The organism is Aeromonas sp. MdU4 (assembly GCF_041929505.1).
GTDB lineage: Bacteria > Pseudomonadota > Gammaproteobacteria > Enterobacterales > Aeromonadaceae > Aeromonas.
This window is the reverse complement of record NZ_JBHFMW010000016.1, coordinates 55,202-160,758: the sequence shown is the minus strand read 5'-3', so window position 1 is coordinate 160,758 and position 105,557 is coordinate 55,202. Positions and strand designations below refer to the sequence as shown.

At 58.3% G+C, this 105,557-nt stretch carries 91 protein-coding genes and 10 tRNA genes (1 of these 101 cut by a window edge); 42 read left to right on the top strand and 59 right to left on the bottom strand.

The window, feature by feature from the left end:
* The first annotated feature begins 333 nt into the window (after positions 1 to 333).
* Together rapA and rluA are read left to right on the top strand one after the other, a co-directional pair.
* On the top strand, positions 334 to 3,201 hold the full coding sequence (gene rapA / locus ACE1BR_RS09260; protein WP_374869560.1) for an RNA polymerase-associated protein RapA: 2,868 nt from the start codon (positions 334 to 336) through the stop codon (positions 3,199 to 3,201).
* A 132-nt stretch (positions 3,202 to 3,333) separates the two neighbouring features.
* Positions 3,334 to 3,990 carry a bifunctional tRNA pseudouridine(32) synthase/23S rRNA pseudouridine(746) synthase RluA gene (gene rluA, locus ACE1BR_RS09255; RefSeq protein WP_043165752.1) on the top strand — a complete coding sequence of 219 codons (657 nt, stop codon included), beginning with the start codon at positions 3,334 to 3,336 and terminating at the stop codon, positions 3,988 to 3,990.
* Positions 3,991 to 4,054: 64 nt separating this feature from the next.
* On the opposite strand, the gene ACE1BR_RS09250 is transcribed toward rluA, so the two are convergent.
* From ACE1BR_RS09250 to treR, 5 genes are all read right to left on the bottom strand, one after another.
* On the bottom strand, positions 4,055 to 4,243 hold the full coding sequence (locus ACE1BR_RS09250; RefSeq protein ID WP_374869558.1) for a hypothetical protein: 189 nt from the start codon (positions 4,241 to 4,243) through the stop codon (positions 4,055 to 4,057).
* Between the two features lie 247 nt (positions 4,244 to 4,490).
* Positions 4,491 to 5,084, bottom strand: coding sequence for a sugar O-acetyltransferase (locus tag ACE1BR_RS09245; protein WP_374869556.1), 594 nt, complete (start codon positions 5,082 to 5,084; stop codon positions 4,491 to 4,493).
* A gap of 3 nt (positions 5,085 to 5,087) precedes the next feature.
* Positions 5,088 to 6,749, bottom strand: coding sequence for an alpha,alpha-phosphotrehalase (treC, locus tag ACE1BR_RS09240; protein ID WP_374869554.1), 1,662 nt, complete (start codon positions 6,747 to 6,749; stop codon positions 5,088 to 5,090).
* Positions 6,750 to 6,816: 67 nt separating this feature from the next.
* Positions 6,817 to 8,247, bottom strand: coding sequence for a PTS trehalose transporter subunit IIBC (gene treB, locus ACE1BR_RS09235; protein ID WP_374869552.1), 1,431 nt, complete (start codon positions 8,245 to 8,247; stop codon positions 6,817 to 6,819).
* A gap of 172 nt (positions 8,248 to 8,419) precedes the next feature.
* The gene (treR, locus tag ACE1BR_RS09230) at positions 8,420 to 9,397 is read right to left on the bottom strand and encodes a trehalose operon repressor TreR (protein ID WP_374869550.1); all 978 of its coding nucleotides are present in this window, start codon (positions 9,395 to 9,397) and stop codon (positions 8,420 to 8,422) included.
* Positions 9,398 to 9,536: 139 nt separating this feature from the next.
* On the opposite strand from treR, the gene ACE1BR_RS09225 reads away from it, so the two are divergent.
* The 6 genes from ACE1BR_RS09225 to pbpG all read left to right on the top strand — a co-directional run bounded on the left by ACE1BR_RS09225 (position 9,537) and on the right by pbpG (position 15,195).
* Positions 9,537 to 10,487: an AEC family transporter gene (locus tag ACE1BR_RS09225; RefSeq protein ID WP_374869548.1), complete on the top strand. Its 951-nt coding sequence runs from the start codon at positions 9,537 to 9,539 to the stop codon at positions 10,485 to 10,487.
* A gap of 170 nt (positions 10,488 to 10,657) precedes the next feature.
* On the top strand, positions 10,658 to 10,852 hold the full coding sequence (locus ACE1BR_RS09220) for a heavy-metal-associated domain-containing protein (protein WP_374869546.1): 195 nt from the start codon (positions 10,658 to 10,660) through the stop codon (positions 10,850 to 10,852).
* Positions 10,853 to 10,982: 130 nt separating this feature from the next.
* Positions 10,983 to 12,041, top strand: coding sequence for an L-asparaginase 2 (gene ansB, locus ACE1BR_RS09215; protein WP_374869544.1), 1,059 nt, complete (start codon positions 10,983 to 10,985; stop codon positions 12,039 to 12,041).
* A 192-nt stretch (positions 12,042 to 12,233) separates the two neighbouring features.
* Positions 12,234 to 13,526 (top strand): hemolysin family protein, encoded by a 1,293-nt coding sequence (locus tag ACE1BR_RS09210; RefSeq protein ID WP_374869542.1) that lies wholly within the window; start codon positions 12,234 to 12,236, stop codon positions 13,524 to 13,526.
* Positions 13,527 to 13,544: 18 nt separating this feature from the next.
* Positions 13,545 to 14,210 carry a DedA family protein gene (locus ACE1BR_RS09205; protein WP_374869540.1) on the top strand — a complete coding sequence of 222 codons (666 nt, stop codon included), beginning with the start codon at positions 13,545 to 13,547 and terminating at the stop codon, positions 14,208 to 14,210.
* Positions 14,211 to 14,367: 157 nt separating this feature from the next.
* The gene (pbpG, locus tag ACE1BR_RS09200) at positions 14,368 to 15,195 is read left to right on the top strand and encodes a D-alanyl-D-alanine endopeptidase (RefSeq protein WP_374869538.1); all 828 of its coding nucleotides are present in this window, start codon (positions 14,368 to 14,370) and stop codon (positions 15,193 to 15,195) included.
* 312 nt (positions 15,196 to 15,507) lie between these two features.
* Here the strand turns inward: pbpG and ACE1BR_RS09195 are convergent.
* From ACE1BR_RS09195 to pncC, 12 genes are all read right to left on the bottom strand, one after another.
* A tRNA-Arg gene (locus ACE1BR_RS09195) sits at positions 15,508 to 15,584 on the bottom strand.
* Positions 15,585 to 15,611: 27 nt separating this feature from the next.
* Positions 15,612 to 15,688: transfer RNA gene (locus ACE1BR_RS09190), tRNA-Arg, on the bottom strand.
* A 27-nt stretch (positions 15,689 to 15,715) separates the two neighbouring features.
* Positions 15,716 to 15,792, bottom strand: a tRNA-Arg gene (locus tag ACE1BR_RS09185).
* Between the two features lie 26 nt (positions 15,793 to 15,818).
* Positions 15,819 to 15,895, bottom strand: a tRNA-Arg gene (locus tag ACE1BR_RS09180).
* 100 nt (positions 15,896 to 15,995) lie between these two features.
* A tRNA-Arg gene (locus ACE1BR_RS09175) sits at positions 15,996 to 16,072 on the bottom strand.
* 3 nt (positions 16,073 to 16,075) lie between these two features.
* Positions 16,076 to 16,168: transfer RNA gene (locus tag ACE1BR_RS09170), tRNA-Ser, on the bottom strand.
* A 214-nt stretch (positions 16,169 to 16,382) separates the two neighbouring features.
* Positions 16,383 to 16,571: a carbon storage regulator CsrA gene (gene csrA, locus ACE1BR_RS09165; protein WP_287871701.1), complete on the bottom strand. Its 189-nt coding sequence runs from the start codon at positions 16,569 to 16,571 to the stop codon at positions 16,383 to 16,385.
* A gap of 103 nt (positions 16,572 to 16,674) precedes the next feature.
* Positions 16,675 to 17,913 carry an aspartate kinase gene (locus ACE1BR_RS09160; RefSeq protein ID WP_374869536.1) on the bottom strand — a complete coding sequence of 413 codons (1,239 nt, stop codon included), beginning with the start codon at positions 17,911 to 17,913 and terminating at the stop codon, positions 16,675 to 16,677.
* A gap of 16 nt (positions 17,914 to 17,929) precedes the next feature.
* Positions 17,930 to 20,554 (bottom strand): alanine--tRNA ligase, encoded by a 2,625-nt coding sequence (gene alaS / locus ACE1BR_RS09155; RefSeq protein WP_374869534.1) that lies wholly within the window; start codon positions 20,552 to 20,554, stop codon positions 17,930 to 17,932.
* Positions 20,555 to 21,026: 472 nt separating this feature from the next.
* Positions 21,027 to 21,530 (bottom strand): regulatory protein RecX, encoded by a 504-nt coding sequence (locus ACE1BR_RS09150; protein ID WP_374869532.1) that lies wholly within the window; start codon positions 21,528 to 21,530, stop codon positions 21,027 to 21,029.
* A gap of 38 nt (positions 21,531 to 21,568) precedes the next feature.
* Positions 21,569 to 22,627 (bottom strand): recombinase RecA, encoded by a 1,059-nt coding sequence (gene recA / locus ACE1BR_RS09145; protein ID WP_374869530.1) that lies wholly within the window; start codon positions 22,625 to 22,627, stop codon positions 21,569 to 21,571.
* A gap of 80 nt (positions 22,628 to 22,707) precedes the next feature.
* On the bottom strand, positions 22,708 to 23,199 hold the full coding sequence (gene pncC / locus ACE1BR_RS09140; RefSeq protein WP_042657693.1) for a nicotinamide-nucleotide amidase: 492 nt from the start codon (positions 23,197 to 23,199) through the stop codon (positions 22,708 to 22,710).
* Between the two features lie 180 nt (positions 23,200 to 23,379).
* On the opposite strand from pncC, the gene mutS reads away from it, so the two are divergent.
* The gene (gene mutS / locus ACE1BR_RS09135; protein ID WP_374869525.1) at positions 23,380 to 25,962 is read left to right on the top strand and encodes a DNA mismatch repair protein MutS; all 2,583 of its coding nucleotides are present in this window, start codon (positions 23,380 to 23,382) and stop codon (positions 25,960 to 25,962) included.
* A gap of 75 nt (positions 25,963 to 26,037) precedes the next feature.
* Here mutS and cfa read toward each other — a convergent pair whose 3' ends face one another.
* Positions 26,038 to 27,186 (bottom strand): cyclopropane fatty acyl phospholipid synthase, encoded by a 1,149-nt coding sequence (gene cfa / locus ACE1BR_RS09130; protein ID WP_374869523.1) that lies wholly within the window; start codon positions 27,184 to 27,186, stop codon positions 26,038 to 26,040.
* Positions 27,187 to 27,438: 252 nt separating this feature from the next.
* Positions 27,439 to 28,302: a patatin family protein gene (locus ACE1BR_RS09125; RefSeq protein ID WP_374869521.1), complete on the bottom strand. Its 864-nt coding sequence runs from the start codon at positions 28,300 to 28,302 to the stop codon at positions 27,439 to 27,441.
* A 569-nt stretch (positions 28,303 to 28,871) separates the two neighbouring features.
* Between ACE1BR_RS09125 and ACE1BR_RS09120 the strand changes: the two genes are divergently transcribed.
* Positions 28,872 to 29,792, top strand: a complete 921-nt coding sequence (locus tag ACE1BR_RS09120) for a LysR substrate-binding domain-containing protein (protein ID WP_374869519.1) — start codon at positions 28,872 to 28,874, stop codon at positions 29,790 to 29,792.
* Here ACE1BR_RS09120 and ACE1BR_RS09115 read toward each other — a convergent pair.
* The 3 genes from ACE1BR_RS09115 to ACE1BR_RS09105 all read right to left on the bottom strand — a co-directional run bounded on the left by ACE1BR_RS09115 (position 29,756) and on the right by ACE1BR_RS09105 (position 31,804).
* Positions 29,756 to 30,646 (bottom strand): hypothetical protein, encoded by an 891-nt coding sequence (locus tag ACE1BR_RS09115; RefSeq protein WP_374869517.1) that lies wholly within the window; start codon positions 30,644 to 30,646, stop codon positions 29,756 to 29,758. The two genes, ACE1BR_RS09120 and ACE1BR_RS09115, sit on opposite strands and share 37 nt — an antisense overlap.
* A gap of 74 nt (positions 30,647 to 30,720) precedes the next feature.
* Positions 30,721 to 31,410: an LrgB family protein gene (locus ACE1BR_RS09110; RefSeq protein WP_374869515.1), complete on the bottom strand. Its 690-nt coding sequence runs from the start codon at positions 31,408 to 31,410 to the stop codon at positions 30,721 to 30,723.
* Positions 31,403 to 31,804, bottom strand: a complete 402-nt coding sequence (locus ACE1BR_RS09105) for a CidA/LrgA family protein (RefSeq protein WP_374869513.1) — start codon at positions 31,802 to 31,804, stop codon at positions 31,403 to 31,405. The genes ACE1BR_RS09110 and ACE1BR_RS09105 overlap by 8 nt, the downstream gene beginning before the upstream one ends.
* A 136-nt stretch (positions 31,805 to 31,940) precedes the next feature.
* On the opposite strand from ACE1BR_RS09105, the gene ACE1BR_RS09100 reads away from it, so the two are divergent.
* Complete coding sequence (locus ACE1BR_RS09100; protein ID WP_374869511.1) at positions 31,941 to 32,825, top strand: LysR substrate-binding domain-containing protein; 885 nt, start codon at positions 31,941 to 31,943, stop codon at positions 32,823 to 32,825.
* Here ACE1BR_RS09100 and ACE1BR_RS09095 read toward each other — a convergent pair.
* From ACE1BR_RS09095 to ACE1BR_RS09070, 6 genes are all read right to left on the bottom strand, one after another.
* Positions 32,819 to 33,703 (bottom strand): hypothetical protein, encoded by an 885-nt coding sequence (locus ACE1BR_RS09095; protein WP_374869509.1) that lies wholly within the window; start codon positions 33,701 to 33,703, stop codon positions 32,819 to 32,821. The two genes, ACE1BR_RS09100 and ACE1BR_RS09095, sit on opposite strands and share 7 nt — an antisense overlap.
* 118 nt (positions 33,704 to 33,821) lie before the next feature.
* The gene (locus ACE1BR_RS09090) at positions 33,822 to 34,613 is read right to left on the bottom strand and encodes a substrate-binding periplasmic protein (protein ID WP_374869507.1); all 792 of its coding nucleotides are present in this window, start codon (positions 34,611 to 34,613) and stop codon (positions 33,822 to 33,824) included.
* Positions 34,614 to 34,681: 68 nt separating this feature from the next.
* Complete coding sequence (locus ACE1BR_RS09085; protein ID WP_374869505.1) at positions 34,682 to 35,575, bottom strand: hypothetical protein; 894 nt, start codon at positions 35,573 to 35,575, stop codon at positions 34,682 to 34,684.
* A gap of 153 nt (positions 35,576 to 35,728) precedes the next feature.
* On the bottom strand, positions 35,729 to 36,193 hold the full coding sequence (gene ybaK, locus ACE1BR_RS09080; protein WP_005336092.1) for a Cys-tRNA(Pro) deacylase: 465 nt from the start codon (positions 36,191 to 36,193) through the stop codon (positions 35,729 to 35,731).
* Positions 36,194 to 36,531: 338 nt separating this feature from the next.
* Complete coding sequence (locus tag ACE1BR_RS09075; RefSeq protein ID WP_374869503.1) at positions 36,532 to 36,882, bottom strand: antibiotic biosynthesis monooxygenase family protein; 351 nt, start codon at positions 36,880 to 36,882, stop codon at positions 36,532 to 36,534.
* On the bottom strand, positions 36,882 to 37,217 hold the full coding sequence (locus ACE1BR_RS09070; RefSeq protein ID WP_374869501.1) for an NIPSNAP family protein: 336 nt from the start codon (positions 37,215 to 37,217) through the stop codon (positions 36,882 to 36,884). Before ACE1BR_RS09070 ends, ACE1BR_RS09075 begins: the two co-directional genes overlap by 1 nt.
* Positions 37,218 to 37,310: 93 nt before the next feature.
* Here ACE1BR_RS09070 and ACE1BR_RS09065 point away from each other — a divergent pair, with 93 nt between their 5' ends.
* Positions 37,311 to 38,051 carry an ArsR/SmtB family transcription factor gene (locus tag ACE1BR_RS09065; RefSeq protein WP_374869499.1) on the top strand — a complete coding sequence of 247 codons (741 nt, stop codon included), beginning with the start codon at positions 37,311 to 37,313 and terminating at the stop codon, positions 38,049 to 38,051.
* A 61-nt stretch (positions 38,052 to 38,112) separates the two neighbouring features.
* Here the strand turns inward: ACE1BR_RS09065 and ppc are convergent, their stop codons facing one another.
* Positions 38,113 to 40,746 carry a phosphoenolpyruvate carboxylase gene (ppc, locus tag ACE1BR_RS09060; protein WP_374869497.1) on the bottom strand — a complete coding sequence of 878 codons (2,634 nt, stop codon included), beginning with the start codon at positions 40,744 to 40,746 and terminating at the stop codon, positions 38,113 to 38,115.
* Between the two features lie 231 nt (positions 40,747 to 40,977).
* Entirely contained in the window at positions 40,978 to 42,123 is a 1,146-nt protein-coding gene (argE, locus tag ACE1BR_RS09055; protein WP_374869495.1) for an acetylornithine deacetylase, read from the bottom strand.
* Between the two features lie 272 nt (positions 42,124 to 42,395).
* On the opposite strand from argE, the gene argC reads away from it, so the two are divergent.
* From argC to ACE1BR_RS09020, 7 genes are all read left to right on the top strand, one after another.
* Entirely contained in the window at positions 42,396 to 43,403 is a 1,008-nt protein-coding gene (gene argC, locus ACE1BR_RS09050; RefSeq protein ID WP_374869493.1) for an N-acetyl-gamma-glutamyl-phosphate reductase, read from the top strand.
* Positions 43,404 to 43,425: 22 nt separating this feature from the next.
* Positions 43,426 to 44,205, top strand: coding sequence for an acetylglutamate kinase (gene argB / locus ACE1BR_RS09045; RefSeq protein ID WP_201905178.1), 780 nt, complete (start codon positions 43,426 to 43,428; stop codon positions 44,203 to 44,205).
* Positions 44,206 to 44,230: 25 nt separating this feature from the next.
* Positions 44,231 to 45,142 (top strand): ornithine carbamoyltransferase, encoded by a 912-nt coding sequence (locus tag ACE1BR_RS09040; RefSeq protein ID WP_374869491.1) that lies wholly within the window; start codon positions 44,231 to 44,233, stop codon positions 45,140 to 45,142.
* A 56-nt stretch (positions 45,143 to 45,198) separates the two neighbouring features.
* Positions 45,199 to 46,434 (top strand): argininosuccinate synthase, encoded by a 1,236-nt coding sequence (locus ACE1BR_RS09035; protein ID WP_374869489.1) that lies wholly within the window; start codon positions 45,199 to 45,201, stop codon positions 46,432 to 46,434.
* Between the two features lie 136 nt (positions 46,435 to 46,570).
* The gene (locus ACE1BR_RS09030) at positions 46,571 to 47,878 is read left to right on the top strand and encodes an anaerobic C4-dicarboxylate transporter family protein (protein ID WP_374869487.1); all 1,308 of its coding nucleotides are present in this window, start codon (positions 46,571 to 46,573) and stop codon (positions 47,876 to 47,878) included.
* Positions 47,879 to 47,969: 91 nt separating this feature from the next.
* Positions 47,970 to 49,352: an argininosuccinate lyase gene (gene argH / locus ACE1BR_RS09025; protein WP_374869485.1), complete on the top strand. Its 1,383-nt coding sequence runs from the start codon at positions 47,970 to 47,972 to the stop codon at positions 49,350 to 49,352.
* 119 nt (positions 49,353 to 49,471) lie between these two features.
* Entirely contained in the window at positions 49,472 to 50,107 is a 636-nt protein-coding gene (locus tag ACE1BR_RS09020) for an FMN-binding negative transcriptional regulator (RefSeq protein ID WP_374869483.1), read from the top strand.
* Positions 50,108 to 50,169: 62 nt separating this feature from the next.
* Here ACE1BR_RS09020 and ACE1BR_RS09015 read toward each other — a convergent pair whose 3' ends face one another.
* Positions 50,170 to 50,625 carry a hypothetical protein gene (locus ACE1BR_RS09015; protein WP_374869481.1) on the bottom strand — a complete coding sequence of 152 codons (456 nt, stop codon included), beginning with the start codon at positions 50,623 to 50,625 and terminating at the stop codon, positions 50,170 to 50,172.
* 255 nt (positions 50,626 to 50,880) lie between these two features.
* Positions 50,881 to 51,396, bottom strand: a complete 516-nt coding sequence (locus tag ACE1BR_RS09010) for a ClbS/DfsB family four-helix bundle protein (RefSeq protein WP_374869479.1) — start codon at positions 51,394 to 51,396, stop codon at positions 50,881 to 50,883.
* 132 nt (positions 51,397 to 51,528) lie between these two features.
* Between ACE1BR_RS09010 and ACE1BR_RS09005 the strand changes: the two genes are divergently transcribed.
* The gene (locus tag ACE1BR_RS09005) at positions 51,529 to 51,861 is read left to right on the top strand and encodes a hypothetical protein (protein WP_374869477.1); all 333 of its coding nucleotides are present in this window, start codon (positions 51,529 to 51,531) and stop codon (positions 51,859 to 51,861) included.
* 85 nt (positions 51,862 to 51,946) lie between these two features.
* Here the strand turns inward: ACE1BR_RS09005 and ACE1BR_RS09000 are convergent, their stop codons facing one another.
* The 7 genes from ACE1BR_RS09000 to ACE1BR_RS08970 form a co-directional block, all read right to left on the bottom strand.
* Positions 51,947 to 53,119 carry a nucleoside recognition domain-containing protein gene (locus ACE1BR_RS09000; RefSeq protein ID WP_374869475.1) on the bottom strand — a complete coding sequence of 391 codons (1,173 nt, stop codon included), beginning with the start codon at positions 53,117 to 53,119 and terminating at the stop codon, positions 51,947 to 51,949.
* 105 nt (positions 53,120 to 53,224) lie between these two features.
* Positions 53,225 to 53,300 (bottom strand) — tRNA-Asn (locus ACE1BR_RS08995).
* A gap of 44 nt (positions 53,301 to 53,344) precedes the next feature.
* Positions 53,345 to 53,420, bottom strand: a tRNA-Phe gene (locus ACE1BR_RS08990).
* 3 nt (positions 53,421 to 53,423) lie between these two features.
* Positions 53,424 to 53,499 (bottom strand) — tRNA-Thr (locus ACE1BR_RS08985).
* 52 nt (positions 53,500 to 53,551) lie between these two features.
* Positions 53,552 to 53,627 (bottom strand) — tRNA-Phe (locus ACE1BR_RS08980).
* Positions 53,628 to 54,020: 393 nt separating this feature from the next.
* Positions 54,021 to 54,734 (bottom strand): response regulator, encoded by a 714-nt coding sequence (locus tag ACE1BR_RS08975; RefSeq protein ID WP_374869473.1) that lies wholly within the window; start codon positions 54,732 to 54,734, stop codon positions 54,021 to 54,023.
* The gene (locus ACE1BR_RS08970) at positions 54,724 to 56,349 is read right to left on the bottom strand and encodes an ATP-binding protein (protein WP_374869471.1); all 1,626 of its coding nucleotides are present in this window, start codon (positions 56,347 to 56,349) and stop codon (positions 54,724 to 54,726) included. Before ACE1BR_RS08970 ends, ACE1BR_RS08975 begins: the two co-directional genes overlap by 11 nt.
* A gap of 357 nt (positions 56,350 to 56,706) precedes the next feature.
* On the opposite strand from ACE1BR_RS08970, the gene ACE1BR_RS08965 reads away from it, so the two are divergent.
* Genes ACE1BR_RS08965 through citG form a run of 8 tightly spaced genes read left to right on the top strand, consistent with a single transcriptional unit; the run spans position 56,707 to position 64,064 of the window.
* Positions 56,707 to 58,068 (top strand): 2-hydroxycarboxylate transporter family protein, encoded by a 1,362-nt coding sequence (locus tag ACE1BR_RS08965; RefSeq protein WP_374869469.1) that lies wholly within the window; start codon positions 56,707 to 56,709, stop codon positions 58,066 to 58,068.
* Between the two features lie 27 nt (positions 58,069 to 58,095).
* The gene (locus ACE1BR_RS08960) at positions 58,096 to 58,956 is read left to right on the top strand and encodes a fumarylacetoacetate hydrolase family protein (protein ID WP_374869467.1); all 861 of its coding nucleotides are present in this window, start codon (positions 58,096 to 58,098) and stop codon (positions 58,954 to 58,956) included.
* Between the two features lie 18 nt (positions 58,957 to 58,974).
* Positions 58,975 to 59,994 carry a [citrate (pro-3S)-lyase] ligase gene (gene citC, locus ACE1BR_RS08955; RefSeq protein WP_374869465.1) on the top strand — a complete coding sequence of 340 codons (1,020 nt, stop codon included), beginning with the start codon at positions 58,975 to 58,977 and terminating at the stop codon, positions 59,992 to 59,994.
* A gap of 17 nt (positions 59,995 to 60,011) precedes the next feature.
* Positions 60,012 to 60,305: a citrate lyase acyl carrier protein gene (gene citD / locus ACE1BR_RS08950; protein WP_374869463.1), complete on the top strand. Its 294-nt coding sequence runs from the start codon at positions 60,012 to 60,014 to the stop codon at positions 60,303 to 60,305.
* Positions 60,302 to 61,177, top strand: a complete 876-nt coding sequence (gene citE / locus ACE1BR_RS08945; RefSeq protein ID WP_317102881.1) for a citrate (pro-3S)-lyase subunit beta — start codon at positions 60,302 to 60,304, stop codon at positions 61,175 to 61,177. Before citD ends, citE begins: the two co-directional genes overlap by 4 nt.
* Positions 61,178 to 61,187: 10 nt before the next feature.
* Positions 61,188 to 62,708: a citrate lyase subunit alpha gene (gene citF, locus ACE1BR_RS08940; protein WP_374869461.1), complete on the top strand. Its 1,521-nt coding sequence runs from the start codon at positions 61,188 to 61,190 to the stop codon at positions 62,706 to 62,708.
* Positions 62,705 to 63,250, top strand: coding sequence for a citrate lyase holo-[acyl-carrier protein] synthase (gene citX, locus ACE1BR_RS08935; RefSeq protein ID WP_374869459.1), 546 nt, complete (start codon positions 62,705 to 62,707; stop codon positions 63,248 to 63,250). Before citF ends, citX begins: the two co-directional genes overlap by 4 nt.
* A complete protein-coding gene (gene citG, locus ACE1BR_RS08930; RefSeq protein ID WP_374869457.1) occupies positions 63,228 to 64,064 on the top strand; it encodes a triphosphoribosyl-dephospho-CoA synthase CitG in 837 nt (278 codons plus the stop codon). The genes citX and citG overlap by 23 nt, the downstream gene beginning before the upstream one ends.
* Before the next feature lie 55 nt (positions 64,065 to 64,119).
* On the opposite strand, the gene plsY is transcribed toward citG, so the two are convergent.
* Positions 64,120 to 64,734, bottom strand: a complete 615-nt coding sequence (plsY, locus tag ACE1BR_RS08925) for a glycerol-3-phosphate 1-O-acyltransferase PlsY (protein WP_374869572.1) — start codon at positions 64,732 to 64,734, stop codon at positions 64,120 to 64,122.
* A 157-nt stretch (positions 64,735 to 64,891) separates the two neighbouring features.
* Between plsY and folB the strand changes: the two genes are divergently transcribed.
* From folB to ACE1BR_RS08910, 3 genes are all read left to right on the top strand, one after another.
* Positions 64,892 to 65,263 carry a dihydroneopterin aldolase gene (gene folB / locus ACE1BR_RS08920; protein WP_374869455.1) on the top strand — a complete coding sequence of 124 codons (372 nt, stop codon included), beginning with the start codon at positions 64,892 to 64,894 and terminating at the stop codon, positions 65,261 to 65,263.
* Entirely contained in the window at positions 65,263 to 65,772 is a 510-nt protein-coding gene (folK, locus tag ACE1BR_RS08915; RefSeq protein WP_374869453.1) for a 2-amino-4-hydroxy-6-hydroxymethyldihydropteridine diphosphokinase, read from the top strand. Before folB ends, folK begins: the two co-directional genes overlap by 1 nt.
* 126 nt (positions 65,773 to 65,898) lie before the next feature.
* Positions 65,899 to 66,387 (top strand): YbaK/EbsC family protein, encoded by a 489-nt coding sequence (locus ACE1BR_RS08910; RefSeq protein WP_374869451.1) that lies wholly within the window; start codon positions 65,899 to 65,901, stop codon positions 66,385 to 66,387.
* On the opposite strand, the gene mdtD is transcribed toward ACE1BR_RS08910, so the two are convergent.
* The 4 genes from mdtD to ACE1BR_RS08890 form a co-directional block, all read right to left on the bottom strand.
* Positions 66,359 to 67,771: a multidrug transporter subunit MdtD gene (gene mdtD, locus ACE1BR_RS08905; RefSeq protein WP_374869449.1), complete on the bottom strand. Its 1,413-nt coding sequence runs from the start codon at positions 67,769 to 67,771 to the stop codon at positions 66,359 to 66,361. The two genes, ACE1BR_RS08910 and mdtD, sit on opposite strands and share 29 nt — an antisense overlap.
* A 69-nt stretch (positions 67,772 to 67,840) precedes the next feature.
* Positions 67,841 to 68,968 carry a CobW family GTP-binding protein gene (locus ACE1BR_RS08900; RefSeq protein WP_374869447.1) on the bottom strand — a complete coding sequence of 376 codons (1,128 nt, stop codon included), beginning with the start codon at positions 68,966 to 68,968 and terminating at the stop codon, positions 67,841 to 67,843.
* A gap of 9 nt (positions 68,969 to 68,977) precedes the next feature.
* A complete protein-coding gene (locus ACE1BR_RS08895) occupies positions 68,978 to 70,372 on the bottom strand; it encodes a D-arabinono-1,4-lactone oxidase (RefSeq protein ID WP_374869445.1) in 1,395 nt (464 codons plus the stop codon).
* A 163-nt stretch (positions 70,373 to 70,535) separates the two neighbouring features.
* Positions 70,536 to 72,122, bottom strand: coding sequence for an EAL domain-containing protein (locus tag ACE1BR_RS08890; RefSeq protein ID WP_374869443.1), 1,587 nt, complete (start codon positions 72,120 to 72,122; stop codon positions 70,536 to 70,538).
* 569 nt (positions 72,123 to 72,691) lie between these two features.
* Between ACE1BR_RS08890 and ACE1BR_RS08885 the strand changes: the two genes are divergently transcribed.
* Positions 72,692 to 75,109: a GH92 family glycosyl hydrolase gene (locus ACE1BR_RS08885; protein WP_374869441.1), complete on the top strand. Its 2,418-nt coding sequence runs from the start codon at positions 72,692 to 72,694 to the stop codon at positions 75,107 to 75,109.
* A 107-nt stretch (positions 75,110 to 75,216) separates the two neighbouring features.
* On the opposite strand, the gene acnB is transcribed toward ACE1BR_RS08885, so the two are convergent.
* Together acnB and ACE1BR_RS08875 are read right to left on the bottom strand one after the other, a co-directional pair.
* Positions 75,217 to 77,814, bottom strand: coding sequence for a bifunctional aconitate hydratase 2/2-methylisocitrate dehydratase (gene acnB / locus ACE1BR_RS08880; protein WP_374869439.1), 2,598 nt, complete (start codon positions 77,812 to 77,814; stop codon positions 75,217 to 75,219).
* A 229-nt stretch (positions 77,815 to 78,043) separates the two neighbouring features.
* The gene (locus ACE1BR_RS08875; protein ID WP_374869437.1) at positions 78,044 to 80,305 is read right to left on the bottom strand and encodes a patatin-like phospholipase family protein; all 2,262 of its coding nucleotides are present in this window, start codon (positions 80,303 to 80,305) and stop codon (positions 78,044 to 78,046) included.
* A gap of 304 nt (positions 80,306 to 80,609) precedes the next feature.
* On the opposite strand from ACE1BR_RS08875, the gene ACE1BR_RS08870 reads away from it, so the two are divergent.
* Positions 80,610 to 80,792 (top strand): hypothetical protein, encoded by a 183-nt coding sequence (locus tag ACE1BR_RS08870; protein WP_182928023.1) that lies wholly within the window; start codon positions 80,610 to 80,612, stop codon positions 80,790 to 80,792.
* A gap of 73 nt (positions 80,793 to 80,865) precedes the next feature.
* On the opposite strand, the gene lpdA is transcribed toward ACE1BR_RS08870, so the two are convergent.
* From lpdA to ampD, 5 genes are all read right to left on the bottom strand, one after another.
* Positions 80,866 to 82,293 carry a dihydrolipoyl dehydrogenase gene (lpdA, locus tag ACE1BR_RS08865; protein WP_374869435.1) on the bottom strand — a complete coding sequence of 476 codons (1,428 nt, stop codon included), beginning with the start codon at positions 82,291 to 82,293 and terminating at the stop codon, positions 80,866 to 80,868.
* Positions 82,294 to 82,456: 163 nt separating this feature from the next.
* Positions 82,457 to 84,343 (bottom strand): pyruvate dehydrogenase complex dihydrolipoyllysine-residue acetyltransferase, encoded by a 1,887-nt coding sequence (gene aceF / locus ACE1BR_RS08860; protein WP_374869433.1) that lies wholly within the window; start codon positions 84,341 to 84,343, stop codon positions 82,457 to 82,459.
* A gap of 117 nt (positions 84,344 to 84,460) precedes the next feature.
* Positions 84,461 to 87,121: a pyruvate dehydrogenase (acetyl-transferring), homodimeric type gene (gene aceE / locus ACE1BR_RS08855; RefSeq protein ID WP_374869431.1), complete on the bottom strand. Its 2,661-nt coding sequence runs from the start codon at positions 87,119 to 87,121 to the stop codon at positions 84,461 to 84,463.
* Between the two features lie 79 nt (positions 87,122 to 87,200).
* On the bottom strand, positions 87,201 to 87,965 hold the full coding sequence (pdhR, locus tag ACE1BR_RS08850) for a pyruvate dehydrogenase complex transcriptional repressor PdhR (RefSeq protein WP_275057321.1): 765 nt from the start codon (positions 87,963 to 87,965) through the stop codon (positions 87,201 to 87,203).
* Positions 87,966 to 88,243: 278 nt separating this feature from the next.
* On the bottom strand, positions 88,244 to 88,813 hold the full coding sequence (gene ampD, locus ACE1BR_RS08845; protein ID WP_374869429.1) for a 1,6-anhydro-N-acetylmuramyl-L-alanine amidase AmpD: 570 nt from the start codon (positions 88,811 to 88,813) through the stop codon (positions 88,244 to 88,246).
* Positions 88,814 to 88,936: 123 nt separating this feature from the next.
* On the opposite strand from ampD, the gene ACE1BR_RS08840 reads away from it, so the two are divergent.
* The 9 genes from ACE1BR_RS08840 (at position 88,937) to yacG (ending at position 96,749) form a co-directional block, all read left to right on the top strand.
* Positions 88,937 to 89,407 carry a TIGR02281 family clan AA aspartic protease gene (locus ACE1BR_RS08840; RefSeq protein ID WP_033115375.1) on the top strand — a complete coding sequence of 157 codons (471 nt, stop codon included), beginning with the start codon at positions 88,937 to 88,939 and terminating at the stop codon, positions 89,405 to 89,407.
* Positions 89,408 to 89,410: 3 nt separating this feature from the next.
* Positions 89,411 to 90,268, top strand: coding sequence for a carboxylating nicotinate-nucleotide diphosphorylase (nadC, locus tag ACE1BR_RS08835; protein ID WP_374869427.1), 858 nt, complete (start codon positions 89,411 to 89,413; stop codon positions 90,266 to 90,268).
* A 324-nt stretch (positions 90,269 to 90,592) separates the two neighbouring features.
* Positions 90,593 to 91,000, top strand: coding sequence for a prepilin-type N-terminal cleavage/methylation domain-containing protein (locus ACE1BR_RS08830; RefSeq protein ID WP_374509214.1), 408 nt, complete (start codon positions 90,593 to 90,595; stop codon positions 90,998 to 91,000).
* Between the two features lie 4 nt (positions 91,001 to 91,004).
* Positions 91,005 to 92,711 carry a PilB family type IVa pilus assembly ATPase TapB gene (gene tapB / locus ACE1BR_RS08825; protein WP_374869424.1) on the top strand — a complete coding sequence of 569 codons (1,707 nt, stop codon included), beginning with the start codon at positions 91,005 to 91,007 and terminating at the stop codon, positions 92,709 to 92,711.
* A gap of 239 nt (positions 92,712 to 92,950) precedes the next feature.
* Positions 92,951 to 94,192 (top strand): type II secretion system F family protein, encoded by a 1,242-nt coding sequence (locus tag ACE1BR_RS08820; RefSeq protein WP_374869422.1) that lies wholly within the window; start codon positions 92,951 to 92,953, stop codon positions 94,190 to 94,192.
* A gap of 87 nt (positions 94,193 to 94,279) precedes the next feature.
* Positions 94,280 to 95,152: a prepilin peptidase gene (locus ACE1BR_RS08815; protein WP_374869420.1), complete on the top strand. Its 873-nt coding sequence runs from the start codon at positions 94,280 to 94,282 to the stop codon at positions 95,150 to 95,152.
* 17 nt (positions 95,153 to 95,169) lie between these two features.
* A complete protein-coding gene (gene coaE / locus ACE1BR_RS08810; protein ID WP_374869418.1) occupies positions 95,170 to 95,778 on the top strand; it encodes a dephospho-CoA kinase in 609 nt (202 codons plus the stop codon).
* 44 nt (positions 95,779 to 95,822) lie between these two features.
* Complete coding sequence (gene zapD, locus ACE1BR_RS08805) at positions 95,823 to 96,545, top strand: cell division protein ZapD (protein WP_374869415.1); 723 nt, start codon at positions 95,823 to 95,825, stop codon at positions 96,543 to 96,545.
* A gap of 9 nt (positions 96,546 to 96,554) precedes the next feature.
* Positions 96,555 to 96,749: a DNA gyrase inhibitor YacG gene (yacG, locus tag ACE1BR_RS08800; RefSeq protein WP_374869413.1), complete on the top strand. Its 195-nt coding sequence runs from the start codon at positions 96,555 to 96,557 to the stop codon at positions 96,747 to 96,749.
* A 77-nt stretch (positions 96,750 to 96,826) separates the two neighbouring features.
* Here yacG and mutT read toward each other — a convergent pair whose 3' ends face one another.
* The 8 genes from mutT to murC form a co-directional block, all read right to left on the bottom strand.
* On the bottom strand, positions 96,827 to 97,231 hold the full coding sequence (gene mutT / locus ACE1BR_RS08795) for an 8-oxo-dGTP diphosphatase MutT (protein WP_374869411.1): 405 nt from the start codon (positions 97,229 to 97,231) through the stop codon (positions 96,827 to 96,829).
* A gap of 159 nt (positions 97,232 to 97,390) precedes the next feature.
* A complete protein-coding gene (secA, locus tag ACE1BR_RS08790) occupies positions 97,391 to 100,108 on the bottom strand; it encodes a preprotein translocase subunit SecA (protein WP_374869410.1) in 2,718 nt (905 codons plus the stop codon).
* Positions 100,109 to 100,167: 59 nt separating this feature from the next.
* The gene (locus ACE1BR_RS08785) at positions 100,168 to 101,073 is read right to left on the bottom strand and encodes a peptidoglycan DD-metalloendopeptidase family protein (RefSeq protein ID WP_374869408.1); all 906 of its coding nucleotides are present in this window, start codon (positions 101,071 to 101,073) and stop codon (positions 100,168 to 100,170) included.
* Between the two features lie 140 nt (positions 101,074 to 101,213).
* The gene (lpxC, locus tag ACE1BR_RS08780) at positions 101,214 to 102,137 is read right to left on the bottom strand and encodes a UDP-3-O-acyl-N-acetylglucosamine deacetylase (protein WP_040096346.1); all 924 of its coding nucleotides are present in this window, start codon (positions 102,135 to 102,137) and stop codon (positions 101,214 to 101,216) included.
* A gap of 99 nt (positions 102,138 to 102,236) precedes the next feature.
* Positions 102,237 to 103,388 (bottom strand): cell division protein FtsZ, encoded by a 1,152-nt coding sequence (gene ftsZ, locus ACE1BR_RS08775; RefSeq protein WP_005336147.1) that lies wholly within the window; start codon positions 103,386 to 103,388, stop codon positions 102,237 to 102,239.
* Positions 103,389 to 103,427: 39 nt separating this feature from the next.
* A complete protein-coding gene (ftsA, locus tag ACE1BR_RS08770; RefSeq protein WP_005336148.1) occupies positions 103,428 to 104,687 on the bottom strand; it encodes a cell division protein FtsA in 1,260 nt (419 codons plus the stop codon).
* Entirely contained in the window at positions 104,668 to 105,420 is a 753-nt protein-coding gene (locus tag ACE1BR_RS08765; protein WP_374869406.1) for a cell division protein FtsQ/DivIB, read from the bottom strand. Before ACE1BR_RS08765 ends, ftsA begins: the two co-directional genes overlap by 20 nt.
* 98 nt (positions 105,421 to 105,518) lie before the next feature.
* Positions 105,519 to 105,557, bottom strand: partial view of a UDP-N-acetylmuramate--L-alanine ligase gene (gene murC / locus ACE1BR_RS08760; RefSeq protein ID WP_374869403.1) — the end only. It continues 1,416 nt past the right edge of the window; only the last 39 of its 1,455 coding nucleotides appear in the window; its start codon lies beyond the right edge, outside the window — the gene reads right to left on this strand; it ends in the stop codon at positions 105,519 to 105,521.

Sequence of the window (105,557 nt, the reverse complement as noted above, 5' to 3'; positions counted from 1 at the left end):
TTTTCGAGGTTACCGACGAGGTTGTTTGCGTTGCCGCTTGCCCTGTCGATGTGGCGCATTATAGGGATCTGGATCACGCTTGCAAGAGCGTTTTAGAATTAAATTCGTATTTTTGGTTCAACCGTTCACTAATCACCCAAAAAGCGCATTTATCCTGCAATAACACACCCATATAGCCATATCGCTATCCTCTATATGGTGTGGTGGCGGTAGCAGATCAAGGTTGTGGCGATTTGGTCTCTCTACATCTATATGCATGGTGATCGAGGTCACGCCTTCGGGTAACATAGCGCCCCTTTGCGATTCACACACTCTTGGGCTTTGGAGAGTTTAATGCCTTTTGCACTTGGCCAGCGTTGGATTAGTGATACAGAGACGGATCTGGGGTTGGGGACTGTCGTTGCTGTTGAAGGACGCATGGTTACCCTGTTGTTTCCGGCTACCGGTGAAAACCGCATGTATGCCAAAGAAGAGGCGCCGGTGACCCGGGTCAGCTTCAATGTGGGCGATCAGATCACCAGTCACGAAGATTGGACCATGACGGTCGAAGAAGTGCAGGAGAAAAACGGCCTGCTTATATATGTAGGTGTTCGCACCGACAATGATGAGCCCGTTGCCCTCAAGGAAGTGTTTCTCAACAACTTTATCAAGTTCAACAAGCCGCAGGATCGCCTGTTCGCCGGTCAGATCGATCGGATGTCCCGCTTTACCCTGCGCTACGAGGCGCTGATCAACCAGCACCAGCGTCGTCGCAACCCGACTCGCGGTCTGGCCGGTGGCCGGGTCAGCCTGATCCCGCACCAGCTCTATATTGCCCACGAAGTGGGTCACCGCTACGCCCCGCGCGTACTGCTGGCTGATGAGGTGGGTCTGGGCAAGACCATCGAAGCGGGCATGATCATTCATCAGCAACTGCTCTCCGGTCGCGCCCATCGCGTGCTCATTCTGCTGCCCGAGACTTTGCAGCACCAGTGGCTGGTCGAGATGCTGCGCCGCTTCAACCTGCACTTCTCCCTGTTTGACGAGGAGCGCTGTATCGAGGCATTCGCCGATGCAGAGAACCCCTTCGAAACCGAACAGCTGGTGATCTGCAGCCTCGACTTCCTGCGCAAGAAGCGTCGTCGCTTCGAGCAGGTACTGGAAGCCGAGTGGGATCTGCTGGTCGTCGACGAAGCACACCATCTGGAGTGGAGCGAAGAGGCCCCGAGCCGCGCCTACGAAATGGTGGAAGCGCTGGCCGAACAGGTGCCGGGCGTACTGCTGCTGACCGCCACCCCGGATCAGTTGGGCCACCAGAGCCACTTTGCCCGCCTGCGCCTGCTCGATCCCGAGCGTTTCTACGACTATGAGGCCTTCCTCGCCGAGGAGCAGGCTTATGGCCAGGTCGCCAGCGCCGCGCAAGAGCTGCTGGAAGGCGAAACCCTGAGCGATGCCGCCAAACAGATCCTCGCCAGCCAGCTGGAAGGGCTGGACTTAAGCGATGCAACTGCCCGTCAGCAGGCGGTCGCCAAGCTGCTGGATCAGCACGGCACCGGCCGGGTGCTGTTCCGCAACAGTCGCGCCAATATTCAGGGCTTCCCCGAGCGCCATCTCAACGTCTACCCGATGCCACTGCCGGATCAGTACAAGACCGCCATCAAGGTGATGGGCATGATGGGTGGCAACGGTGGCGATTTGCAGACTCGCGCCCTGCGTTACCTCTATCCCGAGAAGATCTTCCAGCAGTTCGAAGGCGACAACGCCACCTGGACCCAGTTCGACCCGCGCGTCGAGTGGTTGCTGGGGCTGCTGCTCTCTGCCCGCCAACAGAAGGTGCTGGTGATCTGCTCCGAAGCGGCCACCGCTCTCGCACTGGAAGAGGCGCTGCGCACCCGTGAAGGGATCCGCGGCACCGTATTCCATGAAGGGATGTCCATCCTCGAGCGGGACAAGGCCTCTGCCTATTTTGCACAAGAGGATGGTGGCGCCCAGGTGCTGCTCTGCTCCGAGATCGGCTCAGAAGGTCGCAACTTCCAGTTTGCCAGTCATCTGGTGCTGTTCGATCTGCCGCTCAATCCGGATCTGCTGGAACAGCGGATCGGTCGACTGGATCGTATCGGTCAGCAGAATACCGTCGAGATCCACGTTCCCTATCTGGAGGGCACCTCCCAGCGCGCCCTGCAGCTCTGGTATCACGATGGTCTGGACGCGTTCGAGCAGACCTGCCCGACCGCCCGCCCGGTATTCGAAGCGGTGCGTGACGAGCTGTTCGAGCTGCTGGCCGCCAACACCGGCGATCAGGCGACCCTCGATGCCCTGCTGATCAAGACCCGCGAACTGCACGAGCCGCTCAAGGCACGACTGGAACAGGGTCGCGATCGCCTGCTGGAGATCCACTCCAGCGGTGGCGCTTCCGCCCAGCAGCTGGTCGACAAGCTGGCCGCCGAAGATGACGACACCGGCATGATCTCCTTCGCCCTCAAGATGTTCGACGAGATCGGCGTCAACCAGGATGATCGTGGCGAGAACGCGCTGGTGCTGACCCCGGGGGATCACATGCTGGTCTCCAGCTTCCCGGGCCTGCCGCAAGATGGCATGACCATTACCTTCGATCGCAACACCGCTCTGTCGCGGGATGACATGGCGCTGCTCTCCTGGGATCACCCCATGATGCGCGGCGGTATCGACCTGATCCTCGGCTCCGAGATCGGTGCGACCTCGGTTGCCCTGCTCAAGAACAAGGCGCTGCCCATCGGCTCCATCCTGCTTGAGCTGATCTTCGTTGCCGAGTCTGCGGCCCATCCCCAGCTCTACCGTTTCATGCCGCCGACGCCGATCCGTCTGCTGATGGATAAGAACGGCCAGAATCTGGGTGAGAAGGTGGCGTTCGATGCCTTCAACCGCCAGCTGACGCCGGTCAACCGCCACCTCGGCAGCAAGCTGGTCACGGCGTCCCAGCCGGTGATCCACGGTCTGATTGGCCAGGCTCAACCGATTGCCGAAGAGCTGAAAGCCGTGATTGTCGACAAGGCCCGTGCCCAGATGGCGCAAACCCTGCAGCAGGATCTCGATCGTCTGGAAGCGCTCAAGGCGGTCAACCCGAACGTGCGCGACAGCGAACTGGATTATCTGCGCAATCTGCAGGCAGAATTGCACCACCTGATCGATCAGACCCAACTCAAGCTGGATGCAATCCGCTTTATCGTGGTGACCCATAACTGATAGAACAGTGAAGGCATCATCTGGTTGATAACAACCAGACCCAACGCGAGTTGGCTGCCATGCACTTTATGATTGTGGTTACCCATAACTGATGGGGGCTTGCCCCCGCTTTGACCAAAGATGCGAGACGCTATGTTTGTATACTCACCGCCCCTGGAACCCTGGCTCGATATCCTGTTCAAGGACAAGGACATCATGGTGGTCAACAAGCCCACTGGCCTGCTGAGCGTCCCCGGGCGCGGCCCCGAGAATGAAGACAGCGTCCTGCATCGGGTGAAGCAGCAGCACCCCAAGGCGGCGGCGGCTCATCGCCTCGACATGTCCACCACTGGCGTTATCGTCATTCCCCTCAACCCCAATTCACATCGGGAGCTGAGTCGGCAATTCCGCGAGCGGGAGACCGAGAAGCACTACCTCGCCTGGGTATGGGGCGAGCCGGAGGCAGAGTCGGGTCAGGTTGACCTGCCGCTCTGCGTCGACTGGCCCAACCGGCCGAAACAGAAGGTGGACCACGAGGAGGGACGTCACGCCCTGACTCTGTGGCAGAAACTGAAGGTGGAGAACGGCAACAGCCTGATCAAGCTGACCCCGATTACCGGTCGCTCCCATCAGCTGCGTGTCCATATGCTGGAGCTGGGGCACCCGATCCTGGGTGACAACCTCTACGCCAACCCGGATGCACTGGCGGCTGCACCGCACCTTTATCTGCATGCGGCCAGCCTGACCATCACTCACCCCCGCAGCGGCGAGCGGATGACCTTCGAGGCGCCAGCCCCTTTCCCGGTCTGAGCCTGACAGGTAACAGCCAAATAAAAAGAAAGCCCCCATCAATAGATGGGGGCTTTTTTATCGCTCAGACGCGGATATCGATCTTGCTTCCGAGGGTCGCGCTGGCCGATGTCGGCGCAGTCGGAGCGGATTGCGCTGCTGTTTCCAGCAGTTTCAGGGCGGATTGGCCTTCCTGGATCTGCTGTTTTTTGGCCAGACTGGCCACCATCAGCGCAGAACCGAACGACGCATTTGCAGAGCTGGATATATCCATAGGTTACCTCCTGTACTTATCAGTATCGGCCACCCCCTGCCAAACATGAGCAGTGAATGGACCACAATCTGCCCCGAAGATCAGTTTCATGCCGATCGGGGGGGGTGATGCGGAGGGGGGAAATCTTGCCAAAACCCCGTCAGCAGGGCTCTTGCGCGGATTATTAACCATTTACAAAACAAATACTGATGGCGATTTCATTTAAAAAATAAATGACAAAAACATCATCAGCCAGCCAAAATCGCCTCTATTTGAGCTCGGCAAGCTCATCCGCCGTCATCGGCCGCAATACCCGACAGGGGTTGCCAGCGGCCACCACATTGGCGGGCACATCTTTGGTCACCACCGAACCGGCGCCGATGACGCTGTTATCGCCGATAGTGACACCGGGGCAGATAACCGTGCTACCGCCAATCCAGACGTTATGGCCGATCCGCACCGGCTTGCCGAACTCCACCCCCTTGATGCGCGGCGCCACCGCCACCGGGTGAGCCGCAGTGTAGATCTGCACCCCGGGCGCCAGCAGCACGTTGTCGCCGATATGCACCTCGCACACATCGAGGATGGTGCAATTGACGTTGGCGTAGAAGTTCTCGCCGACGAAGATGTTGGCGCCATAGTCGCAGAAGAACGGCGGATTGATGGCGCACTCCTGGCCGTGGCTACCGAGCAGCTCGTGCAGCAAAGCATCCCGCGCCGGTTTCTCCTGCCAGCTGGTGTTGAAGGTGTGATAGAGCCTGCGGCAGCGCTCGCGCGCCGCTTTCAGCTCGGGATCGCCCGCATCATAAGGCTCCCCCGCCACCATCTTCTGCCACTCGGCACCACGCACCACCTTCTCCATTACCTACTCCATCAGCCAGATCAGGGATTCATAAGGGCGCAGCATACCCGATTGCGGTTGGGCCGGGCTATCCGGGTAGTTGCCGAGCAGCAGCCGACCCTTCCCGCTTTGCAGCTCGGCAGGCAAGGCAAACTCCACCGGCTCGCCGTAGAAGTTGCTCACCACCAGCAGGGTCTGACCGTTGGCGCGGCGGGCATAGGCCCAGATCTGCGGGTGCCCGGTCAGCAGCTCCTGATAATCCCCCTGCGTGAAGATGGGGTGCGCCTTGCGAAGGGCGATGAGATCCCGATAGTGCCAGAACACCGAGTGCTGGTCGGCCAGCGCCGCCTCGGCGTTGATCCCGGAATAGTTGGCAGCTGGCTTGAGCCAGGGCGTCCCGCTGGTGAAACCGGCGTTGGCCGCAGCGCTCCACTGCATCGGGGTGCGCGAATTGTCGCGGGACTTGGCACCGAGAATGGCCAGGATCTCGCCCTCGCTCATCCCTTCCGCCTGCTTGATGGCGAAGATGTTGCGGCTCTCTACATCCTGATAGTCATCGATGCGCTGATAGCCGGGGTTGGTCATGCCGATCTCCTCCCCCTGATAGATGTAGGGGGTGCCTTGCAGGCCGTGCAGCGTGCTGGCCAGCATCTTGGCGGCCACTACCCGCTGTTCGCCCTCGTCACCGAAGCGAGAGACGATGCGCGGCTGGTCATGATTGCACCAGAACAGCGCCGACCACCCCTTGCCGTGCATGCCGCTCTGCCAGTGGTTGAAGATACGCTTGAGTTCGAGGAAATCGAACGGCGCCTTGGTCCACTTGTCGCCGTTGGGATAATCCACCTTGAGGTGGTGGAAGTTGAACACCATGGAGAGCTCGGAGCCATCGAGGGCACCATAGCGCTGGCAGTGCTCCAGCGAAGTAGAGGACATCTCCCCCACCGTCATGGCCCCCACCGGGGCAAAGACATCGCGGCTCACATCCTGCAAAAATTCGTGGATACGCGGCCCGTCAGTGTAGAAGCGGCGGCCATCGCCAATCTCGTCGTTCGGGAACGCCTGATCCTTGGAGATGAGGTTGATGACGTCGAGGCGGAAACCGTCCACTCCCTTCTTCGCCCAGAAGTGGATGATGTTTTTAACCTCGGCGCGCACCGCCGAGTTTTCCCAGTTGAGATCCGCCTGCTCGCGGGCAAACAGGTGCAGGTAGTACTGACCGGTAATCTCATCAAGCTCCCAGGCGCTGCCACCAAACTTGGATTGCCAGTTGTTGGGCACGCCACCATCCACCGGATCGCGCCAGATGTAGTAGTCGCGGTAGGGGCTGTTCTTGTCCCCCAGCGCCGACTTGAACCAGGTGTGCTCGGTGGAGGTGTGGTTGACCACGATATCCATCACGATGCGGATGTCGCGCGCGTGGGCGGCGGCCAGCAGCGCCTCGAAATCAGCCATGGTGCCGTAGGCGGGGTCGATGGCAAGGTAGTCGGCGATGTCGTAGCCGTTATCCACCTGCGGCGAGACGTAGACCGGGGTCAGCCAGAGGGCATCGACCCCCAGCGTTTTGAGGTAATCGAGGCGGGCCATGATCCCCTTGAGATCGCCGGTGCCACGGGCGCCGGAATCCTGAAAGCTCTTGGGATAGATCTGGTAAATCACGGCGCTCTGCCACCAGGGTGTTTGGCTCATGGCTCTTTCTCTTGTCACAAATTGAAAAGGGAGAGGGCGACCCGCAAGGTCGCCCTGACAATCAGATTCAGGCGCTCGCTTCGGCCAGCTTGCCAGCCGCTTGCTGGCGCTTGTAGACCAGCAGGGTCAGCACCACCGGCACCACGATGGCGACCAGCATGGCGAGGGAGTAAACGGCCCAGTATTGCGGCTGGATGGAGAGGATACCCGGCAAGCCACCTACCCCGATGCCGTTGGCCATCACCCCGGCGAAACCGCAGATGAGGGCAGCAAGGCTGGAGCCCACCATGGCGCACAGCATGGGGAACTTGTACTTGAGGTTGATACCGTACATCGCCGGCTCGGTCACCCCGAGGTAAGCGGAGATGGCGGCAGGCACCGAGATCTCCCGCTCGTTCTCCTTGCGGCTGATGAGGATGATCCCTACCACGGCAGACGCCTGAGCGATGTTGGAGAGCGCAATGATCGGCCAAATCGGGGTACCACCCATGCTCTGCATCAGCTGCAGATCCACCGCATTGGTGGTGTGATGGATGCCGGTGATGACCAGCGGCGCATAGAAGAAGCCGAACAGGGCGGCACCGATGGGAGCGAAGGAGCCGGTCATGGCCGCCTTGGCAGCGAAACCGACGCCATCACCCAGCCAGCGACCGAACGGACCGATAAAGGCGTGGGCCACGATCACCGCCAGCAGCAGCGAGACAAACGGCACAATCACCAGATAGAGATAGGCCGGAATGACCCGCTTGAGGTTGGTCTCCACCCAGGCGAGGAACACACCCGCCAGCAGCGCCGGAATGACCTGCGCCTGATAACCCACCTTCTGGATCACGAACAGGCCGAAGTCCCACACTTCGGGAGTCTGCTGGCCGATGCCGTAGGCGTTCATCAACTGTGGCGACACCAGCGTCACCCCCAGCACGATGCCCAGGATCTCGGAACCACCCATCTTCTTGACCGCAGACCAGCAGACGCCCACTGGCAGGAAGTGGAAGATCGCCTCACCCAGTAGCCAGAGGAAGGCGTGCACCTGAGCCCAGAACTGGCTGATCTCGGTGAGGGTGTGAGTGCCATCGTCGAACATCTTGATGTCGCCGATGACGTTGCGAAAGCCCAGGATCAGACCGCCGGTGATGATGGCGGGCAGCAGCGGCACGAAGATCTCCGCCAGATGGGAGATGCCCCGCTCCAGCGGATTCATGTTCTGGCGGGCAGCCTGTTTGGCGGCCTCCTTGCTGCCACCGCTGACGCCGAGCTCTTCGGTCAGCGCCTTGTACCACTGCTCTACCTCGTTGCCGATCACCACCTGGAACTGACCGCCCTGGGTGAAGCTTCCCTTCACGGCCGGGATGGTTTCGATAGCCTTGCTGTCGGCCTTGGCCGGATCGTTCAGGACGAAGCGCAACCGGGTCAGGCAGTGGCTGACGGTGGCGATGTTCTCCTTGCCACCGATCTTGTCGATCAGGATGGCCAGGTGCTGTGCGTTGATCTTGGACATGGGTCTTCCCTCTGTGACGCCATTGAATAGTGGTCTGCATCGCCCTTGCGAGCCACTCTTTGGGCTCTAGCGTTTTTGGTATCGTTCCCATTTAGCATGCCGACAATCTCGCCAGATCAAAATGGGAACGTTCCCAATTCGTGGCCAGCGTCACAAAAAGCGCGTTTTTTGTTCAGTCGGAAGTGATGGGGCTCACAGGGTGCGGCAGGGTGCGGCAGGGTGCTATGGTCGCCAGCGGCGGCTGCTCCTGCTCGATCTGGCCAAGCAGCTGGCGTGCCGCCTGCTCCCCTGCCCCCTTGTAACCGAGATCCAGGGTGAGGGCGTTGGGGAAGAGGAAGGTGAGCATGGAGTTGTTGCCAAGGCCGGTCACCAGCACCTCGCTACGCCCTTGTTCTTGCAGGTATTTTGCCGCGCCGATGGCGAGGGTATCGCTGGCGCAGACCAGTGCGCCGGTAGTCGGGGTGAGCAGCTCGGCAGCCAGCCGGTAGCCGCTCTGCAAGCTGAGATCGCCGAGGGCGCTGCGCGCCGCCAGCCCCTGCTCGGCGCAATAGCCGAGGTAGGCGTCGAGTCGACGCTGGCCGGTGGTGAGGTCGGCGGTATCCACCCCCAGATAGGCGATGTCGCGGATACCGCGAGCTGCGAGCTGGCCCAGCATGGTGCGCACCGCTCCGGCATCGTCAAAACAGACCGAGGAGAAACCGGGGTATTCGCGGGCAACCAGCACCAGCTTATCCCTGAGCGGCGCCATGGCGGCATAGTCGAGATCGTTGAAGGCGAACAGGATGATGCCATCCACCCCGCGCCGCTCCAGCACCGCCAGATGCTCCAGCACCTTGGCAGGGGAGAACTTGCTCTCCATCAGCACCGCATCGTAGCCGCGCTGGTAGAGGGTCTCCAGCATGCCGCGCACCGCCTGATTCTCCGAGCTGGAGTCGAGGCGCGAGACGATGATCCCCACCACCTGCTGGCTCTGGCTGCGCATGGCCCGCGCCGACTTGCTCGGCACAAAGCCGTGCTCGGCGATGATCAGCTCCACCCGCTCGCGGGTCTCCTGCTTCACCTTGGGATCCTGATTGAGCACCCGGGAAACAGTCGACTTGCCGACCCCCGAGAGGCGGGCGATATCGAGAATGGTCAGTTTCTTGTCCATGGATTGACTCACTGGGATTGGGTGCAGGCGGTGGAAATTGCCCACATTGTTGTGATTAACCCCTGTGAATACAAGCCCATGGCGTTAGAATGCGATCTTTGCTCCGGCGAACGCCTCGCCCTCGTTCAGGATCTCCATCATGGATCTGTTGGCCAGTCTGCTCTTCTCTCTCTCCATCACAGGCCCCATCTGTACGGTACTGCTGCTCGGCATCCTGCTCCGGCGGCTGGGGCTGCTGCCCGACCCCTTTACCGAGTCTGCCTCCCGGCTGGTGTTTCAGGTGACCCTGCCTGCCCTGCTCTTTCTCAGCATTCTGGGTACCGACTTCGCCACCATGCCGAGCCTCTGGTTTATCGGCTATGGTCTGCTCGCCACCGTGGTCAGCTATCTGGTGCTGGAGTGGCTGGCTGGCCGCTTCATCACCAAGCAACAGCTGCGCGGCATCTTCGTGCAGGGGAGTTTTCGCGGCAACAGTGCCATCATCGGGCTCGCCTACGTGCAAAATGCTTATGGTCATGCCGGACTGGGGGCCGCCGCCTTCTACGCCGGGGCGGTCACTGTGCTTTACAACATCCTCGCGGTGATCACCCTCACCCGCAGCCTCGGTGGCGCAGCGGGCATCCGCCCCATCCTGCTCAGCATCGTCAAGAATCCGCTGATCATCGCCATCGTGGCAGCCCTACCGTTCAGTCTGCTCGGCATCAAGATGCCGCAGTTGCTGCTCACCACCGGCAGCTACTTCGCCAACATGACCCTGCCACTGGCGCTGCTCTGTACCGGGGCATCTCTGAGCCTGAATGCGCTACGCGGCGGGGCCGCCCTGGCTGGCTGGGCCAGCGTAATGCGACTCTGCCTGATCCCGGCCGCCTTTACCCTGGGGGCCGCACTGATCGGCTTCAACCATCTGGAGCTGGGCATTCTGTTTCTCATCAGCGCCACCCCGACCGCAGCCGCCAGCTATGTGATGACCCGCGCCATGGGGGGCGACAGCGTACTGGCAGCAAACATCATTGCCACCACCACCCTCGGCTCGCTGGTTACTACCAGCCTTGGGGCAACCCTGATGAACTATCTTGGCCTGATGTACTGAACCTTTGCCTTGCCGGAAACGGCAGCGTGCTGACCGCGAACATCATCGCCACCACGGCCTTCGGTTCGAGGGTCACCATCAATCCGGCAGCGAGCCTGATGTACTGACGGCTTGACCTTGCCGGAGGCGGCAGCTTTACCCTTGTCACATACCCACCAAGGAGCGCTGTTATGACTATCGAACTCACCATCTCCGGCATGTCCTGCGGCGGCTGTGCCGCCAGTCTGCAAAAGGCGCTGCTGGCCCAGCCTGCCGTCACCACCGCGACCGTCGATTTCGGCAGCAGCAAGGCGGTCATCGAGAGCGAACTGAGCAAGGCCGAGCTGATCGCCCTGATCGAAGCCAAAGGATTCTCTGCGAGTTAAATTATCTATATAGAGGTATAAAACAGGTAAAAATCCTGTATCAGTCTGTTTATTGGTGAGTTTTATCACAATAAAACCCAATAGAAAGCGCAAACTTGCTGCGATTTTTCCAACCATAAGGATTTGCAGCATGACCCTCCCGATCCGCAAGACCCTGCTCGCCGCCGTCGTTGGCCTGACCCTCTCCCCCATGGCCATGGCCCTGCCCAGCGTCCATATTCTGGCGACCGGCGGCACCATCGCCGGAGCGGGACAGTCAGCTACCCAATCCAACTATGAGGCCGGCAAGGTAGCCATCGAGACCCTGATTGCTGCCGTTCCGGAGATGAAGAACGTCGCCGACGTGCAGGGTGAGCAGGTCGTCAAGATCGGCTCCCAGGACATGAACGACGAGGTGTGGCTCAAGCTGGCCAAGCGGGTCAACGAACTGCTGGCCAAAGATGATGTGGATGGCATCGTCATCACCCATGGCACCGACACCATGGAAGAGACCGCCTACTTCCTCAATCTGACCGTCAAGAGCGACAAGCCGGTGGTACTGGTCGGCGCCATGCGCCCCTCCACCGCCATGAGCGCCGACGGCCCGATGAACCTCTATAACGCCGTGGTGACCGCCTCTGACCCCGCCTCCAAAGGTCGTGGCGTGATGGTGGCGATGAACGACACCGTGCTGGATGCCCGTGACGTCACCAAGACCAACACCACCGGCGTGCAGACCTTCGCTTCCCCCAACTTCGGCCCGCTGGGTTATATCCACAACGGCAAGATCGACTATCAGCGCAGCCCGGCTCGCCTGCACACCAGCAAGACCCCGTTTGACGTGAGCAAGCTCGACAAGCTGCCGCAGGTCGGCATCGTCTACAACTATGCCAACGCCACCGATCTGCCTGCCAAGGCGATGGTGAATGCCAAGTTTGACGGTATCGTCAGTGCCGGGGTGGGTAACGGCAACCTCTACCACACCCTGTTCGACACCCTGGCTCAGGCCAGCAAGGATGGCATCCGGGTGGTCCGCTCTGCCCGCGTACCGACCGGTTCCACCACCCTGGATGCCGAGATCGATGATGCCAAATATGGTTTCGTCGCCTCTGGCACCCTCAACCCGCAAAAATCCCGCATCCTGCTGATGCTCTCTCTGACCCAGAGCAAAGATCCGAAACAGATCCAGCGCTGGTTCCAGCAGTTCTGATCGGGGCAACCTGACCGACCATAAGCAAGGGCGGGATATCCCGCCCTTTTGCCTTTCCGGCTCCTGTTCATCCATCCCCACTGGCTCGCGTGATAAAATTAGCGAGCAGGATCACCCGCTTTTACAAGCACGTCGCGGCCAAATTCATTACACTGCCAGCGATCTTTTCAATTCAAGGAGTGCTGCCGCAGTATGGAAATATTGATCCTGTTGGGATTGATTTTGCTTAATGGCCTCTTCGCCATGTCGGAAATCGCCATCGTCACCGCGCGCAAGGCGCGCCTTGGCAAGCTGGTCAATGAAGGGAGCCGCTCCGCCGCCATTGCCCTCAAGTTGAGTGAAAACCCGACCCATTTTCTCTCTGCCGTCCAAATCGGCATTACCAGCATCGGTCTGCTCAACGGTATCTATGGCGAATCCCTGCTGGCCAAACCGTTTTCTCTCTGGTTACAGGAGTGGGGGCTCTCTGCCAAAAGCAGCGGCCTGATCGCCACCATCATCGTGGTGGTGGGGGTAACCTACCTCTCCATCGTGGTCGGCGAACTGGTGCCCAAGCGCCTTGGCCAGCTGAGCGCCGAGCGTATCGCCTGCCTGGTGGCACGCCCCATGCTGTGGCTCGCCACCCTGACCCGCCCCTTCGTCTGGTTGCTGTCGGCATCGACCAACGCCAGCCTGCGCCTGATGCGGGTAAACCAGAATGGCAATACCAACGTCACCGAGGAGGAGATCCACGCCATGCTGGTGGAAGGATCGGAAGCCGGTGTCATCGAAGATCATGAACACACCATGCTGCGCAACGTGTTTCGTCTCGACGAGCGCAGCCTCAACTCGATCATGGTGCCACGCAGCGATATCCGTTATCTGGATCTCTCACTGTCACTCGACGCCAACCTGCAGCGACTGGTGGAGTATCGCCACAGCTTCTTCCCGGTCTGTGACGGTAGCCTCTCCGAGCTGGTCGGGGTCATCGATGTCAGCAAGGTGCTGCACGCCTATATCAAGGGCGAGCCCATCGATCTGGCTGCGCTGACCCAGGAGTGCAGCCTGCTGCCAGAGACCCTCAACGGCGTCGAGTTGCTCAATCACTTCCGCACTCATAGCGAGCAGATGTCGCTGGTCGTGGACGAGTATGGCGAGCTGCAGGGGCTGGTCACCCAGCAGGATCTGCTGGAGGCGCTGGCCGGCGATTTCCAGCAGGAGGATGGCGAAGATAACTGGGCATTCCAGCGTGCCGATGGCAGCTGGCTGCTCGACGGCCTCATCCCGCTGCCAGAGCTGAAGGACTGCCTGGAGCTGGTTCGTCTGCCAGAAGAAGAAAAACATCACTATCACACCCTCGGAGGGCTTATCATGCTGCTCCTTGGTCGTGTTCCACATACCGGCGATCTGGTGACGCTGGAACAGTGGCAACTGGAAATTGTTGACATGGATGGTCTGCGCATAGACAAGGTGCTCGCCATGCCCTTGACCGATCTACCCAGCTAACCTGCGGAGTTTGCAAGTATGGAGCAGTTTTACCAACTGGCTCACGCCTTTATGAATCACGATCTGAACACGCTGTCTGATCCCAAGATGGCTTTCATGATCTGTGGTGTGATCCTGACTTTTCTGGTGCTGGAAAACGGATTCATTCCCACAGCCTTCCTTCCCGGCGACAGCCTGCTGCTGCTGACCGGCGTCCTCATCTATCAGGATGTATTGTCTCTCGGGGTGATCCCGCTGCTGATCATGGCCACCTTTGTCGGCACCTGGCTCGGCTACATGCAGGGGCGCTTTCTCGGTCATACCCAGATGTATCATCGCCTTATGTCTCATGTGGAAGAGCGGCACCAGCAGAAGGTCTACCACCTGCTGGACAAGTACGGGATCATCACTCTGATCACTGCCCGTTACATCGCCTTCGTACGGACCGCCTACCCCTATATCGTCGGCGCCACCGAGCTGCCGCAAGGGCGCTTTCTCATCGTCAATCTGATCAGCTCCATCATGTGGATCTGCCCGCTAGTCGGCATCGGTTACTACCTGAGCCACACCAAGCTGGCGAACGAATACCAGACCCAGTTTTTCAACATCATCATCTACCTGCCGGTAGCGTTGCTGGTGGGAGGCGTCATCGCCCTGATCTGGCGCTGGATCAGCAAGCGCAAGGCGGCACGGAGCCAGAACTGACCCCTGCCGACCACACCTTATCCAAGAGCCCTCACCAGAGGGCTTTTTTGATCGCTTTTTTGCGCAAATAGCAGAAATAGTCCCTGGCGCCCTTGTAAAGCAGGGGTAAAAATGAGTGAATCTAGCGCCTTTTTTGGATGGGAATGGAGTCGGTAGTATGCGGTGTCGGATTCGCGCAGTTGCGCTGCTTTTCGGATTGATTGGAATGCTGGGTTTGCCTGCCGTCAGTGCTGCGCCCAACCCGGCAAAACTGGAGATCCGCTCCGGTAGCGCTCTGGTTGTGGATGTAAAAACGGGTAAAACCCTCTACCAGAAGAACGCCACTACGGTACGCCCCATCGCCTCGATCACCAAACTGATGACCGCACTGGTGGTACTGGAAGCCCGGCAGGATCTGGATCAGACCATCACAGTCGACAAGGATGACGTCGATCGGGTCAAACACACCCACTCGCGTATCCGCATGGGCACCAAAGTAAGCCGTCGCGACGCCCTGCACCTGGCGCTGATGTCGTCAGAGAACCGGATGGCCTCTGCCCTGTCACGTCACTATCCGGGTGGCCGCACCGCCTTCGTGCGCGCCATGAACAACAAGGCCAGAGCGCTCGGAATGCGCAATACCCACTTCTATGACGCCACCGGCCTCTCGACCCGCAACGTCTCGACCGCCCAGGATCTCGGCAAGCTGGCCGCCGCCACTTATCGCCAGCCACTGATCCGCCAGTTCACCCAGGATGAGAACAGGGAGATGCGCTTCAGCACCCCCGCCTACAGCCTGATGTTCAACAACACCAACCCGCTGGTGAAAAACCCCGGTTGGGATGTTCGCCTCTCCAAGACCGGCTTCACCGATGAAGCGGGCCGCTGTCTGGTGATGCGCGCCAAACCGGATAGCCAGGAGCTGGCCATCGTGCTGCTCAACTCGTTCGGCAAGCGCACCCCGGTCGGCGATGCCAACCGTATTCGCAAATGGCTGAAAAGCTGAGTGAATCACTCCTACTGAAAAAGGATGCTGCGGCATCCTTTTTTATTGCCGCCAAACCGCGCTGGCGAGCCTTTGGATGGGTTTGGTTATCGTCGTTGGGCTTGGCAGGAAAACACGCAACAACAGGCCTATGGCGAGCGCTGGTTAACGTGAACAGGTAAAGGAAGAAGGAGCAGGGAGAGCTAGAGACACAACCAGCACAACAAGAGTGAGCTGCCGGAGCTGTGCTCTATCTGACAAGGTGTCAGGAGAGCTCGGGGTTGAATGTCGCCCATAAAAAAACAGCCCCGACCGAAGTCGAGGCTGTCTGTATGGTGCGCCCGAGAGGATTCGAACCTCTGACCACCTGGTTCGTAGCCAGGTACTCTATCCAGCTGAGCTACGGGCGCTCACAACTTGTTGCATTGCTTGAAATATGGTGCGCCCGAGAGGATTCGAACCTCTGACCACCTGGTTCGTAGCCAGGTACTCTATCCAGCTGAGCTACGGGCGCTCATAAATTGTTGCACTGCTTGAAACATGGTGCGCCCGAGAGGATTCGAACCTCTGACCACCTGGTTCGTAGCCAGGTACTCTATCCAGCTGAGCTACGGGCGCTCATAAATCATTGTATTTGTTTGAAATGGTGCGCCCGAGAGGATTCGAACCTCTGACCACCTGGTTCGTAGCCAGGTACTCTATCCAGCTGAGCTACGGGCGCCCTGTTTTCAAACGATAAAAAAAGCTTACTTATCAGTAAGCCTTTTCCAAAGTGTCGACTTGCTGATGGTCAACACATGACTCTTGCTTGAGTCGTAATATGGTGCGCCCGAGAGGATTCGAACCTCTGACCACCTGGTTCGTAGCCAGGTACTCTATCCAGCTGAGCTACGGGCGCAAATGGCGGAGAAGGGGGGATTCGAACCCCCGATGCGGGTATAAGCCGCATACTCCCTTAGCAGGGGAGCGCCTTCAGCCTCTCGGCCACCTCTCCGTTTGCGGGGCTGATAATACTTCACAGGGATTTTTAGTCAAACACTTTTTTGGAGAAAAAAGCGCGTTCGCTCAGCATTTGGTCAAAACGTGGAATATTCAAGCAATATCGGTACTTATCCCGCAGTTTTGCGCCTTGCGGGGCGATTTCAGGGGGGCCGAAAAAACAAAAGGCGACACATAAGGTGTCGCCTTGTCACAGCTATAAAAGCAGCTTAGAAGCCAGCTTGGCCCGGCACTTTCTCTGCCTGGATGCGCTGGTAGATCTCTTCACGGTGAACAGAGACCTCTTTCGGGGCGTTCACACCGATACGGACCTGGTTACCTTTAACGCCCAGTACGGTGACAGTCACTTCATCACCAATCATCAGGGTTTCCCCTACACGACGAGTCAAAATCAGCATTCGCTTGCTCCTGTATCTTGTTTTGTTTTTATATCGATATGCGACATTATCTTACAAAGATACCGATATGGTAAATGGTTGAAACTAAATCAATCAGAGAATGTTAGCCCAAGGGCTGCTCTTGTGGCGCCTGATCCAACCCGAAAGCGGCGTGCAGGGCCCGCACCGCCAGCTCCAGATACTTCTCGTCAATCACCACCGAGATTTTGATTTCAGAGGTCGAGATCAACTGCATGTTGATCCCCTCCTCGCCCAATACCTTGAACATGGTGCGCGCAACACCGGGATGGTTCCACATGCCGACACCGACAATGGAAACCTTGGCTATTTCGCCATTACCCTGCACGCAGGAGGCGCCCAGCGCAGTGGCAGTCTCCTCCAACAGTGCCCGGGCTCGGCGGTAGTCATCGCGATTCACCGTGAAGGTGAAGTCAGCGGTACCATCTCCCAGGGTATTTTGCACAATCATGTCGACATCAATGTTAGCGTCGCTGATCGGATTCAGGATCTGCGCGGCAACGGTCGGTCTGTCCGGCACGCCCAGTATGGTCAGGCTGGCCTCGTTGCGGTTAAAAGCGATCCCGGATACCAGGGGAGCTTCCATCCTCTCACCTCCATATGTGATTAAGGTTCCCTCTCCATCGATAAAGCTCGACAGCACCCGCAGCGGGACGCGGTACTTGCCCGCAAACTCCACCGAGCGGATCTGCAGCACCTTGGCGCCAAGACTGGCCATCTCCAGCATCTCCTCGAAGGTGATGGTGTCGAGACGACGCGCCTTGGGCTCGATGCGCGGATCCGTGGTGTATACCCCATCCACATCGGTAAAGATCTGGCACTCATCGGCCTTGATGGCCGCCGCCACGGCAACCGCCGTGGTATCCGAACCACCGCGGCCCAGCGTCGTGATGGCGTTATGCTCGTCACGGCCCTGGAAACCGGCGATCACCACCACCTTGCCTGCAGCCAGTTCAGCCTGAACCAGCTCGGTGTCGATGTGGGTGATGCGCGCCTTGCCATAGGCGGCATCGGTATGAATGCGCACCTGATCGCCAGTCATCGAGACCGCCGGGCAACCGCGTTTGTTCAATGCGATCGCCAACAGCGCTATGGTGACCTGCTCACCGGTGGAGACCAGCACATCCATCTCGCGCCGGTTGGCATCAGGATCCAGCTGCTGGGCCATGCCCAGCAACCGGTTGGTTTCGCCCGACATGGCAGAAACAACCACCACCACGTCGTGTCCCTGGGCGCGGGTCTGCTCGACCCGCTCAGCTACCGCCTCGATCCGCTCCAGTGTGCCGACCGAGGTGCCGCCGTACTTCTGTACATAGAGTGCCACAGATCACCTCGCCCTATTACAGGCGCTCTTCCAGCCAGGAGTGAACGGATTGCAGCGCTGCCGGCACCGCCTCAGGCTGGGTACCACCCGCCTGTGCCATGTCCGGACGGCCACCGCCCTTGCCACCCACCTGCTGGGCAACCAGATTGACCAGCTCACCGGCCTTGACCTTGCCGGTCAGGTCGTTGGTGACGCCCGCGATCAGGTTGACCTTGCCGTCAGCACAGGTGGCCAGCAGCACGACACCGGACTTCATCTGATTCTTCAGCTCGTCCAGCATGCCGCGCAGGGATTTCGGATCGGCCCCTTCCAGCGCTGCAACCAGCACCTTCTGACCCTTGATCTCGATCACCTGACCCAGCAGGTCGCTACCGGCCTGAGCGGCCAACTTGGCCTTGAGCTGCTCCAGCTCGCGCTCCATCATTCTGGACTTGTCCAGCACCTGGCGAATCTTGTCGGCGATGCAGAACTGATCCCCTTTCACCAGGGCGGCAGCCTCTTCGATCTGCTCGCCTACCTGATGCATGAAGTCGATGGCGGCTTTGCCGGTCACCGCTTCGATACGACGAACCCCAGCAGCAATACCGCTCTCGGCAATGATCTTGAAGAAGCCGATATCACCGGTGCGCTTGGCGTGAGTACCGCCGCACAGCTCGGTGGAGTAGTCGCCCATGCGCACTACACGCACGTCGTCTTCATATTTTTCACCAAACAGCGCCATGGCACCGGCCGACTTGGCGGCTTCCAGATCCATCAGCTGGGTAGTGATTTCGTGGTTGGCGCGGATCTGGTTGTTAACCAGCTCCTCGACCCGGCGAATGGTCGCCATGGTCAGCCCCTCGAAGTGGGAGAAGTCAAAGCGCATGCGCTCGGCCCCGACCAGAGAACCTTTCTGGGTCACGTGATCACCCAGCGCCTGACGCAGGGCGGCGTGCAGCAGGTGAGTCACCGAGTGGTTCAGAGCGATGGCCTGACGGCGGTCGCCATCAACCACGGCCTCAACTTCGGCCCCTTTCTCCAGAGTGCCCAGCTCCATGTAGCCCTTGTGGATGATCGCCTTGCCCGCTTTCAGGGTGTCGGTCACGGCAAAGATGCCGTCGTCCACTTTCAGAGTACCGCAATCACCAACCTGGCCACCGGACTCGGCGTAGAAGGGAGTCTGTTCCAGCACGATGACCGCTTCGTCACCGGAGATCAGGCCATTCACCTCTTCGGTGCCCTTGTAGATGCCAAGCACACGGGTGCGCTCGGTCAGGCTCTTGTAACCGGTGAAGGGGGTCTCGAAGTCGAGCTTGAGCATCTCGTTGTAGTTCACGCCGAAGCTGGAAGCCTCTTTGGCGCGAGCACGCTGCTTCTCCATCTCAACGGTGAAGCCCTCTTCATCGATGCTGATGTCGCGCTCGCGCACCACGTCGGCTGTCAGGTCGGCAGGGAAACCGTAAGTATCATAGAGCTTGAATACCACCTCGCCCGGCACGACTTTGGCGTCGCCCAGGTTGGCCAGCACATCTTCCAGCAGCAACAGGCCACGATCCAGGGTGCGGACAAACTGCTCTTCCTCGATGCGCAGCACGCGCTCGACCAGCGGCAGCTGGGCGATCAGCTCGGCACCCACATCCTTCATCTGCACCGCCAGTTCGGCAGCCAGTTTGTAGAAGAAGACGTCGGTAGCACCCAGCTTGCGACCGTGGCGCACGGCGCGGCGGATGATGCGACGCAGCACATAGCCACGACCTTCGTTGGAAGGCATGACGCCGTCAGCCACCAGGAAGGCGCAGGAGCGGATGTGGTCAGCGATAACGCGCAAGGACTGGTTGCTCAGATCGGTGGTACCGACGATCTCGGCCGCTTTCTTGATCAGCGCCTGGAAGATGTCGATTTCGTAGTTGGAGTGCACACCCTGCATGATGGCGGAGATACGCTCCAGACCCATGCCGGTATCCACGGACGGACGGGGCAGCGGCTCCATGGTGCCGTCAGCCTGACGGTTGAACTGCATGAACACCACGTTCCAGATCTCGATGAAACGGTCGCCATCCTCTTCCGGTGAGCCGGGACGGCCACCCCAGATGTGATCGCCGTGGTCATAGAAGATCTCGGTGCAGGGACCGCATGGACCGGTATCGCCCATCGCCCAGAAGTTGTCAGAGGCGTAAGGGGCACCCTTGTTGTCACCGATGCGCACGATGCGATCGGCCGGTACACCCACCTCTTTTTCCCAGATATTGAAGGCTTCATCGTCAGTCGCGTAGACGGTCACCAGCAGGCGATCTTTCGGCAGCTGCAGCACTTCAGTCAGGAAACCCCAGGCAAACTTGATGGCGTCATGCTTGAAGTAGTCGCCGAAGCTGAAGTTGCCCAGCATTTCGAAGAAGGTGTGGTGACGGGCGGTATAGCCGACGTTTTCCAGGTCATTGTGTTTACCACCGGCACGGACACAACGCTGGGACGTGGTGGCGCGGTTGTAGGCACGCTTCTCTGCGCCAAGGAACACATCCTTGAACTGGTTCATACCCGCGTTGGTAAACAACAGGGTCGGGTCGTTATGCGGTACCAGCGAGCTGGAGGAGACAACCTGGTGTCCCTGGGAACGGAAATACTCGAGAAACGCAGCGCGTATCTCTGACGTGGACATATACATGGAAAATCCTGCTTGATTCGAATACGGACTTTTAACCGCATTAATGTAAGTTTTCTGCGGGGTAAAGTAAAACGTACAGGCCCGTCACGGGCGAAAAAGCGCGCATAAACGGATACGAAGAGAAAAGGGAGGCAAACTGACGCTTTTTGAGCCGATGATCGGGCCAAAAGCAGCGGAAAATAGGCATGTGGCAAGCCAGAACCTGCCTTTCGCCATACCCGGCTCCCAAGCCCCTGAATGAGCAGGGAAAATCCTGCCAAGGCGAAATTAGGGGTATCACCGAGCGGTAGCAGGAAGAGGAAGGAGCGCAGCTGGCACGCTGTAACAGCTACCAACGGCATGACCTTTGGATCGCCATCGGTACTAGCCGGGACAACAGCGTCCCGAGATCGCTGCTGCCTCATATGAGAGGCCTCGGAGGAGTTGGCGGCGTCTCACGACCGCCCATTACGCGACAAGGCTCCAGCCCCGGCTACTCTGCGGCGGACTCCTGCAGAGCTGATATCGCATAACGCGCCTGATCCTGGGTAAAGCCGCGCCCCAGCAGGTATTTGAGCCACTTCATCCGCAGCTTGAAATCCGCCAGATCGGCCACCCGGGCGCGTCGTTCGAGCAGGGCAAGCGCCAGTTCGAACCAGTCCAGCTCCGGCTGATCGAAGGCGGCATCAATCTGCATATCGTCGAGCCCCTTGCGGCGCAGATCAAAGCGGATCTTGATGGGGCCATGCCCCTTGGCAGCACCGGCCCGAACCGCCATGCCACCGTAACGTTCGTCGTTAACCCAGTTGTAACCGCGGCAGTAGTCGACCACTGCCTCGATCACATCTTCATTGAAGCCCTGCTGGCGCAGCCGGTTGGCCAGTTCCGACTCGGCGCTCTCGCGGCGGGCCAGACTGCGCATGGCAAAAGCGCGGGCGGCGGCAAACAGCTCTGCAAAAGAGAGTTCAACGGGTTCTAGGAGAGATTCATCGACCATAAATGACAAGGCCGGGTATCGACCCGGCCTCCTTTACCTTATTCGAACTCTTGTTCGCTTTCGTCTTCAAACTCTTCGGTAGCAGCCACCGGCTTGTCGGCTGGTACGGCACCGGAGAGCAGCAGTTCGCGCAGGCGCGCTTCAATTTCGCCAGCCATCACCTTGTTCTCGGCGAACAGCTTCATGACGTTGGCCTTGCCCTGACCAATCTTCTCGCCGTTGTAGCTGTACCAGGCACCGGCCTTGTCGATCAGCTTATGCTTGACGCCCAGATCCACCAGCTCGCCCTCTTTGGAGATACCGGCACCGTAGAAGATCTGGAATTCAGCCTGCTTGAAGGGCGGAGCCACCTTGTTCTTGACCACTTTGACGCGGGTCTCGTTACCGACCACTTCGTCACCTTCCTTGATGGCGCCGATACGACGGATATCCAGACGCACGGAGGCGTAGAACTTGAGCGCGTTACCACCGGTGGTGGTTTCCGGGCTACCGAACATGACGCCGATCTTCATCCGGATCTGGTTGATGAAGATGCACAGGCAGTTGGCGTTCTTGATGTTGGCGGTCAGTTTGCGCAGCGCCTGGGACATCAGACGGGCCTGCAGGCCGACGTGGGAGTCACCCATTTCGCCTTCGATTTCCGCTTTCGGCGTCAGGGCCGCCACGGAGTCGACGATGATGACGTCAACGGCGTTGGAGCGCACCAGCATGTCGCAGATTTCCAGCGCCTGTTCACCGGTATCCGGCTGGGAGATCAGCAGGTCGTCGACGTTGACGCCCAGCTTGGCAGCATAGATGGGATCCAGCGCATGCTCCGCATCGACGAAGGCACAGGTTTTGCCTTTCTTCTGGGCTTCCGCGATCACCTGCAGGGTGAGGGTGGTTTTACCGGAAGATTCCGGGCCGTAGATCTCGACAATACGACCGCACGGCAGACCGCCAATGCCCAGCGCCACGTCCAGCGAGAGGGAACCGGTAGAGATGGCTTCGATATCCATGGTCTTGCTGTCGCCCAGACGCATGATGGAACCTTTGCCGAACTGCTTTTCAATCTGACCCAGCGCAGCCGCCAGTGCCTTCTGTTTGTTCTGATCCATGCCAATCTCCGCTGGAAATCGTGAGTAAGAAGTGAAGTTGGGCTAAGTATACTGTCTATTCATACAGTATCAAGCCCAATTTATCTGAGCAGGGCCAACAGACCCGACAAGGCCTGTCTCACCGCCTGCTGGCGTACCTGTCGGCGATCCCCGTCGAAGCGGGCGAGCAGGGAGTGGTGGCGACCGTTGCGGTCGGCCCAGGCGAACCAGACGGTGCCGACCGGCTTGTCTTCGGTGGCGCCACCGGGGCCAGCGATGCCACTGATGGCCACGCTGATGGCTGCCGACGAGTGGGCCAGCGCGCCGCGGGCCATCTCCAGCACCACGGCTTCGCTCACCGCGCCATGCTGTTCAAGGCTCTCGCTGCTCACCCCCAGCATCTGCTGCTTCGCTTCGTTGGTGTAGGTAACAAACCCGCGATCAAACCAGCCGGAGCTGCCCGCAATGTCGGTGATGGCGCTGGCCACCCCGCCGCCAGTACAGGATTCGGCGGTCGCCGCCAACCAGCCCCGCTGGCCGAGGGCCCGTCCCAACTCGATGGCCAGGTGCTCTATCTCTGCGTCCAGTTTCATCACGGCTCCTTCTGATCCACTCAAGAGACACATTATGCGATCCCGCCTTCGCCGCCCGCAACCACAGCGGCATAGATGCCAACCTCCCCCGGCGCGGCGCTTATGTGTAGAATGGCGCCATCAAGCTCAAGGCTCATCACCGCAGACACAGGCCCGCAGAGGCCCCTTCTGGAATAGAACATGACCGCACAACACCACGCTACTGGCGCTGCGCCAAGCGCCAATCTCAGCGCCCACACGCCCATGATGCAGCAGTACCTTGGCCTCAAGGCCGAGAACCCGGAGATCCTGCTGTTCTACCGGATGGGCGACTTCTACGAGCTGTTCTATGACGATGCCCGCAAGGCCTCCCAACTGCTCGATATCTCCCTGACCAAGCGCGGCCAGTCGGCGGGTAGCCCCATCCCGATGGCAGGGGTGCCCTATCACGCCATCGAAGGCTATCTGGCCAAGCTGGTGCAGCTCGGCGAATCCGCCGCCATCTGCGAGCAGGTGGGAGATCCCGCCACCAGCAAGGGACCGGTGGAGCGCAAGGTCATTCGCATCATCACCCCGGGCACCGTTTCCGACGAGGCGCTGCTCAGCGAGCGGCAGGACAACCTGATCGCCGCCGTCTACCACGATGGCCGCCGCTTCGGTTACGGCACCATGGACATCGGCTCCGGCCGCTTCTTCATCAACCAGTTCGACAAGGAAGAGACTTTACTCGCGGAGCTGCAACGCACCAATCCGGCGGAGCTGCTCTATCCCGAATCGTTCGAGTTCTTGCACCACATCGAAGGTCGCCGTGGCCTGCGCCGTCGCCCCGAGTGGGAGTTTGAGCTCGGCACCGCCCGCAAGCTCTTGTGCCAACAGTTCGGCACCCAGGATCTGGTGGGCTTTGGCGTCGACAAGAGCGAGACCGCCCTGTGCGCCGCCGGTTGCCTGATGCAGTACGTCAAGGACACCCAGCGTACCGCCCTGCCCCACATCCGCAGCGTGCGCCTCGAGCAGCCCGATCACGCCGTCATCATGGATGCCGCCACCCGCCGCAATCTGGAGCTGACCCAGAATCTGGCCGGTGGCTACGAAAATACCCTGGCCGAGGTGCTGGATCGCACCGCCACCCCCATGGGCAGCCGCCTGCTCAAGCGCTGGATCCACCAGCCGATCCGCGATCGGGTGATCCTCAAAGGTCGCCAGAGCACCATCAAGGAGCTCATCGAGCAGAACCTCTACGACGAGCTGGGTAACCTGCTGCGTCAGGTGGGTGATGTGGAGCGGGTGCTGGCCCGTCTCGCCCTGCGTTCGGCCCGCCCGCGCGACCTCACCCGCCTGCGGCAGGCCTTCGCCCAGTTGCCCGAATTGCAGCGCCTGCTGGCGGACAACGAGCACGAAGCAGTGCAGCAACTGGCCGAGCGCGCCAGCACCTTCCCCGAGCTGCTCGACCTGCTGGAGCGCGCGGTGATGGAAGTACCGCCGGTGCTGATCCGCGATGGCGGTGTCATCCGTGACGGCTTCAATCAGGAGCTGGACGAACTGCGGGATCTGGCCAACGGCGCCACCGCCAGCCTCGCCCGCATCGAGGAGCGGGAGAAGCTACTGACCGGCATCAACACCCTCAAGGTCGGTTACAACAAGGTGCACGGCTTCTATATCGAGGTGAGCCGGGCCAACAGCCATCTGGTGCCGGCCCACTACATCCGCCGCCAGACCCTCAAGAATAACGAACGCTACATCATCGATGAGCTGAAGAAATACGAGGACAAGGTGCTCACCGCTCAGGCCCAGGCGCTGGCGCTGGAGAAGCGACTCTACGAAGAGCTGCTCGATGCTCTGCTGCCCCACCTCGGCGATCTGCAGGAGTCCGCCGCCGCGCTGGCAGAGCTGGACGTGCTGGCCAACCTGGCGGAGCGGGCCGAGACCCTCGACTATCGCTGCCCCACCCTCATCGATGAGGATCAGATCATCATCGAAGCGGGCCGCCATCCGGTGGTGGAGCAGGTGATGACAGATCCCTTTATCGCCAACCCTATCCGGCTGGAGCGGGAACGGCGGATGCTGATCATCACAGGCCCCAACATGGGCGGTAAATCCACCTACATGCGCCAGACCGCGCTGATCGTGCTGCTGGCCCATATCGGTGCCTTCGTGCCCGCCGACAGCGCCCGTATCGGCCCCATCGACCGTATCTTCACCCGCATCGGGGCGTCGGATGACCTGGCATCGGGAAGATCCACCTTTATGGTGGAGATGACCGAGACCGCCAACATCCTCAACAACGCCACCGCCCGCAGTCTGGTGCTGATGGACGAGATTGGCCGCGGCACCAGCACCTACGACGGCCTCTCGCTGGCGTGGGCCTGTGCCGAACAGCTGGCGAACAAGATTGGCGCTTACACCCTGTTCGCCACCCACTACTTCGAGCTGACCCGTCTGCCGGAGCTGATGGAAGGGCTGGCCAACGTCCACCTCGATGCAGTGGAGCACGGCGACACTATCGCCTTTATGCACGCGGTACAGGAAGGGGCGGCCAGCCGCTCCTACGGCCTGCAGGTGGCGGCGCTGGCGGGAGTGCCCAAATCGGTGATCCAGCAGGCCCGTCACAAACTGCACGAGCTGGAAAGCGCCACTCCGGTCGCCGCCGGTGAAAGCCATCCGGCCCCGGTGGCCATGGCACCCCAGAGCCATCCGGTAGTCGATGAGCTGGAAGCGGTGCGCCCGGACGAGCTGACCCCACGGCAAGCGCTCGATCTGCTCTATCGCCTCAAGCAGATGCTGTAAAAACCGCGGCTATCCGCAAATAAACAAAGAGGGGAACCGCAAGGTTCCCCTCTTTGTTCGCCAACACAGATCCTGTTAGCGCGGAACCCTGATCCCGCCATTAACCCCTTTCGGACTGAATAACACCTGCCACAGCTGGATATTTCTGGCCCGAAATGCCCCGGCACAGGCTGCCAGATAATAGGTAAACATCCGGTAAAATCGCCCATCATAATTCTGTTTCAGCTTGGGCCAGCTGGCATTGAATCTGGCCAACCACGCCATCAAGGCACGATCATAATCCGCCCCGAAATTATGCCAATCTTCCATCACGAAATGCTGTTCGCTGCTATTGGCAATTTGTAATACCGAGGGGAGACAACCATTGGGAAATATATATTTATCAATCCACGGGTCAACATTGAGATCACTTTTATTGGCGCCAATGCTGTGCAATAAAAACAGTCCATCATCCACCAGATTTCTTGCCACCACCTCAAAATAGGCAGCATAATTTTTGGGACCCACATGCTCGAACATGCCAACAGAGACAATCCGATCAAATTGCTCATTGAGATCACGATAATCTTGCAGGCGAATATCTACCGGCAAACCATCACAATTTTGCTGAGCCAGCAGCTGTTGCTCGGCCGATATAGTCACCCCCACTACAGAGACCCCGTAATGTTCGGCAGCGAAACGAGCCAGACCTCCCCAGCCACAGCCAATATCCAGTAACCGCATGTTTTTTCGCAGTTGCATCTTTTCGCATATCAGGTGCAACTTGTCGCTTTGCGCCTGCTCCAGCGTGCTGGCCTTGGCCCAATAACCGCAGGAGTACTGCATGTAGGGATCCAGCATCAACTCGAACAGGTCATTGCCCAGATCGTAATGCTCCTTGCCCACCTGCCAGGCACGCTTGCGGCTCTGCTTGTTGAACAGGCGGTTTGACAAGACGTAAATGATATCGGAGAAGTGACGGGGCATGCGCTCTTCCAGGCCTGAGGCCAATATGCGCTCGAACAGCATATCGAGGCGCGGGCACTCCCACCAGCCATCCATATAACTCTCGCCAAGTCCCAATGATCCCTCATTGAGCACTCGTTGGAAGAACTCTGGATGATAGACTTTGATATCGTATGGATGCCGCCCATTAATTTTGATATCCGCATAACTGAGCAACTCTTCAATAATATTGTAATGATGGCTTTTTAATGTATCGATTTTTAATTCTTGGATTGCCATATTCGTTCCCTTATTTAATCCTGATGTGACTGGCAATAACTGACAGCAGCCAACAAGCGTGATGAAATCAAGTCAAATAGCAGCAGGCATCATCCACAAGCAGACAATGTGACAACTCATTTCATTTATATTTAATCACCAAACGTGAATTGCAGAGGTAAATATTAATCACGACGATATATCAGGTGTTACATAATTGGCAGTGGCCAATTCAACTTATATTTTCAGCAATAACCATCAGATATATCCAGATTAGGCAACAGCCTTCGTCTCGCGGGTAGCGCGCAATACACTCTGATGTCCCTGCCAGTACCCCTGCAGATAACCCGATTCCAGTTTCAGCTGATCACGGGTGAATCGGGAGACCGGAAAATCGACTGGCGGCGCAATCACCTCGATCTCGCAATCGGCTGGCGGGTTGGCGATAAAGTCGAGAGCCCGGTTGTAGGAGCGATCTCTGGTCAACATTGCCTGCGCCAGCGCTGGCTGGGTTTTCAGAAGCGCCTTCATCATCCAGCAGAAACGGGCCGGCTTCTTGCGATAACCGCGTGGCTCGGAGAGCACCACAGTAATCCGCCGCGCGCCGAGACGGTAGGCCTCGATCACCGGGATAGAGTCGCTGATGCCGCCATCCGCCATGGGGCGCCCCTCGACACAGGGGGTCTCGTGCTGCACCACCGGCAGAGCGCAGGTGGCGGTCAGCACCTCGTCCATGTTGTCGGGGCGCACCGGCAGGTAGACAGGCGCGCCAGTCGCCACCTCGGTGGTCACCGCATAAAAGGGGATGCGGCTAGCGGAGAAGGTATCGAGGTCAAGCGGAAAGCGGTAGAGGCTGGTATGCCAGAGCCAGTTGACATCGACCAGATCCCCCCCTTTGGCAAAACGCAGGGGGTCGAGAAAATCGGTACTACAGGCCAGCTCGGTGATGATGTGGTGGCTGCGGCGCGGCTGCTCGCTCAGGTAAGAGACCAGATTGGTCGCCCCGGCCGAGACGCCCATGACGAAATCGAACGGGTAGTAGTGGCTTTCGACAAAGGCATCGAGCACCCCGCTGGCAAAGATGCCACGCATCGCGCCTCCTTCGACGATCAGGGCTGCAGTGTCGGCATTGAACATAACTTAAGCTCCGTCAACTGTGATACACGCAGGGAGTATCCCCACCCAGTGCACCAAGACGCCACGGCAGGACGGTTCAGACAAGCATGCAACAAGGCAAAACCGGGCAAGCTCGAACCTGAAACCGTGAAGCGGCCCTCAGTATATGCAGCGCAACAACCTTCAAGAAATGAATTTAAATAATAAAAAACATGCCATTTTGGAATGTTAATGCGGATTTATCGCCTGACTGACACCCGATTTTTCACGACAGAGGCACAGCAAGGAGAGGGCTGACCCAGCCCCGCGGTCTGGTGCGACAAGTGAGCACAACCAGAGCTGAAAACCACCAAGGCCCACATGTGCAGGTGAAGGGGTCAGGGGATGAGATTAACCCGCTGGCCACTGGCAGACCCGTTGGCTGAGCATCGCCATCCGTTACGCCGAAAGATGAAGTGTGAGCCTCAGAATTCCGTGACCACGATCACGGAATGGTGTAACCAAACACTCAGAAAATGAATTTGGGCTTTTTTTATGCCAAAACGGAATGCTTCAGCTCCATCACTCGTCAAAACGAGCCGAGATAGTCCATGGATATTCGAGCCCTGCGCTACTTTCTCGCACTGGTACGAGAAGGTAGCTTCACAAAAGCCTCCGAAAAACTGTTCGTTACCCAGCCGACCATCAGCAAAATGATCCGCCACATCGAGGCGGAGCTTGACCGGTCCCTGCTCATTCGGGAAGGACGCAATTTCACCCTGACCGACAGCGGGCAAGTGTTGTTTCAGCGTGGCCAAACCATTCTGGCCGAGATGCAGCAGTTGGAAGCTGAATTGGCTGAATTAGCCAACCTGGATAACTTGCAACATGGTCGCCTCTCACTTGGCATCCCCCCGATGGTCGGTTACCTCTACGCCGATCTGATCAGCACTTACCGCACTCGCTATCCCAACGTTGAGCTGGATCTGGTGGAGTACGGCGGACGCCGCATCGAGCGTGCGGTATTGGAGGGGGAAGTCGAGCTGGCCATCACCATGCTCCCCACTCTGGAGAACGGGTTCAATACCCTCAAGCTGGATCAATTCCCGATCCAGGTGGTGCTGCCGGATGAGCCCCGCTGGCGTGACAACACGCCACTGCGGATGGAGGCGCTGCAGGAGGAGCCATTTCTGCTCTATACCCAGGCCGTCACCCTGAATGAACGGTTGGAACAGGCGTGCAAAGAGGCCGGTTTCGTGCCAAAGGTGGCATCGCGCAGCAGCCAGTGGGGGTTTCTCACGGCCATGGTGCGCTGCGGCATGGGCGTCGCGTTTTTGCCTGAGCCAGCCTGCAGCCTCATCAATCAGCAGGGGCTAATACTGCGGCCATTAGAGCCGGAGCTGAGCTGGCAGCTGGGGGTCATCTGGCCACACGAGCGCCCGCAGTCCAGCACTGCCGAGGCCTGGCTCGCACTCTGTCGCAAACGGCGGGAATCTCATGGCGCACCGAAGCGGCTGGTGAGGGGGTTGTAGAGATAGGGTCGATAGTCAAAATCGATCCCATTGAGCAGCGGATTGGGCAGCTCAAACAGCAATCGCTCGTGGAGCCTGGCCTGATCGAGGGAGGGCTTGAAGTAGCGCAGCCAGAGCTGCTGCAGCGAGCCATCCTGCCACGCCAGCTTGAGCCCGGCCTGAATACGCCGGATCCCCTCCTGATTCCCCTTGTAGGTGTAGAAGAGATGGAGGAAGGGGTAGTGCAGGGCGATGTGCTGCTCCACGGTAAGACCGGGCAGATCCCGGTGCAGATCCAGCTCGGTGAAGAGCTCGTTGGCGCCGCGGCAGAACAGATCAGCCCGCCCGCGGGCCACCAGCTTGAACAGGCGCTCGTAGCTGTCCACCTCCTGCACCTGCAGACCGGCCGCCCGCAGAATGGCGGCATCCTGCCAGCCGCGCCCCTGCACGTTCTGAAACGACTTGAGCTGCTCGAAGCGGGTCACCCCGGCAATCGCCTTCGCCTGCTGCGGACTGACAAAGCAGATGCGATAGCCGAGGATGCCGAGCTCCACCGGGAAGCGAACATAGTCGAGGGCCTCGCCGCTATCGGGCTGCGGCGTATCGACGGCAAACAGATTGGGATAGAGGTTGGTCTGCAGCACCTGGCGCAGCCGGATCCGGTTCATCGGCGCCGCCGCCCGCAGCTCGTAATCGCCGAAGCTGTCGCGGGTCTTCTCCAGCGCCAGCTGCAGCAAATCGCGAAAATAGATGGTGCGCTGATCCCGGTCGCTTTCAGGGCTGATATGGGTAAAAACGTCGCTCGCCCGCAGGGGGGCGGCAAGGAGGAAAAGACTGCATAGCAGCAAACAGGAAGCGAGGCGATGAAAGGTCATACTGCTCATCCCGGAAATACACGCTCACTAGAGTGTAGCGCCGGGACGAGCAGCCTTGTAAAGGGAAGCTCAGCCTACCAGAACATTTGACCCAGCAAGGGAGCGAGCAGCACGGTCACCATACCGGCGATCATCATCACCATGCTGGAGACTACACCCTCCTCATTGCCCATCTGATAGGCCTTGGCGGTGCCAGCACCGTGGGCCGAGGCACCAAACCCCGCCCCCTTGCCAAGGCGACTGCGAATGGCCAGCACGGTGAGTACGCTCTCCCCTACCGCCATACCGATGACGCCGGTCAACACCACAAACAGCGCGGTGAGGTCGGTCTGACCGCCGATGGCACGGGTCGCCTCCACCGCAAAGGGGGTGGTGATGGAGCGCATCGCCAGACTGCGTTGCAGCATATCGGAGAGATCCAGCCAACGGGCCAGCAATACGGTACTGCCCACCGCCATGATGACGGAAGCCACCACCCCGACCGACAGCGACAACCAGTGGCGGCGAATAAGCTGGCGATTCTCGTGCACCGGCACCGCAAAGGCGACAGTGGCCGGGCCCAGCAACCAGAGCAACCAGTGGGATTCGGCCATGTAGTCCTGATAGGGGATGTGGAACAGCACCACCACCGCCACCAGCAGGGTCGGTGCCAGCAGCAGCGGCATCAGCGGCAGGATCCGCTTTTTGCCGTAGAGCCATTTGCTGGCGTAATAGAAGACCAGGGTGAGGGCGAAGCAGAGCAGCCCAAGCAGGGTATCAGACATGACGGCGACTCCGGCGGGCCAGTTTCAGTTCAAAGCGGTAAACCCGGTCCACCACCAGCGCAGTGGTACCGAGCACTAGCGTGGTGCTCACCAGCAGCACCACCATGATGCGCCACCCCTCCTGCAACAGCAGCTCCTGGTAGTTGACCACCGCTACCACGGCGGGGACGAAGAAGAGCAGCATCTCCGCTAGCAGCCAGCGGGCCCCGGCACGGAACCACTCGACCTTGACCACCCCGAGCAGGATGCAAACCAGCAGCAACAGCATACCGGTCAGGTTGGCGGGCAACGGCAGGTGGAGGGTGCGAACCGCGGTATCAGCCAGCAACCAGATGGCCGCCAGCAACACAATCTGAAAAGGGGTTTGAAACCAACGCAGGCAGAGGGCTTTCATGATCATCGTCTTTCTGTGAACAGGCTCACATTATAGATATGACCAAAACCTGCCAAAAATGAATTAAAATTATCAAATTCATGCCTAGGAGGCATGGTTATCGCCTGCCACCCGCCAATACAAGCCGAGAGTGCCCATGGATATTCGCGCCCTGCGCTATTTTGTCGAACTGGTGCGGGAAAAAAGCTTCACCCGCGCCTCTGAAAAGCTGTTCGTCACCCAGCCCACCATCAGCAAGATGATCCGCAATATCGAGGAGGAGCTGGGCCAGCCTCTGCTCAATCGGGAGGGGCGCCGCTTCACCCTGACCGACAGCGGCCAGGTGCTGTTCCAGCGGGCCCAGACCATTCTGGCCGAGATGCAGCAGCTGGAGGCGGAGCTGGCCGACCTGCAGAGCCTGCAACACGGTCGCCTCACCCTCGGCATTCCCCCCATGGTGGGCCACGTCTATGCCGATCTGATCCGTGCCTACCGGGCCCACTATCCCAAGGTGGAGCTGACGCTGGTGGAGTATGGCGGTCGCCGGATCGAGCAGGCGGTACTGGAGGGGGAGCTGGATCTTGCCATCACCATGCTCCCCCCCAAGGAAGAGGGCTCGCTCAGTGCGCTGGAGCTGGATCAGTATCCGATCCGGGTGGTACTGCCGGATCAGCCCCGCTGGCGCGGTGAGGCGCCGCTGCGGCTGGAGGCCCTGCAAGATGAGCCTTTCCTGCTCTATACCCAGGCTTTCACTCTGAGCGAGCGACTGGAACAGGCATGCCAGGAGGCGGGTTTCGTGCCGCAAGTGGCGGCGCGCAGCAGCCAGTGGGATTTTCTCACCGCCATGGTGCGCAGCGGCATGGGGGTCGCGTTCTTGCCGGAACCGGTCTGCAACCGACTCACCCCGGACGGCCTGGTGGTGCGGCCACTGGAACCGGAGCTGAGCTGGCGACTCGGAGTGGTCTGGCCGGGCGAGCGCTATCTCTCCCGCACCGCCGAGGCCTGGCTGGCTCTTTGCCGCAAACGGCAGGAGCCTCAGTGATCGCCGAAGCGGTCGGTGAGCGGATTGTAGAAGTAGGGGTGGTAATCGAAGCTGATCCCCTTGAGGAAGGGGTTCTCCAGCTGGATCAACCGCCGCTGCTGCGGGTTGGCAAACGCAATGGCAGGGCCGAAGCTCTTGCGCCACAACGCCTGCAGCGAGCCATCCTGCCAGGCAAGCAGTAATCCTTGCTCGACCCGCTTGAGCGCCTCGCTATTGCGGGGATTGGTATAGAAGACCCGGGGTAGCGGGTAGTAGAGCATCAGGGCATTATCGACCGTGAGCCCTGCCAGATCCTGATGAGTGAGCTGCTCGCTGCGCAGTTCGCTCACCCCGCGACAGAAGAGATCGAAACGGCCACGGGCCACCATCTTGAACAGCTTCTCGTAGCCCTCCACCTCGACCACCTGCAGCCCTGCGTGACGCAGGATATCCGCATCCAGCCACCCCTTGCCCTGACCGAAGACGAACTGGCGCAGCCCCTTGATATCGGTCACCTTGGCCACTGCCGCTTGCTGCTGTGGGCTGACGAAACAGATGCGGTAGCTGACGATGCCAAGATGGATGGGAAAACGGACATAGGCCAGCCCCAGTCTCTCGCGGGTGCGGCTGTAACTGTCCATCACAAACAGGTTGGGGAAACTGTCGAGCAACATGCTGAGCCGCTCGCGCGCCTTGGTCATGGGCGGTGCGGGAACCAGCTCATAGTCGCCAAACTGGTCGCGGGTCTTCTCAAGGGCGAGGCGCAGCAACTCCCGATCATACGTGGTACGCGGGTCCCGCTCGCTCTCCGGGCTGATATAGGTAAAACGAGTGGCCGCCTGTCCGGTCAGTGACACCATGCAGAGCAGGAGGGCAGCCACCAGGCGCATGGGTGACATAAACCAAGCCTTGGCTGAAGGGGTACTTTCAGTGTAGCCCCTGAGCGTAGGTGCCCGACCCTGACCCCGCCACAACCCCACGGTATCTTCCCCATTTTGGCTAGCCGCCCCCATCTGCCTACTCCCCCACCGGAAGCTTGTTTCTGAGCGACGCGGCGTAACGCTGATAGGCCGCAGAATCGCGCACCTGCTCGATGGCATCCCACACCTGTCGGCTTTGTTGGGGATGGGCCTGATAGAAGCGGTGCGAGAAGACCAGATAGTAAGGCTTCTCCACCAGCACCGGCGACAACCGCTCGATACGGGCCTGCAGCTCGGGTTGAGCGGCCAGAATGCTGTCAGCCACCTCGGTCTGGATGGCTGTCGCCTGCGCCCGATCCATCACCAGCTTTTTCAACATGATCAACGGGTCGCGGCTGGAGTCATCCACCGCTGCCCCCGCGGCCTGCAGCCAGTCGACGATGGAAAATCCCGACTGGGCCGCCACCATGCCCTTGACCCTGAGGGTGGTGCCATCCCATCGACTCGTCCCGCCCTTGAGCTGATAGAGGCTGTAGCTCTCGGTCAAAAGCCGCTTGGCGGGGTCGGGTTTGCCCTCACGCATGGGGTAAACCCCCACCTTGGTCGCCCGCTCGACGCTGTAACTCATCTTGATGGCCGCATCCATCTGGCCACTGCTCACCAGAGAGACACAGCGCTTCCACGGCAGCGGCGTCAGTACGATCTCGGCATTGAGGGCGGTGGCAACCGCCTTGAGGTGATACTGCACAATCCCCTCACCGGATTGCAGCAGCCAGGGGTAGGAGTCACTGTTTTCGAGGCAGGTACGCAGCGTAAAGGCGGGGGCCGCACCGCCGGTGGCGGGCAGCAGCAACGAGATGAAGAGCAGGAAGCGGGCAGATGCGCGCATGGGCCATATCCTTGGCGGCAATGATCTCTCCCTTACTCTATCAGAGCCTGTACATCTGATAACCCGGCTCAGGGCAGTGAGCCGAAATCATCCGCCTGCGGGTTGTAAAGATAGGGACGATAGTCAAAGCCATCCTGGGGCAGCAACGGATTGCCGAGCCGGAAAATCTGGCGAGTGCCCAGATTGGCAAATACCAGCGAAGACTGGAAGTGATGACGCCAGAGCCGTTTGAGAGAGCCGTCCAGCCAGGCCAACTGCAAACCGCGTGCAATGCGCTCGCGCTCCTTGACGTAGCTGGCATGACTGTAGAGCACATGGATCAGCGGATAGAAGAGGGCCAGATGGCGATCGACCGTCAAACCGGCCATCTTGCCCTGATGGAATTGCCACTCCGGCAGGATCTCGTTGGCCCCGCGGCAGAAGAGGTCGATGCGTCCCCGCGCCACCATGCGAAACAGCGACTCGTAGTTATCCACTTCATGAACGGTCAACCCGCCATGGCGCAGGATAATGGCATCCTGCCAACCACTGCCGGTCGCCTGAGTGAAACGACGCAACTGATCGAGGGTGTTCACCCCGGCCAGCTCGGCAGCCCGGCCAGAACCGACGAAGCAGACCCGATAACCCAGGATCCCCAGATCAATGGGGAACGGGATCGACGCCACCTGATCCGCGGCCCCCTCCCCCTGATAGGGCCAGCTATCGACAATAAACAGCGCGCTCTTGCCCTGCTCCTGCACCTCAAGCCGCATCCGCGCCTTGTTCATCGGCAAGGAGTCCAGCAACTCATAGTCGCCATATTCGGGACGGGTCTTCTCCAGCGCCAGTTCCATCACCTCCCGGTAATAACGCATCCGCACATCCTGACTGTTTTCAGGACTGAGCAGGGTAAAGCGGGTGGCAGCCCACAAGGCAGAAGGGAAGGATATAAAGAGGCAGAGCAACAGGAGTCGATAGATCATGGCTGAACTCATACAACGGGGTTCACCCAGTATAGACTGGCTCTCCCCCCGTTGAGGGCGGGCCAGTTGCGGCTTGCGCGCCCGATCACCGGCGGGGAAATCCGGGCCGAATGCGGCCCGGAAAACGGGAGCAGGCTTTGCGCCTGCCCGCCACTACTCTTCGCCGATAGGGGCGGCGATCCACTTCATCAGCGTCAACATGTCCTGCGGCGCCACCCCCACCGAGAGACCACGCTTGCCGCCGCTCACCAGGATCTCGTCAAACTGCAGCGCCGACTCGTCGAGCACGGTGGGCAGCAGCTTCTTCTGGGCCAGCGGGCTAATACCGCCCACCTTGTAACCGGTCAGCTTCTCCGCTTCCGCCGGTTTCATCATCTCCACCTTCTTGAGACCGGTCGCCTTGGCCAGCTGTTTCAGGCTGCACATGCCGGATGAAGGGACGATAGCCACCACCGCCTGCTTGTCGTGGTGGGCGACCAGGGTCTTGAACACCTGCGCCTCCGGCAGCCCGAGCTGGGTCGCGGCATGCTTGCCGAAATCGTCGTGGGCTTCGCACTCGTAGGGGTAGAGCTTGTGGGGGATCTTGAGCTTTTTCAGCAGATTGATGGCCGGAGTCATGATGGTCGCCTTGGATAGAATCACATGAAACAAGTGTAAATAGTCTGCACCTCAAGCGGAAGTGATGCAAGCCGGAAGGGCTATCAGTAACCGTATAACGAAGTATGCCAGTAGGAACCTCCTGCATACTTCGTTATCAAAGGGCTGGGGGGCAGCAATCTGTATAGCCGCAGACAAACCACCGCACAACAAGCCATCAGCCTCTGAAATGCCACTACATAACCCAATATGCCGATAACGACAGCATCATGATAGATAGCCAACCAGACCGACAAACCCAAGCACCAGCAACCGCGTGGTGATAACGGCCTGGAAGGTCAGAGAGAGCGGTAACGTCATTACCGGAGCCTCCCCGTCGCAGGGACTGGCAACGGATCGCAGCTATTTGCCACAACAGCATACTCACGTATCACCTGGCAGACTCGAATGCAGTAATCATGGAATAGCTCATTTCGCCCCCTGGCCTGAGCCAACTGATGTCCATGGTGCTCACGCCATGCTTGAATAGCCGCCTCACTCTCCCAATAGGACAAGGAGAGATAGGTTTGCGGAGCATTTAAGCTCTGGAAACGCTCGACACCGATAAAGCCATCGATTTTTTCCAAATCCTTTTTCAAGGCCGCGGCGGTAGCAAGATAAGCCTCAACACCCCGCACAAAGGGGGTAACTTCGAAGATAACGGCATACATCAGAAGGCTCTCCCATGGTGACGATCGGTGGCAGGGATCAGTCGTAAAAAGGACCTGGACTCCTGCAGAATAAATCGCCCCTTCTGGGCAAACGCGAAATTGGCGCCCCCCTCCTCAGACTCCCGTAACCGTTCGCGATAGCTTTCATAGTCAGCCAACGATTTGAAGGCAATCAGGCCAAATGCCCGATAGTTGGTTCCTTCGTGGGGAGCAAAATAGCCAATGAGGTCGCCACCACATTGGGGGATAATCTCCGCCCACTGGTTGGCGTATTGTTCAAAGAGATCCGCTTTGAGGGGATCGAGCTGGTATTCAATGAAACAGGTAATTGTCATCTTGGTATCTCAACAGAGGTGAACAAGTTGCCAACTTAACCGGAGCATCAGAGCCATGCTTCGACGGTGACCGAACTATCAAAGGAGCTCGTTATGGAACCTGATATCGCCTACGTGGCGAGCCTGATTGGCGACAAAGCCCGCTCGCGTATGCTGACGGCACTGATGAGCGGCAAGGCGCTGACGGCCACCGAACTGGCACTGGAAGGGGAGATCACAGCCCAGACTGCAAGCAGCCACCTCAGCAAGCTGGTTGAAGGCGGCTTGCTGAGCATGCGTAAACAAGGCCGTCACAGGTACTTTCAACTGAGCGACCCTGCAGTAGCCGAAGTCATCGAGCGAATGCTGACGCTGTCCGCAACCAGGAACCTCGCCACAGTGCGGACAGGCCCCAACGATCCCTACCTGCGTCAAGCCCGAATCTGTTACGACCACCTTGCTGGCGAGCTGGGTGTCCGGCTATTTGATGCGTTGCAGCAGCAGAGGCTACTGGAGATACAAGGGAATGACGCCAGGCTGACCCAAGCTGGCGAGGCGTTCTTCACTGGCCTGGGAGTCGATCTCTGCTCGCTACGCCAGCGCAAGCGCCCGTTGTGCAGGAGTTGTCTCGACTGGAGCGAACGTCGCAACCATCTCGCAGGCACCCTGGGACAGTGGATACTGGATGATGCCCTTGCCCGACAGTGGTTCAAGCTCCGCCTGGATTCCAGGGTGATCGAGGTGAACAAGGTCGGGGCCAGGCAGTTTGCCAAGCGCTACGGACTGGCTGATGCCGAACCGAGCATCGATTGCACCACGAGGTATAACCCCCAAGCATTGGTGCAGAGCAAATAACAAAGGGCGCCTGGTCGGCGCCCTTTGACTTGATGAATATCGCTGAACGGAAGGCTGACGATCAACCCGTATTGCGCATCCCTGCGGCAATACCGGCGATGGTGACCATCAGCGCCTTGTCCAGCTCGGGGTGCAGAGTCTCCGGGTGGTTGCGGGAGCGGTTGAGCAGCTCGGCCTGCAGCACGTTGAGCGGGTCGGTGTAGGGGTTGCGCAGCTTGATGGACTCCTTGATCCACGGCTGATCCTCCAGCAGATCCCCGCGCGGGCTCAGTTTCAACACCACCTCGATGGATTCGGCGAGCTCCTGACGCAGCTGTTTGCCAAGGCCCCATAGCTCCTGCGGCACCAGACGGGTGTCGTAGTACTCGGCGAGCCAGACGTCCGCTTTGAGGAACACCATCTCCAGCATCTCGAGGCGAGTGCGGAAGAAGGGCCACTGGGCGCTCATCTCTTCCAGCACCGCCAGCTTGCCGCCGTCGATAGCCTGTTGCAGCGCCTTGTGGGCACCGAGCCAGGCCGGCAGCATCAGGCGGTTCTGGGTCCAGGCGAAGATCCACGGAATGGCGCGCAGGCTCTCGACGCCGCCGTTAGGCTTGCGCTTGGAGGGACGGGAGCCGAGCGGCAGCTTGCCAAGCTCCATCTCCGGGGTGGCGGCACGGAAGTAAGGGACGAAATCCGGATGACCGCGCACTATGCTGCGGTAGTGATCGCAGGAGTCGGCGGCCAGCTGTTCCATCACCTCGCGCCAGCACGCTTTCGGCTTGGGCGGCGGCAGCAGGTTCCCTTCCAGCACGGCGCTGGTGTAGAGCTCCAGACTCTTGATCGCCACTTTCGGCAGGCCGAACTTGAAGCGGATCATCTCCCCCTGTTCGGTAGTACGCAGACCGCCGCGCAGGGATCCCGGCGGCTGGGAGAGGATCGCCTGATGGGCAGGCGCACCACCACGACCGACGGTACCGCCACGGCCATGGAACAGGGTGAGGCGGATATTGTTGGCTTCGGCTAACCCCACCAAGGATTCCATGGCGGCGTACTGGGCCCAGCCAGCGGCCATCATGCCCGCATCCTTGGCGGAGTCGGAGTAACCGATCATCACGTACTGACGACCCTGGATGTAGCCGCGATACCAGTCCACCGAGAGCAGGCGCTCCATCACGGCGGTACCTGCCATCAGGTCATCCTGGGTTTCAAACAGCGGGGCGACCGGCATGCGGAACTTGCAGCCCGCCTCTTTCAGCAGCAGTTGCACCGACAGCACATCGGACGGCGCACCGGCCATGGAGATGATGTAGATGCCGAACGCATCGGGATCGTGCTCGGCGATGACCTGACATGTATCCAGCGTCTCGCGCACCTCGGCGCTCGGCTCCCAGTCATGGGGAATGAGCGGGCGGCGGGAGCTTAACTCAGTGAGCAGGAAAGCCTGCTTGTCATCTTCGCTCCACTCGGCGTAGTCACCCAGACCCAGATAGCGGGTCAGCTCGGAGAAGACCAGCCCGTGGCGCTCGCCATCCTGACGAATATCCAGCTTGACCAGATGGATGCCGAAACAGGCGACCTTGCGCAGCACGTCCAGCAGCATGCCATCGGCGATGTTGCCCATGCCGCAGGCGTGCAATGAGTGGTAGCAGAGCTCCAGCGGCTCGCGCAGCTGGGCGGTGGTGGTGATCAGGTCGCGACTCTCGCTCACCTGCCCTTGCACCTTGGCGGTGAGGTGCTCCTTGGTTTCGCGCAGCGCTTCACGCAGTTCGCGCACCAGCGCACGGTAGGGCTCGGGGTGATCGCCAACCCGGGCGCGCACGGCGTCGGTACAGTCGGACATGGAGAGCTCGGAGGTGAGCTCCTTGATGTCTTTGTAGAACAGGCTCACCGCCATCCAGCGGCCCAGCTCCAGCACTTCGGCAGTCACCTTGGCGGTGACGAAAGGGTTGCCGTCTCGGTCGCCACCCATCCAGGAGGTGAACTTGACCGGCGCGGCATCCAGCGGCAGCCGCACACCCAGATGGTGTTGCAGACGCTCGTCCAGATTACGCATAAATTCGGGAATGGCTGGCCACAGGCTGTTCTCCACCACGGCGAAGCCCCACTTGGCCTCGTCCACCGGAGTCGGACGCTGTTCGCGGATCTCGTTGGTGTGCCACGCCTGATTGATGAGCTGCTCGATGCGGTTGAGAATTTTGTCCCGCTCGCGGGGCAGCAGATCAGAGAGCTCCAGCGCCTCGAGGCAGTCGTTGAGCTGCACATGCTTGTGGATCAGGGTGCGACGGGTCACCTCGGTGGGGTGAGCGGTCAGCACCAGATCGATATCCAGCTCGCGCACGGCCTGAATGATGGCCTCTTGCGACAGGTTGGAGGCTTTGAGTTTGTCGAACATCTGCTCCAGCGGATCCGGGGTACAGACCTGCTCTTCGCAGCGACGGGAGATGGTGTGGAACTGTTCCGCCACGTTGGCCAGATTGAGGAACTGGCTGAAGGCGCGCGCCACCGGCAGCAGTTCGTCATCGCTCAGGGTGCGCAGGGTATCAAGCAGACGTTCCCGGTCTGATTCATTGCCCTTGCGGGAGGACTTGGCCAATTGGCGAATGGTTTCGATCTTGTCGAGAAAGGCCTGACCCTGATGATCCTTGATGGATTTGCCCAGCAGCTGACCCAGCATACCTACGTTGGCGCGTAGTGCGGCGTACTTTTCGTTCATTCCACATCCTTATCTTGTTGGTGCCTGACACCCATCCAGGGTGCAAGACGACCTCACTTATTGTTGTGTGATTACAACATATGCTCAGTCATCTTAGGGTGACAATCTACCCAGATTGTCTGCGCAAGGTCAAATAACAGGCCGATTCAGAACATGTATTTCCGTCACTACTCCACAACCGGCTTGTTATGTAACTTACTTACAGTTTTTACGCCCCTTTCACCGCTGCCGCTACAGGCAAAAACGTCTGATCAGGTGCTGCAACACTGAGGTGGTCGGCTTGACGAACGAGAGGTCAAGGTACTCATCCGGCTGGTGCGCCTGAGTGATATGGCCGGGGCCCATCACTATGGTCTCGCAGCCAAGCAGCTGGATAAACGGCGCCTCGGTGCAGTAGTTGACCGACTCGGCGGCGTGGCCGCTCGCCTTCTCAGCCTCCCGCACCAGCACAGAGTCGTCGGCGCAGGCATAGGCGGGAATGGGCTCGTGCAGATGTTGCAGATGCAGGCAGCCGGGTTGGTGAATTTCGATGGGAGATAGCGCCTCTTTGAGCATCCCCATCAGCTCGTCCGGCCCCACCTGCGGGGTGGGGCGCAGATCGATATGCAACTCACAGCAACCGCAGATGCGGTTCGGGCTGTCACCGCCCTGAATGTAACCCAGGTTCAGGGTCGGCTGCGGCACGGCAAAGCGGTGGTCGGCATAGCGCTCTTTCAGATCCTGCTGCAAGCGCAGCACCTGCCCCATCGCCTTGTGCATGATCTCCATGGCGTTGACGCCGTTGGCGGGATCCGAGCTGTGACCGCTCTTGCCGGTAATGCGGATCGCCTCCGACATATGCCCCTTGTGGGCCACCACCGGCACCAGTCCGGTCGGTTCGCCAATCACCGCGTAGTCGGGTTTGAGTTCGGCAGCCGCTGCGATGGCGCGGGCCCCCGCCATGGTGGTCTCTTCGTCAGCAGTCGCGAGAATGCGCAGCGGCTTGCTGAGCCTGGTGAGGTCGATCTCTTTGAGCGCCTCGACGATAAAGGCGAAGAAGCCCTTCATGTCGATGGTGCCGAGGCCATAGAGGCGGTTGCCCTCTTCGGTCACCTTGAAGGGATCCTTGCTCCAGCCCCCCTCATCGAACGGCACCGTATCGGTGTGACCCGCCAGCAGCAGACCGCCCTCCCCCTGACCGATCGTCGCCACCAGATTGAACTTGCCCGGCAGCTCAGGGAGTGCCGTTACCTCGCATTGAAAGCCGAGCTGGGTGAACCAGTCGGCCAGCAGCCGGATCACCGCCTCGTTACTCTGGTCCCACTTGGGATCCGTGCTACTGATAGAGGGAATCGCAATAATATTCTTATAAAGTGAAAAAAAATCCAGATTGGCCATCAGCTCCTCCTTGCGTCCCCGGAATGTTTCTGTTAGAAAATACAAATGCAAAGTGAGTGCATGAATATTCCGTAATTTTACCTGAATATCTGGCTCATCAACAAAGGCTTCTAGTTGTAAGGGAAAGTTAATGTTCTGTCACCTGATCTATAACCGACGACACACCCCCGCCTGAATTGCCCCTCCGCACTCGTGCTAAAGGGGTGATCGAACTCCCTTGTGCACCGCAGCACCATGCTGTGAATCTCGAACTCTGACTTGGAATATTCAACATGCTTAACACCGTTATCGTCGGTGCCAGTGGCTACGCGGGAGCCGAACTGGCCGCACTGGTACAGAACCACCCACAACTCAAGCTCTTCGGCCTCTACGTCTCCGCCGGCAGTCAGGACGCCCACAAGCGCTTCTCTTCCCTGCATCCCCAGTGGGTCGGCGCCCTCGATCAGCCGCTGCTGCCGCTGGACGAGGATGGCATGACCCGGATCCTGACCCAAGCCGATCTGGTGCTGCTGGCCACCGCCCACGAGGTGAGTGCCGAGCTGGCGCCCAAGTTTCTCGCCAAGGGGCTGCCGGTGTTCGATCTCTCCGGCGCCTTCCGGGTCAAGGATCAGGGCTTCTACGACAGCTTCTACGGCTTCACCCACCAGAGCGAACAGTGGCTGGATCAGGCCGCCTATGGTCTGGCCGAGTGGAATGCCGATGCCATCGCCAGCGCCCAGCTGATTGCGGTGCCGGGTTGCTACCCGACCGCCTCCCTCTGCGCCCTCAAGCCGCTGCAGCAGGATGGCCTGATTGCCAAGGATTGGCAGCCGATCATCAACGCCGTCTCCGGGGTCTCCGGTGCCGGTCGCAAGGCCGCCATCAACACCAGCTTCTGCGAAGTGAGCCTCAACCCTTACGGCACCTTCAATCACAGACACCAGCCGGAGATCAGCCATCACCTCGGCAAGGAGGTGCTGTTCCAGCCCCACCTTGGCAACTATGTGCGCGGCATTCTGGCCACCATCTATGTCCAGCTGGCGGACGGCGTGCCCCCCACTCAAGTGGATCAGGCCTTCCTCAAAGCTTACGAAGGCAAGCCGCTGGTGCGCCTCACCGGCCAGATGCCCTCCATTCGCGGCGTCGCAGGCACCCCTTACTGCGACATCGCCTGGCAACAGCAGGGCAACATGCTGGTAGTGGTCTCCGCCATTGACAACCTGCTCAAGGGCGCAGCCTCACAGGCTATTCAGTGCATAAATATCAAATTCGGATTTGAACCGGCCACCGGCCTGATTTAAGGACTTAGGAAGGATCTCGAACATGGACAAACAGACGTTGGTAATCAAGCTGGGCGGCGCCCTTATCGAGAACGACGAGGCGCTGACCGCCCTGTTCGCCACCCTCAAAACCTTTCTCGACGATCAGCACCGTCCGCTGGTGCTGGTGCATGGCGGTGGCTGTCTGGTAGATGACCTGCTCAAGGGGCTGGGTCTTACTTCCACCAAGAAGAACGGCCTGCGGGTGACCCCGTTCGAGCAGATCCCCTTTATTGCCGGCGCGCTGGCAGGCACTGCCAACAAGCAGATGATGGCCAAGGCGATCGCCACCGGCATTCCGGCGGTGGGGCTCTGTCTGGCGGATGGCGGCCTCTGTCAGGTGACCCAGCTCGACCCGGATCTCGGCGCGGTCGGCGAGTGCAAGCCGGGTAACCCGGCGCTGGTGGCGGGGATCCTCGGTCAGGGCTTCCTGCCAGTGGTGAGCTCCATCGGCATCACCGCCGACGGGCAGCTGATGAACGTCAACGCAGATCAGGCGGCCACCGCCATTGCCGAGGCCCTCGGTGCCGATCTGGTGATGCTCTCCGACGTGAGCGGCATCCTCGATGGCAAGGGCAAGCTGGTGCCCCAGCTCGACAAGCTGACCGCACTGGATTTGATGGAGAAGGGGGTAATCACGGACGGCATGGCGGTCAAGGTAGAAGCCGCCCTGCACGCCGCCGAGACACTCGGCAAGCCGGTCTGTGTCGCCAGCTGGCGTTACCCGGATCAACTACTCAAGCTGCTGGCTGGCGGCGCGGTCGGCACCCAAGTGGCCATTTAATCTCCACCGGAACAAGGAACATCCGATGCAACATCTTCTGAAAGACAGTGATCTGAACAAAGCCCAGATCGAGGCGCTGATTGCGCTGGGCAAAGCAGTGAAGGCCGACCCGAAGAAGTACAGCCAGGCGCTGGCCGGCAAGAGCGTGGTCACCCTGTTCGAGAAACCCTCCCTGCGTACCCGGGTCACCTTCGACATCGGCATCGCCAAACTGGGCGGCCACAGCGTCTATCTGGATCAGCAAAACGGCGCGCTGGGCAAGCGGGAGTCGGTGAAGGATTTCGCCGCCAACCTGTCGCGCTGGTGTGATGCCATCGTCGCCCGGGTGTTCGATCACCAGACCCTGGTCGAGTTGGCAGAGCACGGCACAGTGCCGGTGGTGAACAGCCTGTGCAACCTCTACCACCCCTGTCAGGGGCTGGCCGACTTTATGACCATTGCCGAGCACTACGACGACCTGTCGAAGGTAAAACTCGCCTACCTCGGTGATGGCAACAACGTCAGCCACTCTCTGCTGCTGCTGGGGGCGACCCTCGGCACCGACGTCACCCTGATCTGCCCGAAAGGCCACGGCCCGGATACCCAGATCTTCCTGCAGGCGCAGGCGCTGGCGGCCAAGTCGGGGGCGACCATCCACATCAGTGATGACGTGGCGGATATCGAAGGGTTTGACGTGGCCTACACCGATACCTGGGTCTCCATGGGCGACAACACCCCGATGGAGCAAGTCACCGAGCTCTTTATGCCTTACCAGATCAACCAGGCCCTGCTCGACCGGACCGGCATCCAGCACGTGCTGCACTGCCAGCCGGCGCACCGGGAGCTGGAGATCACCTCGCAGGTGATGGATGGCCCCGCCTCCCTCATCATGGACGAGGCCGAAAACCGGATGCATATCCAGAACTCCGTGTTGCTGACCCTTCTCGGTGGCAAGTAACGCAGCACTCAATCTGAATCACGACCCTTTATCGAATCATCATGGAGAGAAGTAAAATGAGCGGAATCAACAAGATCGTACTGGCTTACTCGGGTGGACTGGATACCTCGGCCATCATTCCCTGGCTGAAAGAGCACTATGACGCCGAAATCATCGCCTTCGTGGCCGACGTCGGTCAGGAGCGTGACGATCTGGAAGGGATCGAGCAAAAGGCCATCGCCTCCGGCGCCACCAAGTGCATCATCAAGGATCTGCGCGAAGAGTTCGTCAAAGAGTACGTCTACCCGACCCTGAAGACCGGTGCCGTCTATGAAGGCACCTATCTGCTGGGCACCTCCATGGCCCGTCCGGTGATCGCCAAGGCGATGGTCGAGGCCGCACTGGCGGAAGGGGCCGATGCCATCTCCCACGGTTGCACCGGCAAGGGTAACGATCAGGTGCGTTTCGAAGGTGCGGTTGCCGCGCTGGCGCCCCAGCTGAAAGTGATCGCCCCGTGGCGGATCTGGGACATGCGCTCCCGGGAAGATCTGCTCTCCTATCTGGAGACCCGCAATATCCCCTGCAAGGCGACCCTGAAGAAGATCTACAGCCGCGACGCCAACGCCTGGCACATCTCCACCGAGGGTGGCGAGCTGGAGAGCACCTGGAACGAGCCGTCCGAAGCGGTCTGGCAGTGGACTGTACCGGCCGAGCAGGCACCGGATCAGCCGGAGTACGTCAAGCTGACCGTGGCGCAGGGTGAAGTGGTAGCCGTTGACGACCAGCCGCTCAGCCCGCACCAGATCCTGATGACCCTGAACGAGCGTGCCGGCAAGCACGGCGTGGGCCGCATCGACATCACCGAAAACCGGATGGTGGGGATGAAGTCCCGTGGCTGCTACGAAACCCCGGGCGGTACCGTGATGGTCGCTGCGCTGCGCGCCGTGGAAGAGCTGGTACTGGATCGCCCGACCCGCGCCTGGCGGGAGAAGCTGGGTGCCGAGTTCTCCCATCTGGTCTATGACGGTCGCTGGTTCACCCCGCTGTGCAAGGCGATCATCGCCTCTGCCAACGCCATCGCCGAAGATCTAGACGGTGAAGTCATCCTGAAGATGTACAAGGGTCAGGTCACCGCGGTGCAGAAGAAATCGCCGAACAGCCTCTACTCCGAAGACTTCGCCACCTTCGGCGCCGACGAAGTGTATGACCAGAGCCATGCCGAAGGCTTTATCCGTCTCTACACCCTGGCCAGCCGGATCCGCGCCATGAAGGAGCAGCATCAGGCTATCGGTGGCGATCACACCCACGGTTGATCCGCGATCATTGATCCCGTCGCATGGGTCAGGGGCTAAACCCTGACCCGATACTCACAAGAGGTGAGCAAGGCCTCGCCCAACGGCAAGAGGCCTTGATTTTTTCACCTCAACCGATAAGGACAGTAGCGCATCTATGGAATTATTTTGGGCACAGTTAGCGGTCGTGCTGGTATGTATCGCCATTGGTGGAAAATTTGGCGGTATAGGTTTGGGGGCTGCAGGAGGGATGGGGTTATTCATCCTCTCGTTCATATTCAATCTGGCACCAGATGCCCCCTCAGTCAGCGTCATTCTCATTATCATCGCAGTTATTACCTGCACCGCAATTTTACAAGCTGCAGGCGGGTTAGATCTGCTGGTTGGCTTGGCAGAAAGAATATTACGGGCCAGACCCAATGCCATCACCTTTCTCGGGCCATTAATTTGTTATATTTTTACCGTCCTGTGTGGCACCTCTTATATCGCCTTCTCGGTTTATCCAGTCATCGCCGAAATTGCCACAGATGCCAGAGTGCGGCCAGAAAGAGCCATGTCGATGTCGGTGATCGCAGCCAATATGGCGCTGGTCGCCAGTCCTATTAGTGCCGTGGTCGTAGGAATGCTGGCAAAAGCCGCCTCGTTACACATTTCACTGCTCGATATTTTAACGATTACACTTCCGGGCACCCTGCTCGGGTGTCTGGCTGGTTGTCTGTTTGTCTATAAAAGAGGGGCCGAACTCACTGATGATGAAGAGTTTGTCCGGCGCCAGCAAAGCGGTGAGTTCAACCCGCAAAAGGTGTCGGCAAAACAGGTCGACAACCCGGCCCAAGCCAGGCTTGGCTTGGCCATTTTCGCCATCGGGATCTTGTCTACCGTCATACTGAGCTCGTTTGAGGGGCTGCGGCCGGTGTTTGATCATCAACCCATGTCGATTGCCACCACCTTGCAGATTTTGATGCTGACGACAGCCAGCCTCATCATGATTCTGTGCCGCATTTCACCCGAGGCGCTTCACGAGGGTTCAACCTTTAAATCCGGGCTAATCGGCGTGGTGGGTATTTTTGGTTTATCGTGGATGACTGGCACCTTATTTGGTCATTACAACGATATGTTCATCAGCAATTTCTCGAATATGCTAAATGAATATCCGATGCTGTTTGGATTAATCTTGTTCTCACTATCCATTTTGATATATAGCCCGGCTGCAACCATCATCGCCTTAATGCCGATGGGGGTTGCCATGGGATTACCAGCATACACTTTGATTGCATTATTACCGGCTGCATGTGCCGTCTTTATTATCCCTGGAGGAGCTCAAATTGCCTGCGTGGCATTTGACCGGACCGGCTCAACCAGATTGGGTGGCTATGTTGTAAACCACAGTTTTTTATTGCCTGGCATGGTATCGTTAATCATGTCGGTCATATTTTGCATGGTTATTGCAAACACCCTGTTTTGATGCTCTGGATAGATGACCAGTTAGCACACTACAACATTAATTTATTCTCGGTGGCCAAGGTGTCACCGACAACGGATTCAAGGAGAGCAGTATGGCACTTTGGGGTGGACGCTTCAGTCAGGGAGCCGATAGCCGGTTCAAGCAGTTCAACGATTCGCTGCGGTTCGATTACCGGTTGGCGGAGCAGGATATTCAGGGCTCCATGGCCTGGGCCAAAGCGCTGGTCAAGGTGGGCGTGTTGACCGGCGATGAGCAGGGTAAGTTGCAACAGGCGATGGAAGTGCTGCTCGCCTCGGTGCAGCAGGATCCCCAGCAGATCCTGAGCTCGGATGCCGAAGATATCCACTCCTGGGTCGAAAGTCAGCTGATCACCGCCGTCGGCGATTTGGGCAAGAAGCTGCACACCGGCCGCTCGCGCAACGATCAGGTCGCCACCGACCTGAAACTCTGGTGCAAGGCCCAGGGCGAGCTGCTGCTCGGTTCCATCACCGCCCTGCAGCAAGGGCTGGTCGATTCGGCGCGTGCCAATCAGGCTGCCGTGCTGCCGGGTTACACCCACCTGCAGCGGGCCCAGCCGGTCACCTATGCCCACTGGGCGCTGGCCTATGTGGAGATGCTGGAGCGGGATTACTCCCGGCTGCAGGATGCCCTCAAGCGCCTAGATACCAGCCCGCTCGGCTGCGGCGCGCTGGCGGGCACCGCCTATGCCATCGACCGCGAAGCCTTGGCGCTCGACATGGGCTTTGCCGGCGCCACTCGCAACAGTCTGGATTCGGTCTCCGATCGGGATCACGTGGTGGAACTGATGCACGTGGCGTCCCTCTCCATGACCCACCTGTCGCGCTTTGCCGAGGATCTCATCTTCTACAACACCGGCGAGGCGGGCTTTGTCGAGCTCTCCGACGCGGTCACTTCCGGCTCGTCGCTGATGCCGCAGAAGAAGAACCCCGATGCGCTGGAGCTGATCCGTGGCAAGACCGGCCGGGTAGTGGGCGCCCAGATGGGCATGCTGATGAGCCTCAAGGCGCTGCCGCTGGCCTACAACAAGGACATGCAGGAAGACAAAGAGGGGCTGTTCGATGCCCTCGATACCTGGCACGACTGCCTCGATATGGCGGCGCTGGTGCTAATCGATCTGAAGGTGAATGGCGAGCGCACCATGGCGGCGGCGCAGGGCGGCTACGCCAACGCCACCGAGCTGGCGGACTATCTGGTAGCCAAGGGAATTCCGTTCCGTGAAGCGCACCATATCGTCGGCGAAACCGTGGTCTTTGCCATCAGTGTGGGCCGACCGCTGGAAGAGCTTTCAATCGGTGAATTCCAGCGCTTCAGCCCGGAGATTGGGTTCGATGTCTACCCCAATCTGGAGCTGGAGGCGACCCTGGCCAAGCGGGTGGCCAAAGGTGGCGTCGCCCGCGAGCAAGTGGAAGCGGCCCTGACTGCCGCCGAACAGTGGCTGGCAAAACGCAGCTAATCACTGTGACCCCAACAAGAGGGCGCCAGCCCTCTTTTTTGTACCCGAAACGGCTTGTGCCGCTCACTGGATGGCTGTAGTTGTTGAATGGATGCCAGCTCTAGATAGAAGGAATCTGCATGTATCTGCCACCTCATTTCGCCACCGATGACACCGAGGCGCTGCATCAACTGATGCAGGCACATCCGCTAGGAGCACTGATCACCCACGGTTCACAGGGGCTGGATGCCAACCATCTGCCATTCGAGTTTGCAAAGGAGACCGGAGCGCACGGCGTCTTGCGTGCCCATGTCGCACGCAACAATCCGCTCTGGCAAGAGGCCAAGGATGGGGACGAAGTACTGGTGATCTTCAAGGCTGCAGATGCCTATATCTCCCCTAACTGGTATCCGAGCAAGAAAGCGCATCACCAGCAGGTACCGACCTGGAACTACAGCGTGGTGCATGCTCACGGTCGCATCCAGATCCGCGACGATGCCCGCTTCGTACGCCGCCTGCTGGCCAATCTGACCCGTCACCATGAGGCCGGAGAGCCAACCCCGTGGAAGATGGCGGATGCGCCTAGGGAGTATATCGAGGCCATGGTACAAGCGGTCGTCGGTATTGAAATCGAGATAGAGCGGCTGGTTGGCAAGTTCAAACTTGGCCAAAACAAGGATGAGCCGGATCGCCAAGGTGCAGCTCACGCCTTGCAAGCAAAGGGGTTGGTGGAAATTGCCCACGATATGGAGAACCCGCCATCGCCTCGCTCATAACGTGTTAAACCAAATACAGAAACGGCAACCCGAGGTTGCCGTTTGTTATTGCTCACTGCCGTTCATGCGCTGGCATTTAGCAATTTGCCAACCCCCTCCCCCTTGCCATTGGGCAGAGTCTGTTTAAAGGCACCGAGCAGCTGATCGAGGTTTAGATTGCTGGCACCGAGGGAATCCTTGAGGGTATTGAGCTCGCTTTGCAACGCGTCGAGGCGAGTGCTCTGGGTGCCGTTGGCCAGCTGGCCACGGGCGGTATCGATGGCGGCAGGGAGGGATTGGCCACCATTCTCCTGCCCCAGGGTCTGCATCAGCTCACCCATAAAATGGTTGATTGCCGAGCGATTCTGTTCGCTATCGGCATCCTTGATGCCGAGTCGCTGGAACAGACTCTGGACGGTCGGCGGCAGGCGGTCCTCCTGCACGGGTTGCTGCACTGGCTGAGGCTTGGCACTGCTGCCAAGCAGCTGACTGCCCAGCTTGAGGGCGATAGAGGCAAGGGGAAGCAGGGTACTGATCATGATATCTCTCCGCGACGGCAGCCCTTGGTGGTGATGTCAGGAGATGTGCATAAGCGGGGCCAGCACTGCGTTAAAAAACATCGTGCAGGCTAGTGGCTTGAATAGCGGAGCTATTTATTCGATTGCTGCACCAGCACACAGGAAATGACACGTTGCAAAAAAGAGTCAGGCGGCCAGTGGTTGCCGCAACGGACTGTCGTGGCAATGTGGTGGCAAAGAGGATTGCCGCTGGCCCGAGCCGCTATCGCCCTCCTCTCAAACCCGAATCGCCAGCCCTTTAAGCCACTTGCGCAGCCGCCCGTTGGCGTTGAGATAAGGGGAAGCACTATTGAACTGGATCATCCGCCCAAGCGTCCACTTCTCATACCAGAGGCGACCATATAGCTGCTCGTCACCTCTCTCCTCAATCAGTTCGATAATGCGCCCTTTGGCTGCCGCCAACCGCTGCAACAACGCCGGATAGCTGAGCCCTTCGTAATCCCGATAGAAGGTTTGAGCCAGCCTGCCCAATTCGTTCCACTTAAAACCGGTCTCGGGAAAATCCACTGGCAAGCCCGCCGCATCCCGCTCGATCCACTTGATCAGCAGTTCGTTCCAGCCGATAAGGTAGGCCAGCAGATTGGCGACGCTCATAGTGGTTCCCTTACAGTGCCCTGCCAGAGTCGGTTCCCCCATCCGGCTCTCGGGGACGGCCTGCAACGCCTTGAACAGCTTGCTGAAATTGGTCTCGATGGCGAGCAGCAGCTCGGCTTTGTTTTGCGGGATCCCCATTGCACTCCCCCTCTCAGGTTTGCTTTCTTCGCAGCCGAGGCCATTGCCGTGGCCGATGCGGCGCGCTAGGCTAGCTCTCTCCCATCCTGTGCAGCCCATCCAGCGCAGACCAACCTCACGGCAAGATCGGCAATGAATCAACTAATCAGCTATATCAGGGCCATTCATCGACAGGCGAGCCCAGTAACCCTCACCCGCCAAGAGAGTGAACACTATAGCGAGCATGATGAGAGCGGCACTGTGATCCGGCACCAGATAACGACCAGCTGGTTTGCCAATGGGGTCGTTATCCGCCAGCAAACCGAGCAGGACGAAGCGCCATCGCAGCAGCTGTGTGCCGAGTGCTGGATCAGTTATCGGGTCATCGCCAGCCCTATCCCCATCACTCCGGCCAGCAAGCTGTTTCACAACCACTGTCAGGAGCGATTCTGGTTGAAGGTGCAGGGCATCACGCCACAAGAGTAATTGGTATGCCCGTGAACAGGGCTTGCAGGGAGAAATGCAAAGAGGCTCCGCAGAGCCTCTTTTGGTATCCGTGTCTGAACCCGACTCAGCCCAGCAGCATATATAGCTGGTGCGCCGCCACTCCTGCACTCAAGCCGCCGACGGTGTGAGCGACGATGGCGCGGGAGGTGAGGTGGCGATAACCGAGGGCATCGAGCATGGCGGTGTGAGTGCTCAAAAAGCCGCTCCAGCACATCCCCATGGCGGTAAACACCGCGACCTCGTTGCCAGTGATCCACCCCTTGGCGATAAAAGGGGGCACCAGCGACATGGCGGCACCAACCGCACCGAGCGAGGTAGCAGGGAAGGCGACCAGCTCAGGCTGCTGGAAGCCAAACAGCAGGTCAAACAGCCAACTCACCTTGGCAGCCAACACTGGCAGCAGGGCAACCCCTTGAAAAGCTTCGCCGGTATAACCCTTGTCGCCTGGGCCGAAGGTCAGCAACATCACGAAGGTACTGATGATCAGCACGCCGGGGATCACCGCCATCCCCAGCTCTACGCCGGATTTGCCGCCATCGAGCAATGAGTTGAGGATCCGCAGCCAGCCGGGGGCAGCCTCTTTGGTCACCCCGACCTTGGGGCCATTGCCCGCAGGCTGATCATCGATCAGCACCTCCCCCACCAGTGGGCGGATCATCCGCTGCATTAGCCGGGTAGAGACCACCGACCCCACCAGTGCGCCCAGCAGACCGATCAGCGCCGCGCTGGCGGTGGATTCACCGCTCGGCAACTGCAGAGTGGCCATAAAGGTGACCACGATCAGCCCCATACCAAAGGCAGTACCGAAGTTGGTCAGTGATACCAGCTGCCAGGGGGTGAAGCCTTTGCGAAAGCGGCTGTCCTTGGCAAGGCTGATCACAGCCGGGTTGTCAGAGAAGAAGGTCATCAGCGCCGCCAGCGCGGTGCGGCCGGGCAGGCGAAACACCGGCTTCATCAGCGGGGCCAGCAGCACCTCCAGCAGGCGGATCACCCCGAACTCGCTCAAAAGCTGGCTGAGGGCACCAGAAAGCACGGTGATCCCCATGATAAAGAGCACGGTATTGAGCAACAGCTGGTGGGCGGTATTGAACAGGGTGTTGACCATGGCGGAGAGGCCCATCTGGCTGCCGAGGTAGCCGAACAGACTGCCCAGGATCAGCAGCACCAGCACGGGTTCCAGCCAGTCCCGAATGGCGGCAAGTCGCCCCTTTGACTCTATAACTACATGATTTTCCATATCTATCCTGCGGTTCATCTGTGCGTGTATGGTTGTTTTTATGGTTGTAAACGGGCTGGGCCCAATAGAAAAAAGCCCTTGTCTTGCGACAAGGGCTTTTTGAATTGGCTCCTCCTACTGGACTTGAACCAGTGACATACGGATTAACAGTCCGCCGTTCTACCGACTGAACTAAGGAGGAATTGTACTTCGGAGACCAGATATCGCTATCTCATCAACCTTAATTGGTGCCCAGAGACGGAATCGAACCGCCGACACGGGGATTTTCAATCCCCTGCTCTACCGACTGAGCTATCTGGGCAAATGGTGCCGGCTACCGGAATCGAACTGGTGACCTACTGATTACAAGTCAGTTGCTCTACCTACTGAGCTAAGCCGGCACACTTTAAACCATTGTGCATGAACAAATTTTTTATTTCATGGCACCAAAATTGGTGCCCAGAGACGGAATCGAACCGCCGACACGGGGATTTTCAATCCCCTGCTCTACCGACTGAGCTATCTGGGCGTGGGCGCTATTAAACGGATTTTAAGGCGGATGGTCAACGGGAAATTTCACTTTTTGTCTCGTTCGTCTCTTTTTTGCGCAACTTGCCCAACTATGAGCACTTTTCGGCATTTTTCCGAACCAGGGGCCGCCAGAGAGCAATAAAAGAGGCCATCGGAACAACTGGCGACCGGCAAGATAAGTAGAGAGCCTCTCCCTTATTGGCAACCGTCATGGCTGGGCGTTTGGCGTAGAACAAAGCACACCCGCAACCCCATGCCAGTAGACACCACCACAATCGCCCCGCACAGAAGCAAGAGGGGGGCACCATTATATGAGGATCACGGCGACTGACTCGGCAGCCCTGATACCCCGGGGCACACCTGTCTCGACAATGGGCACAGCCACATGGCGTCAGTCAGTCTGGCCAGTATCACCCCCCTCCACCACGCGACAATAGATCCGCCGCGGATGACCGATCTTGCCATACAACATATCAACCCGCAGAAAACCACTCTCGACACAGTGCTCGAGGTAACGGCGGGTGGTGGTTTTACTGAGCCCTGTGGCGCTGACTACATCATCCACGGAAAAGAATTGGCAGTCCGCATCATTGAACAGTTTTTGCACCAAGGTCAGCGTGCTCTCTTCTATTCCCTTGGCGCTGTTATCCAGACGATAATTTTTGGCCTGCAACAGGTAGAGTGAATCGACACTCTTCTGGTCAACAATCTTCCAAAGCCGCTGTTGCTCGGTAAATTGAACGAAGCGCTCAAGAGACTGGTCAAGACGCCGCCATGATACGGGCTTCAGGATGTAGTCAAATGCCCCATTACGGATCGCCTGACTGCACGTATTCATATCGCTGGCAGCGGTAATAAAAATGACCGAGGTATTGGCCAGCAGATCCGGGTGATTGATGAGCGTGATGCCTTTCCCATCGGGTAAATAGTTATCCAGCAAAATCAGCTGTGGCTGTTTGCTGGCGATCTGTGCCTGAGCATCTGCCAGTGATGACGCAATACCTACCAGCCGTAAACGGGGATGCTTCTGGATCGACTCCGAATGCAACTGTGCCAGCTCATTCTCATCTTCAACAATAAGGACATCTATCGGTTCATATCGCATGATAATGTGTTTCCAGCCCTGAATTATTAATATGTTCAGTCACGGGTATAAAGATGGAAAATATTGTTCCACGGGGTATGTTATTCGTCACCTCGATGGAACCACCCACCTGCGTCACATAGCTATCGACCAAATACAGGCCTATACCATGGTCACCACTAATCTTGGTTGTCACCCCTCGCTGGAAAATATGATCTCTAATATCATCATTAATTCCAACACCTTGATCAGCCACCTCGACAATCAATTCTCGCTGCGTCAGCTTAATCAATATCTCTACCGGAGCATGAGGTAATGGTGCACGTTGGGTTGCCTCAATGGCATTATCCAGAAGATTGCCAATAATCGATATCAGTTCAGATTCCGCAAGCGTGCCAAACTCATTCGTCATCGAGCAAGCTGGATCAAATTGTAACACCACCCCTTTCTCGGTAGCGCGTGAAACCTTGCCCAGCAGCAAACCGCACACTGTCGGTGAACTGAAATGCGACGAGATAAAATCAAGCAGCTCTTGTGCATATTCAGAGTGCGCCTGGATATAACGAATGGCATCATCATAGCGCCCCATATGCAGCATTCCTGACAAAGCAGCCATCCGATTCAGTTGTTCATGTCGCATGATCCTGAGATTATCAACATATCGTTGAACCTGACTCAACTGAGCGTTTAGAGAGTCGATTTCTTTACGGTCTCGAAATGTAATTACCCACCCCTGCAAATCATCCCCCAGCATAATCCTGACTCTGCTGGCGAATACAGTCACATTATTAAACGTGCAAATCTCATCATGAGTATCATGGGTCAACATGCGCGTTTCATCAAAAAATGACACCGGAGTAATCACTGTTCCAATTGGTTGGCCACGTAAAGAGCTGGCCGATTGGGGCAAATCAAGCAGGGTTCGTGCAGCGTGGTTAATCACCTCAATGTTCAGCTGGCTATCAATGGCAATAACACCTTCAAAAATCGACTCCATCAATGCTTTTTGCTGACGAACCAGCAAGCCTATTTCCCGTGGCTCCAGCGAAAAAATCTGCTTTTTGATACTGCGAGTGAAATACCATGAGAATATAAATAGTGCGACCAATAAAAAGAGTGCAGCCATCAATATATGGACCACCTTGTTGACGGTAATGCCATCAAGATAACTCGTCAAATATCCCACCGAGACAATTCCAACAACGCGCCCGGCATCATCTCTAATTGGCACCTTGCTGCGCAGGGAGACGCCCAAGCCGCCACGACGCAAAGTCACGATGCTTTTGCCAGCCAACACTTCCGCATTATCACCGCCTATCAGAGCGGTACCCACCCGATCATCAGACACCGAATGGTACAAATGGCGCCCTTGCGTATCGCCGATGACAATAAAACTGGCATCACTACGCGCAGCCAGCTTCTCCATCAACAATTTAATCGAGTCTGTGTCATTCTCCTGCACATCGAGGCGTAATGTCGGAATCAAGGCAATCTCTTCTGCCTGTATTTTTGCGCGCTCCCCCATATGCTCATACAACTGGCGACTAAAACTTGCGTAATACATACCCCCCAATACCAGCGAGAGTACCAGAGAAAACAACGCCAACGAGACAAACAATCTGATTTGGAACGACATTTTCATAACATTATATACAACAATAAAAGCCAGCAATTAGCTTATCAGCTTTTATGCGATATGGTTGTTCGCTGCAAAAATGTTGTGAGCTATTGCACAACATGCTGGTGTCCCTCGGGAGACAATCCGCAAGACAATTAATGATATTAGGACGCCTTGTTACAGAATTTGCCACAATTGAAAAGAAACCATAAAAACCACACCATAAAAAATGAACTCGATCACGCTGGATAAAAAGAAACCATAAAGTCCATAGCCACCATTAAAATCATGACTTTATCATGCGGCCACTCACACTACGCAATCAAGGATGTCTATATCTTGGCGATGATAAATCACTGAAAGGATGGCTTGACTATGAGCGCAATAGACAACCTGGATGCACCAGGCGCACTAAATACCAAATCGGTCTCTCTCAAGGAGCGGTGGTGGTACATCATGGATACCTGGAAGGTAGGTATTATCCCACTGCCTCTTTTTATATTGGCTGGAGTACTGATTGCTATTGATTGCCTCGGTGGTAAATTACCCAGTGATATTGTTGTTATGGTTGCCACACTGGCATTTTTTGGTTTTGCCTGTGGTGAATTTGGCAAACGGCTCCCCATTGTTGGCAAACTTGGTGCTGCTGCGATTTGTGCGACCTTTATTCCGTCTGCGCTGGTTTACTACGGTTTGCTACCTGACTCAGTCGTCGAATCCACAATAAAATTCTACAAGTCCACCAACATTCTTTATCTCTATATCTGCTGCATTATTGTTGGCAGCATTATGAGCATGAATCGCCAGGTGCTGATCCAGGGTTTCTTGCGTATTTTCTTCCCGATGCTGTGTGGCGAAATTGTTGGCATGATCGTGGGTATGGGGGTCGGCCTGGCATTAGGCCTTGAACCATTCCAGATCTTCTTCTTCATTATCTTGCCAATCATGGCTGGAGGGGTGGGAGAAGGCGCAATTCCACTATCTATCGGATATGCCACGCTCCTCCATATGGATCAAGGGGTAGCCCTTGGCCGCATTCTGCCAATGGTTATGCTGGGTAGTTTGACTGCGATTATTATTGCCGGTTGCCTGAACCAGCTCGGCAAACGCTACCCACATTTGACCGGCGAAGGCCAGTTAATGCCCAACAGCAATAACCGCGATGACAAAATCGCCAATTTGTCTGGCGCATTCACCGGCAAGACCGATGTGACGACCCTGGCTTCAGGGGTATTGCTGGCGGTCCTGCTTTATATGCTCGGCATGCTTGGCCATAAACTGATTGGTCTGCCTGCACCGGTTGGCATGCTGTTTATCGCCGTGCTGGTGAAACTGACCCACGGTGTCTCCCCGCGAATTCTGGAAGGCTCCCAGGTTGTTTATAAATTCTTCCAAACATCCGTGACCTACCCCGTGCTGTTTGCGGTAGGTGTCGCCATCACCCCATGGCAAGAGCTGGTGAATGCCTTCACCCTGACCAACCTGCTGGTCATTATCAGCACGGTATCCGCACTGGTTGCGACCGGCTTCTTCGTCGGTAAAAAAATCGGCATGCACCCTATTGATGTCGCCATTGTCTCATGCTGCCAAAGCGGTCAGGGCGGAACGGGTGACGTGGCTATTCTGACTGCCGGCAACCGCATGAGCTTGATGCCATTCGCCCAGATTGCAACCCGTATTGGCGGTGCAATCAATGTCTCGATTGCACTGCTGGTATTAGGCAATTTCCTCATTTGATTGAATAGAAGTAGTAAGGAAGACGCGATGAAACTCGCCAGTTTTATGTATCAGGGTATGAGTAGCTACGGCATTGTCCGTGCGCAAGGGGTGGTCGATTTAGGCCGCCGCCTTGGCCACCGTTATAACGATCTAAAGTCACTGCTTGATGCCAATGCCCTCGGTGAAGCGGAAAACTATCAACATGATCCGGTTGATCTGGATATTGCGGCAATTACCTTTTTACCGGTCATTGAACAGCCTGGGAAAATTCTTTGCGTCGGCATGAATTACGCCGCCAAGCGCAAGGAGTTTGATCAACATAATCCGGCACCCACGCTGTTTGTCCGATTTGCTGATTCCCAGACTGGCCACAATAACCCCGTCATCAAGCCATATCACTCCAGCGAATTCGATTATGAAGGCGAGCTGGCGGTCATTATCGGCAAAGGCGGCGAGCATATCGCCAAACAGGATGCCCTCAGCCATGTCGCCGGGTATAGCTGCTATATGGATGGCTCAGCCCGTGACTGGCAACACACCTGGTTTACCGCCGGTAAAAACTGGCGGCAAACAGGAGCCTTCGGCCCGTGGCTGACTACCGCTGACGAGATCCCCGACCCGCATCAACTGGCCATTCGCACCTGGCTAAACGGGATCATGGTGCAGGAGGACAATACCAGCAGCATGATCCACAAGGTTGCTGACCTGATCGAGTACATCAGTACCTTTACTCGCCTCAGCCCGGGTGACGTCATCATCACCGGCTCACCCGGTGGTGTTGGCAAAAAACGCAATCCGCCACTGTTCATGAAAGCCGGAGATCGCATCGAGGTCGAAATTGAACATGTTGGCCGCCTGAGCAATGTGATCGTCGAATCACCTGCTGATGTGCAAAGTGCGGCGTAAGAGAACCCGGACAAGATTATGCAGTCACTACCCACAATTGACTTCAGATTGACTGACGTTGCCAAACAGCCGGAACGCCTTGAGCGGCTACGTAGTCTGCTCGCGGACAATGGTCTGGGGCTGGATGCCGACATCACCCTCTTTGTCGAGGCCTGGTCAGGCCTCAAATTGGTGGGATGCGCCGGTCTGGCACACAACGTCATCAAATGCGTAGCGGTCGACAAGCAGTTGCGCGGTGCCAACCTGAGCACCCGGCTGCTGGCAGAAGTAGAACATCTGGCCCTGGAACAGGGCCAGTTTCACCTGTTCCTCTGTACCAAACCGGCCAACCGGGAGCGCTTTGAACAGTGTGGATTCTGGCCCATCGCCCAAAGTGGCGATGATGCCATTCTGATGGAAAACACCCCCGCAGGCGTTGACCGTTACTGTCGTTCGCTCCTCCCTTACCGGCATGAAGGCAAGCGGGTCGGCGCCATTGTGATGAATGCCAATCCGTTCACCCTTGGCCACTATCACCTGATCACCCAAGCGGCCAGACAGTGCGACTGGGTTCATCTGTTTGTCGTACGGGAAGATGCCTCCTTTTTCCCATTCCACGCCCGGCTGCAGATGGTGCGTGCCGGGGTGGCGAACCTGGCCAATGTGACCATTCATGAAGGTTCGAAATACATCATCTCCCGCGCCACATTTCCGACCTACTTCCTGAAAGAGAGCGGCAAGGTGCAGCAAGCCTGGAGCGAAATAGACGTGATTACCTTTCGCGACCATATCGCCCCCGCGCTGGGCATTACCCATCGCTTCATCGGCACGGAGCCGTTTTGCCAGATTTCCCGACAATACAATCAGACGCTGCATGACCTGTTGGCGGGCTCGATTGATGTGGTGGAAATACCGCGCATCAAGGATGCCGACAAAGCGATCTCAGCCTCAGAGGTCCGCCGCTTGCTTCAGCAGCAGCTCTTTTCCCGGATCAGAAAGATCGTTCCCGAGAGCACCCTTGCCTATCTCGAAACCCATTACAGCGCGGAAGTCGCATAGCAGTTAAGGAATTCACCATGAACATAGTAAGAGAGGCGCTGGCAGGAACTCAGGAGTCCAGCGACCTGATGGTAAAAATTGCCCCCTCTGACCAGGCGTTGGAGATCGAAATTTACAGCGAAGTGATGAAACAGTTTGGCGAACAGATCCGCCAGGTCGTGGAGAGCACGCTCGATGCCATGGGCATCACCCGGGGACTGATCATCATCGAGGATAAAGGGGCGCTGGACTGTGTCATTCGTGCCCGCCTGCAAAGCGCAATATTGCGTGCCACCGATGCGCCGCAGATTGCCTGGGAGAAACTGCAATGAAAAAACTTCGCCGCAGCATGCTGTTCCTGCCGGGGGCCAATGCCGCCATGCTCTCGACCGCCTTTATCTACAATCCCGACTCCATCATGTTTGATCTGGAGGATGCCGTCGCACTGCGGGAGAAAGACTCGGCCAGATTGCTGGTCTTCCACGCCTTGCAGCACCCCATGTATCGGGATATCGAAACCGTGGTCCGCATCAATCCACTGAACACCCCCTTTGGCCTGCTCGATCTGGAAGCGGCAGTCCGGGGTGGCGTGGACGTGATCCGCCTGCCGAAAACCGATACCCCCGATGATATCCATGAGCTGGAAGGCCATCTGGAGCGCATCGAGCGGGAATGTGGCCGGGAGGTTGGCTCGACCAAAGTGATGGCCGCCATCGAATCCGCGGTTGGCGTGATCAATGCGGTCGCCATCGCCCGCAGCTCACCGCGCCTGATCGGGATCGCCCTCGCGGCCTTTGACTACGTCATGGACATGCAAACCGAACGGGGAGATGGCACCGAGCTGTTTTACGCCCGCTGCGCCGTGTTGCATGCAGCCCGTGCCGCAGGTATCGATGCCTTTGACGTCGTATGGTCGGATGTGAATGACGAGGCTGGCTTTTTACGGGAAGTCGAGCTGATCCGCCGCATGGGCTTTAACGGCAAATCCCTGATCAACCCGCGTCAAATCGACCTGTTGCATAACGCTTATGCCCCGACACAACAGGAAGTCGAACACGCGCAGCGGATCATTGAGGCCGCCAAAGAGGGTGAACGCAACGGATTGGGGGTGGTCTCCCTCAACGGGAAAATGGTGGATGCCCCCATTATCAATCACGCCCAAGTAGTGCTGGAGCGCGCCGCTGCCTCCGGTGTGCGCCGTTAAGGATTCAACCATGAAACAGACTGAACAACTCCATATCAATTTTCCTCACCTGCGGGCACTGACTCCGTTCGCCGGTGCCTACAACGCAACCCCCTGGCTGGGTGATCAGTCAGCCAAGCACAATCGCAAGCTGTGTGAATCCCTGGAGCAGGCGGTTGCACGTTGCGGCCTGCAAGATGGCATGACCATCTCGTTCCACCACGCTTTTCGCGAAGGGGACAAGGTGATCAATCAGGTCGTGGCTACGCTGGCCAAACTGGGCTTCAAAAATCTGACCCTGGCCTCCAGCTCCCTGATGACCTGTAATGACGCGCTGATTGAGCACATCAAAAACGGGGTGATCACCCGGATTTACACCTCCGGCATGCGCGGCAAGCTGGCCGACGCCATCTCCCATGGTCTGATGGATGAACCGGTTCAGATCCACTCCCATGGCGGACGGGTCAAGCTGCTGCAAGATGGCGAACTGAAGATCGACGTGGCGTTTCTTGGCGTTCCCTGCAGCGACGAGTTTGGCAATGCCAATGGCACCCACGGCAAATCCTGCTGTGGTTCGCTTGGCTACGCGATGGTCGATGCCCACTTCGCCCGTCATGTGGTGCTGATGACCGAAGAGCTGGTGCCCTTCCCCAATATGCCCGCCAGCCTGGTTCAGGATCAGGTCGATTACATCGTCAAAGTGGAGAGCGTGGGGGATCCGGCAAAAATCAGCGTGGGCGCAGCCCGCGTCACCAGCAACCCGCGCGAACTGCTGATTGCCCGCTTTGCCGCCGATGTGATTGAACATTCGGGTTACTTCAAGAATGGCTTCTCGATGCAGACCGGCTCCGGCGCGGCATCAACAGCCTGTACCCGCTTCATGGCAGAAAAAATGGAGCGCAATGGCGTCAAAGCCCGTTTTGCTCTGGGCGGCATCACCGGCAGCCTGGTCGAACTCCATGAAAAAGGGCTGATTGAAAAGCTGCTTGATACCCAATGCTTTGATGGCCAAGCCGCCGCCTCTTTGGCTCGCAACCCCAATCACATTGAGATCTCCACCAACGTCTATGCCAACCCGGGCAGCAAGGCGACCTGCTGCGACCAACTGGACATCGTCATCCTGAGCGCACTGGAGATTGACGTCGATTTTAACGTCAACGTGATCACCGGCTCGGACGGGGTGATGCGTGGCGCATCCGGCGGTCACTGCGATGTCGCCGCGGCAGCCAATCTCACCATAGTGGTGGCACCCTTGCTGCGCAGCCGCATCCCGACCGTGGTGAAACAGGTCACCACCCGACTGACGCCGGGCGAAAGCATTGATGTGCTGGTTACCGATCACGGGATCGCGGTGAATCCGGCACGTCCGGAAATTCGTGCGCGGCTGGCCGCTGCGGGGCTGAAACTGGTCGATATCGAGGCACTTTATGAGAAAGCCATCTCGCTGACGGGTAAACCGAAAGCGATCGAATTTACCGACAAGATTGTCGGCGTGATCCGCTATCGCGATGGGAGTGTCATCGATACGGTACGAGAGGTGAAAGAGAGTTGATCAGTGATCAAGAGTCCCCCGCTCTGGCGGGGGTCAGCCTGGAGCAACTGCTGGCGGCAAAGGAGTGCCGCGCAGCACGCCAGCAAGCGTGGCTGACACGTTACCAGCACCCCATCATTTCACTCACCCTGGTCACGCCGGGGGCCATAAAAGATAGCCCCCGTTACCGCCAATGCATGCAAACCGCCATCACACAGTGCCATCAACTCCTGCAAGTCCGGCAATGGCAAGTTTTGGACCACCAGGTTCTGTGGCTACCCACGGGCCCGGAAGCGCTATGGTCGATTGCCCACGCCGCCACCGACATTAAAACCGCTTGTGTCGCGCTGGAACGAAACCACCCCCTTGGCAGACTGTGGGATCTCGATGTCATTTGTCATCAGTCCGGCCAGATCGGACGACGTGCCCTGGGCGAACCTCTGCGCCAGTGCCTGATATGTGATGAACCGGCTCACGGTTGTGCCCGCTCCCGCCGCCATCCGCTCCCAGAGCTAGTCAGACGAATCGAGGAGTTAATCGATGACTGCTTCACTCGCCCTTAAACACCATGCCATCGATGTCCCGGCTATCGCGGCCCGGGCACTGCTTCAGGAGCTGGATTTGACCCCCAAACCGGGTTTGGTGGATCAGGCAAACTCGGGCTCACACTCCGATATGGATTACCCGCTGTTCTTGCGCAGCATTGCCGCAATCACCCCCTGGCTGACCATCTTTGAAGAGATGGGCAGAGCAAATGCCCAACAGGCCCCGGATAGACAGTTGGCGCTGGTACGCCCGGCAGGGATGGCCTGCGAACAGGATATGCTCAACGCAACGGGCGGGGTGAATACCCATAAAGGCGGGATCTTTTCACTGGGTCTGCTCTGCTTTGCCGCTGGTCGTCTGCAGGGGCAAAACCGGCCCGTGACCAGCGACAATGTCTGCCGGACGGTCAGTGAAATCTGTCAGGGACTGGTCAATCGAGAGTTGCAACACACACCCCATCCCAGCACAGCGGGGGAGCGTCAATTTCAGCAATTTGCCCTGACGGGGGCGCGCGGTGAAGTGGAAAGCGGTTTTGCTACGATAAGGCGCTTCGTCCTGCCACATTGGCATGCCGAGCAGGGGGAGCGACAGTTGCACCATGCCTTGTTAAGACTGATGGCGACCAATAATGACAGTAACCTGGTCTCCCGAGGCGGCATTGCTGGCCTGCGCTACGTTCAGAACTACGCGCAAAACCTGCTGAACAATGGTTGGGACCGGACACGACTGCAAGAGATGGACAGAGCGCTGATCGCCAAGCACTTGAGCCCTGGCGGCAGTGCCGACTTGCTGGCCGTCGCCTGCGTCCTGGCCGAACTGGCCCATAACTGACCAACACGGCGGATCATGACCAACTCTGCCCCCCAAAGGGTTGCCTGCAGAGTCGCTACGACTCCTCTTTCTGCTTTGCTCCTTTTCGCCGCCAGACTCTGGGCTCTTCCCCCTTGAGCAGGCGGGAGATGTTCTCGTGATGGCGGATCAGGATAAGGCAGGAGAGCAACGAGACAGGAAGGGTGTATTCAGGTTTGAGCAGGTAGGTAAAGAGTGGCGTGAGCAGCACGGTAATGATGGAGGCCAGCGAAGAGTAGCCACTCACCAGCAGTACCAGCAGCCAGGTGCCGATCACCGCCCCCCCCATGGTGAAGCCAAGCGGCATCATGGTGCCCAGGGCCGTCGCCACCCCCTTGCCACCGCGAAAATGAAAGAAGATGGGGTACATGTGGCCAAGGCAGGCGGCCACCCCGATAAAGCCGAGGTAGACCGGCTTTATCTGCAGATACCAGGCGAGATAGACAGGCGCGGTTCCCTTTAGCACATCGAGCAACAGCACCACCAGCGCCGCCATCCGGCCACCGAGGCGCAGCACATTGGTTGCCCCCGGATTGTGGGAGCCATGATCCCGCGGGTCGGGCAGACCGCTGCAGCGGGAGACCAGCACAGCACTGGATAGTGAACCACCCAGGTAGGCCAGAATAATCATCAAAATCGTCAGGGCCGTCATCTTGGTCGTTTTTACCACGATATGAATGGGGTATGATGCGGGCCACATACGCTGGCATGGGCCCATGCCCACCCAGAGCGCCTCGGCAAGCCTGTTGCCCGGCCAGCATCCCTGCGCTGTCATCACAGCCCATCAAGAGTAAAGAAGAAGTACAGTCATGGACAAGGTGTTTATTCGCGGACTCGAAGTTTTGACCACCATAGGTGTATATGAGTGGGAGAAAGGCATTCGCCAGAAGCTCCGTTTTGACCTCGAGATGGGGTTCGACAACCGCCCCGCCGCTGCAACCGACGACATCAATCTGGCACTGGATTATGCCGACCTCTCCAACAAGATCTGCGAGCATGTCACCGGCAAGGTGGTCGAGCTGGTCGAGACCATGGCCGAACAGGTCGCCATGCTGGTTCTGACCGACGAGCGGGTGCAGTGGGTCAAGGTAACCCTAACCAAACCGGGCGCCGTGCCCAATGCCGTCGGTGTCGGCGTCGAGATCCTGCGCCACCGCACCCCGGCGACGAGCAGTAACTGATGACTACCATCTATATCAGCTTGGGCTCCAACATCGAGCGTGAGCGCCATATTCGCGCCGGGCTCGATGCGCTGCACGCCGCCTTTGGCGAGCTGCGGGTCTCCCGGGTGTTCGAGAGCGCAGCGGTAGGTTTCAACGGCCGCCCCTTCTACAACCTTGTTGCCGCAGCCGAGACCGACCTGCCGCTGGTTACCGTCTGCCAGCTGTTGCGCGAGATGGAGTTCGCCCACGGCCGCGAGCCGGATGCCAAAAAGTTCGCCCCGCGCACTCTGGATCTGGATCTGCTGCTCTATGGCGAGCTGGTCTGCGAGACGCCGCTGGTGTTGCCGCGCGGTGAAGTGCTCACCAACGCCTTCGTGCTGTGGCCACTGGCAGAGCTTGCCCCCGACCTGCGCCATCCCGTCGATGGCCGCACCATGGGCGAGCTGTGGCAGGCCTATGACAAGGCCTCCCAGCAGCTGTGCCCCATTCCCTTTCACTGGGAAGCGTGCGAATTGCAGCATCACTGATCCGCAAGGGCGCCTCACGGCGCCCTTGTTGTTTCCACGGACAGGGTTGCTTATCACGGATAAGAAAGTGTCATTGGGCCTGACCCTGCGAGGCTGGCAGGATAGCGCCCACTACAGGAGAACCCCATGCCACTCGATACAATTCACCATTTCAACTGCCAGCTGCTCGCAGACTTGCCCCACCAGCGCTTCGAACATGAGCCCATCCTCGACTACGCCACCGACGAACGGGTCAAGGCCCGCCTTGGCTGGCAGGCGGAGTTCAGCAAGACCCTGTTTCTCAAGTTCAAGGATGGCCGCTTCGCCCTGCTGCTGACCCACAGGGACGGGCGGCTCGACAACAAGGCGGTCAAAGCCGCGCTCGGCGCCAAGCCCTCCATCTGCACCGCCGAGGAGATGCAGGCGGAGATTGGCTGCCTGCCGGGAGCCGTCTGCCCCTTCCTGCCCCGCGCCGATATCCCGCTGTTGGTTGATCCCCAGATGATGAACCACCACGCCTTCACATGGACTCCGGGCCACCCCGAGCAGACCTTTCTGCTGGCGACGGCCCATCTGGCCGAGGTGTTGGCGCAGCTCCCCTGCGAAGTCAGCTATCTGCCCGTGACGACGCCATAGTGCCATCACGCGCCAGCTGAGCGAAGATCAGTGCCGCCAGCATGGAGAGCAGCCCGATACAGAGGTAGGTAAGGTGGAACCCGGCCAGCCACTGGCCGTTGGCCGCAGAGGTACCCGCCGAGAAGAGCCCCAGCAGGCTGGCGGCAATCGCCACCCCCAAACTCATGGCGAGCTGCATCACCACCGAGAGCAGACCGTTGCCGCTGCTGGCCAGGGTCGGGCTGAGATCTTGCAGCGTGAGAGTGTTCATGGCGGAGAACTGCAGAGAGTTGATGGCGCCGAAGATCGCCAGCCAGCCCAGCAAGACCCCGTAGGGTAGCTGGTTGTCGATGAAGTAGAAGCTGGCGATCACCGCCCCCAGTAACAGGGTGTTGCCGATCAGAATGCGGCGATAGCCCACCTTCGGAATCAGCTTGTTCACCAGCGTCTTGGTCAGCATGGCGCCAATCACGGTGGGGATCATGGTCATCCCCGCCTTGCTCGGCGAGAAACCGAGCCCCAGTTGCAGAAACAGCGGGGTGAGGAACGGCATGGCACCGCTGCCGAGGCGGGCAAACAGGTTGCCCCAGATGCCAATGGCAAAGGTGGCGGTCTTGAACAGGTTCAGGCTAAAGAGCGGCTGCTCCGCATTGGCGGCATAGAGCCAGTAGCTCGCCATCGCAGCCAAGCCGAAGATCAGTGCAAACAGCGCCCAGCCGGTGGAGATGCTGTGCTCCCCCAGCCCCTGCAAGCCGACCGACACCAGCACCATGCCGAGGCTGAACAGCACGAAGCCCTGCCAGTCAAAACGGGCGGTCGCCTGACGCAGTTCGGGCATGAAGTGCCAGCTCGCCATAAAGCCGAGCAGCCCCACCGGCAGGTTGATGAGAAACACCCAGTGCCAGCTCGCCACTTCCACCAGCCAGCCTCCGAGCGCCGGTCCCATCAGCGGGCCGAGCAACCCCGGGATGGTAACGAACGACATCACCCGCAGCAGCTCGTGCTTGTCGTAGACCCGCAGCACCGCCAATCGCCCAACCGGCATCAGCAGGGCGCCGCCAATCCCCTGCAGCACCCGGGCGGCCACCAGCATGGAGAGGGAGTTGGAAGCGGCGCAGGCGAGCGAGCCAAGGGTGAAGAGGAAAATGGCGACCAGATAAATCCGGCGGGTACCGAAACGGTCTGCCAGCCAGCCGGAGGCAGGGATCAGCAGCGCCACCGTCAGCATGTAGGCGATCACCACCGACTGCATCTGGAGCGGACTCTCCCCCAGCGTCTCGGCCATGCTGGGCAGGGCGGTATTGAGAATGGTGCCATCCAGCGACTGCATGAAAAAGCCGACTGCCGCCAGCATGGGCAGCCACTTGCGCTGGGCCGGGGTCACCCCGAGTGAAACTTCCGCCATAACAGACCACCTCCACGTCAGGAAAAAAAAAGACCCGCTCTCGTTGTTACGGGCGGGTCATGTCAGAGATCAGGCATCCGGCTGGCCAAGCATGGCCTTGAGCTGCTCTTCGAGGCTGGGCTCGGGAGCCTTGAGCGTATCAAGGAACAGCTGCTCTATCCCCGCCTTGTCCTGAGTTTTCACGATAAACACCAACCGGGACTGGGCCTTGCCCTCCGGCCACTCACCCAGAGCCTGCAGCGGATAGAGCTGGCCGTGGACACCGTGGATCACCACCGGCTGGCTCTCCCCTTCCAGCTGCAAGATCCCCTTGAGCCGCAGCAGGGCATCGCCGTATTGGGCCTGCACCGCATCGATGGCAGCCAGCAGACGGGACGGCTTGAGCGGTTCACCGATGCGCAAAGAGAAACTCTCGATGTTGCCATGCTCGAAGTGGGTCGGTGCCGCGGTGCCCACCTTGGCCGCGAACGGCTGCATCTTCGGCTGCATCGGCGAAGCCAGCCCCTGCTTGGGGGATTCGGTGCGCAGCCAGGCCAGCAGTTGGCGCACATCGCGCCCCGTTGCCTCGTTGTAGGCGCCGAGCTTATCCAGCACCTTGGGCGAGAGCTCGCCATTGGTCACCTGCTGGATCGGGGCCGCCGGATTGAGGGCCGCCAGCTGGGCTTCGACCCGCGCCAGCTGCTCGCCATCCACCAGATCCCCCTTGCTCACCACCAGCAGATCCGCCAGCGCCACCTGCTTCACCGCCTCATACTGGGCTGCCAGCTGCTGCTCGATATGACCGGCATCCACCACGGTGACAGTGCCATCGAAGCGGTAACGCTGGGCGATAAAGCCCTCTTCACGCAGGGTAAAAAGCACGGGGGCAGGATCGGCGAGGCCAGTGGTCTCGATAATCAGTCGCTTGAACGGTTTGATCTTGCGTTGGATGGCCTTCATAAACAGCCCCTGCAGTGCCTCAACCAGAGAGCCCTGCACCGAGCAGCAGATGCAGCCGGAGTCGAGCAGCATCACCTGCTCATCCACCTGCTGCACCAGATGGTGATCCAGCCCCACCGAGCCGAACTCGTTGATCAGCACCGCACACTCGCCAAGCTCGGGCTGCTTGACCCAGTGGTTGAGCAAGGTGGTCTTGCCGCTGCCGAGAAAGCCGGTCAGCAGGGTCACAGGGATACGAGTATCTTGCATATCGGTCATGTCGAGTCCTTACCGGTTGGCAAACAGGTCGCTGAGCCAACGGTTTTCAAAGCGGCCGTGGGGGTCGAGCTCGGCTTTCAACGCCACAAAGTCGTGCCAGCGCGGCAGCAGGGCCGGGAAGTCGTAGAGATCCATCGCCAGATGCTTGCCGAAATGGGGAATGCCGCCGAGCGGCACCAGCTGTTGCTGCAACTCGCGCATCTGCTCCATGGAGCCGTTGACGAAGGTGCCGTCCGCCGCCAGATAGACCAGGAAACCGATCCAGCAGACCGACTGGTCATAAGCTGCGCTGAGCCAGGCCTCGGAGGGGCCGGTGCAGCGCAGAATAAAGGGGTAGTGCAGCACACCGGGGTTGGCCTGCTGCCACGCTTGCAGAGTCTCCAGCGCCTCGTTCATGCGATGCAGCGGCACTGCCACCTCGCAGTTGATCTGGGGCGCCGGGATCCCCTTGCAGAGAATTTGGTAGACGTTGCCCACCAGATCGGAGGCATCCTTGAAGCGGCGCACCGTCTCGAAGTGCTCGCCGGCCAGCGCCTCATCCTTGGTGTCCTTGGCCATCTTCTGCAGAGTCGCATCTATGGTGGCATTCATGCGGGCGTCGATGTCGCCCTCCAGCAGCAGCGGCTCGCTGCCACCAGCACGGTAACGGGCCACCTCGTCATCGGAAGCGGGATCCACCAGCCAGATGTGGCTCTCGCCGGTCCAGGCAAACCACCAGCTCTTCACGAAACCGTGCTCGCGGTTGAGCCGCTCGTTGTGCTCCAAGAGGAAGGGATAGTCGGTGGTGAACTTGGTGCAGCGCATGATGCGGTTGGGCACGGTGCGCAGGGTCACGTCGAGCAGAATGCCGAGCATCCCCATCCCCATCACGAAGGCGCCGAAGCGCGGGTCAGTGCGATCCACCCGGATGATGTCGCCATTGGCCAGCATCACAGTCATCGCCTCTACCGCATCGCACAGGGCTGACTGATGCAGCCCCTGACCGTGGGTGCCGGTGCTAAGGGCGCCGCCCAGAGTCTGGATGCCGATAACCCCGGGGGAAGCTGGCAGCATCCGCTCCATGGCGATCAGCTCGGCATAGACGATGTCGAGGGGCGTCCCCGCCTGATAGGTGACGGTATCGGCCGTTTTCGCCAGCTGGCCGCGCAGGTGGTGTAAGTCCACCAGCAGCGCCTGACTGCCCTCGGCATAGACGCTGTGAATGGGTTCGAAAGAGAGGCCGGAGCCGATGAGGCGCAACTTGCGCTCAGAGTGTTCCCGCAGCAGCGCTTGCAGCTCATCGCGGCTTTTCGGGCGCCACACCTGATCCAGCGCGCCGAGGGGATTGGTTCTCGACCAGTTGAACAGCACCTCCCGATTACCGATCGCCTTGATGCTGTGAAATGCCTGGAACTGAACCGTCATACCGCGCCTCATCTTTTACTGACGTCAAAATGAGCGCCGATTCTACCGAAAAGCGAGCCACAAGGCATGAAAAACAAGCCCCTGCACTCGAGGGGGAATAGCGGGTGAGCACGATCCCGCCCAGCTTGGCGGGAACTCAGTAACCTTGCTCAACGCAAGCAGATCAAATCACGCTTGAATTGCCCAGTACAATGTCAGGCTGGCGGACCCGCGTCTCTCCCGTCAGCCACTCCTCGCAAAATTGACGCAGCGGCATGGGGCGGGCAAACAGGTACCCCTGCAGATAGTCGACCCCTTTGGCCCTGAGGTAGTCAGCCTGACGTTCGCTCTCCACCCCTTCCGCCACCAGCGCCAGTCCCAGCCGCGCCGCCAGATCGATCACGTTGTCCACGATATGTTCCGAGAGTGATTCAGTGCCGATGCGGGCGATAAAGGATTTGTCGATCTTGAGGTAATCCACATGAAACTGCTGCAGGTAGAGCAGGCTGGAGTGGCCGGTACCGAAATCGTCGATGGCCAACTTGACCCCCAACTCGTCCAGCTGGCGAAACAGAGAGAGGGTCTGGGGATCGGACATCAACAGCTCTCGCTCGGTCAGTTCCAATGCCAATACCACCTTGCCAGGCACAAAATGACTGAGGAAGGAACGACACTCCTGCAACAAAGCAAGGTCGTGGCAATGAGCGGCGCTGATGTTGAAACTGATATGAAAACCATCCGGCAGTTGATCCTGCATCCGGCCCAGACGCCTCGCCACCATCTTCATGATCTGGGTGGTCATGGGGACAATAAGCCCTGACTCTTCCGCCTGGGGAATAAACAGATCGGGACGAATTAACCCCTCGGTCGCGTGTTGCCAGCGCATCAGTACTTCAACCCCCGTCATCCGACCGTCGTGACTGGCAATCAACGGCTGCAGATAGGGAATAAACTCCCTGGCACGCAGCGCCCGTCGCAACTCATCCGTCGGGGAGCCGGGGCGTCCCAACACCCACCACACCAGCAATGCCAGCAGCAGGGAAAAGCCAAACAGCCCAAACAGCGCCCGATGCCGCGCTTCCCATAACGAGTGCCAGTAAACCGGCATGGCATACCCGGCATGGATAGTGAAGGGATAGTGTGAAGCACTAAGAACAAGACTGGTGCTGCGATGCAAGGAGGGCGGTTCACTCAGATAGCGGCCAGATTCATCAAGCCAGGCCGAGCCCACCTGCAGAAAGAGATCACTCATTTTACTGCTCAGCGAGAACATGAAACTGAGCTGGGTACTGTCGATGGCACTCAATGCCGCATCGTTGCCAAGCTCGGTACGCACCACCAGCAACGGGTGGTTCTGCCGCACCCGATTGCCACTCATCAACAGCAGTTTATGCCCGACATAGATCGACCGATCATCGGCATCACTCACCGCACCAAATAACGAGGCGCAGTTGATAACCCCATCTCGCACCAGATTGACCGAACGCAGGAAGGGTTCAAGGGCTACTTTTTTGCGCAGCACCAACAGGTTCTCGCGACAGGGGGCATCCACCAGAGGCAGTACTGAGCGATTGGCCTGCTCTGCATGATCCAGCATCTCTTCCAACAGCGCTCTGGCCTTGTGGGCCGAGGCACTGGAGTCAGCTTTCAAATCTTGCACATAGCTGCTGTGGATTATCCATACACCCGCCAACAGTTGCAGAGCAAAGACCAGCAAGGCACAGCCGAAGCGTAACCGGGTTCGGGAAAGATCAATCCTGAACAGAAACATAGAGAACCACGCCGCAATTCGTCGGGCCAGCCCGCACAAGCCAAAAGAGAAGAAGCTATCTCACACCGATAGCCGTGTTTCGCGACCGGTCATAGCCAGACAACATAACGCAAAGCGTTTATAAAACGAACTGCAAGGTACACTAAAGGTGCAATTACCACCACAAGAGCCTCAGATGGATTTATTTCATGGAGACCGGAGCCCTCCCCCGCAATTGCGCTACCCAACGGACCTGCCCGAGCGAGTAGTACCTGCGACCATGCCGTCATTCAACCTCATCACTATGGTCGAATAACAAGCCATCAGAACGCAGCAAGTGATCAAATTCACACAACCTGGCAGCCGTCATAATAATCCAGTAAATGCCACAAAATTAATCTACTCGTTCAATCGCTATGCTATTACCATCTATTCGTGCAAATAAATATCAGCTCTTATCAATGTAATAAATCCATTTAATTAAGTACTGCAAAAACAATATCAGCTTTCAAAAAGCATCTTGGAAAAATATTTTTCCAAGATGTAATTGTGTGACCATAAACAACACCACCTTGCCAAGGAGTCAGGTAATGAAGAGTAAATTAAGTCCATTGGCCATAGTGCTTACCATAGCACTATCCGGCTGTGACAGTGATTCGACCACCAGTGAAGAGGCTGGTCGCCCGGATCAAGACACTTCGCTTGTTCAATTTATCAATCCCCTTATTGGCACTGGTGCTGATGGCCATACCTTCCCCGGAGCAGTCTACCCGGGAGGAATGGTCCAGCTCTCTCCGGATACAGAAATGGAGGGATGGGGGTCGGCAGCAGGCTATTTTGACCATGGTAAACTGAACGATATTCCTGTTTATGGGTTCTCGCATACCCACTTATCTGGCACGGGCATTACCGATCTGGGTGATATTCTGGTATTGCCTTTTACCGACAAAAACAACGTGGCTTACAACACGTTTGACAAGTCAAATGAAAGTGCTACAGCTGGCCTCTACTCGGTAATCCTTAATCGTGGTGAAATAAAGGCAGAGCTAACAACATCCCCCCGAACCGGATATCACAGATATACCTTCAAAAAAGGCAGCATTCCCGCAATCAAGCTGGATTTGGACCACACCCTGAATAAAAGCTGGGGTAATCGTACGACAATTGGGGATATTGAATTTATCGACGAATATACCATTCGTGGTAAACGTAGCTCGGATGGCTGGGCCAATAACCAGCACATCTATTTTTATGCAAAATTCAATCAACCGATCGTCAAAGCCCGCGTCGTGGTCGACAATGTAGAAACCGAAGCGACCTTGCAAAAAGATGCCTTCAAGGGCGTTAAAACCATCGCCTACCTCTCTTTTAGTCCGAGTGAACAACCGCTTGAGCTGAAGGTAGGGATCTCCCCAACCGGAGTAGAAGGGGCACAAAAAAACCTGGCAACCGAGGTGCCTGGCTGGGGCTTTGACAATCTGGTCGCCCAAAACCAGCAAGCGTGGCAAAACGAGCTCGCAAAGGTACAGATAAGCGGCGGAACCCGGGATCAGAAAGAGATTTTCTACACCGCCATGTATCACTCTCAAATTGCACCGATGATCTTCCAGGATGTGGATGGCAAGTACCGCGCCATGCGCACTCAGGAGATCAAGGATGCCGGGGCCATCCCCAACTACTCCGTCTACTCCATGTGGGACACCTTCCGGGCCCAGCATCCGCTGCAGACCATCATCAATCCCCGCAAAGCAGAGGAGTATGTCAACGACCTGATCCGCAAGTACAAAGATGGCGGCATTCTGCCCAAGTGGGAGCTGCACGGTCACTACACCGGCACCATGATAGGCTTTCCTGCTATCTCCATCATTGCGGATGCCATGGCCAAGGGGCTAAATGTGGATCCCCAGGAGGCGTTGGAGGCTGCCGAATTTACCGCTCGCTATCACAAGAAGGAGGAGTTCCCCGACTGGACCGAAGATCAAAACATCGGCGCAGCCAGCATTGCCCAGCTCGAGGTTTATGAGCAGAACGGCTATGTGCACTGGGGATATTGGAACTCCGCCTCCTACACTCTGGAGTTTGCTTACGGTGACTGGGCACTCTCGGAAATCGCTCGTATGGCGGGCAACAACAAGGTTCAGCAGGAGTTTATCAAACGCTCGGACAACTACCTGAACCACTGGGATGCCAAGACTGGTTTCTTCCGCCCCAAAAACCACCCTGACAGCTGGAACCCGCACCGCCCGGCCAGTCAATTCAATCAGCCGGTGGATGAAAAATCACCTGACTGCAAGCTGGAGATGGTCAACAAGCCGGACGGTAGCAGCGTAGAGATGCGCGTCTGTCCGCTATTGCCTTTTGATCCCTACTATGTGGACGAGTTCGCCTACACCGAGGGCAACAGCTGGCAATGGAAATTCCAGCCACTACATGCCTTCCAGTGGCTCAAACAGGAAGTGGGTGGAGAAAAGGGTCTGCGCGAGGATCTCGATGAACTATTCAATGCCCGCTCATCCAACACCGGGGAAGCCTTGCCTGATCTGACCGGCTATATCGGCCAGTACATGCATGGCAATGAACCATCCCACCATATCCCCTACCTCTACAACATGACCGATGAACCGTGGAAAGCGCAGGAGTATCTCGATCGGATCATGAACGAGTTTTATACCACCAAGCCAACGGGTCTGATCGGCAACGAAGACGTGGGGCAAATGTCAGCCTGGTACATCATGTCGGCCATGGGGTTCTATCAGGTGACCCCTGCCTCCCCGCACTACAGCATCGGCCGCCCACTGTTCGATGAGGTGACGATCGCAGTGAAAGACGGGACCTTCAGGATCACCGCCGACAACAACAGCCCTCACAACAAGTACGTGAAGTCTGTCACCATCAACGGCAAGCCGCTATCGGGGGATCTGACCTTTGAACACAGCGAGATCAGGGCCGGAGGGGAGCTGCACTTTGTTATGACAGGTGACAAGAGAGAGGCGATGACCCGACTCTAACCGTCCGTATGAATGCAAGAACCGCATAAATGAAAAATGCCGCGTAGCTACGCGGCATTTTTATTGGCTTACACAGAGCCCCTGAAGGGGCTCTCTCTGCCATTCACTCAGACAGCTTGCTGCAGGATCACCGCATCGGCCTTCTTGGTATAAGAAGCGATCTCGTTGAAGTTGAGGTAGCGGTAAGTATCTGCCGCAGTGGCATCGAGCGCCTTGGCGTATTGCAGGTACTCAGCCACGGTCGGGATCTTGCCGAGAATGGCGGCAACCGCAGCCAGCTCTGCAGAGGCCAGATAGACGTTGGCACCTTTACCCAGACGGTTCGGGAAGTTACGGGTGGAGGTGGAGACCACGGAGGCCCCTTCCGCAACCCGCGCCTGGTTGCCCATGCACAGCGAACAGCCCGGGATCTCGATGCGGGCACCAACCCGGCCAAAGATGCCGTAGTAGCCCTCTTCGGTCAGCTGATCCTTGTCCATCTTGGTGGGCGGGGCGATCCACATACGGGTCGGCAGCTCGCCCTGATACTTCTCGAGCAGTTTACCGGCGGCGCGGAAGTGACCGATGTTGGTCATGCAGGAACCGATGAACACCTCGTCAATCTTGTCGCCAGCCACGGTGCTGAGCAGACGGGCATCGTCCGGATCATTCGGCGCGCACAGGATCGGCTCCTTGATGGTGGCCAGATCGATCTCGATGATTTCGGCGTACTCGGCATCCTTGTCCGCTTCCAGCAGGGTCGGGTTGGCCAGCCACTCTTCCATCCCCTTGATGCGGCGGGTAATGGTGCGCGGGTCGCCGTAGCCTTCAGAGAGCATCCATTTCAGCATCACGATGTTGGACTTCAGATACTCGATGATCGGCTCTTTATCCAGCTTGATGGTGCAACCAGCAGCGGAGCGCTCGGCGCTGGCATCTGCCAGCTCGAACGCTTGCTCTACCTTCAGGGTCGGCAGACCTTCGATCTCGAGGATACGGCCGGAGAAGATGTTCTTCTTGCCCGCTTTCTCGACGGTCAACAGCCCTTTCTGGATGGCGGCGTAGGGGATGGCATGAACCAGATCACGCAAGGTGATGCCCGGTTGCAGCTCGCCCTTGAAGCGCACCAGCACGGATTCCGGCATATCCAGCGGCATCACGCCGGTGGCGGCGGCGAAGGCCACCAGACCGGAGCCCGCCGGGAAGGAGATACCGATGGGGAAACGGGTGTGGGAGTCACCACCGGTACCCACGGTATCCGGCAGCAGCATGCGGTTCAGCCAGGAGTGGATGACGCCGTCACCCGGACGCAGAGAGACACCACCGCGGTTCATGATGAAGTCCGGCAAAGTGTGGTGGGTCTGTACGTCGATGGGCTTGGGATAAGCTGCTGTGTGGCAGAAGGACTGCATGGTCAGGTCGGCGGAGAAGCCGAGGCAGGCCAGATCTTTCAGTTCGTCGCGGGTCATCGGGCCCGTGGTGTCCTGAGAGCCGACCGTGGTCATCTTGGGCTCGCAGTAAGTGCCGGGGCGAATGCCCTTCACGCCACACGCCTTGCCCACCATCTTCTGGGCCAGGGTGAAGCCTTTGCCGGTATCGGCCACCGGCTGCGGACGGCGGAACACGGTGGAGAACGGCAGACCCAGTGCTTCGCGGGCCTTGTCGGTCAGGCCGCGACCGATGATCAGCGGAATACGGCCACCGGCGCGCACTTCGTCGATCAGCACGTCGGTTTTCAGTTCAAACTGCGCCAGCACCTGCTCGGTACCGTGCTTGCAGATCTTGCCGGCAAACGGGTAGATGTCGATCACATCGCCCATCTCCAGTTTGGAGACGTCCACTTCGATGGGTAGGGCACCGGCATCTTCCATGGTGTTGAAGAAAATCGGGGCAATCTTGCCGCCCAGACAGACACCGCCAGCGCGCTTGTTCGGCACAAACGGAATGTCGTCGCCCATAAACCAGAGCACCGAGTTGGTGGCGGATTTACGGGAAGAACCGGTACCGACCACGTCACCCACATAGGCCAGCGGGAAGCCTTTCTCTTTCAGGGCATCGATGGTCTTGATGGGGCCGACGGCTCCATCCTTGTCAGGGGTGATGCCGGGACGGGCGTTTTTCAGCATCGCCAGGGCGTGCAGCGGAATGTCGGGGCGGGACCAGGCATCCGGTGCCGGAGAGAGGTCGTCGGTGTTGGTTTCGCCGGTCACCTTGAATACGGTGACGGTGATCTTCTCGGCCAACTCGGGACGGGAGAGGAACCACTCGGCATCGGCCCAGGATTGCATTACCTGCTTGGCGTGGGCATTGCCCGCCTTGGCCTTCTCTTCCACGTCGTGGAAGGAGTCGAACATCAGCAGGGTGTGGGAGAGGCCCTTGGCGGCAAGTGGCGCCAGGTTGGCATCATCCAGCAGGTCGATCAGCGGTTGAATGTTGTAACCACCCTGCATGGTGCCCAGCAGCTCAACAGCTTCGGCGGCAGTCAGGATGGGAGAGTGGGCTTCGCCCTTGGCGACGGCAGTGAGAAAACCGGCTTTGACATAGGCCGCTTCATCAACACCGGGGGGAATTCGGGAAGACAACAGCTCTTTCAGAAAATCTTGTTCGCCGGCGGGCGGGTTCTTGAGCAGCTCAACCAGGGCGGCGACCTGCTCTGCGTCCAGAGGTTTGGCAACCACGCCCTCGGCGGCACGTTCTGCGACGTGTTTACGGTATGTTTCAAGCACGACTAATTCCTCTTTGGTCTTTTTTGGGGGTTCGCCCTGGCTCGCGGCGATCGTCCTTGCAGGACACCCCGTAGGGTGCTCCCCACTATATAAGTTTTAACGACTAATTAAAATCCAAACCCTGTTTACTTATTCGCCACAAGATCGTAACCAATTAAACAGACTGGCATTTTTTGAAAATTAATTGACCATCACAAATCTGAGTTAACAAATTGGCATCAATTCGGCATTATTCGAACGTACTGCCCAATTGCAGATAGAAGACGTCATTGCCCCCCTCAGCCATGCCGTAGCCAAGGAAGATCGGACCGAGGAAACTCTCTACCCCGACATACAGAGATCCGGCGGTAAACGAACTCTCCAGACTGATCTGCTCCCCTTTGTTCCAGACGCCCCCCTGCTCGATAGATCCCCCCAGATAGAGCGGCACCTTGAGCGCACCGAAGTCGTTGTCCGCCACCCGGTAGATGTAACGCAGGCCGCCAAACAGGCTGTAGCGGCCGCTCAGCTGGTAGCGCTGGAATCCGGAGAGCCGGAATAGCCCGCCCAGATCCTGAATATGGAGTGGCACCACCTCTGCACTGCCTGACCCGCCCCCTTCCAGCATCAGGTTGAGACTGTGCCTATCCCATGACCAGGGTTTGATCATGGCAACCTGATAGTTCCACCCTTCACTACGACCACTGCCCGTATTCAATCCATCCGCCGTGACGTGAGAGTAACCCAGTTTCATATCCCACCTTGCCCCCTGATAGGGGAAGTAGCGGCTATCCAGATTATCGTGTTCAAACTGGACATAGGGACCCCAGGCTTTCGCATCCATCTCCAGTCCCTTGGCATTCTTCACATCAATGGTGCCAGCCTGCCCCTCCAACCCCATCGACAGGCGGCTCCATGGCTGACGGTTCCAACCTACCGCCACATCGGAGCTGAAGAAGGAGTAATCGGTATCGAGATAGGTGATCGATGCCGTCTCCAGATCCTGATTGGGGAAGTAGAGGCGACGCAGCGTCTGGTCATAGGCCAGGCTCGCCTCGCCATAGAAGGTCTGGGAAGGCTCCAGCGGGGTATAGAAGTCGGTCTTGATATGTTTGGCCGTGCCAAGCGACGCTTCGGTCAGCCACTCGGCGCCCCAGTCGTTGACGTTGGTGAGGGTGTAGGACATGCCAACGTTGTAGTTGGAGGTATTCTCGAAGTCATCGGTGAAGCCGAACTGGAAGTTGAGGTAACCCGGCCCCCAGTTCTTCTCGCTGGCATCGACCACCAGCACGTTCTCGCCATCGCGCTCCTCCACCTCATAGGTGATGCGATCGAACGACTCCAGCGCATAAAGGCGGCGAATGCCCGCTTCCAGACTCTCGTTGGTCTGGATCTTGTCCGGACGCACATTCAGCATGGCGCGCACCGTCTCATCGGAGAGGCGGGACTTGTTGATGATCTCCACCTCGTCAATGAAATAGGCAGGCTGACCGCTACGTTCGGCACGACGGCTCAGTTTCTGGTTGCGATAGTCGTTGTACTGCTCTTTGGTCAGCGATAACCGGTCCAGTTGCAGCGACGCCTTGTCAGCTGCCGCCTCACCGATCTTGATCCCCTCAGGCATCCGGGCAAAATCGGCAATACCCATATCGCCAAACTCGGGGGCAAGCAGAATATCCTTGGGCCCCATCAGCGCCTTCTGCTTGTCAGTACCCACTTGGGTCATGTAGGTGGTGAGCTGGTCGATCATCGCCAACCCAGACTTCAAGGATTCGCGGGTACGCAACTTGGCGCTGATATCCACCGCGATCACCACATCGGCCCCCATCGCCTTGGCGACGTCCACCGGCATGTTGTTGACGCTGCCGCCATCCGCCAGGATGTGCCCCTCCCAGTCCACCGGCTTGAGCGCACCGGGAATGGACATCGAAGCTTGCATCGCCTTGGCCAGACTGCCGTGATCCAGTACGAAGGGAGTCACCGTCTCCATATCGGTTGCCATGGCGCGATAAGGGATCGGCAAATCGTCGAAACTCTGCTGAACCGGCAGGTTGGAGGTGGCCCCCCGCAGCAGACTGGCCATGGATTGGCCCTGGAAGAAACCATCCGGCAGCTGGGTAGTGTCGCCATTCACCCCGATGTCGGTGCGTAGCTGATACTGCTCGTTCTGCTGTTTCTTGCGCAAAGAGAGCTCATCGCGGCCCACCTTGTCCTGATAACCCTTGTTCCAGTCGATAGCCAAGGTGGTGCGCTCCACCTCTTCGGCACTGAGTCCCATGGCGTACATGCCCGCCACATAGGAGCCCATGCTGGTGCCCACTATGATGTCGACCGGAATGCGCTTCTCTTCCAGCACCTTGAGGATGCCGATATGGGCCGATCCCTTGGCGCCGCCGCCGCTGAGCACCACCGCAATTTTCGGGCGATCACCCTGTGCCGCCATGGCCAGCAGCGGGCAAACCGCCAGGATCACCAAAAGCAGACGGGTCCATCCCGCACCTAAGCTGCGCATCATATTTTCCATATTATTCATAGGGTCAGTCACCAAGGTTGGCCTCTACTATAAGGTGCAGGGCAGTTAGCGCAACCGTCAATCCGCATCCTGAATGGCCATAGTGTGGGTAGCAACACCATCCCCACCCGGCATGGCTGGCAGGCCAGCAACTTTCCAACCACGCTAGAGCCCATCCGGAACCAAAACAAGATCGCTATGACACCCTTTCTTATCTGCGCGCCATGCCATGACGCTGCGCCCTTGCCGCCCCAGTGCAGTCAAGGCGCAATCGGTCATAATCGGAGAAACAACGGGAGGCATAATGGGCAAACAGATAGTCGTGGGGTTGCTGATGAGCCTGCTCTGCGCCTGCAGCAGCGGGCCGGTGCGGGTGCATGGCGCCGATGTGAGTGTGGACGATACCCGGATCCGGGTGACGGATGGCAGCAGCGGTGGCAGTGGTACCTTCTGCCCACCGGGACAGGCCAAGAAGGGACGCTGCTAATTCCCTTCGCCAGGCAACCAAAAACAAAAAGCCGCTCGATTGAGCGGCTTTTTTATCCAAGCGGAGAAGAAAATTACTTTTTCTTCTTGGCCTTGGCGTTCGGCAGGTCGGTGATGGAGCCTTCGAATACTTCGGCAGCCAGACCCACGGACTCATGCAGAGTCGGGTGAGCATGGATAGTCAGCGCGATATCTTCAGCGTCAGCACCCATCTCGATGGCCAGACCGATTTCACCCAGCAGTTCACCGCCGTTGGTACCGACGATGGCACCACCGATGACGCGGCCGCTCTCCTTGTCGAAGATCAGCTTGGTCATACCGTCGGAGCAATCAGAGGCAATGGCGCGACCGGAAGCGGCCCACGGGAAGGTGGCCACTTCGAAGTTCAGCCCTTGTTGCTTGGCCTCTTTCTCGGTCAGACCGACCCATGCCATCTCTGGCTCGGTGTAGGCGATGGACGGGATCACTTTCGGGTCGAAGTAGTGCTTCTTGCCAGCGATCACTTCGGCGGCAACGTGGCCTTCGTGTACACCTTTGTGAGCCAGCATCGGCTGACCGACGATGTCACCGATAGCATGGATGTGCGCCACGTTGGTACGCAGCTGCTTGTCCACCTCGATGAAACCGCGCTCGGTCACGGCAACGCCAGCCTTCTCGGCATCCAGCATCTTGCCATTCGGCACACGGCCTACGGCAACCAGCACGTTGTCGTAACGAACCGGCTCGGCCGGAGCGTGCTTGCCTTCGTAGGAGACGTACAGGCCATCTTCGCGAGCTTCAACTGCAGTGACCTTGGTCTCCAGCATGATGTTGAACTTCTTGGCCACGCGCTTGGTGTAGATCTTGACGATGTCTTTGTCAGCAGCCGGAACCAGCTGGTCGGCAAATTCCACCACGTCGATCTCGGAACCCAGGGAGGAGTAAACGGTACCCATCTCCAGACCGATGATGCCGCCACCGATAACCAGCAGTTTGCCGGGAACGGTTTTCAGCTCCAGCGCATCGGTAGAGTCCCATACGCGCGGGTCATCATGGGGGATGAATGGCAGTTTCACCGGACGGGAACCCGCTGCGATGATGGCGTTGTCGAAGGTAACGGTGGTCTTGCCGTCTTCCCCGGTCACTTCCAGGGTATTCGGGCCGGTGAACTTGCCGAAACCGTTCACAACCTGAACTTTACGCATCTTGGCCATGCCAGCCAGACCGCCGGTCAGCTGGTTGATAACCTTCTCTTTCCACAGACGGATCTTGTCGATATCGGTCTGCGGCGCACCGAAGACGATGCCGTGCTCGGCCAGCGCCTTGGCTTCTTCAATCACTTTGGCTACGTGCAGCAGGGCCTTGGAGGGAATGCAACCCACGTTCAGGCAGACGCCACCCAGGGTGGAGTAACGCTCGACGATAATGGTATCCAGACCCAGATCGGCCGCACGGAAAGCAGCGGAATAACCGGCAGGGCCAGCACCCAGTACTACGACCTGGGTTTTGATTTCTTTACTCATCATGACCTCTTTGTCGTTCTTGTATCCCCGGACAGCGCAGTCTTATGCCTTCTTTTCGTTGTAAAACAAGAGGCCGCTGCAGCCGTGAAAAAACGGGGCAAGTTTACGATCATGTTAATGAAATGAGAAGTAAAAAGGGCAGGCTCTGGGCCCGCCCTCTCACTTACAGGACCAGTCGACGAATGTCGGACAGCACGCCGTTCATGGTGGTGATGAAGCGAGCACCATCAGCACCATCGATCACGCGGTGGTCGTAGCTCAGAGCCAGCGGCAGCATCAGGCGCGGCGCGAACTCTTTGCCGTTCCACTTCGGCTTCATCTCGGACTTGGAAACACCGAGGATAGCCACTTCCGGCGCGTTGACGATCGGGGTAAAGCTGGTACCACCGATGCCACCCAGGCTGGAGATGGTGAAGCAACCGCCCTGCATGTCGGCAGCGGTCAGCTTGCCGGCACGGGCCTTCTTGGAGATCTCGGCCAAATCGCGAGACAGCTCCATGATGCCCTTCTTGTTAACATCGCGCACCACGGGCACAACCAGACCGTTGGGGGTATCAACCGCCACACCGATGTGGATGTACTTCTTCATGATCAGCTTGCTGCCATCTTCGGACAGGGAGCTGCAGAAGCGCGGGTGAGCTTCCAGCGCCTTGGCGGCAGCTTTCAGGATGAACACCAGCGGGGTGATCTTCACATCCGACTTCTGCTTCTCGAGCATCGCGTTCTGCTCTTTGCGGAACGTTTCCAGCTCGGTGGTATCGGCTTCGTCGAACTGGGTGACATGGGGGATCATGACCCAGTTGCGGTGCAGGTTCGGACCGGAGATCTTCTGGATGCGGGTCAGATCGACCTCTTCCACATCACCGAACTTGCTGAAATCGACCTTCGGCCACGGCAGAACGCTCATGCCGTTGCCAGTACCGGTGCCAGCAGCCGGAGCGGACTCGGCACGCTTGATGGCATCCTTCACATAGGCTTGCACGTCTTCTTTGACGATGCGGCCCTTGCGACCGGAGGCTTTCACCTTGGCCAGGTTGACGCCGAACTCGCGCGCCAGACGGCGTACTGCCGGGGAGGCGTGCACGTAAGCGTCGTTGGCAACGAAATCGGTCGCAGCGGCAGCAGCCTGGGCAACCGGAGCCGGAGCTGCGGCAACAGGGGCTGCAGCGACCGGAGCGGCAGCTTGTGCAACCGGTGCGGCAGCAGGCGCAGCACCAGCCACTTCGAAGACCATGATCAGGGAACCGGTGGAGACCTTGTCACCCGCCTTCACCTTGATCTCTTTGACCACACCGGCGAACGGCGCAGGCACTTCCATGGAGGCCTTGTCACCTTCCACGGCGATCAGGGACTGGTCGGCTTCAACCTTGTCACCCACCGCAACCATGATCTCGGTGACTTCCACTTCGTCGCCACCGATATCCGGTACATTGACCTCTTTGGCAGCAGCGGCAACCGGAGCAGCAGCCACGGGCGCGGCAGCTTGAGCCGGAGCAGCAACGGCAGCAGGTGCAGCGCCAGCCACTTCAAATACCATCACCAGAGAACCGGTAGAGACCTTGGCGCCAGCGGCAACCTTGATCTCGACCACGCGACCGGCGAACGGCGCAGGCACTTCCATGGAGGCCTTGTCACCTTCCACAGCGATGATGGACTGGTCAGCTTCAACCATGTCGCCCACGGCAACCATGATTTCAGTCACGTCCACTTCGTCGTCACCGATGTCCGGTACGTGCACATCTTTGCGCACGGCAGCGACAGGTGCGGCGGCCGGAGCAGCAGCAACCGGTGCGGCAACTTCTGCAGGAGCAGCAGCGCCTTCGGCTTCGAAGATCATGATCTGGGAACCGGTGGCAACCTTGTCGCCCACCTTGATCAGGATCTCTTTGACGATACCGGCGGACGGGGCCGGGACTTCCATGGAAGCCTTGTCGCCTTCTACCGCGATAATGGACTGGTCCAGCTCGACCTTGTCACCCACGGCCACCATGATCTCGGTGACTTCAACTTCATCGGCGCCGATATCCGGCACCATAATCTGTTTGGACATTGTGCTTTATCCTCTTGCGTCGATCCGCGTGACTGGCTGACCGCCCTCACGCGTATCTCGCGTTAACCTTTGCAAGGTCGTGCCGGGTAACAAGTCCCGACACGACACTTGATCCTCTTACGCGTACAGCGGGTTGACCTTGTCGGCATCGATGCCGTACTTGGCGATGGCATCGGCCACAACCTGCTTGTCGATCTCGCCGCGCTTGGCCAGTTCAGTCAGGGCAGCAACCACCACGTAGAACTCGTTCACTTCGAAGTGACGACGCAGGTTGGCACGGCTGTCAGAACGGCCGTAACCGTCGGTACCCAGCACGCGGTAGTTCTCGGTCGGAACGAAGGCGCGAACCTGATCGGCGAAGGACTTCATGTAGTCAGTCGCAGCGATGGTGGCTTCGGAACCCAGTACCTGAGCGATGTATGGTACGCGAGCATCGCTGGTCGGGTGCAGCATGTTCCAGCGATCCGCGTCCTGACCGTCACGGGCCAGTTCGTTGAAGGAGGTGACGCTGAACACATCGGAACCGATGCCGTACTCGCTGGCCAGGATCTGGGCGGCAGTGCGTACGTGACCCAGGATGGAACCACAACCCAGCAGCTGAACTTTCGCCTTGGCACCGGCTACGGATTCCAGCTTGTAGATACCCTTGCGGATGCCTTCCTCGGCGCCTTCCGGCATGGCCGGCATGGCATAGTTCTCGTTCAGGGTGGTGATGTAGTAGAACACGTTCTCCGGGTTCTCACCGTACATGCGGCGCAGGCCGTCCTGTACGATCACCGCCACTTCATAGGCGTAGGACGGGTCGTAGGAGATGCAGTTCGGGATGGTGTTCGCCAGGATGTGGCTGTGACCATCTTCGTGCTGCAGACCTTCGCCGTTCAGGGTAGTACGACCGGAGGTCGCACCCAGCAGGAAGCCACGGGCTTGCTGGTCACCTGCTGCCCACGCCATGTCGCCGATCCGCTGGAAGCCGAACATGGAGTAGTAGATGTAGAACGGGATCATCGGGCAATCGTTGGTGCTGTAAGAGGTCGCAGCAGCCAGCCAGGATGACATGGCGCCCAGCTCGTTGATACCGTCTTGCAGAACCTGACCCTGCTTGTCTTCCTTGTAGTAGGAGACGATGTCGCGGTCTTGCGGGGTGTATTGCTGACCGTGTGGGCTGTAGATACCGATTTGGCGGAACAGACCTTCCATACCGAAGGTACGGGCTTCGTCAGCCAGAATCGGCACGATGCGCTTTCCGATGGACTTGTCTTTCAGCATCACGTTCAGGGAACGCACGAACGCCATGGTGGTGGAGATTTCGCGCGCCTGCTCACCCAGCAGCGGGCCGAAGGCATCCAGCGCCGGGATTTCCAGCTTGGTGGTGCTTTCGCGCAGACGGGTCGGCAGATAGCCTTTCAGGGCGGCGCGACGGTCGTGCAGGTATTTGTGCTCGGCAGAACCGGCTTCGATCTTCAGGTAAGGCAGATCGGCCAGCTGCTCGTCGGCCACCGGCAGGTTGAAGCGGTCACGCAGGTGACGCACGGAGTCCAGCTCCATCTTCTTGACCTGGTGAGCGATGTTCTTGCCTTCAGCCGCTTCACCCATGCCGTAACCCTTGATGGTCTTGGCCAAAATAACGGTCGGCTTGCCCTTGGTCTGGGTCGCCTTGTTGAACGCCGCGAACAGTTTGCGAGGATCGTGACCACCGCGGTTCAGAGCGAAGATCTCCTCGTCGGTCATGTCTTTGACCAGCGCGGCAGTTTCCGGATAACGGTTGAAGAAGTGCTCGCGGATGTAGCCACCGTCGCGGGACTTCATGGTCTGGTAGTCACCGTCCACGGTCTCGTTCATCAGCTGGATCAGCTTGCCGGAGGTATCCTTGCGCAGCAGCTCATCCCACTTGCGACCCCAGATGACCTTGGTCACGTCCCAGCCGGCGCCAGCGAACAGGCCTTCCAGCTCGTTGATAACCTTGCCGTTACCGACAACCGGACCATCCAGACGCTGCAGGTTGCAGTTGACCACGAATACCAGGTTGTCGAGCTTTTCACGCACGGCAACAGTCAAGGCACCCTTGGCTTCCGGCTCGTCCATCTCGCCGTCACCCAGGAAGGCGTAAACGGTCTGCTCGGAGCAATCCTTGATACCACGGTCGGTCAGGTACTTCAGGAAGCGAGCCTGATAGATGGCGGCGATGGGGCCCAGACCCATGGAAACGGTCGGAAACTGCCAGAAGTCCGGCATCAGTTTCGGGTGCGGATAGGAAGGGATACCCTTGCCGTCCACTTCCTGACGGAAGTTGTCCAGCTGCTCTTCGGTCAGACGACCTTCAGCAAAGGCGCGAGCATAGATGCCCGGGGAGATGTGACCCTGGAAGTAAACCAGGTCACCACCATCCTTCTCGTTGCGAGCACGGAAGAAGTGGTTGAAGCAGACATCATAGATGGTCGCAGAAGAAGCGAAGGAAGACATGTGACCACCCAGGTCCAGGTCTTTCTTGGAGGCGCGCAGCACGATCATCATGGCGTTCCAGCGGATGATAGCGCGAATGCGGCGCTCCATCTCCAGGTCGCCCGGGTAGTCCGGCTCGTCGCTGGACGGGATGGTATTGATGTAATCGCGGTTTGCCTTGGCAGCCACGTCAACACCGCTTACGCGGGCTTTCTCGGCCAACTGTTCAAGGATGAACTGAGCGCGTTGCGGACCCTCTTCACGCAGCAGGGATTCCAGAGAGGCAAGCCACTCCAGCGTTTCTATCGGGTCCACATCGTTCTTCAGGATATCAGACATGGCTGGTTCCTATTTTGTTGTGATTGCACGGCATTGCACGACGAAGGGCGCAAGCATTCGACAATAGAGCCTTGTGGGATTAGTTTTCCTGCTGACGGATCCGACGCATGGATCGCTGGATCCGGCTGTCTTCCCTCTGCATATCCAACAAGGTGTCCTCGATAAAGGCCAGATGCTCATGACAAGCTGTTCTGGCCCGCTCCGGAGCCCCCGAAAGAATAGCCTCGATCAGATTCGCACGATGGCGACGGATCTTGGCGACTACTCCCGGGCGGCGATTCAAAATCTCGTTATTTTGCAGAATGTTCTGTTCGAGCATCGGGCCCATGGCCCGCAGCAGATGCAGCAGCACCACGTTGTGGGACGCCTCGGCCACCGCCAGATAAAACTGGGTAACGGCTGCCGACTCGGCCACCAGCGAGCCCAGTTGGCCCGCCTCTTCGATGGTGGTTTGTACCTGACGAATCCGCTCGAAATCAGATTCGGTCCCCCGCAACGCCGCGTAGTAGGCACAGATGCCTTCCAGCGCGTGGCGAAACTCCAGCAGGTCATACCGGGCTTCCGGGTGAGTGCTGAGCAGTTCAAACAGGGGATCGGCCATTCCCTTGCTCAGGGCATTCTGCACATAAGTGCCACCGCCCTGACGGCGATAAAGCAGCCCGCGGGCCTCCAGCCGCTGGATGGCTTCACGCAGCGAAGGGCGCGATACCTGAAACTGGATGGCGAGTTCCCGCTCGGGAGGCAATTTCTGCCCCGGCTGCAGGCTGCCTTCCAGAATCATCTGTTCCAGCTCGGCGACAATGGAGTCGGCCAACTTGGGTTGCGTAATCTTGCGATAGGGCATGGGGCTACTTTGTTAAATTGGTATTACCAATTTCATGGATGGGGCGAAAATTAGCAGAGGCCTTTTGAAAAGTCCACCCAAAAGATGATCTGAATCAAGATTCAAACCCACCACTTAAGGGGTAAAGCGGCACAAACATGATTTAGCTCATAGAAATTGGTCTGACCAATATTCTTGACTGCGCTCACAAATAACATTTGCGCAACCAGAAACAAAGATGGCCTGCCAAATCGGCAAGCCATTGATTTTGAAAACTAAACTAAATTTTAATGTTTGCTTTAGCTGTTTAATAACTGCCGGTAATAATCCCACTGGAAACTGGCGCCTGGATCCGTCTTGCGCCCTGGTGCGATGTCACAATGACCGACAATTTTTTCGTGAGTGATCGCCGGATAACTGGCGGAAATGGCTCGGGTGAGCCCCGCCAGTGCCCGATACTGAGCCTCGGTATAGGGGGTCTCGTCAGTCCCTTCCAGTTCAATACCGATGGAGAAGTCATTGCACGCTTCCCTCCCCTGCCAACTCGATACTCCTGCATGCCAGGCTCGCGCACCAAACGGCACATATTGCACCAACTCGCCATCGCGGCGGATCAGGCAGTGGGCCGATACCCGCAGCTGATGGATACCGGCAAAATAGGGGTGAGCCGCAGGATCAAGGCGTCCCATAAAGAGATCGTCGATAAAGGGGCCGCCAAACTCCCCCGGCGGCAAGCTGATGCCATGAACCACCAGCAGGGAGATATCGTCCGGCGCGGCCCGTTCGTTGTGATGGGGAGAGGGAACCCGGCGAGCCTGCTGGCACCAGCCGGCATCATCGATGGAAAAAATGGGGTCAGGATGGGTCATCGGCTACTCGATACGAGTTGAACAGAAAAGCGCGATCCGGGCTGGCATCTCGTCACCAAGCCGCTGAATCAGTGGAAAATTGTGTGTTAGGCTGAGTCATCTTCCGCTCGCAATGGATGAGATATGCAGCACACGGCACGCTGGATGTGGTTACTGGCCTGGCTCTCTCTGATGGGTCTACTGACCCTCTATTTTCACTCCCGCAGCCAACCCAGCGTCACCGCCAGCGGCGAACTGTTGCTGCAAGCCGACCAGAGCGGCCACTATCGTCTGGAGGGTGCCATCAACGGCCACCCGGTGCAACTGCTGCTCGATACCGGTGCCACTCGTGTCACCATCCCGCAGCAGGTTGCCAAGCGGCTGGGTCTGACAGCCCGCGGCAGCAGCCAGGTCAACACGGCTGCGGGTCAGATCCGGGTCGGCAACGGCACCATCGAAACGCTGGCGATGGGGCCATTGACCTTGTACGATTTGGCCATCTTTATCAATCCGGCGGCTGAGGGCGACGAGGTGCTGGTTGGCATGAACGCCCTGGGCCGGCTGGAGCTGGTTCAAAAAGAGCGGCAACTGCTGCTCAGACCCTTGCAGGAATAAGGCATGTTTCAACAGGATGTCAGCCGCGCCGTACGCGCCGCACTACTCGAAGATCTGGGCGATGCCCTCACCGCATTGGACCAACCGGACGCCAGTGCCGATATCACGGCCCAGCTGATCCCGGCCGACCGGATGGCCAGTGCCCGGATCATCACCCGTGAGGCCGGTGTATTCTGCGGCCAGCCATGGGTCGACGAGGTGTTCGTACAACTCGGCGGCGAGGTGAAGGTGGAGTGGAAGGTGCAGGATGGCGAGGTAATATCCCCCAATCAGGAGCTGTTCCGCCTCCATGGCCCAGCCCGCTTGTTGCTGACTGGCGAGCGCAATGCACTCAACTTCGTCCAGACCCTCTCCGGCGTTGCCACCCTCACCGCTCGCTATGTGGCTGAACTGGAGGAAACCGACTGCCGGCTACTCGACACCCGCAAGACTATCCCGGGGCTGCGCACTGCCCAGAAGTACGCGGTAACCTGTGGCGGCGGCAAGAACCACCGCATCGGTCTCTATGACGCCTACCTAATCAAGGAAAACCATATCCTTGCCTGCGGCGGCATCGCCGAAGCGATTAATGAGGCTCGTCATCTCAATCCGGGCAAACCGGTAGAGGTAGAGGTCGAATCGCTGGCCGAACTGGAGCAGGCGCTGGCGGCCAACGCAGATATCGTGATGCTGGACAACTTCGATGTTGCCATGATGCGTGAGGCTGTCGCCATCAATCAGGGCCGCGCCAAGCTGGAAGTATCCGGTAATGTCACCCTCGATACCCTGGCCGAATTTGCCGCCACCGGCGTCGATTTTATCTCTGTGGGAGCCCTGACCAAGCATGTGCGGGCGCTCGACCTCTCGATGCGCTTTCTCTGATAGAAAGATGCATGTAACTCCCTCGCAAAACGGGAAGATAGATAACAGATCATGGATCTTGCAAAAGGCGCCTCAGGCGCCTTTTCTTTATGGCAGGAACCCTCAGCATAAGGAGTGTGATGGCGGGCCCTTTACAACTAGCAAAAAGAGTCGATAGAAGCTGCTTGCTATATGATTTTCATCATGTTTTTAGCAAATGACAGAAAAGTGGTTAACAAAGGCAGCGATCTCTGTTGCCACCCTTGATAGCTCGGATAAGATACTGACGTGTGGATGATTTTCCATCGGCACTTCCCAGGAACCAAGGACAAAAGGATATTTGAAATGAAGAAACAATCAGGTTTTACCCTTATCGAACTGATGATCGTAGTCGCGATCGTTGCAATTCTGGCCGCGGTCGCTTTACCTGCTTACCAGAACTACACCAAAAAAGCTAAATTCACCGAAGTTGTATCCGCTACTGGTGCTGCAAAAACAGCTGTTGAAATTTGTTACAGCAATTTAGGCACCATTACTGGATGTACTGCAGGCTCAAACGGCGTCCCGGCCAACCCTTCGGGAGCTACAGGGCTTCTCGCATCTATGACCACCACTAACGGTGTCATTACCGCAACAGCTGTCACTACTTCCCCGTTAAACGGTGAAACATATATTTTGACTCCAACACCAACCAACGGAACACTCGTCTGGGCAGCCAGTGGTTCATGTGCCACTGCAGGCCTTTGCCAATAAATCCATGACCTCTAGTCCCAATAGCGGCCTGGCATTAAGCCTGGCCGCCTCTTCACTGATAAGTGAGGAGGACTCCCAGCGCTATCTGAGCCAGGCCAAGGCCCAGCGTAAACCCTTTGTAACCTTCCTGATCGAGAACGAGATCCTTGAGAGCAAGGCTCTCGCCGATTTCTGCGAGCTGGAGTATGGGGTACCTCTGCTGGATCTTGCCGCCTTCGATTTGGCCGAGATCCCGCAGAAGTACCTCAATCAGAAGCTGATTGAGAAGCATCATGTGCTGCCTATCTACACGCAAGGGCACACCCTTTATATCGCCATGTCTGACCCGACCAATGTGTCGGCACTGGAAGATTTCGGTTTCAGCTTTGGCCTGCATACCGAAGCGCTGCTGGTCGAGGAGAACAAACTTACTGCGGCAATAGGAAAATTGCTGGAGAGCGAAAGCGATGCCCTCGGGATGGAGGATATCGACGAATCTGAAATATCCGACCTCGAAGTATCCGATGAGAGCAGTCGACTGGATGAAAGCGTCAATACCGCTGATGATGATGCCCCCATAGTCAAATACATCAACAAGATCATGATGGACGCCATCAAACGCGGCGCCTCAGACCTGCACTTCGAACCCTATGAATTCAAATACCGGGTACGCTTTCGTATCGATGGCATCCTGCATGAAATCGCCACACCGCCAGTCAATCTGGCCAACCGTTTCTCAGCCCGCCTCAAGGTGATGGCTCGCCTCGATATCGCCGAGCGGCGGCTACCGCAGGATGGCCGCATCAAGTTGAAGCTATCACGCAACAAGTCGATGGATATGCGGGTCAACACCCTGCCCACTATGTGGGGCGAGAAAATCGTTATCCGTCTGCTCGACTCCTCGGCGGCACGTCTCAATATCGAGCAACTCGGCTTTGATGACCGACAGAAAGCGCAATACCTTCGAGCCCTCTCCAAGCCACAGGGGATGATCCTGGTGACCGGCCCCACCGGCTCAGGTAAAACAGTATCGCTCTATACTGGCCTCAATATTCTCAACACCACCGAGGTAAACATCTCCACCGCCGAAGATCCGGTGGAGATCAACCTGCCCGGAGTCAACCAGGTGCAGGTCAACCCCAAGGCGGGGCTCACTTTCGCCAGCGCCCTGCGCTCCTTCTTGCGGCAAGACCCGGACGTGGTGATGGTGGGGGAGATCCGCGATCTCGAAACCGCTGAAATCGCCATCAAGGCAGCACAAACCGGTCACCTGGTGCTCTCAACCCTGCACACCAACTCGGCAGCAGAGACCCTGACCCGGATGATGAACATGGGGGTACCCGCCTTCAACATAGCCTCCTCGGTGACCCTGATCATGGCCCAGCGACTTGCGCGCAAACTTTGTGATCACTGCAAAGCGCCGGAGGTGGTGCCGGAAGCCGAACTGCTGGAGCTGGGCTTTACCCCGCAACAGCTAGCGGCCGGATTGCGACTGTTCAAACCGGTCGGTTGCAAGGAGTGCTCTGGCGGCTACAAGGGTCGGGTCGGCATATACGAAATCATGTTGATGTCGGAGAACATCGCCAAATTGATTATGCAGGGGGCCAACTCACTGCAAATCGCCGCCATCGCCCAGAAGGAGGGGATGCGAACCCTGCGTACCTCCGGACTGGAGAAGGCCCGACTCGGGGTCACAAGTCTGGCCGAGGTCAACCGGGTGACCACCAACTAATTCACATGGCTGAGCGATTCAACGGTTCAATTGGCAAAGGGTAGCTGTCGTTCACAAATACGGAATAGATGATAGCCTGGACAACAGAGTAATCAGACATTCAAGTTACTGGGCGGGCGCCAAGAAGGTACCCCACCACAACAAGCGCCCCGTTGGCAGCAGGCCAGTCGGACACCTTGATCAGGTTGGAAACGCACGGAGCCTGTCTCTGACGCCCAACCCCATTGCAGGATGCAAAGATGGCAACCCTAACGAAAAAGAACAATGCCCCCAAGAAAGTCTTCGCTTTCCGCTGGCATGGGGTAAACCGCAAGGGGCAGAAAGTCTCCGGTGAGCTGCAGGCCGACAGCATCAATACCGTCAAGACCGAACTGCGCAAGCAGGGGGTCAATGTCACCAAGGTGGCCAAGAAATCTCAGGGACTCTTCTCCAAGGGCGGCGCCAAAATCAAACCGATGGATATCGCCATCGTCTCCCGCCAGATCACCACCATGCTCTCCGCTGGCGTCCCCCTGGTACAGAGCCTGCAGATCATCGCCCGCAGCCACGAGAAGGCCTCCATGCGCGAGCTGATGGGAGAAATTGCCGCCGATGTAGAGACCGGTACCCCTATGTCAGAGGCGCTGCGTCGCCATCCTCTCTATTTTGATGATCTCTACTGCGATCTGGTGGAAGCGGGTGAGCAATCCGGGGCGCTGGAGACCATCTACGACCGCATCGCCACCTATCGGGAGAAATCGGAAGCACTCAAGTCCAAGATCAAAAAAGCGATGTTCTACCCCACTATGGTCATCCTGGTAGCCATCATCGTTACCTCTATTCTGCTGCTGTTCGTCATTCCCCAGTTCGAGGATATCTTCAAAAGTTTCGGCGCCGAGCTGCCCGCCTTCACCCGATTTGTAATCGGCATCTCGCGCTTTATGCAGAACTGGTGGTATCTCTTCTTTGGTGGAACAGCCCTTGCCATCTTCCTCTACGTGCGAGCCTGGCGAGCCTCGCAGAAGGTGAAAGACAACACCGACAAGTTTGTACTCACTATCCCAGTGGTCGGAATGATCCTGCACAAGGCGGCCATGGCACGCTTTGCTCGCACCCTATCGACCACCTTTTCAGCTGGTATCCCGCTGGTGGATGCGCTGATTTCGGCTGCGGGCGCCTCTGGCAACTATGTCTATCGCACCGCTGTGCTGGCCATCCGCAACGAGGTGGTGGCCGGTATGCAGATCAACGTGGCGATGCGCACCGTCGATCTCTTCCCCGATATGGTGATCCAGATGGTGATGATCGGTGAGGAGTCCGGTGCCATCGATGATATGCTCTCCAAGGTCGCCACCATCTTCGAACAAGAGGTGGATGATCTGGTCGATGGTCTCACCAGCCTGCTGGAACCCCTCATCATGGTGGTGCTCGGGGTACTGGTTGGCGGCATGGTTGTCGCCATGTACCTGCCCATCTTCAAGCTAGGCGACGTGATACATTAAGCCCGACTCCAAATAAAGACCGAGGCTGCGACACTCACCAATGTGCCGTGATCTCAAGGATATAGCTCTTCACACGAACGGTTGGTTATGACACTTCTTCTCGAGCTGGCTCACGGCTTGCCCTGGCTCTACTTTTCACTGGTTTTTATCTTCTCCCTGATGATCGGCAGTTTCCTTAACGTGGTCATTCACCGCTTGCCCATCATGCTGGAGCGGGAGTGGCAGGCCGAGTATCGCAGCTACTTTGCCCCCGATGAGGAGGCCACTGCGCCAGAGCGCTACAACCTGATGGTACCGCGCTCCGCCTGCCCCCATTGCGGCCATGCCATCACAGCACTGGAAAACATCCCGCTGTTGAGCTGGCTCTGGCTCAAGGGACGGTGTAATGAGTGCCAAGCCCCTATTTCGGCCCGCTATCCGCTGGTTGAACTGCTGACAGCACTCCTCTCGGTGGCCGTAGCCATGGTGATTTCACCAGGTTGGGGGGCCCTTGCCGCCCTGCTGCTGACTTGGGTATTGGTGGCCCTCACCTTTATCGATCTCGACAAGATGTTGCTGCCAGACCAGCTGACCCTGCCGTTGCTGTGGGGCGGTTTGCTGTTCAACCTGATCGGTGGTTTTGCACCGCTTGCTGATGCTGTGATCGGCGCCATGGCAGGATATCTGGTGCTCTGGTGCCTCTACTGGGCTTTCAAACTGCTGACCGGCAAGGAAGGGATGGGCTATGGTGACTTCAAGTTGCTGGCGGCACTGGGAGCCTGGCTCGGCTGGCAGGCACTGCCGATCATACTGCTGCTTTCATCCCTGGTTGGTGCCATCATCGGCATCTCGCTCATTGCCCTGCGCAAACACCATCAGGGTAACCCCATCCCCTTTGGCCCCTACCTCGCCATCGCAGGCTGGATTGCACTGCTATGGGGCGATACCATCACCCGCTGGTATCTCACCACCATCCTCTGAAACAGGCGCTCTGACTCATGTATGTAGTTGCAATAACCGGCGGCATCGGCAGCGGCAAGACGACAATTGCCAACCAGTTTGCCGAGCTGGGCATCGACGTCGTGGATGCCGATGTGATTGCCCGCGAGGTCGTTGATTCCGGCACCCCGGCTCTCGCGGCCATCGCCGACCACTTTGGCCCTGATGTCATCACCCCTGACGGTCAGCTGGATCGCCGCCGCCTGCGCGAACAGGTCTTCAGTGACCCATCAGCCAAAGCATGGCTCAATGCCCTGCTCCACCCGCTCATTCGCAGCGAGATGCAGCGCCAGTGTGCCGCAGCCCACTCCCCCTACTGCCTGCTGGTCGTGCCGCTACTGGTGGAAAACAAGCTCACCGGCCTGGCCAATAGGGTACTGGTAGTCGATGTGGACGAGGCGACCCAAATCGAGCGCACCTGCCGCCGGGATGGCGTTACCGCCGAACAGGCCAAGGCCATCATCGCGGCACAGGCGAACCGGTCGGAGCGCATGGCAGCGGCAGATGATGTCATCGAGAACGGAAATGGCAGCGAAATGGCCATAAAAACGCGGATTTTAACGCTGCACGAAACATATCTGGCATTTGCCTCTCAACAAGCTGGTTAACAGTGAGTACACTAGGCCGGATTTATGGCTGGCCAGGATTAGGCATGATTTACGATTTCCCCCTCAATGAAAAAAGCCGGACCTATCTTCGTCTGGAATCCCTGTTTTCCCAGATCCGCGACAATCTGGAGAACGACCAGCCTTGGGCACATATCGCCTTCTTCAAGGGGCTGTTCGATCTGCAGGAGTTGCTGGAGCGTGGTGACCTGCGTGCCGACCTGATCAAGGATCTGGAGCGTCTCGGCCAGCGTCTGAGCCACTGGGCCAGCCTGCCCGATGTCGATCTGGAACAGATCAAGCAGATGCAGCAAGAGAGCAGCCAGCTCTCCCGCAACCTGCTCAACTCGCCACGCCCGGGGGCCCGCCTGAAAGAGGATCGGCTGCTCGGCTCCATCCGCCAACGCTTCTCCATTCCCGGGGGGCTGTGCGCCTTCGATGTGCCGCAACTGCACCACTGGCTCGGCACCCCGGCCATCGCCCGTCACCAGCAGATGCAGGGCTGGCTGAGCGATATCAACCTGCTGATGAATGCCATCACTCTGCTGCTGCGCTTGTGGCGCGAGTCAGGCAGCTTCAGTGAGCAGGTTGCCAGCAACGGTTTCTTCCAGGATACCGCCGAGAGCGCCGAGCTTATCCGCATCAAGCTACCGGGTAACCTCTTCTGCTACCCGACCCTGAGCGGCCACAAGAACCGCTTCGCCCTGCGCTTTCTGCCCACCGCAGAACAACCGATTGGCGATGTGCCGTTCCAGCTCGCCTGCTGCTAAGGAGTCGCCATGGTCACCACGGTCAAGTGCCCGACTTGCCAAACCGAACTGGAATGGGGTCAGCAGAGTCCGTTTCGCCCCTTCTGCAGCAAACGCTGCCAGCTGATCGATCTCGGCGAGTGGGCCGATGAAGAGAAGCGGATCCCGGGGGAGATCAACCCGGATCTGCTGCCGGAGCCGGAAGAGGGCGATCAGTGGCTATAAGCCACTGGTCACTCACCTCTGCAATATCAAAAAAGGGCCGATGGGCCCTTTTTTGATGCTTGTTGATTGCTACCGGTTCAAGCCAGCAGGCCCTGTAGCCGCGCCACAATCGGGCCGTTGGCATCGGGGAAGTGGTAGTTGTGCAGCTCAGCCACCGGCACCCACAGACACTCCTGACCCTCTTTACCGAACGGCTCGCCACTGAAACGGGTCACCTTCCAGATATCGAGCAGTACCTGCTTCTCGGGATAGTCATGGTGCAGCTCCATGAAAGGAGCGCAATCCTGCACCCGGATACCGATCTCTTCCCACAGCTCCCGATCAAGCGCAGTGAGCAGATCCTCGCCCGACTCCACCTTACCACCGGGAAACTCCCAGCGATCACCCTGATGGCGGTCTGAAGAGCGCTTGGCGATGAAGATATCGCCCTGTTCATTCTCGATGACACCAACTGCCACCCAGATCCGTTTTTTCTGTTCCATCTTGTTACCTTTGCACTATGTGCGTCATCGGCCCGCACGATACCCCCAACATCCATATGGGGCGACCTTGCCGATGATACCTAACGTTGGATGATACTGCGTCCATCACCACCAATAACAAGGCGGGCACTGGGCCCGCCTTTTCTGGCATCGGGTCGATCAGGTCAACTGACCGTGGCAATGCTTGTACTTCTTGCCGGAACCACAGGGGCAAGGATCGTTGCGACCAACCTTCTGCTCGTCGCGCACGAAGGTGGTGTGACCCTCTTCCGCGCTCTCTTCGTCTGCCAGCTGGCTCTCTGCGGCGGCATGGGTGTAGGTGCGGGGGGCCGCTTCAGCCTGCTGGCGCTGCTGCTCTTCCATCGCTTCTACATCACGCTCTTGTACCTGAACACGGCTCAGGATGCTGACCACGTCGCGCTTGAGGGTTTCCAGCATCTGGGTGAACAGATCGAAGGACTCGCGCTTGTACTCCTGCTTGGGGTTCTTCTGGGCGTAGCCGCGCAGATGAATGCCCTGACGCAGGTGGTCCATAGCTGCCAGATGCTCTTTCCAGAGGCCATCCAGAGTCTGCAGCATCACCGCCTTCTCGAAGTTGCGCAGTACCTCTTTACCGACCAGCTCCTCCTTGTGGGCATAGAGCTTGGTCGCTTCGTCCAGAATCCGCTCGCGCAGCTTCTCTTCATAGAGCTTGTCATCTTCTGCCAGCCACTGTTGCAGCGGCAGATCCAGCGCGAAGTCAGCCTTCAGGCGCGCTTCCAGACCCGGCACGTCCCACATCTCTTCCAGAGACTGGGGCGGAATGTATTCATCGATCACCGCACCGTAAACGTCGTCACGGATGACATGAATGGTCTCGGAGATATCGTTGGTATCCAGCAGCTCGTTGCGCTGCTCATAGACCACCTTGCGCTGGTCGTTGGCAACGTCATCAAACTCCAGCAAGCTCTTGCGGATGTCGAAGTTACGACCTTCCACCTTGCGTTGGGCGTTTTCGATCGCCTTGGTGACCCACGGGTGCTCGATGGCTTCGCCCTCTTCCATGCCCAGCTTCTTCATCATGCCGGTCACGCGATCGGAGGCGAAGATCCGCATCAGGGTATCTTCCATGGAGAGGTAGAAACGGGAGGAACCCGGGTCACCCTGACGACCGGAACGGCCACGCAACTGGTTGTCGATACGACGGGATTCGTGGCGCTCGGTACCTATGATGTGCAGACCACCGGCGGCCAGTACCGCATCGTGACGCACCTGCCAGGCCGCTTTCAGCTCGGCAATCTGCTCGCTGGTCGGGTTCTCCATCTTGGCAATTTCAGCCTGCCAGTTGCCGCCCAGCACGATGTCGGTACCACGACCGGCCATGTTGGTCGCGATGGTGACCGCGCCAGTCTGGCCAGCCTGAGCAACGATCTCCGCTTCCATGGCGTGGAACTTGGCGTTCAGCACCTTGTGCGGGATCTTCTCCTTGGTCAGGATGCCGGAGAGCAGTTCGGAGTTCTCGATGGAGACGGTACCGACCAGTACCGGCTGGCCTTTAGCCACGCACTGACGGATGTCTTCGATGATGGCGGCATACTTCTCATTGGCGGTCAGGTAGACCAGATCACCCATGTCTTTACGCACCATCGGCTGGTTGGTCGGAATAACCACGGTATCCAGGCCGTAAATCTGCTGGAATTCAAAGGCTTCGGTATCCGCAGTACCGGTCATGCCCGCCAGCTTGTTGTAGAGACGGAAGTAGTTCTGGAAGGTGATGGAGGCCAGCGTCTGGTTCTCGTTCTGGATCTTGACCCCTTCCTTCGCTTCAACGGCCTGATGCAGACCATCGGACCAGCGACGACCCGGCATGGTACGACCGGTGTGCTCATCGACGATGACGATCTCGTCCTTCTGGACGATGTAGTCCACGTTGCGCTCGAACAGGGTGTGAGCACGCAGACCCGCATTAACGTGGTGCAGCAGGCTGATGTTGGAGGCGGAAAACAGCGAGTCGTTCTCATCCAGCAGCCCCTCTTTCTTGAGCAGCTCTTCCACGAAGATCTGGCCGTTTTCGGTCAGCAAAGCCTGACGGTTCTTCTCGTCCACCGTGTAGTGTCCGTCGCCGGTGTACTCTTCGGTGTCTTCCTTATCCTGCTTGACCAGCAGCGGGATCAGCTTGTTGACGCGAATATAGAGCTCGGAGCTATCTTCGGCCGGGCCTGAGATGATGAGCGGAGTTCGGGCTTCATCGATAAGCACCGAGTCAACCTCATCCACCAGCGCGTAGTTGAGCGGACGCTGGACGCGCTGCTCCGGCGAGAACGCCATGTTGTCGCGCAGGTAGTCAAAACCGAATTCGTTGTTGGTACCGTAGGTGATGTCAGCGGCATAGGCGTCGCGCTTCTGGGACGCATCCATGCCGGGCACGTTGCAATCAACGGTCATACCGAGGAAGGTGAACAGCGGACGGTTCGCTTCCGCATCACGCTTGGCCAGGTAGTCGTTCACCGTGACCACGTGGACGCCACGGCCACTCAGGGCGTTCAGGTAAGCCGGCAAAGTGGCGGTAAGAGTCTTACCTTCACCGGTCTTCATTTCAGCGATGCGGTTGGAGTTGAGCACCATGCCGCCGATCAGCTGCACGTCGAAGTGACGCATGCCAAATACCCGCTTGGAGGCCTCACGCACGGTTGCAAACGCTTCCGGCAACAGCTGCTCCAGAGTCTCGCCCTGCTCGATACGCTGACGGTACTCGGCCGTCTTGGCCTGCAACTCGGCATCGGACAGAGCCTCGAACTGCGGCTCCATGGCATTGATCTGTTTTACAATTTTGCGCAAAGCCTTGAGCGTTCTGTCGTTCCGGCTGCCGATAATCTTGGTAAGCAGTGTGCTAATCATGGGTACCAACTATTTCTGGTTATAAAAGCGTTCCGTCACTGGAACCTGGAGAAAAAAACCTAACCCCGTCTGGCACTCAGAAAGCGTGCGGGGTTGACCTGACGACCGTCTTTCAACACTTCGTAATGCAAATGGACCCCGGTCGCGCGACCGGTGCGCCCCATCAAAGCAATCTTCTGCCCCTGATCAACCAGGGTACCCACCTCGACCAGCAACTTGGAGTTGTGGGCATAGCGGGTGATCAGACCATTGCCGTGATTAATCTCCACCATGTTGCCAAATTCCGGATGACGGCCCGCCCAGCTGACAATGCCGGGACCTGTGGCCAGAATGGGGGTCCCGGGTTTGCCACGGTAATCCACCCCTTTGTGCATCTTGGCACGCCCATTGAACGGGTCGACCCGTCCACCAAACCCGGACGAGACCCAAACCCGCTCCTGTTTGACTGGCGTGCCGGAAATAAAACCGGCATCGGTGATATGGTGATTCATGATGAAAGATTCAAGTACCGACAGCTGCTCTTCGCGGCTGCTGAGCTGCTGGCTGAGGTGTTTCATCGAGGCTTGCAGCTCGTTGAGGCTCACTTCCAGATCTTCATCATAAGAAGGGCCGCCCATCGGGGGCAGCTCTTTGAAATTGAACTCGTCAGGATCGAGATCGGCCTGCTCGGTCAATCGCTCGCCGAGGGCATTGAGACGGCCAAGCTGGCCTTGCATGGTGCCCACCTGAGCAGCCAGCATCGCCAACTGTTCACGGGCTTCGTCGCCACTCTGGTCGACGGACTGTTGCTCGGCAACGGCAAGCGCAACTTCCAGCGCCTCCATTTTCTGGTGCCAACTCTGCCAGAGCCAACCACCACCTAGAGCCAACAGGGAGAAGAGAATACCGCCGACCCAGGCCAGACGTTGTTTTGGTAAGTGCAACTTGCGTCGCTGCTTGCCGTGGAGGATCAGGGTAATGCTCATAGAACTAAGTCTGCTCGGTCAGGTGCGGCCAGGAGCCTGCACGGGAAATAAAACCGGGAGATAATCGGTATTAAAGGATGGAGTAAACAAATGACGGAACGTCGGTGCGGAGAGAGGACCGACGTTCCGTTGCACAGCTATCAGGCCAGAACCAGACCGTTATCGTAGTAAGCGATAGGCGCTTTGTCGCCCTCACCCTCGAAGGTCACCAGTTCCCAAGCCTCCTGCTCGGCCAGCAAGGCACGCAGCAGCTTGTTGTTCAGGGCATGGCCAGTTTTGTAGGCACGGAACTCACCGATGATGCTGCGGTTGCACATATAGAGGTCACCGATCGCGTCCAGCATCTTGTGCTTGACGAACTCGTCCTCATAACGCAAACCGTCTTCGTTTAGCACCCGATAATCGTCCAGTACCACGGCGTTTTCTAGGCTTCCGCCCAGCGCCAGATTCTGGGAACGCAGGTACTCGATATCACGCATGAACCCGAAGGTACGGGCACGGCTGATCTCTTTCACGAAGGAGGCACCGGAGAAATCCAGTACGCAACGTTGATTGCGCCCAGCAAAGACCGGATGCTGGAAATCGATCTCGAGATCCATCTTGAAGCCGTTGCGATAGGGGTGGAATTCCGCCCACTTGTCGCCGTCTTCAACCCGGATGCTCTTCTTGATCCGCACAAACTGCTTGGCAGCATTCTGCTCACGGATCCCGACTTCCTGCAGCAGGTAGATAAAGGGATGCGCACTGCCATCCATCACCGGGATCTCGGGCGCGTCAACCTCGACATAGAGGTTGTCGATCCCCATCCCGGCCAGCGCGGCAGAGAGGTGCTCAATGGTAGAGACCCGGACACCGGCTTCGTTGACCAGAGCGGTACAGAGCACGGTATCGCGCACCTGATCGGCATTGGCTGGCAGCTCCACCACAGGATTCAGGTCGGTACGCAAGTAAACGATCCCTGTGTTCACAGGCGCCGGACGGAATGTCATGGTGACTTTCCGGCCCGAATGCAGGCCGACACCAGTCGCCTGTACACTCGTTTTCAAGGTTCTTTGTCTAATCATGGGTGTACCCTAAACAGCTTAAAATCCGGACCAGATGGTCGTTGGCAGGCCATCTTAGCACATTCCTTGAACAACAAACAAATAAGAGCCATAAGAGGCTTAGTCAGCTTGTTTGCGCAGGAACGCCGGAATATCCAGGTAATCCGGTTCGCGACGAGCTTGCGGCTCGGCGTTAACCACCTTGGCCGGGGCTTCGTCCATCACGCGGCCTTGCATCATGTCGCTGACCAGCGGCTGACGTACCGGGCGCTCTTGCACCTGGCTGCTCTTGACCAGAGTGATGTCCGGCTTGCGCTCGGCACCGATACCGGTCGCAACCACGGTCACACGCAGTTCGTCGTGCATTTCCGGATCGATTACGGTACCCACTACCACAGTAGCGTTCTCGGAAGCGAAGGCCTTGACCGCGTTACCCACGGTTTCGAACTCTTCGATGGTCATGTCCATACCGGCGGTGATGTTGACCAGGATGCCACGGGCACCGGCCAGATCCACGTCTTCCAGCAGCGGGCTGGAGATGGCTTTCTCGGCCGCTTCTTCGGCACGGTCATCACCGGAGGCGGAACCGGTACCCATCATGGCGGTCCCCATTTCACGCATCACGGTACGCACGTCTGCGAAGTCGACGTTGATCAAGCCCGGACGGGTGATCAGCTCGGCAATGCCCTGTACCGCGCCAAGCAGTACATCGTTGGCAGCCTTGAAGGCATCCAGCAGGGAGATACCGCGCCCCAGTACCTTCAGCAACTTGTCGTTGGGGATGGTGATCAAGGAATCGACATTCTTGGAGAGCTCTTCGATACCGTGCGCGGCGAAGCCCATCCGCTTCTTCCCTTCAAAGGAGAACGGCTTGGTGACGACGGCAACGGTCAAAATACCCATCTCGCGCGCCACTTCGGCCACGATCGGCGCAGCACCGGTACCGGTACCACCACCCATACCAGCGGCGATGAACACCATGTCGGAACCGGTCAGCAGCTCACGCAGCGCTTCGCGATCTTCCATGGCCGCATCACGACCCACTTCCGGATTGGCTCCGGCACCCAGACCCTTGGTGATACCACCGCCGATCTGCAGAGTGGTGTTGGCGCTGGAGTTACGCAGAGCCTGGGCGTCAGTGTTGACGGTAATAAACTCAACACCCTCAATATTTTGACGAACCATGTGTTCGACAGCGTTACCGCCGCCGCCACCTACACCGATCACTTTAATGACGGCTTCGTCAGTATGGCTATCCATAAATTCAAACATGTTGTCTCTCCGCTTTATTTGCCTGACTCAGCAAAATTCTTAGAACTCGCCACGCAGCCAGTTGCTAACCCGTTTGACCAGGCCACCGACGCTTGCCTTGGCGGCATATTCTTTGTTGCTACCTGTGGCTTGATGGGTGCGGCCATATTGCAGCAACCCGACCGCAGTCGAGTACACCGGTGCCTGCACGTAATCACTCAAACCACGTATGTTCATGGGCTCTCCCACCCGGACCTGGCTCTGGAAGATCTGCTCTGCACACTCCACAATGCCTTCAATCTGGGCAGCGCCGCCGGTCAAGACCACACCGGCTGCCAGCTGATGCTTGACCCCCTGCGCTTTCAACTCGCTCTGTACCCGCACCAGCTCATCATTCACCATGGAGAGCAACTCGGTGTAACGGGGCTCAATCACTTCAGCCAGTGTCTGCCGTTGCAGGCTGCGCGCCGGACGACCGCCGACACTGGGCACTTCAATATTGTCTTCCTTGCTGACCAGACGGCCGAGGGCACAGCCGTAGCGCACCTTGATCGCTTCTGCGTCAAGCGGCGGCGTGCCGAAGGCGTAGGCGATGTCGCTGGTCACCGTGCTGCCAGCGTACGGGATCACCTTGGTGTGGCGCAGGGCACCGCCGGTAAACAGCGACATATCCATGGTGCCACCACCGATGTCCACCACGCAGACACCCAGCTCCTTCTCGTCCTCGGTCAGCACGGCGTAGCTGGAGGCCAGCGCGGAGAAGATCAGTTGATCCACGCGCAAGCCTACCTTTTCCACACATTTCTCAATGTTGCGGGCCATGTCGTTGTGGCAGGTAATCAGGTGAACCTTGGCCGCCATCCGCACACCGGAGAGACCAACCGGGTTCTTGATCCCTTCCTGGTAATCGATGGCAAACTCCTGGGGCAGCACATGCAGCACCCGCAGCTCATCGGACAGCCGTACCGACTTGGCGGTGTGGATGACGTTGTCCACGTCTTCCTGGGTCACCTCTTCGTCGGAGATGGGCACCATGCCGGTTTCGTTGCGGCAGTCGATATGCTTGCCAGAAAGCCCCAGATAGACGGAGCTGATCTGGCAGTCGGCCATCATCTCGGCTTCTTCTACTGCACGGCGCAGGGACTTGACCACGGAGTCGAGATCATTGACCCCGCCCTTCTCCATTCCGCGAGAAGCGTGACTGCCCATACCGATGACGTTCAGTTCACCGTCCGGCAATACTTCCCCGACCAGAACCGCCACCTTGGTTGTGCCGATATCCAGTCCGACAATCAAATTCCTATCTGCGGTGTTGGTCATGCACTTTCTCTTCGCTCTTCTTCCAGCCAACTGCCATTCCGGTGTCGTATCGAAGATCCACGTAGGCAACTTGCGCACGGGGTTCGATAACCGGGAAGGCATCGATAAACCGCTGCAACCGGAGCGCAATGTCATTGCGTCCCAGGAACAGCTTGATATTGCCATCCAGGGTCAGTTCCCAGGCATGGCGGGGGGTCAGATTCACCCCCAGCAACTTGTATCCCTTGGCAGCCAGTTGCGACTCGTACTGCCGACTCTCTTTCAACACCCGGGCGGCCTGGTCATCCGGCCCTGACAGCTGCAACAGCGGCGTCTTGACCCGATCCGGAGCACTGAACACCTTGCCCTTGGTGTTGACGAAGCGGTTGCCATTCCAGCGCGCCGCCACATCCTGTTCTGTCAGGTAGACCTTGATCTTGTTCGGCCACTTCTTGCGTACCGATACCGAGGCCACCCATGGCAAGGCATTGAGCCGAGCCTGCAATTCGTTGACATCCAACTCGAAGAAGTTGCGCAGCTCGGCGCCATCCAGCACGGCCAGCCGCAGCTCTTCGGTTTCCAGATACTGGTGTTGCCCCTGCAGCAACAGCTCGCTCATGGGCAACCGGTTGGCATCTGTCAGCCAACCTTTAACATCCAGCGCCGTCCGGTAGCAGCCCCATATCACCAGCAGGAAAAACATCACCCCTGCGATGAAGCCACCCTTGGTGCGCCCCTGTGCCCTTGCCTCCACCCGCTCGATCCCCGTGTAACGCGCTAAGCCAGCCTTTTGATAGACCGGTTAGCCATTATATAGGCCCCGGCTTGGCGGTCAAAACACTCATTGGGCCCTCAGGCGCCAGATTTCATGCTATCTATGTTCAATTTCAT

Bases quoted from the DNA above. Each gene is read 5' to 3' on its own strand.
- rapA (WP_374869560.1), top strand. From the start codon at position 334: ATGCCTTTTGCACTTGGCCAGCGTTGGATTAGTGATACAGAGACGGAT.
- rluA (WP_043165752.1), top strand. From the start codon at position 3,334: ATGTTTGTATACTCACCGCCCCTGGAACCCTGGCTCGATATCCTGTTC.
- ACE1BR_RS09250 (WP_374869558.1), bottom strand. From the start codon at position 4,243: ATGGATATATCCAGCTCTGCAAATGCGTCGTTCGGTTCTGCGCTGATG.
- ACE1BR_RS09245 (WP_374869556.1), bottom strand. From the start codon at position 5,084: ATGGAGAAGGTGGTGCGTGGTGCCGAGTGGCAGAAGATGGTGGCGGGG.
- treC (WP_374869554.1), bottom strand. From the start codon at position 6,749: ATGAGCCAAACACCCTGGTGGCAGAGCGCCGTGATTTACCAGATCTAT.
- treB (WP_374869552.1), bottom strand. From the start codon at position 8,247: ATGTCCAAGATCAACGCACAGCACCTGGCCATCCTGATCGACAAGATC.
- treR (WP_374869550.1), bottom strand. From the start codon at position 9,397: ATGGACAAGAAACTGACCATTCTCGATATCGCCCGCCTCTCGGGGGTC.
- ACE1BR_RS09225 (WP_374869548.1), top strand. From the start codon at position 9,537: ATGGATCTGTTGGCCAGTCTGCTCTTCTCTCTCTCCATCACAGGCCCC.
- ACE1BR_RS09220 (WP_374869546.1), top strand. From the start codon at position 10,658: ATGACTATCGAACTCACCATCTCCGGCATGTCCTGCGGCGGCTGTGCC.
- ansB (WP_374869544.1), top strand. From the start codon at position 10,983: ATGACCCTCCCGATCCGCAAGACCCTGCTCGCCGCCGTCGTTGGCCTG.
- ACE1BR_RS09210 (WP_374869542.1), top strand. From the start codon at position 12,234: ATGGAAATATTGATCCTGTTGGGATTGATTTTGCTTAATGGCCTCTTC.
- ACE1BR_RS09205 (WP_374869540.1), top strand. From the start codon at position 13,545: ATGGAGCAGTTTTACCAACTGGCTCACGCCTTTATGAATCACGATCTG.
- pbpG (WP_374869538.1), top strand. From the start codon at position 14,368: ATGCGGTGTCGGATTCGCGCAGTTGCGCTGCTTTTCGGATTGATTGGA.
- csrA (WP_287871701.1), bottom strand. From the start codon at position 16,571: ATGCTGATTTTGACTCGTCGTGTAGGGGAAACCCTGATGATTGGTGAT.
- alaS (WP_374869534.1), bottom strand. From the start codon at position 20,554: ATGTATATGTCCACGTCAGAGATACGCGCTGCGTTTCTCGAGTATTTC.
- ACE1BR_RS09150 (WP_374869532.1), bottom strand. From the start codon at position 21,530: ATGGTCGATGAATCTCTCCTAGAACCCGTTGAACTCTCTTTTGCAGAG.
- recA (WP_374869530.1), bottom strand. From the start codon at position 22,627: ATGGATCAGAACAAACAGAAGGCACTGGCGGCTGCGCTGGGTCAGATT.
- pncC (WP_042657693.1), bottom strand. From the start codon at position 23,199: ATGAAACTGGACGCAGAGATAGAGCACCTGGCCATCGAGTTGGGACGG.
- mutS (WP_374869525.1), top strand. From the start codon at position 23,380: ATGACCGCACAACACCACGCTACTGGCGCTGCGCCAAGCGCCAATCTC.
- cfa (WP_374869523.1), bottom strand. From the start codon at position 27,186: ATGGCAATCCAAGAATTAAAAATCGATACATTAAAAAGCCATCATTAC.
- ACE1BR_RS09125 (WP_374869521.1), bottom strand. From the start codon at position 28,302: ATGTTCAATGCCGACACTGCAGCCCTGATCGTCGAAGGAGGCGCGATG.
- ACE1BR_RS09120 (WP_374869519.1), top strand. From the start codon at position 28,872: ATGGATATTCGAGCCCTGCGCTACTTTCTCGCACTGGTACGAGAAGGT.
- ACE1BR_RS09115 (WP_374869517.1), bottom strand. From the start codon at position 30,646: ATGACCTTTCATCGCCTCGCTTCCTGTTTGCTGCTATGCAGTCTTTTC.
- ACE1BR_RS09110 (WP_374869515.1), bottom strand. From the start codon at position 31,410: ATGTCTGATACCCTGCTTGGGCTGCTCTGCTTCGCCCTCACCCTGGTC.
- ACE1BR_RS09105 (WP_374869513.1), bottom strand. From the start codon at position 31,804: ATGAAAGCCCTCTGCCTGCGTTGGTTTCAAACCCCTTTTCAGATTGTG.
- ACE1BR_RS09100 (WP_374869511.1), top strand. From the start codon at position 31,941: ATGGATATTCGCGCCCTGCGCTATTTTGTCGAACTGGTGCGGGAAAAA.
- ACE1BR_RS09095 (WP_374869509.1), bottom strand. From the start codon at position 33,703: ATGTCACCCATGCGCCTGGTGGCTGCCCTCCTGCTCTGCATGGTGTCA.
- ACE1BR_RS09090 (WP_374869507.1), bottom strand. From the start codon at position 34,613: ATGCGCGCATCTGCCCGCTTCCTGCTCTTCATCTCGTTGCTGCTGCCC.
- ACE1BR_RS09085 (WP_374869505.1), bottom strand. From the start codon at position 35,575: ATGATCTATCGACTCCTGTTGCTCTGCCTCTTTATATCCTTCCCTTCT.
- ybaK (WP_005336092.1), bottom strand. From the start codon at position 36,193: ATGACTCCGGCCATCAATCTGCTGAAAAAGCTCAAGATCCCCCACAAG.
- ACE1BR_RS09075 (WP_374869503.1), bottom strand. From the start codon at position 36,882: ATGTATGCCGTTATCTTCGAAGTTACCCCCTTTGTGCGGGGTGTTGAG.
- ACE1BR_RS09070 (WP_374869501.1), bottom strand. From the start codon at position 37,217: ATGACAATTACCTGTTTCATTGAATACCAGCTCGATCCCCTCAAAGCG.
- ACE1BR_RS09065 (WP_374869499.1), top strand. From the start codon at position 37,311: ATGGAACCTGATATCGCCTACGTGGCGAGCCTGATTGGCGACAAAGCC.
- ppc (WP_374869497.1), bottom strand. From the start codon at position 40,746: ATGAACGAAAAGTACGCCGCACTACGCGCCAACGTAGGTATGCTGGGT.
- argE (WP_374869495.1), bottom strand. From the start codon at position 42,123: ATGGCCAATCTGGATTTTTTTTCACTTTATAAGAATATTATTGCGATT.
- argC (WP_374869493.1), top strand. From the start codon at position 42,396: ATGCTTAACACCGTTATCGTCGGTGCCAGTGGCTACGCGGGAGCCGAA.
- argB (WP_201905178.1), top strand. From the start codon at position 43,426: ATGGACAAACAGACGTTGGTAATCAAGCTGGGCGGCGCCCTTATCGAG.
- ACE1BR_RS09040 (WP_374869491.1), top strand. From the start codon at position 44,231: ATGCAACATCTTCTGAAAGACAGTGATCTGAACAAAGCCCAGATCGAG.
- ACE1BR_RS09035 (WP_374869489.1), top strand. From the start codon at position 45,199: ATGAGCGGAATCAACAAGATCGTACTGGCTTACTCGGGTGGACTGGAT.
- ACE1BR_RS09030 (WP_374869487.1), top strand. From the start codon at position 46,571: ATGGAATTATTTTGGGCACAGTTAGCGGTCGTGCTGGTATGTATCGCC.
- argH (WP_374869485.1), top strand. From the start codon at position 47,970: ATGGCACTTTGGGGTGGACGCTTCAGTCAGGGAGCCGATAGCCGGTTC.
- ACE1BR_RS09020 (WP_374869483.1), top strand. From the start codon at position 49,472: ATGTATCTGCCACCTCATTTCGCCACCGATGACACCGAGGCGCTGCAT.
- ACE1BR_RS09015 (WP_374869481.1), bottom strand. From the start codon at position 50,625: ATGATCAGTACCCTGCTTCCCCTTGCCTCTATCGCCCTCAAGCTGGGC.
- ACE1BR_RS09010 (WP_374869479.1), bottom strand. From the start codon at position 51,396: ATGGGGATCCCGCAAAACAAAGCCGAGCTGCTGCTCGCCATCGAGACC.
- ACE1BR_RS09005 (WP_374869477.1), top strand. From the start codon at position 51,529: ATGAATCAACTAATCAGCTATATCAGGGCCATTCATCGACAGGCGAGC.
- ACE1BR_RS09000 (WP_374869475.1), bottom strand. From the start codon at position 53,119: ATGGAAAATCATGTAGTTATAGAGTCAAAGGGGCGACTTGCCGCCATT.
- ACE1BR_RS08975 (WP_374869473.1), bottom strand. From the start codon at position 54,734: ATGCGATATGAACCGATAGATGTCCTTATTGTTGAAGATGAGAATGAG.
- ACE1BR_RS08970 (WP_374869471.1), bottom strand. From the start codon at position 56,349: ATGTCGTTCCAAATCAGATTGTTTGTCTCGTTGGCGTTGTTTTCTCTG.
- ACE1BR_RS08965 (WP_374869469.1), top strand. From the start codon at position 56,707: ATGAGCGCAATAGACAACCTGGATGCACCAGGCGCACTAAATACCAAA.
- ACE1BR_RS08960 (WP_374869467.1), top strand. From the start codon at position 58,096: ATGAAACTCGCCAGTTTTATGTATCAGGGTATGAGTAGCTACGGCATT.
- citC (WP_374869465.1), top strand. From the start codon at position 58,975: ATGCAGTCACTACCCACAATTGACTTCAGATTGACTGACGTTGCCAAA.
- citD (WP_374869463.1), top strand. From the start codon at position 60,012: ATGAACATAGTAAGAGAGGCGCTGGCAGGAACTCAGGAGTCCAGCGAC.
- citE (WP_317102881.1), top strand. From the start codon at position 60,302: ATGAAAAAACTTCGCCGCAGCATGCTGTTCCTGCCGGGGGCCAATGCC.
- citF (WP_374869461.1), top strand. From the start codon at position 61,188: ATGAAACAGACTGAACAACTCCATATCAATTTTCCTCACCTGCGGGCA.
- citG (WP_374869457.1), top strand. From the start codon at position 63,228: ATGACTGCTTCACTCGCCCTTAAACACCATGCCATCGATGTCCCGGCT.
- plsY (WP_374869572.1), bottom strand. From the start codon at position 64,734: ATGACGGCCCTGACGATTTTGATGATTATTCTGGCCTACCTGGGTGGT.
- folB (WP_374869455.1), top strand. From the start codon at position 64,892: ATGGACAAGGTGTTTATTCGCGGACTCGAAGTTTTGACCACCATAGGT.
- folK (WP_374869453.1), top strand. From the start codon at position 65,263: ATGACTACCATCTATATCAGCTTGGGCTCCAACATCGAGCGTGAGCGC.
- ACE1BR_RS08910 (WP_374869451.1), top strand. From the start codon at position 65,899: ATGCCACTCGATACAATTCACCATTTCAACTGCCAGCTGCTCGCAGAC.
- mdtD (WP_374869449.1), bottom strand. From the start codon at position 67,771: ATGGCGGAAGTTTCACTCGGGGTGACCCCGGCCCAGCGCAAGTGGCTG.
- ACE1BR_RS08900 (WP_374869447.1), bottom strand. From the start codon at position 68,968: ATGACCGATATGCAAGATACTCGTATCCCTGTGACCCTGCTGACCGGC.
- ACE1BR_RS08895 (WP_374869445.1), bottom strand. From the start codon at position 70,372: ATGACGGTTCAGTTCCAGGCATTTCACAGCATCAAGGCGATCGGTAAT.
- ACE1BR_RS08890 (WP_374869443.1), bottom strand. From the start codon at position 72,122: ATGTTTCTGTTCAGGATTGATCTTTCCCGAACCCGGTTACGCTTCGGC.
- ACE1BR_RS08885 (WP_374869441.1), top strand. From the start codon at position 72,692: ATGAAGAGTAAATTAAGTCCATTGGCCATAGTGCTTACCATAGCACTA.
- ACE1BR_RS08875 (WP_374869437.1), bottom strand. From the start codon at position 80,305: ATGCGCAGCTTAGGTGCGGGATGGACCCGTCTGCTTTTGGTGATCCTG.
- ACE1BR_RS08870 (WP_182928023.1), top strand. From the start codon at position 80,610: ATGGGCAAACAGATAGTCGTGGGGTTGCTGATGAGCCTGCTCTGCGCC.
- lpdA (WP_374869435.1), bottom strand. From the start codon at position 82,293: ATGAGTAAAGAAATCAAAACCCAGGTCGTAGTACTGGGTGCTGGCCCT.
- aceF (WP_374869433.1), bottom strand. From the start codon at position 84,343: ATGTCCAAACAGATTATGGTGCCGGATATCGGCGCCGATGAAGTTGAA.
- aceE (WP_374869431.1), bottom strand. From the start codon at position 87,121: ATGTCTGATATCCTGAAGAACGATGTGGACCCGATAGAAACGCTGGAG.
- pdhR (WP_275057321.1), bottom strand. From the start codon at position 87,965: ATGCCCTATCGCAAGATTACGCAACCCAAGTTGGCCGACTCCATTGTC.
- ampD (WP_374869429.1), bottom strand. From the start codon at position 88,813: ATGACCCATCCTGACCCCATTTTTTCCATCGATGATGCCGGCTGGTGC.
- ACE1BR_RS08840 (WP_033115375.1), top strand. From the start codon at position 88,937: ATGCAGCACACGGCACGCTGGATGTGGTTACTGGCCTGGCTCTCTCTG.
- nadC (WP_374869427.1), top strand. From the start codon at position 89,411: ATGTTTCAACAGGATGTCAGCCGCGCCGTACGCGCCGCACTACTCGAA.
- ACE1BR_RS08830 (WP_374509214.1), top strand. From the start codon at position 90,593: ATGAAGAAACAATCAGGTTTTACCCTTATCGAACTGATGATCGTAGTC.
- tapB (WP_374869424.1), top strand. From the start codon at position 91,005: ATGACCTCTAGTCCCAATAGCGGCCTGGCATTAAGCCTGGCCGCCTCT.
- ACE1BR_RS08820 (WP_374869422.1), top strand. From the start codon at position 92,951: ATGGCAACCCTAACGAAAAAGAACAATGCCCCCAAGAAAGTCTTCGCT.
- ACE1BR_RS08815 (WP_374869420.1), top strand. From the start codon at position 94,280: ATGACACTTCTTCTCGAGCTGGCTCACGGCTTGCCCTGGCTCTACTTT.
- coaE (WP_374869418.1), top strand. From the start codon at position 95,170: ATGTATGTAGTTGCAATAACCGGCGGCATCGGCAGCGGCAAGACGACA.
- zapD (WP_374869415.1), top strand. From the start codon at position 95,823: ATGATTTACGATTTCCCCCTCAATGAAAAAAGCCGGACCTATCTTCGT.
- yacG (WP_374869413.1), top strand. From the start codon at position 96,555: ATGGTCACCACGGTCAAGTGCCCGACTTGCCAAACCGAACTGGAATGG.
- mutT (WP_374869411.1), bottom strand. From the start codon at position 97,231: ATGGAACAGAAAAAACGGATCTGGGTGGCAGTTGGTGTCATCGAGAAT.
- secA (WP_374869410.1), bottom strand. From the start codon at position 100,108: ATGATTAGCACACTGCTTACCAAGATTATCGGCAGCCGGAACGACAGA.
- ACE1BR_RS08785 (WP_374869408.1), bottom strand. From the start codon at position 101,073: ATGAGCATTACCCTGATCCTCCACGGCAAGCAGCGACGCAAGTTGCAC.
- lpxC (WP_040096346.1), bottom strand. From the start codon at position 102,137: ATGATTAGACAAAGAACCTTGAAAACGAGTGTACAGGCGACTGGTGTC.
- ftsZ (WP_005336147.1), bottom strand. From the start codon at position 103,388: ATGTTTGAATTTATGGATAGCCATACTGACGAAGCCGTCATTAAAGTG.
- ftsA (WP_005336148.1), bottom strand. From the start codon at position 104,687: ATGACCAACACCGCAGATAGGAATTTGATTGTCGGACTGGATATCGGC.